Origin of the sequence: Cohnella sp. AR92 (assembly GCF_003990975.1) — a bacterium.
Taxonomy (GTDB): Bacteria; Bacillota; Bacilli; order Paenibacillales; family Paenibacillaceae; genus Cohnella.
On sequence record NZ_RZJR01000002.1, the window covers coordinates 461,374 to 565,060 of the forward strand.

At 57.2% G+C, this 103,687-nt stretch carries 86 protein-coding genes, 2 rRNA genes and 1 riboswitch (1 of these 89 cut by a window edge); of the genes, 20 read left to right on the forward strand and 68 right to left on the reverse strand.

Features of this window, described 5'->3' with window-relative positions; all coding sequences use genetic code 11:
- The 5 genes from ELR57_RS04400 to ELR57_RS04420 form a co-directional block, all read right to left on the reverse strand.
- Positions 1–110, reverse strand: the beginning of a protein-coding gene (locus ELR57_RS04400) for a carbohydrate ABC transporter permease (protein ID WP_126957628.1). It extends 772 nt beyond the left edge of the window; only the first 110 of its 882 coding nucleotides appear in the window; it begins with the start codon at positions 108–110; its stop codon lies off the left edge, out of view.
- A 99-nt stretch (positions 111–209) separates the two neighbouring features.
- Complete coding sequence (locus ELR57_RS04405; protein WP_126957630.1) at positions 210–1,634, reverse strand: extracellular solute-binding protein; 1,425 nt, start codon at positions 1,632–1,634, stop codon at positions 210–212.
- A gap of 220 nt (positions 1,635–1,854) precedes the next feature.
- Positions 1,855–2,487 carry a fumarylacetoacetate hydrolase family protein gene (locus tag ELR57_RS04410; RefSeq protein WP_126957632.1) on the reverse strand — a complete coding sequence of 211 codons (633 nt, stop codon included), beginning with the start codon at positions 2,485–2,487 and terminating at the stop codon, positions 1,855–1,857.
- Positions 2,484–3,251, reverse strand: a complete 768-nt coding sequence (locus tag ELR57_RS04415; RefSeq protein ID WP_126957634.1) for a glycerophosphodiester phosphodiesterase — start codon at positions 3,249–3,251, stop codon at positions 2,484–2,486. The genes ELR57_RS04410 and ELR57_RS04415 overlap by 4 nt, the downstream gene beginning before the upstream one ends.
- 25 nt (positions 3,252–3,276) lie before the next feature.
- Positions 3,277–4,527: a CapA family protein gene (locus ELR57_RS04420; protein ID WP_192896513.1), complete on the reverse strand. Its 1,251-nt coding sequence runs from the start codon at positions 4,525–4,527 to the stop codon at positions 3,277–3,279.
- Positions 4,528–4,847: 320 nt separating this feature from the next.
- Between ELR57_RS04420 and ELR57_RS04425 the strand changes: the two genes are divergently transcribed.
- Positions 4,848–5,789 (forward strand): transposase, encoded by a 942-nt coding sequence (locus ELR57_RS04425; protein WP_126957638.1) that lies wholly within the window; start codon positions 4,848–4,850, stop codon positions 5,787–5,789.
- 357 nt (positions 5,790–6,146) lie between these two features.
- Here the strand turns inward: ELR57_RS04425 and nagZ are convergent, their stop codons facing one another.
- The 8 genes from nagZ to hemE all read right to left on the reverse strand — a co-directional run bounded on the left by nagZ (position 6,147) and on the right by hemE (position 17,811).
- Positions 6,147–7,730, reverse strand: coding sequence for a beta-N-acetylhexosaminidase (nagZ, locus tag ELR57_RS04430; RefSeq protein WP_126957640.1), 1,584 nt, complete (start codon positions 7,728–7,730; stop codon positions 6,147–6,149).
- 44 nt (positions 7,731–7,774) lie between these two features.
- Entirely contained in the window at positions 7,775–9,391 is a 1,617-nt protein-coding gene (locus ELR57_RS04435; RefSeq protein WP_126957642.1) for a response regulator, read from the reverse strand.
- Positions 9,363–11,231, reverse strand: a complete 1,869-nt coding sequence (locus ELR57_RS04440; protein ID WP_126957644.1) for a cache domain-containing sensor histidine kinase — start codon at positions 11,229–11,231, stop codon at positions 9,363–9,365. The genes ELR57_RS04435 and ELR57_RS04440 overlap by 29 nt, the downstream gene beginning before the upstream one ends.
- A gap of 181 nt (positions 11,232–11,412) precedes the next feature.
- Positions 11,413–12,600 (reverse strand): copper amine oxidase N-terminal domain-containing protein, encoded by a 1,188-nt coding sequence (locus ELR57_RS04445; protein ID WP_158629929.1) that lies wholly within the window; start codon positions 12,598–12,600, stop codon positions 11,413–11,415.
- Positions 12,601–12,930: 330 nt separating this feature from the next.
- Entirely contained in the window at positions 12,931–14,127 is a 1,197-nt protein-coding gene (locus ELR57_RS04450; RefSeq protein WP_126957648.1) for a copper amine oxidase N-terminal domain-containing protein, read from the reverse strand.
- 214 nt (positions 14,128–14,341) lie between these two features.
- On the reverse strand, positions 14,342–15,817 hold the full coding sequence (hemG, locus tag ELR57_RS04455) for a protoporphyrinogen oxidase (protein ID WP_126957650.1): 1,476 nt from the start codon (positions 15,815–15,817) through the stop codon (positions 14,342–14,344).
- A gap of 27 nt (positions 15,818–15,844) precedes the next feature.
- Positions 15,845–16,765: a ferrochelatase gene (gene hemH, locus ELR57_RS04460; protein ID WP_126957652.1), complete on the reverse strand. Its 921-nt coding sequence runs from the start codon at positions 16,763–16,765 to the stop codon at positions 15,845–15,847.
- On the reverse strand, positions 16,762–17,811 hold the full coding sequence (hemE, locus tag ELR57_RS04465) for a uroporphyrinogen decarboxylase (protein WP_126957654.1): 1,050 nt from the start codon (positions 17,809–17,811) through the stop codon (positions 16,762–16,764). The genes hemH and hemE overlap by 4 nt, the downstream gene beginning before the upstream one ends.
- 192 nt (positions 17,812–18,003) lie before the next feature.
- Here hemE and ELR57_RS04470 point away from each other — a divergent pair, with 192 nt between their 5' ends.
- A complete protein-coding gene (locus ELR57_RS04470) occupies positions 18,004–19,227 on the forward strand; it encodes an MFS transporter (protein WP_126957656.1) in 1,224 nt (407 codons plus the stop codon).
- 43 nt (positions 19,228–19,270) lie between these two features.
- Here the strand turns inward: ELR57_RS04470 and ELR57_RS04475 are convergent, their stop codons facing one another.
- Positions 19,271–19,936 carry an O-methyltransferase gene (locus tag ELR57_RS04475; protein ID WP_126957658.1) on the reverse strand — a complete coding sequence of 222 codons (666 nt, stop codon included), beginning with the start codon at positions 19,934–19,936 and terminating at the stop codon, positions 19,271–19,273.
- Between the two features lie 244 nt (positions 19,937–20,180).
- On the opposite strand from ELR57_RS04475, the gene ELR57_RS04480 reads away from it, so the two are divergent.
- From ELR57_RS04480 to ELR57_RS04490, 3 genes are all read left to right on the forward strand, one after another.
- On the forward strand, positions 20,181–22,187 hold the full coding sequence (locus ELR57_RS04480; protein ID WP_126957660.1) for an LTA synthase family protein: 2,007 nt from the start codon (positions 20,181–20,183) through the stop codon (positions 22,185–22,187).
- A 229-nt stretch (positions 22,188–22,416) separates the two neighbouring features.
- Positions 22,417–23,805: an MBOAT family O-acyltransferase gene (locus ELR57_RS04485; protein WP_126957662.1), complete on the forward strand. Its 1,389-nt coding sequence runs from the start codon at positions 22,417–22,419 to the stop codon at positions 23,803–23,805.
- Between the two features lie 90 nt (positions 23,806–23,895).
- Positions 23,896–25,323: a copper amine oxidase N-terminal domain-containing protein gene (locus ELR57_RS04490; RefSeq protein ID WP_158629930.1), complete on the forward strand. Its 1,428-nt coding sequence runs from the start codon at positions 23,896–23,898 to the stop codon at positions 25,321–25,323.
- Between the two features lie 59 nt (positions 25,324–25,382).
- Here ELR57_RS04490 and ELR57_RS04495 read toward each other — a convergent pair whose 3' ends face one another.
- From ELR57_RS04495 to ELR57_RS04540, 11 genes are all read right to left on the reverse strand, one after another.
- Positions 25,383–25,643, reverse strand: coding sequence for a YuzB family protein (locus ELR57_RS04495; RefSeq protein ID WP_126957666.1), 261 nt, complete (start codon positions 25,641–25,643; stop codon positions 25,383–25,385).
- Positions 25,630–25,932 carry an iron-sulfur cluster assembly accessory protein gene (locus tag ELR57_RS04500; RefSeq protein ID WP_126957668.1) on the reverse strand — a complete coding sequence of 101 codons (303 nt, stop codon included), beginning with the start codon at positions 25,930–25,932 and terminating at the stop codon, positions 25,630–25,632. Before ELR57_RS04500 ends, ELR57_RS04495 begins: the two co-directional genes overlap by 14 nt.
- A 165-nt stretch (positions 25,933–26,097) precedes the next feature.
- Positions 26,098–26,343 (reverse strand): hypothetical protein, encoded by a 246-nt coding sequence (locus tag ELR57_RS04505; RefSeq protein ID WP_192896514.1) that lies wholly within the window; start codon positions 26,341–26,343, stop codon positions 26,098–26,100.
- A gap of 110 nt (positions 26,344–26,453) precedes the next feature.
- Positions 26,454–27,674 carry a M14 family zinc carboxypeptidase gene (locus ELR57_RS04510; RefSeq protein WP_126957670.1) on the reverse strand — a complete coding sequence of 407 codons (1,221 nt, stop codon included), beginning with the start codon at positions 27,672–27,674 and terminating at the stop codon, positions 26,454–26,456.
- A gap of 191 nt (positions 27,675–27,865) precedes the next feature.
- The gene (gene racE, locus ELR57_RS04515) at positions 27,866–28,678 is read right to left on the reverse strand and encodes a glutamate racemase (RefSeq protein WP_126957672.1); all 813 of its coding nucleotides are present in this window, start codon (positions 28,676–28,678) and stop codon (positions 27,866–27,868) included.
- A gap of 183 nt (positions 28,679–28,861) precedes the next feature.
- A complete protein-coding gene (locus tag ELR57_RS28475; protein WP_126957674.1) occupies positions 28,862–29,161 on the reverse strand; it encodes a YtxH domain-containing protein in 300 nt (99 codons plus the stop codon).
- Positions 29,162–29,223: 62 nt separating this feature from the next.
- Positions 29,224–29,712, reverse strand: coding sequence for a hypothetical protein (locus ELR57_RS04525; protein WP_126957676.1), 489 nt, complete (start codon positions 29,710–29,712; stop codon positions 29,224–29,226).
- A gap of 198 nt (positions 29,713–29,910) precedes the next feature.
- Complete coding sequence (locus ELR57_RS04530; protein ID WP_126957678.1) at positions 29,911–30,546, reverse strand: helix-turn-helix transcriptional regulator; 636 nt, start codon at positions 30,544–30,546, stop codon at positions 29,911–29,913.
- Positions 30,547–30,735: 189 nt separating this feature from the next.
- The gene (locus ELR57_RS04535) at positions 30,736–31,170 is read right to left on the reverse strand and encodes a DUF86 domain-containing protein (protein ID WP_126957680.1); all 435 of its coding nucleotides are present in this window, start codon (positions 31,168–31,170) and stop codon (positions 30,736–30,738) included.
- 4 nt (positions 31,171–31,174) lie between these two features.
- Positions 31,175–31,318 carry a hypothetical protein gene (locus tag ELR57_RS28025; protein ID WP_192896515.1) on the reverse strand — a complete coding sequence of 48 codons (144 nt, stop codon included), beginning with the start codon at positions 31,316–31,318 and terminating at the stop codon, positions 31,175–31,177.
- A 14-nt stretch (positions 31,319–31,332) separates the two neighbouring features.
- Positions 31,333–31,620, reverse strand: coding sequence for a Dabb family protein (locus tag ELR57_RS04540; protein WP_126957682.1), 288 nt, complete (start codon positions 31,618–31,620; stop codon positions 31,333–31,335).
- Between the two features lie 146 nt (positions 31,621–31,766).
- Here ELR57_RS04540 and ELR57_RS04545 point away from each other — a divergent pair, with 146 nt between their 5' ends.
- Positions 31,767–32,024 carry a hypothetical protein gene (locus tag ELR57_RS04545; protein WP_126957684.1) on the forward strand — a complete coding sequence of 86 codons (258 nt, stop codon included), beginning with the start codon at positions 31,767–31,769 and terminating at the stop codon, positions 32,022–32,024.
- 112 nt (positions 32,025–32,136) lie between these two features.
- Here the strand turns inward: ELR57_RS04545 and ELR57_RS04550 are convergent, their stop codons facing one another.
- Both ELR57_RS04550 and ELR57_RS04555 read right to left on the reverse strand, forming a co-directional pair.
- Complete coding sequence (locus ELR57_RS04550) at positions 32,137–32,523, reverse strand: cupredoxin domain-containing protein (RefSeq protein WP_126957686.1); 387 nt, start codon at positions 32,521–32,523, stop codon at positions 32,137–32,139.
- Positions 32,524–32,662: 139 nt separating this feature from the next.
- A complete protein-coding gene (locus tag ELR57_RS04555; RefSeq protein ID WP_126957688.1) occupies positions 32,663–33,136 on the reverse strand; it encodes a phage holin family protein in 474 nt (157 codons plus the stop codon).
- 174 nt (positions 33,137–33,310) lie between these two features.
- Between ELR57_RS04555 and ELR57_RS04560 the strand changes: the two genes are divergently transcribed.
- The 4 genes from ELR57_RS04560 to ELR57_RS04575 all read left to right on the forward strand — a co-directional run bounded on the left by ELR57_RS04560 (position 33,311) and on the right by ELR57_RS04575 (position 37,646).
- Positions 33,311–33,604, forward strand: coding sequence for a hypothetical protein (locus ELR57_RS04560; protein WP_126957690.1), 294 nt, complete (start codon positions 33,311–33,313; stop codon positions 33,602–33,604).
- A 41-nt stretch (positions 33,605–33,645) separates the two neighbouring features.
- Positions 33,646–34,590, forward strand: a complete 945-nt coding sequence (locus tag ELR57_RS04565) for an FAD:protein FMN transferase (protein WP_126957692.1) — start codon at positions 33,646–33,648, stop codon at positions 34,588–34,590.
- Positions 34,574–35,242 carry a ferric reductase-like transmembrane domain-containing protein gene (locus ELR57_RS04570; RefSeq protein ID WP_126957694.1) on the forward strand — a complete coding sequence of 223 codons (669 nt, stop codon included), beginning with the start codon at positions 34,574–34,576 and terminating at the stop codon, positions 35,240–35,242. Before ELR57_RS04565 ends, ELR57_RS04570 begins: the two co-directional genes overlap by 17 nt.
- Positions 35,243–35,831: 589 nt before the next feature.
- Positions 35,832–37,646 carry an adenine deaminase gene (locus ELR57_RS04575; protein WP_126957696.1) on the forward strand — a complete coding sequence of 605 codons (1,815 nt, stop codon included), beginning with the start codon at positions 35,832–35,834 and terminating at the stop codon, positions 37,644–37,646.
- An 84-nt stretch (positions 37,647–37,730) separates the two neighbouring features.
- Here ELR57_RS04575 and ELR57_RS04580 read toward each other — a convergent pair whose 3' ends face one another.
- From ELR57_RS04580 to ELR57_RS04620, 9 genes are all read right to left on the reverse strand, one after another.
- Positions 37,731–39,617 (reverse strand): hypothetical protein, encoded by a 1,887-nt coding sequence (locus ELR57_RS04580; RefSeq protein ID WP_126957698.1) that lies wholly within the window; start codon positions 39,615–39,617, stop codon positions 37,731–37,733.
- A gap of 12 nt (positions 39,618–39,629) precedes the next feature.
- A complete protein-coding gene (locus tag ELR57_RS04585) occupies positions 39,630–40,415 on the reverse strand; it encodes a hypothetical protein (protein WP_126957700.1) in 786 nt (261 codons plus the stop codon).
- A 118-nt stretch (positions 40,416–40,533) separates the two neighbouring features.
- Entirely contained in the window at positions 40,534–42,078 is a 1,545-nt protein-coding gene (locus ELR57_RS04590) for an extracellular solute-binding protein (RefSeq protein ID WP_126957701.1), read from the reverse strand.
- A gap of 89 nt (positions 42,079–42,167) precedes the next feature.
- Positions 42,168–43,052 (reverse strand): carbohydrate ABC transporter permease, encoded by an 885-nt coding sequence (locus tag ELR57_RS04595; protein WP_126957702.1) that lies wholly within the window; start codon positions 43,050–43,052, stop codon positions 42,168–42,170.
- Positions 43,053–43,085: 33 nt separating this feature from the next.
- On the reverse strand, positions 43,086–44,015 hold the full coding sequence (locus ELR57_RS04600; protein ID WP_126957703.1) for an ABC transporter permease: 930 nt from the start codon (positions 44,013–44,015) through the stop codon (positions 43,086–43,088).
- 198 nt (positions 44,016–44,213) lie between these two features.
- Positions 44,214–46,529, reverse strand: a complete 2,316-nt coding sequence (locus tag ELR57_RS04605) for a helix-turn-helix domain-containing protein (protein WP_126957704.1) — start codon at positions 46,527–46,529, stop codon at positions 44,214–44,216.
- A 265-nt stretch (positions 46,530–46,794) separates the two neighbouring features.
- Complete coding sequence (locus ELR57_RS04610) at positions 46,795–49,227, reverse strand: glycoside hydrolase family 38 N-terminal domain-containing protein (RefSeq protein WP_126957705.1); 2,433 nt, start codon at positions 49,225–49,227, stop codon at positions 46,795–46,797.
- Positions 49,228–49,261: 34 nt separating this feature from the next.
- Entirely contained in the window at positions 49,262–52,402 is a 3,141-nt protein-coding gene (locus ELR57_RS04615; RefSeq protein WP_126957706.1) for an alpha-mannosidase, read from the reverse strand.
- Between the two features lie 33 nt (positions 52,403–52,435).
- Complete coding sequence (locus ELR57_RS04620) at positions 52,436–53,395, reverse strand: DUF1861 family protein (RefSeq protein ID WP_126957707.1); 960 nt, start codon at positions 53,393–53,395, stop codon at positions 52,436–52,438.
- Between the two features lie 210 nt (positions 53,396–53,605).
- Between ELR57_RS04620 and ELR57_RS04625 the strand changes: the two genes are divergently transcribed.
- A complete protein-coding gene (locus tag ELR57_RS04625; RefSeq protein WP_126957708.1) occupies positions 53,606–54,469 on the forward strand; it encodes a helix-turn-helix domain-containing protein in 864 nt (287 codons plus the stop codon).
- Between the two features lie 101 nt (positions 54,470–54,570).
- Here the strand turns inward: ELR57_RS04625 and phoU are convergent, their stop codons facing one another.
- The 7 genes from phoU to ELR57_RS04660 all read right to left on the reverse strand — a co-directional run bounded on the left by phoU (position 54,571) and on the right by ELR57_RS04660 (position 61,574).
- Positions 54,571–55,230: a phosphate signaling complex protein PhoU gene (gene phoU, locus ELR57_RS04630; protein WP_126957710.1), complete on the reverse strand. Its 660-nt coding sequence runs from the start codon at positions 55,228–55,230 to the stop codon at positions 54,571–54,573.
- A 30-nt stretch (positions 55,231–55,260) separates the two neighbouring features.
- Positions 55,261–56,016 (reverse strand): phosphate ABC transporter ATP-binding protein PstB, encoded by a 756-nt coding sequence (gene pstB, locus ELR57_RS04635; protein WP_126957712.1) that lies wholly within the window; start codon positions 56,014–56,016, stop codon positions 55,261–55,263.
- A gap of 24 nt (positions 56,017–56,040) precedes the next feature.
- The gene (gene pstA, locus ELR57_RS04640) at positions 56,041–56,943 is read right to left on the reverse strand and encodes a phosphate ABC transporter permease PstA (RefSeq protein ID WP_370452203.1); all 903 of its coding nucleotides are present in this window, start codon (positions 56,941–56,943) and stop codon (positions 56,041–56,043) included.
- Positions 56,940–57,896: a phosphate ABC transporter permease subunit PstC gene (gene pstC / locus ELR57_RS04645; RefSeq protein ID WP_126957714.1), complete on the reverse strand. Its 957-nt coding sequence runs from the start codon at positions 57,894–57,896 to the stop codon at positions 56,940–56,942. The genes pstA and pstC overlap by 4 nt, the downstream gene beginning before the upstream one ends.
- A 96-nt stretch (positions 57,897–57,992) precedes the next feature.
- On the reverse strand, positions 57,993–58,856 hold the full coding sequence (locus tag ELR57_RS04650; protein ID WP_126957716.1) for a phosphate ABC transporter substrate-binding protein: 864 nt from the start codon (positions 58,854–58,856) through the stop codon (positions 57,993–57,995).
- 62 nt (positions 58,857–58,918) lie between these two features.
- Positions 58,919–60,313, reverse strand: coding sequence for a stalk domain-containing protein (locus ELR57_RS04655; RefSeq protein WP_126957718.1), 1,395 nt, complete (start codon positions 60,311–60,313; stop codon positions 58,919–58,921).
- A gap of 451 nt (positions 60,314–60,764) precedes the next feature.
- Positions 60,765–61,574: an alpha/beta hydrolase gene (locus ELR57_RS04660; protein ID WP_126957720.1), complete on the reverse strand. Its 810-nt coding sequence runs from the start codon at positions 61,572–61,574 to the stop codon at positions 60,765–60,767.
- Positions 61,575–61,862: 288 nt separating this feature from the next.
- On the opposite strand from ELR57_RS04660, the gene ELR57_RS04665 reads away from it, so the two are divergent.
- Positions 61,863–63,971: a beta-galactosidase gene (locus ELR57_RS04665; RefSeq protein ID WP_126957722.1), complete on the forward strand. Its 2,109-nt coding sequence runs from the start codon at positions 61,863–61,865 to the stop codon at positions 63,969–63,971.
- Here the strand turns inward: ELR57_RS04665 and ELR57_RS04670 are convergent.
- From ELR57_RS04670 to ELR57_RS04710, 9 genes are all read right to left on the reverse strand, one after another.
- Entirely contained in the window at positions 63,905–65,251 is a 1,347-nt protein-coding gene (locus ELR57_RS04670; protein ID WP_126957724.1) for a uracil-xanthine permease family protein, read from the reverse strand. The two genes, ELR57_RS04665 and ELR57_RS04670, sit on opposite strands and share 67 nt — an antisense overlap.
- Positions 65,241–65,972 (reverse strand): thiamine phosphate synthase, encoded by a 732-nt coding sequence (gene thiE / locus ELR57_RS04675; protein WP_126957726.1) that lies wholly within the window; start codon positions 65,970–65,972, stop codon positions 65,241–65,243. The genes ELR57_RS04670 and thiE overlap by 11 nt, the downstream gene beginning before the upstream one ends.
- Positions 65,969–66,784, reverse strand: coding sequence for a bifunctional hydroxymethylpyrimidine kinase/phosphomethylpyrimidine kinase (gene thiD / locus ELR57_RS04680; protein ID WP_126957728.1), 816 nt, complete (start codon positions 66,782–66,784; stop codon positions 65,969–65,971). Before thiD ends, thiE begins: the two co-directional genes overlap by 4 nt.
- A complete protein-coding gene (thiM, locus tag ELR57_RS04685; protein ID WP_126957730.1) occupies positions 66,781–67,593 on the reverse strand; it encodes a hydroxyethylthiazole kinase in 813 nt (270 codons plus the stop codon). The genes thiD and thiM overlap by 4 nt, the downstream gene beginning before the upstream one ends.
- Positions 67,594–67,752: 159 nt before the next feature.
- A riboswitch (TPP riboswitch) is annotated at positions 67,753–67,862 on the reverse strand.
- A gap of 45 nt (positions 67,863–67,907) precedes the next feature.
- On the reverse strand, positions 67,908–70,349 hold the full coding sequence (locus tag ELR57_RS04690; protein ID WP_126957732.1) for a glycoside hydrolase family 2 protein: 2,442 nt from the start codon (positions 70,347–70,349) through the stop codon (positions 67,908–67,910).
- 204 nt (positions 70,350–70,553) lie between these two features.
- Positions 70,554–71,384 (reverse strand): phospholipase D family nuclease, encoded by an 831-nt coding sequence (locus ELR57_RS04695; RefSeq protein WP_126957734.1) that lies wholly within the window; start codon positions 71,382–71,384, stop codon positions 70,554–70,556.
- Between the two features lie 116 nt (positions 71,385–71,500).
- Positions 71,501–72,604, reverse strand: coding sequence for a Gfo/Idh/MocA family protein (locus ELR57_RS04700; protein WP_126957736.1), 1,104 nt, complete (start codon positions 72,602–72,604; stop codon positions 71,501–71,503).
- A gap of 22 nt (positions 72,605–72,626) precedes the next feature.
- The gene (locus ELR57_RS04705; protein WP_126957738.1) at positions 72,627–73,346 is read right to left on the reverse strand and encodes a ThuA domain-containing protein; all 720 of its coding nucleotides are present in this window, start codon (positions 73,344–73,346) and stop codon (positions 72,627–72,629) included.
- A 4-nt stretch (positions 73,347–73,350) separates the two neighbouring features.
- Positions 73,351–74,409, reverse strand: coding sequence for a LacI family DNA-binding transcriptional regulator (locus tag ELR57_RS04710; protein WP_126957740.1), 1,059 nt, complete (start codon positions 74,407–74,409; stop codon positions 73,351–73,353).
- A gap of 211 nt (positions 74,410–74,620) precedes the next feature.
- Between ELR57_RS04710 and ELR57_RS04715 the strand changes: the two genes are divergently transcribed.
- The gene (locus tag ELR57_RS04715; RefSeq protein WP_126957742.1) at positions 74,621–76,438 is read left to right on the forward strand and encodes a glycosyltransferase; all 1,818 of its coding nucleotides are present in this window, start codon (positions 74,621–74,623) and stop codon (positions 76,436–76,438) included.
- A 162-nt stretch (positions 76,439–76,600) separates the two neighbouring features.
- On the opposite strand, the gene ELR57_RS04720 is transcribed toward ELR57_RS04715, so the two are convergent.
- The 11 genes from ELR57_RS04720 to ELR57_RS04770 all read right to left on the reverse strand — a co-directional run bounded on the left by ELR57_RS04720 (position 76,601) and on the right by ELR57_RS04770 (position 93,782).
- The gene (locus ELR57_RS04720; RefSeq protein WP_126957744.1) at positions 76,601–77,575 is read right to left on the reverse strand and encodes an aldo/keto reductase; all 975 of its coding nucleotides are present in this window, start codon (positions 77,573–77,575) and stop codon (positions 76,601–76,603) included.
- 188 nt (positions 77,576–77,763) lie between these two features.
- Complete coding sequence (locus ELR57_RS04725; protein WP_126957746.1) at positions 77,764–79,725, reverse strand: LTA synthase family protein; 1,962 nt, start codon at positions 79,723–79,725, stop codon at positions 77,764–77,766.
- Positions 79,726–79,915: 190 nt separating this feature from the next.
- Positions 79,916–81,946: an MMPL family transporter gene (locus tag ELR57_RS04730; protein WP_370452206.1), complete on the reverse strand. Its 2,031-nt coding sequence runs from the start codon at positions 81,944–81,946 to the stop codon at positions 79,916–79,918.
- On the reverse strand, positions 81,943–83,106 hold the full coding sequence (locus tag ELR57_RS28210) for an NAD(P)/FAD-dependent oxidoreductase (RefSeq protein WP_158629932.1): 1,164 nt from the start codon (positions 83,104–83,106) through the stop codon (positions 81,943–81,945). The genes ELR57_RS04730 and ELR57_RS28210 overlap by 4 nt, the downstream gene beginning before the upstream one ends.
- A gap of 13 nt (positions 83,107–83,119) precedes the next feature.
- Entirely contained in the window at positions 83,120–83,824 is a 705-nt protein-coding gene (locus ELR57_RS04740; protein WP_126957752.1) for a methyltransferase domain-containing protein, read from the reverse strand.
- Positions 83,821–84,990 (reverse strand): type III polyketide synthase, encoded by a 1,170-nt coding sequence (locus ELR57_RS04745; RefSeq protein WP_126957754.1) that lies wholly within the window; start codon positions 84,988–84,990, stop codon positions 83,821–83,823. Before ELR57_RS04745 ends, ELR57_RS04740 begins: the two co-directional genes overlap by 4 nt.
- Positions 84,991–85,147: 157 nt before the next feature.
- The gene (locus ELR57_RS04750) at positions 85,148–86,137 is read right to left on the reverse strand and encodes a Gfo/Idh/MocA family protein (RefSeq protein ID WP_126957756.1); all 990 of its coding nucleotides are present in this window, start codon (positions 86,135–86,137) and stop codon (positions 85,148–85,150) included.
- Positions 86,138–86,226: 89 nt separating this feature from the next.
- Positions 86,227–87,309 (reverse strand): glycosyltransferase, encoded by a 1,083-nt coding sequence (locus ELR57_RS04755; RefSeq protein ID WP_126957758.1) that lies wholly within the window; start codon positions 87,307–87,309, stop codon positions 86,227–86,229.
- 78 nt (positions 87,310–87,387) lie between these two features.
- On the reverse strand, positions 87,388–90,753 hold the full coding sequence (locus ELR57_RS04760) for an NTTRR-F1 domain (protein ID WP_370452204.1): 3,366 nt from the start codon (positions 90,751–90,753) through the stop codon (positions 87,388–87,390).
- Between the two features lie 49 nt (positions 90,754–90,802).
- Positions 90,803–92,617: an NTTRR-F1 domain gene (locus ELR57_RS04765; RefSeq protein ID WP_126957762.1), complete on the reverse strand. Its 1,815-nt coding sequence runs from the start codon at positions 92,615–92,617 to the stop codon at positions 90,803–90,805.
- Between the two features lie 292 nt (positions 92,618–92,909).
- Complete coding sequence (locus ELR57_RS04770; RefSeq protein ID WP_126957764.1) at positions 92,910–93,782, reverse strand: helix-turn-helix transcriptional regulator; 873 nt, start codon at positions 93,780–93,782, stop codon at positions 92,910–92,912.
- A gap of 142 nt (positions 93,783–93,924) precedes the next feature.
- Here ELR57_RS04770 and ELR57_RS04775 point away from each other — a divergent pair, with 142 nt between their 5' ends.
- The 5 genes from ELR57_RS04775 to ELR57_RS04795 all read left to right on the forward strand — a co-directional run bounded on the left by ELR57_RS04775 (position 93,925) and on the right by ELR57_RS04795 (position 97,857).
- Positions 93,925–95,307, forward strand: coding sequence for an MATE family efflux transporter (locus ELR57_RS04775; protein ID WP_126957767.1), 1,383 nt, complete (start codon positions 93,925–93,927; stop codon positions 95,305–95,307).
- A 96-nt stretch (positions 95,308–95,403) separates the two neighbouring features.
- Complete coding sequence (locus ELR57_RS04780; protein WP_126957769.1) at positions 95,404–96,048, forward strand: metal-dependent hydrolase; 645 nt, start codon at positions 95,404–95,406, stop codon at positions 96,046–96,048.
- 64 nt (positions 96,049–96,112) lie between these two features.
- On the forward strand, positions 96,113–96,289 hold the full coding sequence (locus tag ELR57_RS04785; protein ID WP_126957771.1) for a TRADD-N-associated membrane domain-containing protein: 177 nt from the start codon (positions 96,113–96,115) through the stop codon (positions 96,287–96,289).
- Between the two features lie 144 nt (positions 96,290–96,433).
- On the forward strand, positions 96,434–97,471 hold the full coding sequence (locus ELR57_RS04790; RefSeq protein ID WP_126957773.1) for a peptidoglycan DD-metalloendopeptidase family protein: 1,038 nt from the start codon (positions 96,434–96,436) through the stop codon (positions 97,469–97,471).
- Positions 97,468–97,857 (forward strand): bactofilin family protein, encoded by a 390-nt coding sequence (locus tag ELR57_RS04795; RefSeq protein WP_126957775.1) that lies wholly within the window; start codon positions 97,468–97,470, stop codon positions 97,855–97,857. The genes ELR57_RS04790 and ELR57_RS04795 overlap by 4 nt, the downstream gene beginning before the upstream one ends.
- A gap of 6 nt (positions 97,858–97,863) precedes the next feature.
- On the opposite strand, the gene ELR57_RS04800 is transcribed toward ELR57_RS04795, so the two are convergent.
- Entirely contained in the window at positions 97,864–98,715 is an 852-nt protein-coding gene (locus ELR57_RS04800; RefSeq protein ID WP_158629933.1) for an ATP-dependent DNA ligase, read from the reverse strand.
- A 134-nt stretch (positions 98,716–98,849) separates the two neighbouring features.
- Here ELR57_RS04800 and ELR57_RS04805 point away from each other — a divergent pair, with 134 nt between their 5' ends.
- Together ELR57_RS04805 and fabV are read left to right on the forward strand one after the other, a co-directional pair.
- Entirely contained in the window at positions 98,850–99,059 is a 210-nt protein-coding gene (locus tag ELR57_RS04805; RefSeq protein ID WP_126957779.1) for an alpha/beta-type small acid-soluble spore protein, read from the forward strand.
- Between the two features lie 179 nt (positions 99,060–99,238).
- On the forward strand, positions 99,239–100,429 hold the full coding sequence (gene fabV, locus ELR57_RS04810) for an enoyl-ACP reductase FabV (RefSeq protein WP_126957781.1): 1,191 nt from the start codon (positions 99,239–99,241) through the stop codon (positions 100,427–100,429).
- A 59-nt stretch (positions 100,430–100,488) separates the two neighbouring features.
- On the opposite strand, the gene ELR57_RS04815 is transcribed toward fabV, so the two are convergent.
- From ELR57_RS04815 to ELR57_RS28030, 4 genes are all read right to left on the reverse strand, one after another.
- Positions 100,489–101,472: an aromatic ring-hydroxylating oxygenase subunit alpha gene (locus tag ELR57_RS04815; protein ID WP_126957783.1), complete on the reverse strand. Its 984-nt coding sequence runs from the start codon at positions 101,470–101,472 to the stop codon at positions 100,489–100,491.
- 14 nt (positions 101,473–101,486) lie between these two features.
- Entirely contained in the window at positions 101,487–102,635 is a 1,149-nt protein-coding gene (locus tag ELR57_RS04820) for a BMP family ABC transporter substrate-binding protein (RefSeq protein WP_126957785.1), read from the reverse strand.
- 392 nt (positions 102,636–103,027) lie between these two features.
- A 5S ribosomal RNA gene (rrf, locus tag ELR57_RS04825) occupies positions 103,028–103,144 on the reverse strand.
- A 90-nt stretch (positions 103,145–103,234) separates the two neighbouring features.
- A 23S ribosomal RNA gene (locus ELR57_RS28030) occupies positions 103,235–103,687 on the reverse strand; the annotation flags it as partial.

Here is a 103,687-nt window from a genome sequence, read left to right on the forward strand (position 1 = left end):
CCATAATAGACGGAAGTCAGCATTGGGTAGATAAAGAATAGAAAATACAACACGATAGTCGGAACGACGAAAAGCAAGTACACGTAGGGATTTTTCAGCGTTGTTTTCATGATTCCTCCCCCGCCGGCATCGGTAGTCGGCGAATCCCTTATTCATATGGAGAGGCACCCCCGCGCTTGGGCGGGCGGTGCCCCCTCTCTTAGGCTTTATTACTTGGCAGCCGCGTTCTCGGCTTCTTGAACCTTCTGAATCGCGTCGCCGACTTCTTGCGGCTTGGCTTTGCCCGCGATCAGCTTCTGCAGCTGATTCTCGGTTTCCGCATTGACCTTGGATTGAACGATCGAATCGAAGTGCGGGAAGGAAGCGCCGGCGTTCTTCAGTACGTCAAGCACTTGCTTCACGATCGGATCGGTCACCTTCGCGACGGAATCGTCGCTCAGCTTCATCGAAGGAAGCACGCCGTCTTCGAGCAGGCCGCGAAGCTGCATCTCGTCGCTGTACATGTTCTTGATAAACGCCTTTACCGCCTTCAGCTCGTTTTCGTTCAGATCGGCAGCGAAGCCGTAGCCTTCGCCGTAGTTCGCGTTTACGGACGTTTGGTTGGCCTTGCCGTTCGGTACGGCAGGCAGCGGTACGAATGCGACCTTGCCGGCGATCGCCTTGCCTACGGCATCATCCTTGAAGGCGGAGGAGCGCCAGGAACCGTCGAACATCATGCCCGCTTTGCCGGCAACGAAGTCGTTAAGCATGTCGGCGTACTCTTTGCCGAGCTCGCCCTTCGTGAAGTAGCCTTTGCTCTCCCAATCGGAGATGATTTGGTAAGCGGCAACGACGTCCGGGGAATTCCACTTCGTCTCGCCCGTGATAAAGCCCGAGCTCGTGCCTTCTCCGGCAACGCGGCCGATCAGCGTATTGACGAGCATGTTGCCGACCCATGCCGCTTTGTTGCCGGTCGCGAACGGAGTGATCTTCTTCGCCTTCAGCGTATCCGCGGCTTTGATCAGGTCATCCCAGGTAGTCGGCGGGTTAAGGCCGTTCTGCTGGAAGATCTCCGTGTTATAGAAGATGCCTTCCGTATTGCCGCCGATCGGCAAGCCGTACACTTTGCCGTCTACGGAGAACGGATCAAGAACGCCGCTCAGGAATTTGTCCTTTAAACCCAGATCTTCGAGAATCGGCGTCAGATCCAGCATTCGGCCGGCGCTTGCATACTTCTGCGTGTCGCCCGCTCCGCCGAATACGTCAAAGATAATAGGAGGGTTGCCCGCCGCCATCTCGGCCGGAAGCTTCGTAAAGCGGTTTACCGAGTCTTGCACGCCATCGAGCTCGATCTTGAGGCCCGGAACTTCTCCTTCCGTTTTCTTGACGACATCGTCAAGAATCGCCTTGCGGAACTTCTGAGCGTCTGTAATCTGGATGTGCCGAAGGGATACCGTGAAGTTCTCGACCTTCTCCGGGGAAGCCGATTCCGAAGCTGGGGCGGAAGCGGAAGCCGAAGGACTTGGACTAGCGCTTGCGCTCGGGCTCTCGCTAGCGGACGGAGACGACGTGTTGTTGTCGTTGTTGCCGCAAGCGGCGAGGAACGCGGACATTGCGACCGATAATGCCAAGACGGATACCAGTTTCTTTTGCACTCTTAAGACCCTCCTATTTGGTTGTCGTTGATTGGTTACACCCTTATTGTAAGGTCAAATTCTCTAGTCGTAAGGGCCTCATTCCCCTAAAATAGGGATACAATTATCTTGCAATTTCCGGAATTAAGCCCTATGTACGATGGGAAATAAAAAACGGACGCCCCATTCTTCGATTCAAGAATTGGGGCATCCGCATGGGATGATGGCTCGTATACGTCCGTTATTTCGACAGCACGACCTCGGCGCTTCCTACCTTTTGTTCATTCCAAGTCAGCGTAAGGACATCCCCGTTGCTGACCGCGCCGACACCGGCCGGCGTCCCCGTAAACAACAGGTCGCCTGCGCCGATCCCATAATTGGCGGCCACGAAGTCGGCGAGCTGGCGAATGCCGAACACCATGTCGCGGATATCCGCCCGTTGGACTTCCTTCCCGTTGATATCGAGGGCGAAAGGCTTCTCCGCGATGGCTTCCGTTCCCGGATAGGCCTTCCATTCGCCAAGGCCGGCGGAATTGCGGAAGCCCTTGGCCGGGAGCCAGGGGTAGCCCTTGGCCTTGATGACGTCTTGAACGTCCCGGAGCGTGAAGTCCAGGCCGATCGTGAAGTGGGATATCGCTTCGTCCAAGTCATCGCCGGGCTCGTACGACTTGGAGAACAATAGAACGAGCTCCGCTTCATAGTGAACCGAGCCTTGCGTGCCCGTCAGCTCCACTTGGTTCTTCCAGGAGACGGCCGCATGATTCGGCTTGGTGAAGATCATCGGGCTCTCCGGCACGGCGTTGCCAAGCTCGGCGGCGTGCAGGCGATAATTGCGTCCTACGCAGTAAATGTTGCGAATCTCGGGGATTGTCATGTTTCATTCCGTCCTTCCTTTACGGCTATCAGCCATCGATCGGGATAATTCGTACAGATATGCAACGGCTCGGGGAGCGTGACAAGCCGGTCGAACTCCGCGGGCTCATTGACGGTCCATGCCATCACTTGGATTCCGGCCGCGATCGCTTCCTTCAGATTGTCTATCTTGATGGAAGAGTACTCGACGGACAGGAACGATATCTTCAAGGTGCGGAGCTTCTCGATGAGCTTCCGGTTAAGCTTCTTCTTCGTGATCCAGCCCACGGGAAGCTCCGGAGCCGCCCTTCTCGAAGCTTCCAGGAGAGAAAGCTCGAAAGAGGTAATGATCGTATCCTTCTCGAGCCCGAGCCGGCGAACGACTTCCGCCGTCTTGCGGGCAAGAAGCTCCTCGTCGTTCGTTCCTTCCTTCAACTCGATATTCAGCTTGCAGCGGCCGCCAAGAAGAGACAACACCTGCTCCAGCGTAGGCACCGATTCTCCCGCGAAGGAAGGATGGAACCAGCTTCCCGCATCAAGCTTGGAGAGCTCGGCGGCGGTATAATCCCTGACGCGCCCCTTGCCGTTAGTCGTTCGCTTCAGCTTCGAGTCGTGTATGACGACGGGAATCTCGTCCTTGCTGAGGTGGACATCCATCTCGACGGTATGTACGAAAGGCTCGCCTGCGGCCATTCGGAAAGCCGCCAGCGTATTCTCGGGCGCATTGCCGGACCACCCTCTGTGCGCTACGCACGGGTGCAGACGCGCACGCTCGTTATTCGTCATGTTTCTCCCTCGCTTCGCGGGTCATTTAAGGAGAGGTCGTCCCGGCCGCCGGAACAAGGTTCCCATCCGCGTCAAGCGCTACCCCATAGGGAAGCGACAGATCCGACAGCCTGGCGAGCAGGTCGCTGCCTTCGTCAGCCGCCATCGGCGCCGGTTGAGCGTTGGTTGACAGCATAGGGTTGAATTTCAAGCGGCATTCCCCCTGCTTCGTGCACGCTGCCTGGAGCACTCCGGTCTCTTGCGTCAAGCGGTCTCCCGCCGTCGTGAAGACGAAGTTGCCCAGGCTGTAGGCAATCCACTTGCCCTTGTACGTCTCGAAGCCTTGAAGAACATGGGGATGGCTGCCGATGACCAGATCGGCTCCCGCGTCTATGAATTCGTGGCCTACCGAAGTTTGCAGGCCGATTGGCTTCTGCACCTTCTCTTTGCCCCAATGCACCATCACGACCACGATATCCGCCAGTTCCTTGGCATCCTTGATGGCTTGCACCGCCCGGGTCGTGCTATACGTCTCGGCCACTCCCGGGTGATTCTTGTCCGCCTTCCACTCGGTTACCGGAACGACATTCGTCACTCCGATGTATGCGACGCGGATTCCGTTATGCTCGAAATAGGCAGCCGTATAGGCCTCAGTAGCATCGTTGCCCGATCCGACGTGATCGATTCCCGCGTCGTCGAGGTAATCCATCGTATCGCTCAAGCCTTCCCAACCCTGGTCCAGACTATGATTGTTGGCAAGAGTCAGCAGATCGATACCGGCGTTCTTCACTCCTTGAAGCGAGTCCGGGTGCCCCTTGAATACGAAGCTCTTATTCTCGGCGGGAGTTCCCCGCAGCGTGATCGGGTTCTCCAGATTGCCGGCCGCGACATCCGCTGTCTGAAGCAGATCGGACGACTTAAGAAAAGGATACTCCGCTCCGTTCTTGACGATGTACTCTTCCACTCGGGCTCCCAGCAGGATATCCCCTACGAAGGCAAGATTAACGATTGGATCGTCGCTCCCCGTTTCCAAAGGAGCGGCCGCTTCTTCATCCCCCGGCTCCCCGCTCGGCGCCGGCGATGCCGGATCCGACGACTGCTCCGGATTCCGGGTCGCGGACGCCTCTGTTTCGACCGGCGATTGCAACGCCTGCTCCCCATCCTTGTCGTCCATCCAATGATAGACAAGAAGAGAGCCTGCCCCAAGGATCGCTGCAAGCATTACGACATTCAAACCGAGAAGAATGCGGGCGCGTTTGCGATTCTTTCGGCGGCTTTGCATGCGAGAATAGGTCATTGCGCGCGATCCCTCCCTATCCATTTCCTGCCCGTAATTATAGCATAAGCCAGCCTGGAACACATGCCGGAAATGTCGAAAGACCATTCCGCGGAACGACAATAACCGATATCCTCTTTAATCTCGAATGCCGCTCTCGACAGCTTCCTATTTTTACCACTTATGTCCGGTTAAAAAATCCTTTTCTTCATCGCCATTTACAGTACCTTATCCCAGGCGCTCAGGGCTGCGAAATCTAGTAATATCCATTTTCATATTGATACGAGAACATATGTTTGGTATAATTGGGAAAAGAGAACCAGTCGGAGGAGGTACGATAAATGCTCGATGACGCTGCGGCTTTCGAGGAGTTCAAGAAGCGATTCTCTTCCGAACAGGCCTGCGCGGAGGCGCTTTTCTTAGCTCGGTGGCCAACCGGGTTCCGCTGCCCGCAATGCGGCCACTCTCGTTGCTATGAGATTCGGACTCGCCGTCTCCCTCTTTACGAATGCAGCTCTTGCCGGCGCCAGACGTCTATCATTGCGGGCACGATCCTCGAGGGGAGCTCCACGTCTCTCTCCCGCTGGTTCCAAGCCATCTACCTGCTCTCGCAGCCGGCCGGCATCTCCTCCGTGGATCTTTGCCATCTGATCGGGGTTACCTACAAGACCGCCTGGCTGATGAGCCACAAGATTCGGCATGCCATGTCCGCTGAGATCGAAAGTCTCGTTCTGGCCGGCACGCTCCGGATCGAGCACTTCGAATATGGTTCCGTCTATTATCCGGATGCCTGTCACCCCCTACTTCTCGCTGGAGCAATAAACGAACAGAATGAGGCCGAGCAGATTCGCATCGTTCAACCTTCGCCCGAACATATCGACGACGCGTCCAGGCGAATCCTGAAAGAGGGCTGGCGCGCCTGCCAGCAAGCGTGCACGATTGGCGAGAACGTTACATACATTCAAAAAGCGGCCAGATCGCTTCCGTCCATGCACGCTCACAAAATCCGCAGCCGCAGGTGGCTTAACCGAACCTTTTGCGGAATTAGGGCGAAGCATCTTCAAGCATATCTCAACGAATACTGCTTCCGCGCGAATCGGATTTCCAGAGGCGTCTGCGATATCGATTCGTTATTTTGCCGCGTTTTTGCGCAGTGCGCAGCAGTCCAAACCATTCCCTATCCTGTTCTAACCCGTGACAAGCCCGTCCTTCAACCGCCATGGAGAAAACTCAGCAGCAAAGCCAAGTGGAGGGGGCGCTGGCTTACTTTGAGGTCTGCCTGATTCCCGCTCCCCTTACTTTGGCCTGCTCGTCCCGAAGATCAAATACGCAGTCCTCCAGAATAACACCTTTTGAGGCGAACAGCCTTCTCCGGGCCTAACAGCTCCCAATACGAACCTCCACTCTCTTCGTCAAGCTTCTCCCACTTTGCTTGATTCTGCTAAGTCTCAACCCCCCTTCTTGTTTCCGTCAAGCACCGTCAACCGTTCCTGAGCGGGAGGGATAAGGTACTGTATTTGGGCTTTGTTATAAGAGACTTTTTAACGGGGAGATGCGTCGCGAAGGAAAAACAAAAAAGCCGGACGACAAATGTCATCCGGCTAGGACATGCGCGCAAGAATGGAGATGGAAGCGATTGATTAGTTCGTGCGAGTATAAGACCCAACGGTGATCGGGAGCCGGCCTTGGGCGGGAAGCCTGCCCGACAGGACGCCGGCGAGAGCGTTCATCATGGTCGGCTTGTTCTCGTAGGTACAGATGTAGAGAGGAACATCCGGAACCTCCAGAAGGTCGTAAGGCGTCCGGGTTGCTACGAGACCGAAGATGCGGTTCGGAAGCTCGGACAAACGGCGGATCAGCTCCGTTTGAGGCTTGGAGAAACCGGCGTCATAGGAGGCGAAGAGGATGATATCCGCTTGCTCGGCAGCTTGCACGACCGACAAGCTCTCCTCCTCGTCCGGATACAGCCCCACTCGAAGCTCGTTAACGGAGTACCCCTCCGTCCGCAAGGCGGCGCCGAGAGTTCTCTCCTGCTCGATAACCTCTACTACCTCCGTGCCGACCCTGGCTTCGGCCCAGACGGTCAGCAAATTCGCGGATCGCGGCAAAGGAAGCCGTTCGCCGCCCTTGACGACCGTGACCGCCGCTTCGCTGATCCGCTTAGCGATCTCTTCCGCTTTCTCCCTGTTGGATGCGGCCGGAAGCTCATCCGTTAACAAGCCTCTTGCCTGCTTGAGCTTCCAGATTCGCTCAACCGCTTCGTTGATGCGGGATTCCGGAATTTCTCCGGCGAGAACGGCATCGTAGACCGCCTCGACGGCAGCGATCTGGCGATCCAATCGATGGCTGACCAGGATGAGGTCCGCTCCTCCTTTGACGGCTTTGACCGCGCCGCGGGCGACGCCGATCGTCTCGGAGATGGCATTCATCTCCAAGCAGTCGGTCACGACGACACCTTCGAAGCCAAGCTGCTCGCGAAGAAGCCCGGTCAGGATTCGCTTGGATAACGTAGCGGGAACATCGTCCGGTTCATAAGCCGGGAAGACGACGTGGGCCGTCATGATGGCATCTACGCCGGAGGCGATCGCCGCGCGGAAAGGAACCAGCTCGATGGAATCCAGGCGTTCGCGGCCGTGCGGAACGACCGGGAGCTCATGGTGGGAGTCGGCATCGGTATCGCCATGGCCGGGAAAATGCTTGGCGACGGCAGCGACGCCGCTAGCCTGGTAGCCCTTGAGCGCCGCGACGCCTAATGCGGCGACGCTCTCCGGATGCTCCCCGTAGGAGCGGACTCCGATGACCGGATTCGACGGATTGTTGTTCACGTCGAGGCATGGAGCGAAGTTCATGTTGAGGCCGATCTCGCGAAGCTCGGCACCGGACAGGCTCGCCGCTTCGTATGCCCATTCGGGCTGACCGGCCGCGCCGATCGCCATGGCGCCCGGCATGACCGTCACGCCTTCCTCCAGCCGGACAACCATCCCTCCCTCCTGATCGATGGAGATGAACAGGGGGTACTTGGCTAACCGCTGAAGGGAAGCAGACAGCTCCGCCACTTGCGCGGCATCGCGCATATTGCGGCGGAAATAAACGATGCCGCCTAACGAGAACTCTTCGATAAGTCTGCGAATGCCTTCCGTCGGTTCATGGCCGTCGAATCCGCAGATGAACAATTGACCTACTTTCTCTCGCAAGCTAAGGGTATTCCAAGCGACGTGCGTCATTCCAAGCTGCTCCTCTCCATTATGTCCCTATCGATTTAACGGTTCTATACGACCTCATTGGACGGCCGATGAGACTTCTCGCGATATTCCGAAGGCAGCATTCCCGTATACTTGCTGAACACCCGGGTGAAGTACCTTCGTTCCGCATAGCCGACCATCTGGCCGACCAGAGTTACGCTTTTGTCGCTCAAGGCCAGCAAGGATTTGGCCATCTCCATCCTCTGTCTCGTGACGTATTCGACGAACGTCTCGTTGAAATGCTGCTTGAAGAGCAGGCTGAAGTAGCTTCCGCTGATTCCCAAATAATCGGCAAGCATATCGATGCTCAGATCCGAGGACAGGTTCCTCTCGATGTAGTCCTTGGCCGACAGCATAAGAACGTCGCTCGTCTTCTTCTTCATGACATTATCGATCGATTGATCGACCAGCCGGTTGATGACTCCCAGGGTATCCCGAATTCCCGGGCTGTGATCGATTTGATTCCAATAATTCAATTCCTCGTTGCGCCCGATGACGTCCATCGCCCTCATCTCGCGGAGGAGGTGCAAGCAAATGTAATGAAGGATGGGCTCTACCCGTTCAAATGAAGATTCCGGAAGCCGCTTGAAGCTCTCGTTCAATTCTTTAAGCGCAGCTTCCGTCTTCTTCCGATCGCACCTCTTGAGCCCGGTTACCATCTCCTCGATACGATCCCACAGCCCGACGGTCTCGTCCGATTGGCCGCGGTTCTTCTCGGGGATGAGCACCGCCCCCCCATTCGTTCCGGCGTTGCCGAGATGCAGGGATCTCTGCAGCGATTTGTAGGTCTTCGCCAGCTTCTCCAGCTTGACCGGCGCAGGATGGAGAAGCACTCGGATATTCAGCTTCAGGTATTTGAGGACCGCTTCGCGGAGCTTGCTTCCCCATTCGAGGCACTGGTCGCGATCGAACGTCTCGACCGGAAGCCTCTCGATCAGCACGCACCACTCGCCGCTTCGCACCTGCAGGACCGAATGGGGGACTTCGAAGCTGTTGAGATTCTCCAGCAGGATGTTATGAATCGCGAAATTCCACAGCTTCCGTTCCTTGTCGTCCCAGATGCATTCCTTGCGGGAATACTCCTCGACGTCCACGAGCAGCATCGCGAACGTAAGGTCTTCCCCGGAAACCTCGTGAAACTTCAGGAACGGCTTGGATGCTCCGCTTCCGCCGACATCGATGAGCAGGTCGTATAGCACTTTCTCGTACGCCAGGCTGAACATCTGCCGCCATTCGGTCTGAATGACCTGTTGCTCGGCGCGAAGCTCCCGAATACCGTCCGCCAGCCGGCTGATCGTCTGGGCGAGTTCCTCGTAATCGATCGGTTTCAGAATATAATCCCGTACCTCATATCGAATAACCGACCGAACATAGCTGAAGTCCTGATAACCGGTCATCATGATGACCTCCGCGTCGGTATTGAATTCGCGCAGCGCGCCCAAGAATTCAATCCCGTCCATGACCGGCATGCGGATGTCGCACAGGATCAGGTCCGGCGAATGCTCCCGAACGATCTCCAGGGCAATCTCGCCGTTCTTCGCCGTTCCCACGATCTCGACGCCGAGCTCCTCCCATGGAACGACGGCTTGCAGGTTCTTGAGGATATTGATCTCGTCATCCACCAATAGAACCTTCAGCATCATGAGCCTCACCCCTTGTAGTCTTAGGTATGACACACTTGATAATCGTGCCTTGGCCCGGAGCGCTGCATAGAATCAACCCGTATCCCGCTCCGTAATGGATTCGGAGTCTGTCCGCTACGTTGCCCACTCCAAGCCCTCTTCGCTCGCCCGTCTCCGACGATTCCTCGTAGAGCTCCTCCAGCGTAGTGACTCCGCTTGCGGCGAATCGAGCAAGCTGCTCCTGCGAAATGCCGATGCCGTTGTCTTCGACGTAGAAGGCAATATTGCCCTCTTCTTCAACCCCTCGGACGACGATCCTGCCCAGATAGTCGATCCCTTCGAAGCCGTGCTGGATGCTGTTCTCGACGAGCGGTTGAAGCGTGAGCTTCAAGATGCTATGGGAGTACAATTCGGGCGGGACGTCGATCTCGTATTCGAACAGCTCCTCGAAGCGGAATTTCTGAATCTCCAAGTAGCTTCTCAAATGCTCGAGTTCTTGATCGACTCGAATTTCCTCTTTCTGCTGAATGCTGATTCGGAATATATTCGCCAGTCGCTGCACCATTTTGCTCACCTTGCGCCCTTCGTTCTGGACCGCCAGGATGTTGATGGATTCCAGCGCGTTAAACAAAAAGTGCGGTTTGATCTGCGCTTGAAGCAGCATCATCTCGGCTTTGCGCTTGCGCTTCTGCTCCCGGGTGACGTCTTCCAGCAATTCGGATACCCTCTCGACCAGGCTGTTGAAGCCTTTGGCCAGGATGACGGTCTCGTCGTTGCCGGAGATCGACACTCTAGTGGCGAGGTCTCCCCGCTCCACTCTGCGCATGGCGCTTACGACGGTAACGATAAAACGGATGGTGCGCCTGACGAACATCAGATTAAACAACAAGGCGAAAGCGATCGACGCCAGCGTAATGCCGAGAAGCCAGCTGAGAATCTTCGACTGGCTGCCGGAAAGGTACTTCCAATCCGTTACGGTCACGAGGGACCAGTCTCCGACGCCAAGCCGTTTGATGTCTCCGAGGTTGTGCACGGAAACCATGCTTTTCTCGCCTAGGAACTTCATCTTGACGCTCTGGAAGTTGCTGGATAGATCTACCTCGCCTTCCGGGTCGGCCTGAAGTCTGAAGTTCTGCCCCTGCAAGCTCTCGTCGCTGTCGTAAACGACCGTGCCGCCTCGGCCGACGAGCAGATACCTGCGATTGCCGCTGGCAGCCGTATTGTAGAAATCGAACGTGTGATTCAGCTCATTCATCTGGAACCGAATAACAAGAATCCCTTTGCTCTTCAACGTATCGATATCGAGCAGAACCCGAATCTGGGTGAACAGGTTGTTCTGACCCGTCAGATCTTTATCTTCGTTCGGGCCGATCCATACCGGCGCTCCGTTCTTCTTCAGCACTTCCCGGTAAATCGGTTTCGCCTTGAGAACCTCCAGTTCGATGGGCGGATCCGGAATAAAACTGACGTTGACTACCCTTCCGTCGTTCGGGTACAGGGTAACGGACTTGATTCCGGGATAGGTGAGAAGCACTCGCTGGCTCAGCTTCTGCCTCTCCAGCATCTCCTCCATGTACTTGTCGTCTATCGAGGAATTGGAGGCCGCGTTCATGCCGCCGATGGACTGCTCGACGCTCTGGACGCTGTCCTTCGTCGTTACCCAGAAGTCGGAGAAATAATTCGCTTCCTTGATCATGTTATTGATGTTGCGCCCGATGGCGTTCATCGACAGCTCGAGCTGCTCCGTATATTTCTCTTCCGTGATGTGCTGGAAGACGAGATACGAGACGGATCCTAGCACGAATAATGGTACGATGATAAAAACAAAAAAAGCGGTAAAGACCCGTCTCCCCAAGCTCATCGGCTGAACGTCCTTCCTCTCATACTCGTTGCTCTGATTATATCAGGAAGTACACCGATTACACTTCCAATTATATATTGGCAATGCTTGAAACAATAAGAGCGTATTCGCATTATAAAGGGATAAAAATAGCCACTGAGCATCAAAAAAAACGGCAGGGGAACCCCCTGCCGTTCTTCGTTTATTCCAACGGTTCCGATGCCATCGCCAGTGCGTGAGGGTCCAGAAGCCATTGACCGTCTCTCTTCTCCGCGGCGTTCATCATGTAGATGCGTGCTTTCACCGTCTGCCCGGCCGCCTTCACTTCCGTGGTCGCTTCGAAAATAAAAGTCGCTTTATTTGAGCCGTAATAATCGACGACGACGAACTTTCCGATCGCGGTGTTGTTGTCAATGGCCTGGAATGTCTTCTGAACTTGCTCCCTGGCCAGCTTCTTGGTCGCCTCGTCATCGAAATACATCGTGTTCATATACGCATCGATGTCTTCGTCCAACGCAGCCTTCATCTGTTTATCGAGCAGATCGCGTAGCGCCTTTTCTTCTTCCTTAGGGATATCCGCGGGTTGGTTAAGCAGCTCCGGAATGTTCGTGAAGAGGTAATTGGACACCGAGAAGCTGTATATTCTCCAATCGCCGTTCGTATCCGCTCTAAGCGTATAGTCGAATGTCGCTTGATAATCCGGGGAGAAGCCTTCTCCTCCCGTCTTCTCGTTCTTCTCGACGGTTTCCAGTACGGCCTCTTGCGCCGAGTAAGAAACGATCTTCCTGTTCAATATCGTTGTCTTGGTTTGAACCCGGTCCCACTGTTCCGCAAGAGATTCTTCGATAGAGCTCCGAATCGGAGAGTCGCCGGTGAAGAGCGCCACTGTATCCCGGAGGCTCTGCTTAACTTCGGCGGCGGCTAACTTGTCCACGACGGCAAATACCGCCGTCGGCTCGTTGTCGACGATGACGACCGTATTCGCTGCCGCGTCCCACTTTACGTCCTTGCCGGACAGCGTCGCAATGAACCGGACGCCGACCAACGTGCGGTTATTTACGATTCGGAGCTGGTTATCGATCGGAACGGATTTGCCGTCGACCAGCGCGATATCCGCTCCGACCGCCATCTCGATCGTTCGGTCGCTTGAAACGGCGTTGATCTTCTTAAGCGCGTTATCGTACGAAACCTGATAACCCAAGGCCGCAAAAAGAGAACGGAATTCCACGAACGTTCTCCCGTCAATCGCCGTCGGCTGGACGGCGAACGAGACCGGTTCACCGTTTAGCAGCACTTGAATCGCCTTCTGCTGCTGAACTGCCGCCTCTGCCATACCGGTGCATACAAAAAAGAGTACCGCTGCCATCGCAACCAGCCAAGCTTTTCTCATCGATCCCATCCCGTTCCGCGTCTCCGCATAAGTAGGCAACGCGCGCCATCCCGTTCATGCTTGGACATGCTGCACGTTACTTGAATGATCTTAGCGTAAACGCTTCGAAAAGAATGTTGAACGACGCTGTCGGATCGGTAAAGAACGCAAAGAAATGCGCCGCCAATCCCAGAAACGAATTAAACCAATGTTCCAGGCGGAAGCGCCGAAGGCAAAGCTAAACGGCCCCAGTCCAATGGAATAGAGGACCAAGGCCGCCTAACTGACATTACTTTTATATACTGTCTACTTGACGGAGGGGCGGTTCACCTGCCGTTGGGCGATCGCCGTTTATAGTTGTTCGTTTGCCAATTGCACCGCCAATGGGTTGAGCAGCCACTTGCCTTCTCGTTTCTCGGCATCGTTCGAGATGGTCGCGCGAACTTTGATCGTATGCCCTTGCGCCTTCACTTCCGTTGTCACTTCGAACAGAATCGTCGCTTTGTCGGAGTCGTAATAGTCGACGACGGCGAATTTTTCGATGGTCATTTGGGAGTCGGTGGCATCGAAGATTTGTTGGATTTGCTCTCCGGACGCCTTCTTGGAGTTCTCGTTGTCGAAGTACATTGTTGCCAAATAAGCATCAAGATTTTCTTCGGAGGCTGCCTTGACTTGCTCGTCAAGTACGGCTCTTAAAGCCTGCGCATCCGCGGCAGGCACGTCGGCAACTGGCTCGAACAGATCCGCGACATTCAAGATTTTGTACTCGGTCATTTCCAGCATGTAAATTTTCCACTCGCCGTTCATGTCCGGTTGCAGCGTGTAAGTGAATTTGCCTTGGTAATTCGGGGAAAAGCCATTGCCTCCCGTCTTGACGTTCTCTTCTGTCGTCTCCAGTATCACTTGTTCGTTCGAATACGAAACGATCGCCTTCTGCAGGAACGTCGTCTTGGTCTGAACTCGTTCCCAAGTCGCGGCGAGTTGTTCGCCATAGGCTTCCTTAATCGGGGAGTCTTCGGAAAAGAGGGCGATCATCCCCTTCGCATCATGTGCAGCTTCAACCAATTGCATCTTGTCCAGCAACCGGTATACCGCAGCCTCTTGCTCCGGAGTCGGTCCTTTATCGACAATAACGACCGTTCTCGTCGCCGGATCCCACGTTACGTCTTTGCCGGACAACGTTGCGATGAAGCGTACTCCGACGAGCGTGCGGCTATTCAATACCTTCAATTGATCATCGACTTGAACGGCGCTGCCGTTCAAGAGCGCTTGGGTCGCCCCGACCCTCATTTCGATCGTGCGATCGCCGGATACCGCTTTAATTTTCTTGGTTGCGGCATCATAGTCAACGTTATAGCCAAGGGCGGCAAACAACGAGCGGAACTCCACGAACGTTTTGCCCTCGATTGCCGTCGGCTCGACGGCGAACGTGACGGGCGCTCCGTTCAGAAGCACCTGGATCGGTTTCTGCTGGGTTGCCGCCCCCGCCATTCCCGAATACGCGAAAAAGAGTGCTGCCGATACTACAAGAAGCCAGAATTTACGCATGTAATAATCCCTTCCTGTCCCAATTTGATAAATGCACACTTTTACGATTTTACCCTATTCCTCGCTGGAATTTTGTAGAAATTTGTAACATGAGTTGCTATTATTTTGAGAAGTTTAACAGAAAAGAAGGAGAGAAAAGAGAAAAACCTATCCCACGCCTCGACAATAGCCGAGGAAAGATAGGTTTAAACTTTATCGAGTACTAGCAACCGATTTATTCCTTATCGAACGATAGAATCTGCTCGGCGGATTCCTTGCCCCTGCGAACGCAATCGGGAAGGCCGACCGCGTCGAAGGAAACGCCGGTGGCGTAGACGCCGGGCAGCTTCTTCGCCAGGCTCGCGCGGAACGCCGCGACATGCTCGACATGCCCGACGCCGAATTGCGGCATGCCGCGGCGCAGCCTCGTGATCTCGACGAACTGCGGCTCGGCGGTCAAGCCCATTAGCGTCTGCAGATCGTGGCGCACCGCCTTGGTCATCTCCTCGTCGCTAAGCTCGACGTCCTTGTCGTTGCCGGCGTGGCCGACGTAGCAACGAATCAGCCGCTTGCCGGCGGGAGCGGTGTGGCCCCACTTCGAGGATGTCCAAGTGCTCGCCGTAATCGTCAGGCCTTCGGAGTGTGGGACTAGGAAGCCCGATCCGTCAAGCTTATGGTTGAAGCCGCGCTCGTCGTATGCGAAGACGACGTTGGCGACCGAGACGTACTCCATCTCGCCAATCGGTCCGACTTCCATATGCGGCGAGAGCAGCGGCATCGTTGCGTAAGCCGGAAGGGTGAACAACACCGCATCGGCTTCGACGGCGGCTCCGTCCCGCAGAAGCAGGCGGTAAGCCTGCGAGGAGCCTTCGGCTGCCGGAGCTTGCTCCAGCGCCGTCACTTCCCCGCCCAAGCGGATCTCGACGCCCAGCTCGCGAAGCTGCGACTCCAGCGCTTCGATCACGGTGGACAAGCCGTTCTTGAAGGTCAGGAACGCCGTCGGCGGGATCTTCGCGCCGCCGACCGCTTCGGATCTGGCCTTCGCCGCTTGAGCGCCGGCCACGGGAGCGAGCCGCTTCGCCTCGATCATGCCTTTAATGACGCTTCCGTACTTCCGTTCCATCTCCCGGAACTCGGGGAAGGTCGCCTTGAGGCTCAGCTTGTACAGATCGCCGGAGTGAATGCCCGCGAGCAGCGGCTCCGCGATGCGTTCCACCATCTCGCGGCCCAGCCTGCGCTCGAGGAAGCTCCCGACGCTCTCGTCCTCTTCCCCTACGCGCGGCGGGATTCTCATCTCGTCCAGCGCTCGGAGCTTGCCGTGCGGGGAGATCAGGCTTGTCCGCGCGAACAGCCCGAGGTTGTTCGGGATGCCCAGGTTGATTCCCTTGGGCATCGGCTTCAAGCCGTCGTGGGCCAGATACGTCTTCACCGCTTCCGGATTCGTGCCCGTCAGCTCGTCCAGCAGGCCCAGATCGCGGGCCAGATGCAGCATCGGCAGCTTCCGCCCCAGGAACGAATCCGGGCCGCGCTCGATGACGAACCCGTCTCTTCTTAACGTATTTATTTTGCCGCCGAGGCGATCGGAAGCTTCCAGCACGGTCACTTCGATCTCCCGGTTCTGTTCCTTAGCTTGCCGCTTCAAATAAAAAGCGGCGGTGAGGCCGGTAATGCCGCCTCCGAGTATCGCCACCCGTCTGACATTACGTCCCATTTCGCCACTCTCCATTCCTTATGATATTCAGCCTTGGGCTGCCTTCGCGATCGTATCCGCCAGCGCGTTCATGTACTGGGCGTCGTCGTTCAGCATGTCGATGCGCTCCAGATGGACTCCGCGTTCCGCGGCGAACTTGCTCGCCTCGATATCCAGGTCGTACAGGACTTCCAGATGGTCGGACACGAAGCCTACCGGCGCGACCAGCACGGCCTTGATGCCTTCGCTTGCCAGCTTCTCGATCGTCTCCAGAATATCCGGCCCGAGCCAAGGCTGGCCGGTCTGTCCCGCGCTCTGCCAGGTGAATTGCCAGCGTTCGACTCCCGCTTGCTCCGCGATCGCGCGGGACGTCTCGAGCAGCTGCTCCGGATACGGATCCTTCATCTCGACGATCTTCGCCGGAAGGCTGTGGGCGCTGAACAGCACGAGCGCGCCTTCCTTGTCGGAGCCAAGCTTGCCCAGCCCGTTCGTTACGCGCTTGGCCAGCGCCGAGATCAGCTCCGGATGCAGGTGGTAGCTCTCGACCTCCGCCAAACGAATGCCGTGCTTCTCCGCCTCTTCGCGCGCGCGCTTCATGTAGCCGCCGACGCTCATCGAAGAGAATTGCGGCGTCAGCACGATCGCGACGGCTTCCTTCACGCCGTCCGCCGCCATCGCCGCGACGCCGTCCTCGATGAACGGAGCAGCGTGCTTCAAGCCTTGGTAGCAGCGGTAACGGCCCGCTCCCGCCTGCTCGTCAAGCGTGCGCTGCAGCGCCTCGACCTGGCGGTTCGTATTCTCCCGCAGCGGGAACACTCCGCCGACGATCGCCTGGTAACGCGAGGTCAGATCGTCCAACTGCTCCGGGGTCGGGGGATGACCGCGGCGAATGTGCGTGTAATACGCCTCTACGCCTTCCAGACTCTCCGGAGTTCCATATGACATGACGAGTACGCCAATTGCGCTCATCCCGGCACCCTCTCTCTCAGCTTTTGCTCCGAATATTCATGGACGAATTGCGTCAGCTCTCTCAGCTTCTCCAGCGAGGCCTCGGGGAACAGTCCATGGCCCAGGTTGAAAATATACCCGGGTTCCTTGATGCCTTCATCGATCAAACGAGCGGCATGCTCATGAATGACGTTCTGCGGCGCGGTCAGCACGTACGGATCCAGGTTGCCCTGCACCGCGAATTTGCCGCCAAGGCGGCGACGGCCTTCGGCGATCGGCACGCGCCAGTCGAGTCCGACCACGTCGGTCCGCAGCTCGGTCAGATAAGGCAGCAGCTCGCCGGAGCTGACGCCCGGGAAGTAGATCTTCGGAACGTTCACGTCCGCCAGCTTCTCGAAGATGGCCTTCACGTGAGGCAGCACGAACTGCGCGAAGTCGTGCGGGGCCAGCGAGCCGACCCAGCTGTCGAACAGCTGCACCGCTTGCGCCCCGTTCTCAATCTGCGCGCGCAAATAAGAAGCCGCCATGTCGGACAGCTTGCTCATCAAGCGATGCCACACTTCCGGCTCCGAATACATCATCGTCTTCGTGCGTATGTAAGACTTCGACGGGCGTCCTTCAATAATATAGCTCGCGAGCGTAAACGGCGCTCCTCCGAAGGTGATGAGCGGAACTTTCAGCTCTCGGCGAAGGATTCGGATTGTCTCCATCACGTGAAGCAGGTCGCCATCGACATCGATCGGACGGAGTTTCTCGACGTCGGCAGCCGTTCGTACGGGATTGTGGATCACCGGACCGACATCCTTCACGATGTCGAAGTCGATGCCGATCGAAGCGACCGGGTTCATAATATCGGAATACAAAATAGCGGCGTCTACCCCTAGCTTGTTCACCGGCATGATCGTAACTTCCGCTGCCAGCTCGGGCTGACGGCAAATCTCTAGCAAGGAATAGTTCTCTTTGATCTTGCGGTAATCGGGGTCGTACCTTCCGGCTTGGCGCATGTACCATACCGGTACCCGGTCTACGGGCTCCCCTCGGCACGCGCTCAAGAAGCGGTCGTTCATCCTATTCGGTCCCCTTTTTCAAAGATGGAATGGGTTACATTGTCTCCATTATGCCCCTTTTGAGGGGTGGTCACAACCTTTCGCCGTCCTGCGTGTATGACAAAAATATGACAAAGAACGTCCAAACCTTCTAAAATGGTCTATACTATACTGGTCGTTGAAATTATCTTACCAGTAAGAGAAGGTGCCTGCATGCAGCGTTGGAAAGTCAACCTCTGGGTTCTATGGCTAGGCTGCTTCCTGGTCTCTGCCGGCATGACCATGATCACTCCCTTCCTCTCCCTGTACCTTCAGGAAGACCTCGGCCTGCAAGGGCAGCACGAGATCGGAGTATGGGCCGGCTTCATATTCGCTTCGAACTTTATCACTTCGTTCTTCTTCCAGCCGATCTGGGGCAAGCTGTCGGACCGTTACGGGCGGAAAATGATGCTGCTGCGTTCCGGCTTCGGGATGGCGATCGTCATGGCTCTGATGGGATTCGCGACGGCTCCGTGGCAATTGCTTCTCCTGCGGATGCTGAACGGCGTCATCTCCGGCTACATCCCGGCGGCCGTCTCTCTGGTTTCGGCGTCGACGCCGAAGAAGAAGATGGGCTTCGCCCTGGGAACCGTCCAATCCGGCTCGATCGCGGGTACAATTCTCGGACCGCTGATCGGCGGCCTTATGGCGGATCACTTCGGATTCCGCCCGATCTTCTACATAACCGGCGGCCTGCTGTTCCTGGCTTCGGTTCTGTCCTGGATCATGGTGAAGGAGAAGTTCGACAAGCAAGCCGCGGCGCTTGCTCCGAGAACGAGCATGATGGGCAATCTCCGGAAGCTGCTCCGAATCCGGCAGCTGCCCGCGCTCTTCTCCATCACGTTCCTGATTCAGTTCGCGATGCTCAGCCCGATGACGCTTATCCCGCTCTACATCGGCAACCTGAGCGGTCCGACAGACGACATCGCCTTCTGGGCCGGCTTCGTCAGCGCGGCGACCGGCCTGTCGAACATGATCGCCGCGCCGCTGCTCGGCAAGCTGAGCGACCGGATCGGCTCCTTCTGGATTCTCGTCATCTGCCTGGTCGGAGCCGGGCTCATGTTCATTCCCCAGTCGTTCGCCGGCTCGGTGCCGGAGCTGCTCGTCTACCGGTTCCTGCTCGGCTGCTTCATCGGCGGCCTGACGCCTACCGTCAACTCGCTTATCCGGCGCTACACCCCGGATAACAGCGTGAGCCAAGCATTCGGCTTCAACAGCAGCTCGCTCGCGCTCGGGAATATGGTCGGCCCGATCACGGGCGGAGCGCTCTCCGGCCCGATCGGCATCGAGGGCATCTTCCTCGTCTCGGCGGCCAGCCTGCTTCTTACGTCCGTATGGGCTTATATCTCCCTGAGACGGGCAGGCGTAGCACCCGCGCATCCTACCGGTTCTAAGTAAACGCCCATCATCGAAATCTAGCCGAACGAGCCGGACTCCTTCCTTAGGCGTTCGGCTCGTTGACCATGGCCAGCAGCAGGCCGTCATACGAAGGCAAGTGGACCGACGTCAAGCGCGGGTCGCGGGCGACGCTCCGGTTGAACTCGCGGATCGCGAGCACGGACGGGCCTTGCTTGTTCGGGTCGAGCGTGCGTCCGCGCAGCAGCGTGTTGTCCGCGGCGACGATCGCTCGCGGATTCGCCAGCCGGATCGCGAATTCCAGATAGACCGGATAGTTCTCCTTATCCGCGTCGATGAAGAAGAAGTCGAACCGGCGTCCCTCCGCTTCGAGCCTGGCAAGGCTGTCCGCCGCCGCGCCGACGAGCATCTCGCTGCGGTCTCCGAAGCCAGCCTCCTTTAAATTAGCGGAAGCCAGCTCCGCGAACTCGGGCTTCAGCTCCAGCGAGGTCAAACGGCCTTCGCCGGGCGGCAGCCCGCGGGCCAAGCATACGCCGCTGTAGCCGCCAAGCGCCCCGACCTCGAGCAGGCTCCGCGCGCCCGTCGCGCGTACGAGCAGCGTCAGCAGCCGGCCGTAGCCCGGCTCGACGGAGATCTCCGGCATGCCGCGCTCGCGAATCGAACGTTCGATCTTCTCCAGCTCCGCGTCGCTCTCATATAAGGAATCGAAATAACTCTCCGGGGTCGTCTCGCGATGAATCTCCTTGCTCATAACCACTCTTCCTCTCCTTGCCGCGGTCAGCGCCGCAGGACTCTTCTTCCATTGTAATCGATCTCTCGGCACAATCGCGAGAAACCTTCGTTCTCCCATGCAACTCCATGGGGTTTCCTGTCGTCTTTGTTTGAAAGAACGCCTTATTCGAAGTATACTAATTGGAGTTTTGTTTGTGATTCGTTAACAAATACCCGGATTGGGCAAAGCCAACGATGACGGGTCGAAAGGAAGCGTATTTTCCATGATGTCTACGCTGCAGACCGCAGCTCGAAGAGGGGTTCGGCTGTCCTGGGAAGGCATTCGCCTCTGGCCTTACTGGGGAGCGATGCTGCTGATCGCGTCCATGGCTTACAAGTTGAATTGGCTGGACCGTCAATTCGACGTCGGCGCGATGAACCACTGGAAGCGTACCGTTAACGTCGGCGCGATGGTGATCGCCACCTTCTGGACCGTATGGCTGGGCAGGCGGGCAAGGGCGATTGCTCTTACCGTTCTGGATCTTCTCTTATCCTTTATCATGTTCGCGGACCTGATCTATTTTCGTACCTTCAAAGACTTCATCTCGGTTCCCGTGCTGTTCCAGGCCGGCCAGGTCGGCGAGCTTGGCGACAGCATCAAGGACCTGATCAAGCCCGGGGATTGGATTCTCTTCGCGGATCTTCCCGTCGCCATCCTGCTTACCGCCCTCGTGTTCTGGCTTGTTCGGCGTTCGAGAAGGCAGCAGGTGCCGGGAATGTCCTTGCCGAAGCCGCCGATCTACGCGCGGAAGGCGCTATGGGCGCGTCTCGCCTTGGGACTCGTTCTTCTCTTCGCCGGGATCTACATGATCGCGAATCCGGTCAACGAACAGAAGAACGGATGGGCCCGGGGACTGTTCACCGGCAACTGGTGGAACATTCCGATCTATAACGTAACCGGGCTGTTCGGCTTCCACGGCTATGACGCCTATCGGTACGCCAAGGAGCATTGGGTCGGCAACGGACCGTCGGGAGCCGAGATCGAAGAAGCCGCCGGCTGGTTCAAGGATCGGGAGGCGCTGCAGAAGAGCGGCGAAACCGAGCCGATGTTCGGGGCTTACAAAGGGAAGAACGTGCTCGTCATCCAAGCGGAGGCGTTCCAGTCGTTCGTGATCGGGCAATCCGTCAACGGAGCCGAGATCACGCCGAACCTGAACAAGCTTCTCGGCCAGAGCTTGTACTTCCCTAACTTCTATCATATGACGGCCCAGGGACGAACGTCGGATGCGGATTTTCTGACGAGCTGCTCGCTCCATCCGATGACCTCCGGTTCGGTGTTCAGCCGCTTCGCCGATCATGAATTCGGATGCATTCCGCAGATCCTGAACGAAGAAGGCTACGACACGACCGTCCATCACGCCTACGACGGCAGCTTCTGGAACCGCACGAACATGTACCGCGGGATGGAATACCAGGAGTTCTACACCATCAACGAATACGAGAACGACGAGCCGCTCGGCTGGTCGCTCGGAGACAAGTCGTTCTTGCGGCAGACGATCGACCAGCTCAAGGAGAGAGGGAACAAGCCTTTCTATTCTCTCGCGATCACGATCTCCGGCCACCATCCGTTTAACCTGTCCTCCTCGGCCGTCGATTTCGATTCCGGGGAGTTCAAAGGGACGACGTTCGGCGATTACCTGGAGGACATCCACTACGTGGACGAAGCGATCGGAGAGCTCGTGGGCAAGATGAAGGAAGAAGGCCTGTGGGACAACACGATTCTGATGTTCTACGGGGATCATGACAATTCCCTGTACGACATGGACGTCTACGAGAAGTTCTACGGACGGAAGCTGTCGGACCAAGAGAAAGACGCGATCGTTCGCAAGGTGCCGTTCTTCATCCACTTCCCGAACGACGAGAACGCTGGCGTCAACGAGAAAGCCGTCGGCCAGATCGATACGACGCCGACGATCCTGCAGCTTCTCGGAATCTCGACGGAAGGCCATCCGCTCATGGGCGTCAGCATGGTATCGGCCGCCGAGAGCTCGATCGTCTTCCGGAACGGCGGCTTCACTACCGGCAGCCTCTACTACATTCCTTCCGGCGACGGAGTGACGGAGAACGGCTCCTGCTATGCGATGCCGGACGGGACGAAGACCGACATCGCGCTCTGCAAGCCGGGAGCCGAAGCGGCGAAGACCGAATTGCACGTGTCCGACCTCGTCGTCGAACACGACCTGATTCCGAAGATTCGCGAGATCGAGCAAGCAGAAGATCCGGAGCCATAAGCCATCGCTTGGCGGCGTCGCAAGCCTTCCCGCTTCGACGCCGCTTTGCTTTGCTGCCGGACCGCCGCTCGCCTTCTCCCAACTTCGGGGCTACATATTCCGTCTATTTTTAGGACAACTTAAGGGGACTTTAGGGATAGAGTGCAAATTTTGTATTTTAATCTCGCTTAAAGTCGAAGATAATAGTTTTTAGAGCAGCAAAACCATCGAAGGAAGAAAGAGGGACGTCATGCTATTTAATTCCTACCCATTCATCTTCTTGTTCCTGCCCGTTACGTTGATCGTCTATTTCGTCCTGAACCGGCTTCGCTGGACCGTCGCGGCCAAGACCTCGCTGGCCCTGGCTTCCTTGTTCTTCTACGGCTATTGGAACGTCAAATACTTGCCGCTTATGCTCGGTTCCATCGTTTTCAACTACTTTATCGGATGGTGGCTGTCCAAGTGGGCCGACCGCAGCGCCGGCAAGCGCCGGGCGGTGCTCATCTTCGGGCTTGTCGTCGACCTTGGCCTTCTCGGTTATTACAAGTACGCGAACTTCTTCCTGGAGAACATCGACAAGCTGACCGGCCATAGCTACTCGGCGCTGCAGATCATTCTTCCGCTCGGGATCAGCTTCTTCACCTTTACGCAGATCGCCTTCCTCGTCGACGCCTTCAAGGGCAAAGCGAAGGAATTCAATTTTATCAGCTATACGCTGTTCGTCACCTTCTTCCCTCACCTGATCGCGGGCCCGATCCTGCACCATGGCGAGATGATGCCGCAATTCGACCGCAAGCGCAATAAGATATGGAACTGGACCAACGTCGCGAAGGGCGTCTATATTTTCTGCATCGGCTTGTTCAAGAAGGTCGTTATCGCCGATACCTTCGCCCTGTACGCCAATGACGGCTTCGCCAAGGCTTCCTCCTTCACCGAATCCTGGGTAGCCTCGCTGTCCTATACGTTCCAGCTGTACTTCGACTTCAGCGGCTACACGGACATGGCGATCGGCATCGCGCTGCTGTTCAACATCCGCTTGCCGCAGAACTTCAACTCGCCGTATAAGGCGCTCAGCATCACCGACTTCTGGAGACGCTGGCACATGACGCTCAGCCGTTGGCTGCGCGACTACATCTATATCCCGCTCGGAGGCAACCGCAAAGGCTTCGCCAGAGCGAACGTCAACACGATCATCACGTTCCTGCTCGGCGGCCTGTGGCACGGAGCCGGCTGGACCTTCATTCTGTGGGGAGCCATGCACGGCGTCGGACAAGCCGTTCAGCGCATCTGGTCGCGAAGAGGGCATCCGATGCCGAAGTGGCTGGCTTGGTTCATCACGTTCATGTTCATCAATGCGACCTGGGTATTCTTCCGCGCGGAGGACTTCCATCAGGCGATGCGCATCCTGAAGGGCATGGTCGGCCTGAACGGCGTCGGAATCGATCACGTCCGCTCGCTCGCGACTCCTATTCTGCTTATCGTGATTTTCCTGCCGTTCGTCTTGTTCCTCAAGAACTCCTCGGAGAAGGAAGAATCGATGCGCCCGAGGCTTCGGATCGCTCTGTTCATCGCCGTGCTGTTCATTATCTCCCTGCTGTACCTGAACCGGATCAGTACGTTCCTGTACTTCAATTTCTAGAAAGGCGGTCGTGTGCTCATTATGACTTCGCTCTCCAACTCCGCTCCGCGTACAGGCCGCGGCTTATCGCTTAGAAAACGCTCCAAAAGGATGGTAGGCTGGTTCCTGCTCTGCGCCTTCCTCGCCGCCGGGGCGGTTGTCTCGATTACGGTCATTATCGACCCGCTCCAGTTCTACCACAAGGTTACCTGGTACACTCCGCGCTTCTCGACGGAAGAACGATACCAGAACCCGGGCCTGGCCAAGAACTGGGATTACGATACGATCGTCATCGGCACGTCCATGACCGAGAACTTCCTGCCCTCCGTCGTCGGCAAAGAGCTCGGCGGAACCGTGATGAAGCTCTCGATGGAAGGCTCCACCGCCGACGAGCATAACAAGATGGCCAAGGTCGCCTTGGGCACCGGCAAGGTCAAGAAGATTCTCTGGGGCCTCGACTACTTCTCCTTGAAGTCCAATTCGGCCGACGAGAGCTCCAAGTTCCCGGATTACATGTACGACGACAAGCTGTGGAACGACTATCCTTATCTCTTCAACTACTCGGTGTACGAGCAATTCATCAACGACATCAAGGCGAAGAGAAAAGGCATGAAGCAGCAGAACCTGGAGTATCTGTACAACTGGAACCGCATGGTGACGTACGGCAAAGCCAAAGTGGCGAAGACGTACGCGACGGCCAACGAAGGGGAAGTATACTTCGGCCTCAACGAAGAGCCGTTGGAAGTGGTCAAAAAAAGCTTCGAGAATAATATCCTGTCGCTCGTCAAAGCTCATCCGGAGGTGGAATTCAACTTCTACTATCCGCCGTACAGCGTGCTGAGACAGGTCGTCTGGTACAACACGAACCCCGGCCGCTTCGAGAATCAGATCGAGATGCGCAAGTGGATGTACGAGCAGTTCGCCCAGTACCCGAACGTCAAGCTGTATGACTTCCAGGCCGCGGGCGAATGGACGTACGACCTCGACCTCTACAAGGACTTGTCGCACCACAAGCAGGACGTCAACACCTGGATCGCCGAAGCGATCGGGCGAGACGATGCCGCTTACCGCGTAACGGACGCCAACATCGACGTCTTGAACGACCGGATCGAGAAGGACGCCGAGACCGCCATCCTGAACAAGGACAACGATGTGGTCAACGTGAGCGTCTCTCTGGACGGCCAATCGCTGGTCTTCACGAACCGCGTTCTCGCCGAAGGCGATAGCGGCAACGAGCTGCTCGTGCCGGTTAAGCAAGCGGCTGCCGCCCTTGGAGCCGAGCTCAGCTGGGATCAGCCGACCAAGACGGTGTCGCTGCGCAAGGACGGCCATGAGGTTCGGATGATCGTCGACGCGATGGTCGCCACCGTAGACGGTTCGAAGGTGGATATGGCTTATGCGCCGAAGCTAGTCGGAGGAACCGCGCTCGTGCCGGTCAGCTTCGTCTTCAAGCAGATGGGCTGGAACGTCGACGTCGCTCAGCCGGATGCGAAGACGACGGTCATCGCGATCGCTTCCTCTTCCGCTTCCGCGAAGTAAACAAAAAGGACAGTCAGGCTTTATGGCCTGACCGTCCTTTTTTGATGCGCGTTTTGATTCTATTTTTTGATATATGGTTTGATCTTCTCGAGCAGCTCGTCTTCGGTCGCGCCTTTGATATAGCGGCCGTTCACGAAGACGAAGCCTGTCCGCTTGCACGGCCCGCAATAGGATTTGCACGCGACCTTGATCTCGGTTCCCGGCGCCGCCGCTTGCAGCTTGCTCGTAAGCGACTTGATCCGAATATGCCTGCACTGGTCGCAGATCCGGATGTCGTTCACGGCCGAGCGGGGCTTAGCCTGTTCCTCAATGCTCGCCATGGTTGCCTTTGCTCGGATTCGTGATAACGAAGCCTTCTTGCGGGAAGTACAGGTAGTCGATGATGATGCCGTCGAGGAAGTCTTCTCCTTCCTTCAGAAGAACATCGATTCCCTTGTCGGTGGAGACGACGACGTCGCCTTCCTTCTGCTTGTCCAGGTCCATTCCGTAGTGGGCATGGTCGCCGTGGGCGTGGGTCACGAAAACGCGCAGCTTCAGCTCGGCGTTCTCCGGCTTGTCGATCTCGGTGCGCAGCACTTTCGCCGCGTTGCGTGTAATTTTGCACTTCATGTTCGGTCTCGCTCCTGTCTCGAATCTATTTAGTAGACCCGCCGCCGTTCCGGCTAGTCTCTTGATGCTCTCGTTCTATTGTAATAACTTCGGTTACGGAACTCAAGGGAGGATTCGAGCGAACGGGAACATCCTCGCGCATCCCCCTACCCGCAAGCCGCTTCCTTATGTCTTAAGACCGTACTTGCTCTCCATTCGCCCCGCGTACCATCCGGCTATCGCGATGGTTACCGCAATATCGTCGATAGGCATAAAAGGCATCAGATCCGGAAGAATCCAATAGAGAACGACCGGCACGATGAACAGCAGCTTGTCCCGAACGAGAACGCGGGGAGACTTGAGCACCCTCCATACCCTCGCGGGCAGTCGAATGCCAAGCCTAAGCCATGAGGCGCCGTTGCGTCTAGCCATGCTGTTTCCTCCCTTGTTGCGCCTGGGGCCCGCGCCGGGCCATGCCGGCATGAGCGGTCAGACGTGCTTCCCCCAAGTATAACAGACGCGAAGCGATGTCCAAACCGCGCCTATCTGTCGGAGGAGGGCCCAAGAGCCATCGCGGTCGTGAGGAGGCTGACCGTCTCGGGATATAGCTCGTCGAAGGACTCGAGCGGCAGAGGATTGCGGCCCCAGCCAAGCTCGATCGTGAAGCCGGGCCTGCGGAAACGCTGGATGAACCAATCCTTGAAGCCGGCATCGCTTCCTTCCAATCGAACAGGGCGATAGCCGGAGGCTTGCCCGAGCTGCTCCGCCCAGGCTTGCGAGCATGCGGGCTCCAAGCCGCGGTAGTTCCAATAGATCTCTTCCCCTTGAGTATGGAAGGAGAGAACGGCATGGAAGTCTGTTTCCTCCGTAAACCGGGCTAACGCCAATGCTTCCGGCTCGGACAACGGCGCCGAACCGGAATAGTCTCGCGGAGCCGGTCCGCGAATCCCCCTGCGCTTCTTCTCTTCGTCCCAATGAGCGGGGAACTGATCGTTCAGGTCGACTCCCCTTGCGTTGGCTTTCCAGCGAGTGAACCGCGTAGAGCCATGGTTCCACCGCAGCAGCTCCTTGTACAGCGGATGAGAAGGCTGCAGTTCTTCCAGAGTCAGGTCGACGCCGTCGGGATTTACCATCGGAACGATCCAAAGCGTACAATCCCGGTACAGCTCGGAAGCCGGCATGCCGCCGATCGGCGCATGTCGCTTGCAGGCTCTCGCATATTGCTCGGCGAAGCGCATCAACGCCAGAGAGGTGATCCACTCATTGGCATGTACCGAGCCATTCGCTTGAAGCCGGAACGGCCCGTCTCCGATCCGTAGCGCATGGATCGGCTTGCCGAGCACGCTCTGGCCGATGACGCTCGTTACGACGAATGGATATTCCCGGCGCAGCTTCTCGATATCCTTCGCCAGCTGGCCCGAGCCGTATTCCGCTTCGGACCGGACGATCCGATCCTCGCCTTGGGGAAGCGCCAGGATGCATTCCCCGCCGGAAATCAGCTCGGTCACGGACGCATTCAGCTCCCGAAGCCGAGCCGCCGTGCACCCCGCCTTGCGGGCGATGCTCTCCCAACTGTCCCCTTCTTGCACGGAATATCGGCGAATAGGGCCATCCGGGATCTGAAGGATTTCTCCCGGCAGCAGCCTTTCTCCCGACATGGAGTACGGGTTGGCGGCGCCTAGCGCCGTCAAGCTAATGCCGAAACGGGAAGCGATTCGGCGAGGCGTGTCTCCCTGCTGAACGACGTAGCTGCGAGTATCCACAAGGTCCACCGTCCTCTCTTGGATGAAGGTACGGAACGCGTCGTATCGCGCTCGTATTCACCCTATGAGCGGCCGAAAGCCAAAATGCCACCCCATGAAGATGTCCCAGGGATGGCATCGTTGCGCATTTTTATGATGTAGGACTCTTTGTTTCGATCACTCTCGAACCTCAAACGGAACGAAACGGCTTCTTAGGCGCCGATGTGCGGAACCTGCCAGACGACGGGAGTCAACCGAATCTGCTCGCCCAGCCATTCCTGCGCGATGAACTGGAATTTTCTCGAATCCCCGCTGCAGAAGAACTGGTGGATCGGAGATTCGTCGTTGCCGGCCAACTGATTGCTCTCATGCAGGATCGTGCTGATCTCCCTTGCGGTCTCCTCCGCCGAGCTGATAAGGGACACTCTCGGTCCCATGACCTCGGAGATGGAATCCGACAAGAACGGGTAGTGCGTGCATCCGAGAATGAGGCAATCGATGGGACTTGCCCGCAAGCTTAACAGAGAGCTGTTCACGGTCTCGTAAGTCTCGACCGAACGGAAATTGCCGTCTTCCACCAGCGTGACAAAATGAGGACAAGCCTTGCTCACGACTTCGATATGAGGAGACAACCTGCGCAATGCTTGTTCGTAAGCCCCGCTCTTGATCGTACCCTCGGTGCCGATGACCCCTATCTTGCCTGATTTCGTTCTTCCGATAGCCGCACGAGCCCCGGGATTGATAACGCCCACGACCGGGATGCGAACCCGGCTTCGAATGTCCTCAAGAGCGACCGCCGTTGCCGTGTTGCAGGCAATGACGATCATCTTCGGTTGGAATTGGGTCAGATAATCGACGATTTCTCGCGTGAAACGGACAATCTCTTCTGCGGGCCTGGGTCCATAGGGGGTTCGGGCCGTGTCGCCGAAGTATAGAATTTTCTCGCGGGGCAATTGGCGCATGACTTCTCTGACGACAGTCAGTCCTCCCACGCCGGAGTCCAAGACTGCGATCGCTTGCTGCACGGGAACACCGCTTTCTTCAGATGAGGTGATGTCGGAACATGATACATTATGAGACGTAGTTGCAAAAGGTACCTACATCTTAGCGTATATGCGGACAGGGTTCAAACAAACGCGCAGAAGCCGTCCGGCGGGAGCGGACGGCTTCCAAGCGAATGTCGCTTATTCGTTAAGAGAACGGCTCTCTTATTGCGCGATCGTCTCTTCTTCTTCGGTTGGAGCTTCGTCTTCTCCAGCCTTCCTGCCAAGCTTGGAACGAATGTCGACCGCCCAATTCGTCGACTTCTTCACGATGGATTGCGCGGTGGAACCCGCTTTCTTGCCGAGCTCAACCGTCTTCTCTCCTACCGTGTGCGCGGTATCCGCAATATCCTTGCGCAGCTCCTTGCCCGGCTTCGGCGCGAACAGCAGAGCGGTTACGGCACCCGTAACGGCCCCGGCAAGCGCTCCCCACAGAAAGGACTTCACTACTTTCTTCTCTGCCATCGATGATCTTCTCCTCTCCGGCGTGGCCGCGACCCGGCTTCGGCGCCGAGTCCTCGTTCCGGTCATCGCCGATGCTGTTCCGCATTCTCTCCCGACTTACGACCGTGTCCGTTCGGCGCGCTGCCGAAATGCTGATTCCAGGCATTCCACGCGAAGACTCCGAGCTCCATCCAATCGAGCGTCTCGCCGAGCCGCCGCGTCTGTTTGTCTTCCGTCGCGGCAAGCTGATCGGAGAGCTTCTGCGTCCAGCGTACCGCTGCGTCCGCTGCGACCCCGGCAGCGGCGCGAGCCGCCTCTCCAATCGCCCGCCCCCCTTGCGCGAGCGATTCCAATCCTTCCATCCCTTCCCGGCAAAGCCGGGCGGCGCCTGCCGCTTCACTGCCGAGCTGCCGCCATTCCGCTAGCGCGGCTTCCGCTTCGCGTCCTAGCCGAGCGGCCTCTTCCTCCCAACGGCTAAGCGATCGGCGCAGCGTGACAAAAGCGAAAACCAGCGTCACCGCCGCCGCCAAACATAACGCAGCCGCCGAATAGCCCAAGATCATCCATGCCATGCAGCGCACCTCCCTTCCTCTATCCTGAACGCATTCGGGACATTCGCCCATGCGGTTAATCCAGTATAAGAAGACTGGGCTTGTCTTGACACAGCGGACAGGTAAAATGGTTAAAATTATCAGGCGGACAGCCGCAGAACAAAAAAAGCGGCTCGCAGGCGTCTCCGCCGGCAAACCGCTCCTTCTCATTCCCGATTGCTACCCCTTCGCCGCGCGAATCAAGTACGTGCAGCGCATTCCGCCGTCCGCGAGGCATTCGGTCCGCTCCACGTCCGCGTCCAGCAGATCGCCGAACAGGCGCTTCTCGCAGCGGCACGCTTCCCGGTACCGATTCGCCACTTGGGCAATCGGGCAATTGTATTCATGAAGCCGATAACTGCCGTCCCCGGCGGCTTCCCATTCCGCCATATAGCCTCCGGCATTCTGGATGCCCGCGAGCTCGGCAACCTTCTCCTCGAGCCCCTTGTTCTCCATCCGGTCCTTATACTTGGCCTCCAGCTTACGCTTTCGACCCTCGAACAGCTGTCCGATGATCGCCTCCCCGGACACCTCTTCCAGCTCCCCTAGCAGCTCCAGCGTCAGATGGGGATAATTCTTGGGGAACAGCTCGTCCGCGCGTTCCGTTAATCGATATCGATAAGAAGGCCGTCCCATCGCCTGCTTGAGCAGCGACGAAGAGACAAGCCCATCCTTCTCCAGCGAATGAATATGGCGGCGTACGGCCATCTCGGTAATTCCGAGCGGTCTCGCCAGCTCGGCAATGCTGCTGCTTCCTCGCGTACGAAGCATTTGGACCAGTTGACTTCGCGTCGTCCCTTCTTCTGCTTGCGGCATGAGGCTCCCTCCCTTCACGGACATGAACGTTCCGTTTGAGAACGCGTCAACCCCTGATGATCTCTTTATTGTAACGGAAGATAGACAGGACGTAAATCGCGCCGAACAAATCCCCAAAGTTAACAAAAAAGCACCGCAGGCCGAACCGGGTTCGGCGAGCGATGCCATAGCGACTTAGAGAATCGCTGCTTACTTCTCCCAAGGATCAAGCTCCTTGCGCAGATATTCTCGGATATCCGCCTCGAAGCGAAGCAGCAGCTCGGACAGGCTTCCCGTGAGCGGATGCAGCTCGCCGCGCGGCCATCTGTCGTAATCCTGAACGAGCGGTCCGCGAAGATGCACCAGCGTCTTGATCGTCGCTTCATCCTCGGACGAGATAACGCCTTCTCCGGCGATCACTTCGATGATGTCCTCGTAGCTGCTGGCGTCCCTCATCATAAAACCGTCGATCAGGAAGTTCCCGACATCCGTCACGATCTCTAAGGCGAGATGCAGGGCCCGCTCTTGCGCCAGGCCCTCCAGCAGGGAGCCTGTCCAGGATTCGGCCAGGGCGTTAAGCGCATCGGCAACATCGGGTATGGAGCTGAGTCGTCGTTCGATGCCCTCGCGATTCACGTAGTACATAGATTTAACCTCCGTCGTTACGACGCTTGCGCTTCGCTTTGCGTTTTAACCAGGCGACCATGATGATCGCGCTGATAATGATGACGATGAGATACGTCATCATCTCGTACAGATCTCCGGCCCCGGAGTCGGTTGAGTTTGAGTTCATGTCGGCCCTCCTTGTTAGCTTTCGTAATCGACGCTAATGGAGGATTCCTTCGCCACGTTCATATGTTCGATAACCTTGACATGCTCGGGATGAACCTGATAAGCCCGAAGGCCATCCAGGGAATCGAACGTCGTCGTAAGGGCGATATCGTAGGACCGCTCGGAATGGAGCACGTCGATGCCGACTTCGATGGTTCGCAGGACGTCGATCTTGCCTTCCAGGTTGCGAAGAACCTGCGCCGTGCGCTCGATGCTCTCCGGACTGCGGTCTTTAAGCTTGAACAGGACAATGTGGGTTATCATTCGTCAATCTCTCCTTCTTCATTCGATTGGGATCGGCGGATGCCGCTGAGCCGCATGAGCCCCCATGTCTAAGCGCATACTACGGTCAATGAAGCCTGATCCGACGGGTAAATCCGTATTAAATGCATCTCTCAGGGGGACTACGCATGAACTATAAAGTGACATTGGTGCTAACGCTCTTCGCCGTGGCTTTGTGCTTGTTCAACTCCACCGGATACGATCCACACAACATCTTCTTATTCATGTTAAGCGTTCCAATCTGGTTCGTCGAGCTTTTTGGCGATATTCATCAGGTTAATGTGTATTTCATGTACGCGCTGACCATTGCCAGTTGGGCGTTGATCGGCTATTTCTGCGATGTGGGAATCGCCCGGGTTCAGAGAAAACGCCGGAGAGCCGCCTAGAAACGATTATCCCCCGTCTTTTAACGCATCGCTGCACTTACCGTTCGATCTCGCAACGCTAAAAAGGAGCCGGGAGGCTCCTTTTTTTGCGTTATTCTTCGCGGGGCGAGCTTTAAGCGGCGTCTACGATAATCTTAGCGATCATGTCCTTGTGGCCTTGTCCGCACATAATCGAACAATGGATCTCATAGGTCGCTCCCGGCTTGTCGAACGTATACTCCGCCTTCGGGCTGTCCTTGGTCAGGTTGATATTCAGATCGGCAATCGCGAAGCCGTGGTTCGTTCCGTTCAAGTTCGAGAAGCTAAGAACGTACGGAGTGTTCGGCTTCACGTGATATTCCGTTTCGTTAAAGTTGAAGTTCGTCGCCGTGATCTTAAGCAGCTCCGTGCCTTCGGCAACCTTCTCTTCCTTCGGTCTCTCGGGCAAACCGTCCGCAAGCAGATAGACGCCGAACAAGCAAGCGATGACAATCAATACAGGCATGGTCCACTTGTACATTGATGCTCCCCCTGATTCATTCAAATGTCTTTTCTTATTTTACCTAAAATACACAATTGAACTCAACTGTTCCAGTAGGGAGATCGTCAACTTTTTTTCACATATGACAAATTGATGAACATCTGCGGACGAAAATCGCTTATTTCTTAGAGTCTTTGTCTTTCTTCTCGTCAGCTTCCCCCGATTCAGGCTCGTCCGCCGCCTTCGGTTGGCCGCTTGAAGCGGTACCCGCCCGGTTCCTCAGGATCTGAATGGCCGAGCGAAGTTTGTCCGGCAGGGGAAGCCCCAGCCTCCCGTAATTCTCGATGACCGACAGCAGCTCGTTCACGATATAGAAATAAACGGCTCCGCTCATCGCCACATCGGCTCCCAGCACCTTGTCGATTCGATGCGCCACGATGACGATCAGCAGCATGAGCCCTTTTTTGGCCAAGCCCCAGAACCCGACGTTGCTGCTGAGCCCCTTCCCGTCGCGAAGCGAAGCTAACGTGCCGCTCACGTAATCGACGACCATGATCACGAGCAGGAAGCTTAACGATTCCGTCCAGTGGCCGAACGTGAACCCGACTATCGCTCCAAAGGTTACGCTTAGAATACCCAGATTAGGATGCATCCCCTCTCCCCCCTTAAACCTTTTGCTTCAATCACAATATATGAGAAGTGGACAAGATCGGTCTTGACGATTGCCAGGAATACTTGGCGGAGTCGACTATTTAAGCCAATTTTCAGATTGCGCTCAAGTGCCCCTAAGGTTCGGGCCTCATACTCGGATTAAGAGGTGAATACGATGGCCAATAAGAAAGGGATCAAATGGATCGTGGGCTTGTCCGGAGCGGCTTTGTACTCGGTCCTTGTCGGATATTTATCCCAGGGAACGGAAGACTCGGCGCACGCGACCGCGACCTCGAGCGTGAATCCTTCCCCCGAGCAATCCGATCAAGACAGCCTGATGCAGCAGTGGGGCAGCGATTCCGGAGGCCGGCACGGACGTGGCGGGTTCGGGAGTGAATTCGGGAGCGGCAACGACGGAGGCTTCACGGACAATTCCGACGGCGGCGGCCTGAGAACGAGAGGATCATAAAAAAACGCGCCTGAACGCGAAAGGATAAAGGAGACGCCGATATGCATACTTTCAAAGCCATGAGCACGACCTTCCATACGATCGGCCTGTCGTCCCTCTCCGAGCGCAAAGCCGAATCCTGGTTCGACTTCATCGAGAGAAACCTGAGCCGATTCCTGCCTTCCAGCGAGCTTTCGTCGCTGAATCGCAGCGAGGGACGGCCATTCCTTGCCTCCGCGCTGCTCTTCCAAGCGGTCAGCGCGGCCGAGAAGCAGTACCGGGAGACAGACGGCATGTTCAATCCCTATCTGGGCAAAGCGCTTATTGCGCATGGGTACTCCGACAGCATCGAGCATGTTCTCGCCGGTACCGGGAAGCCCGCGTTGGAAAAGGAAGACGCGCGGACGTTCGTCATGCCGGATGCGCCGGTCGTGCTGGACAAGCGAATGATGAGCATTCGCCTGCACCCTGACGTATCGTTGGATCTCGGCGGGATCGCGAAGGGATGGAGCGCCGAGCAGTTGGCCGCCATGCTTCGCCGGGAAGGAATCGCAGCGGGGGCCATCGACGCCGGCGGGGACATGGTCCTCTGGGGAATGCCGAAGCAAGGATGGGAGATCGGGATAGCCGATCCTCTGGACGACGCACGGAATACGGCGGCATTGAAGCTTGCGCGGCCGGCCGGCATCGCCACCAGCAGCATCATGAGAAGGCGTTGGGGGTCTCGGGAGAACTCGTACCATCATCTGATCGATCCCCGCACGATGCGGCCTGCTGAGACGGATCTCCTTCAGGTTACCGTGCTGGCTCCAACGCTGACGGAAGCGGAGGTTTATGCCAAGTGCCTGCTGATTCTAGGCTCCAAGGCCGGCATTCCGTGGCTGAAGGCTCGCAAGCCGGAGCTCGGGTTTATCGCCGTCGCCCGGGACGGACGGCTGCTTGGCGGCGACTCTCTCCGCGATTACGGCGAGCTGGCGGGAGGTGGCGCCCATGTCGCAGCTTTCTGAGCTGTTCTCGGTCTGGATCACGACTCGAGCCGGCGGACTAACCTCCTATCTGCTGCTTTTCGTCTCAACGGCCGCAGGTCTATTGATGAGCGGAAAGCTGAGCGGGAGAAAGAGTCAGGCGGCCATCCTCGCCGTCCATCAATGGGCGGGGTGGTTCGGCTTCCTGTTCGGGCTGATGCACGGCATGGTGCTGCTGTTCGACCGGTATGTCGGGTACTCCGCAGTCGAGCTGGCGGTTCCGTTCGCTTCCGACGATCATCGCTGGCTGAACGGGATCGGCACGCTGTCGCTTTATATCTCCGCGATTCTGATCGCCAGCTCCGACCTGATGAAGCGGCTTGGACGCAGGCTCTGGCGCGCCATTCACTTCCTGGCGTTCGCGGGCTACGGAATGGCTCTGGCCCACGGCATTCTGCTCGGAACCGACACCCGGAACGCCGGAATCGCCGCCATGTACGCCGCAACCGGCTTGATCGTCGTCGGGCTGCTCGTTTATCGCATTTATTCGGCGATGAAGAAACCGCTGGCTTCGCCGTCTCCTTCAAAGGGGGGCAAAGCGGATAGGCCTCCTCGCGATTATGGCGATGGGCGGACCGTCGCGATCGAGTATATTCCTCCGGCGGAGACGAACCGGATTCGATTGGAGAAGTAAGCAAGGGGACCCCTTGGTCGTCGGAGGCGGTAAGGAAGTTGATTTGGGTAGCTGCTACCCATTTGCGTGTTATCCTGCCGACATAAGACTGGATTTGGGTAGCTGCTACCCATTTGCGCGCGTTCTTGCCGGCATGAGGCCGGATTTGGGTAGCTGCTGCCCATTTGCGTGCGATCCGGCCGACATGAGGCTGAATTTGGGTAGCTGCTACCCATTTGCGCGCGATCCTGCCGGCACAAGGCTGAATTTGGGTAGCTGCTACCCATTTGCGCGCGTTCTTGCCAGCATGAGGCCGGATTTGGATAGCTGCTGCCCATTTGCGCGCGATCCTGCCGGCACAAGGCTGAATTTGGGTAGCTGCTACCCATTTGCGCGCGTTCTTGCCAGCATGAGGCCGGATTTGGATAGCTGCTGCCCATTTGCGTGCGATCCGGCCGACATGAGGCTGAATTTGGGTAGCTGCTGCCCATTTGCGCGCGAGGCTATTCCCACCCTTCAGTAGCAAGCTAGTTCACATTCCGTTTGCGCAAAAGCGGTACGAGATGGGATACTAGGAGTATTGACTTGCGAATTGGAGTGTGGAATCGACATGTTATTTTCTAGACCGCCTTTATCCGAATGTTTCGAGAGCCTTGTGTCTACCGCCAGGGGAGACAGCAAGGCTTCTCTTGTCGTACAGAACGGAACTCTCGTGAACGTCGTCTCCGGCGAATTGCTTCCCGGCATGTCCGTTGCCGTGCAAGGCTCTCGCATCGCCTACGTCGGCAAGGATGTCTCGCACCTCATCGGCCCCGAGACGAAGGTTATCGACGCCAAAGGCAAATTCATGGCGCCGGGGCTGCTCGACGGGCATGCCCATATCGAGAGCACGCAGCTTACCGTGACGGAGTTCGCGAGAGCGGTGCTGCCGCTCGGGACGACCGGCGGGTTCTTCGATCCGCACGAGATGGCGAACGTGTTCGGCATCGAAGGGATCAAGCTGATGCGAGAAGAAGGTCTTCAGACTCCTCTTGCCTCTTACATGCAGGTAGCTTCCTGCGTGCCGGCCGCCGGCTCCGAATTCGAGACGACCGGCTCCTCGGTCGAACCGGCGGACGTCGCCGAAGCGTTCGGCTGGGGGCCGGACATGATCGGCCTGGGCGAAGTAATGAACTTCCCGGGCGTCGTCTACGGGGATTCGAAGATGACGGCGATCCTGAAGGAGACGCTGAAGGCGGGCCGCATCGCAGACGGCCACTTCACATGGCCGTCGAGCGATTGGCGGCTCCCGGCGTACGCGGCCAGCGGCGTTAGCGGCGACCACGAATGCGTCACTCCCGAGGATGTCATCGAGCGCATTCGGCTCGGTATGTATGCCAAGATGCGCCGCGGCTCCGCTTGGCACGACGTGGCGAACACGATTCGCGCGCATACCGAGCACGGCATCGATACCCGGCGCATGATGCTCGTCACGGACGACCGTAGCTCGGAATCGATCCGCGACGAAGGGCATATGAACTTCGTCGTCAGAGACGCCATCCTTCAAGGCGTGAAGCCGATCGTCGCCATCCAGATGGCGACGATCAACACGGCGGAGCGCTTCGGCGTCGCGCGCGATGTCGGCTCGATCACGCCGGGCAGCTTCGCCGATATTCTGCTGCTCGACGGGCAGCTCGCCGACGTGAACGTCGCGATGACGATCGCGGCCGGACAGGTCGTCGCGGAGAACGGCAAGATGGCGATCGAATTGCCTCGGTACGCCTACCCGGAGAAGGTGCTCAATTCGGTGCGCCTGAAGCCGGATATCACGGCCTCGGCTTTCGAGATAGCGGCTCCCGTCGCATCGGGCGAAGCGCTCGTGCGCGTCATCCAAGTCGTGGAGAACCACGTCGAGACGCCGGAGCTCAAGCTCAAGGTGCCGGTCGCGAACTCGCTTCTCGCGCCGACGCCGGACAGCGGCTTGTGCAAGATCGCCGTCCTGGAGCGCCACAAGGAGACCGGCAACCGCTCGGTCGGCCTCGTAGCGAACATCGGCTTCACGAAGCCTGCCGCCATCGCGATGACGGTCGCGCACGACAGCCACAACGTTCTCATCATCGGCAATTCGGACGAGCTCATGGCGCAGGCCGCGAACGAGGTCATCCGCATGCAAGGCGGCACGGCCGTCGTCACGCGGGAGGAGACGACCTCCTTCCCGCTCCGCATCGCCGGACTCATGTCCGCGGAACCGTTCGAGGTTGCCGCCGAGCAATCGGCCTCCATTAGCCGTGCGCTCGTCTCCGCCGGATGCACGCTGAATTACGCCTTCATGACGCTGTCGCTGCTCGCGCTCGTCGTCATCCCGACTCTCCGCATCTCCGACAAGGGCCTTGTCCGCATCTCGGAGTCCGGAATCGAGTTCGTCTCGCTGTTCTGCGAGGAGTAAACGTGAAGAGGCGACACCCTCTCCGGAATTTCGCGGAGGGTGTCGCCTGTTTTATTCAGATTTGTTCCTCTCGTTACTTCTTGGCTAGAGAACGGTTACGGACACCGTGTAATTGGTTCCGGCTGTGCTTGTCTTGGCAATTCTCAGGATATGGGTAGTCGCGTCGAACGTGTAGTCCATGCCCGCTGTCAGCGTTGCGCCGTTGATCTTGACGTTAGCCAATGCGGCAGCGCCCGTATAAATATCCAGCTCCTCGAAGGACTGATCGAAGCCCATGCTCAACGTTCGTGAAGCCGCATTCCAGTTCATGCTCGTAAGATTGATATTCTGATAGCTATGACGCGAATTCGTGCCGATCAGAATAGGATATACTCCCCCGTAGTTTTGCTCGAGATCTCGGAACAGAAGCTCTCCCCACGCCTGGGATTCCCCCATTCCCGCGTACCCGAGCTCGTTGCGAATAACCAGCGCATCGTTCGTATCCCACTGTGGAAGCTGCAAGAAATGGCTTAATGCATTCAAGGCTTTGGGACTTTGCTTATTGTTATAGGCCAAGTAGGTCTTCGTCGTGTAGTAGCCTTTGTTATTGCTTTCATTAATGTCTTGCAGGTGCGTCTCATATTCGGCGGCCTTGGCATCGATCGCGCCTTTGAACTTCCGGATGCCGTATATGGCATTCCCCAGCCCGTCATTATCGTTCGCGAACAAGCTGGTCGCTGCCGCCGGGAATTTGTCATACACGAACTGAGCCAATTGCGCGTATGTCTTGCCGGCAATCGTCGTCGTGCTGTCCACATCGGCCATGACCGACAGACCATACAACAACGGACCGAATTCGCCGTAGTACAAGGAACCGTTCGTTATGTCTTCGTAGGAGGACCAATTATGATTCGTGTAATCGTTCATATTCCGGTACATGATGGCGATAGCGTTGTTTAAGACCGCTCTGGCATCGGTATCCGTCGGATGACTGGCACTCCAGGAGGCTAGCCCCATCACCGGATAGCCGTAGTTCATCAGTCTGCCGAATAGATAATTATCGTACTTCGCGGAATTGTACTCCGTCGGTTCATAGCTGTCCGCCGTCCCGCCAAGCATATGGGAGCCGAACCTTACCTTCTCCAGATACTCGCTCCACTTCGTTCCTTGAGTCAAGGTACCGTTATACTTGAAGTAAGAGCTGCCGTTCGATTGCAGGATTCCCTCGAAACGGCTGGGATTGTTCTTCGCCAGGTCTTCTCCCCGCACGAAGCCCTTGCCGTCGTCATACAGAAGCCACGCTTGGCTCCCCCATTGCTTGACTGAGCCGAAGAATGTCGGATTGCCAATTCCGTCGTTATTAACGGCCTTTACGATCAGCCTCGGGTTGGCGATCGAGCCGCTCGTTGGCGTAATCGAGCCTTCCACCTCGGCGACACCGCCGTGAATCGTCACTTTGAAGTACACGTGCACCCGGTTCTCGTCCTTGGTAAACTCGACAACCATCGAATTCGTAGCCGGATCGAAGGTAACGGACTTCGTCGTCGGATTCGAGACTTCTATCGGCGTAAGCCCGTCATAGCCATAGGCGAACCGAAGCGCGCCGAGCGGATTGGAGCCGTAAGTGCTCTCCTTGAATGTGATCCTAGGAACCGACAGGTCGCCGGTTACGAGGTAGATACCATTGTCGAACTTGAGCTGCGGGTCCACATAGACGCTCTGCCCTTGACCGTACCGGAAGTCCGACCATCGATGCGTGGGCAATCCCCTCGGCATGCTTTCTTTGACGAAGTTCGCCAGGTTCTGAGTCATGCCGAGCGCATACGTCTGAGGCAGCGCCTGCAGGCCCAACAGCATCTCCGCGGAATCGGTGCTCCATCTCATGCTGCTCTCGATATAACCCCGGGTCTCCGTATTGCGGTAATCTCCCAACTGCGGGTCGTAATAGATTCGTTGGCCTCTCTCCTGTGGCTTAACCAAGTAAGACGACACGTTCCGTACGTCCTACTGATTGGATCTCGCAACGGTGTTGCCGTTCGCGTCGACTACGTCGACCATGTAGACATAGGATTTCTCGGTTTCCAGCGTACTAGAATAAGTAAGCGCATTCACATTCGTGATCGTCGAATCCAGATAATAAGGATGCATCTGGGGAAGGTATTGGAAGTTCTTGCTCCAATCGCCGCCTGCGTACGTTCTTAAGGCCGGATACGTCTTCGGGAACTTGTAAACCTTGTACGAACCGAAGTTGCTCCCGGTATACTTCGCCCAACTCAGCGAGACCTGATTGGAAGAAACCGTGCCCGAAGTCAGAGCGAAGGAAGGATAGGGCACGACGTTCACGTCGAACCACAAACCCAGATTGTTCAGGAAGGTACCGTCTGCCTTGACGGGACGCAAGTACACCCGGCTTGTCCCGATCTCCTCCTGTCCGGTGAAGCTGAATTCGAATCTTCCCGTGCCGCCTGTCGCGATGCCGGAATAGTTGGGAGCGGCAGGACGGTTGTATTGAAGCCATTTGTCGTAGCCGGTGAAGATCGAGCCTGTCTCATTGGCGTAGGTGCTGTCCGTATTAGCCAGAACGACTTCGTTGCTCGGCCAGCCGAACAGCCACGCGTCGCTGCCCGTATTCTTCAGATCGACCCAGAAATGCCCCGTCTCGCCGGGATGAACGATAATTGAAGAATTACTCTCCGCCACATATTGCGCGCTGAAGTTCGCATATGCCGGAGCACTCGCCAAGAACACGGATAGCAGGCCGGTTAACAGGATAAATCGGTTCTTGCTCATGGAATGAATCGCCTCCTATTGGGTATTGACCATTATTAGACCGCCGATGATGCTGTAGGTAAAAAGCCCTCGATAAGAGGGCTTTCCAACTGGTATTCGTTACTTGCTACTAGTCTCGTTACTTGTTGGCTGCCAGGAACGCGTCCGCTTGTTTCTGGAACTCCCCGATAACCTTGTCGAGTCCGGCCTTCTTCAGTTCCTTGCTGTATTGCGGCACGGCCGTTTCCGGATCCAGTACCCCCGCCGCAATGCCGTACTTGTACTTATTCTCGATGGTGCTCATCGCGGCAAGCTCGGTTTTGACCGGAGTTTGATCGAAGTTAAAGCCCATGATCGGACTGAACAACTTCGTGTCTTTGTCGAAGTTCTGGAGCTGCTCCATGAAATCTGGAGCATCGGATGCCTTCGGTTTCAGGAACTTCGGATTCTGCCACATCCATTCCGGCGGCGCGTACCCGATCTTCGAAGCGTCTGCGCCTTCCGGCGTTACGATCTTGCCGTCCTTAACGTCGTAATGCGTTCCCTTCACGCCATTCGTCATCATATCGTAGTTCTCTTCGTTCTCCTGAATCCAGTTCAAGAACATGATCGCTCTGTCGATGTTCTTCGACGACGACGCGACGCTTTGGAAGTTCCAGGTCGTCGTAGGCATGTAAGGCTCCGTCGTGAGCGGAATCTTCACGAATTCGACTGCCGCGCCTTCTACGGCAATGTTGCGGTAATAGTTATTGTACTCGTACACGTCTCCCCCGCCGATAGCGGCCTTGCCGGAGTTAAAGTCTGCACGGATATCCCGGCCGACCATGACATCCTTGTCAATGTACCCTTTCTGGTACAGCATCCGGCTAAAACGGGCATCCTCCAACGTCTGAGGACGATCGTATTTCGCTTCCGCCTTAAGCGTGGCGTAATTGAATACGATGCCGTCAGAAACGGTGCTCTGAACGACTTCGCCTCGGCGGAATTCAGCCGGCGGTTCGTTAAAGACGATCATCTCCGGATTGTTCTTCTTCACCGCTTCCGCGTAGGCAAGCAGATCGTCCAGCGTTTTTACTTCCGGCAACCCGTACTTCTCGCGCAAGTCTTTGCGGAGCGTGGCCGTATAGTAGCCTTTCGTCGTCCCTAGCGCGCCAGCCGGAACGCCGTATTTCTTGCCGTTTACCGTAACCGGCGGCCAGTATTTCTCATCGAGAGCGGACGTGATGGCTTGACCATGCTTGGACAATGCCTCGTCCAGCGGGGCGATCGAGTTCGACTTGACCAACGTGCCCAGAAGAGCCGGCTCCGTCCACATGATGTCCACTTGTTCGCCGGCGGTCAGCATGACGGGCAGCTTCTGGAAGTAATCGCCCCACGGAATGTATTGATACTTCAGCTTCACGTTGACTCCGTCTTCCGCCAGCTTCTTCTCCAGTTCTGCCGTCACCCTGTCTTGATCGGGCTGAGCATCGCCAGGATAGACAATGTTCAGCGTCACGACCGGCAGCTTCTCGGAATCGTTCTTCCCGCTTGCTTGCGCCGAAGGCGAGCTGCTTCCGCTAGCTGCCGGCGAGCTCTCTTGGCCCTCCGACTGATCCTTGTTCGAACCGCAAGCGCTCGCCAACCCTACAAGCAGAAGGCTTGTGAGAGAGATCCCCATCGTTTTTCTAATCGAATTACGCATGCTTGTTCCTCCCTTTTTATGATAAGGCCTATTTATACAGATCTTTGCAGATTGTATACGAAGTTACGAAGTCGTCATCGAAGCTCTGCTCAACCCTTCACGCTGCCGAGCGTCAGCCCCTTAACGAAATAACGCTGCAAGAACGGATACAGCAGGATGATCGGGCCGATCGTAAGTACCGTCGTCGCCATCTTAACGCCTTCTTTGGGAATAGCCGCGGCGGCTATGGATGAATTCGCCGCATTGGACGCCGCGTAAGAGATATTGGATGTAATGCTCCGAATGACCATCTGGAGCGGATACAGGTCGCGGTCGCTCACGAGCATAAGCCCCAGCCACCAGTCGTTCCAATAACTGATCGCATAGAACAAACAGATCGTCGCGAGTCCGGGCAGTATTAGCGGCAATGCGATTCGGACCAACAACTGGGCATCGTTCGCCCCGTCGATCTTGGCGGCTTCGAATATCCCGTTGTCGACGGTGGAGATGAAGCTTCTCATGATCAGGAGATTAAACGCGTTAACCGCATAGGGAAGCATTAGCGCGAGCAACTGGTCGTACAGGTGCAAATACTTCGTCGTAACGATGTACCAAGGCACGAGACCCCCGTTGAACAGCATCGTAAAGTAGACGAGAAACGAGATCGGGCCGGCCATTCTCCATTCTTTTCTCGATAAAGCGAATGCCATCATCGTCGTTAACACCATGCTTATTAACGTTCCGACTACGGTCACGATTACCGTCACCCGATAAGCGTTCAGAATGGTCGAGCCTCTCCCCAGCACGAACTTGTAAGCCGCCAGCGACAAGTCGTGAGGGAATAGATCGAAGCCGTTCGCCCGAATGTACTGCTCGTTCGTCAACGATGTCGAGATGATCGTCATGAACGGAATGATGGCGACAATGACGAACACGAGCATGTAGACATAGGCAAAACCTACAACGAGTTTATCGGCTGTCGAATAGTGTTTCATCTGCTGGCAATCCTCCTTTCCCGTATTCGTCTTCTAGAACAGAGCGGAATCCTTGTCGTATCTCCGCACGGCTGCGTTAACCGAGAAGACGAGTACGAACCCGATGACGGACTGCATCAGCCCTGTCGCGGATGACATCCCTACGTCGTTCAAGGTGCGAAGCGCACGGAATACGTAGGTGTCGATAACGTCCGTCGTAGAGAACAGCAGGCTGTTGTCGCCGACAAGGCCGTAGATCATCCCGAAGTCCCCGTAGAAAATCCGGCCGATGGCCAGAAGAAGCAAGATGATAATCGTCTTGGAGATGCCGGGAATGGTAATGTGCCACATCTGCCGTATCTTGCTCGCGCCGTCTAACGAAGCGGATTCATATTGCTCCGGGTCGATTCCCGCGATCGCCGCAAGGTAGATGATGCTGTTAAACCCGACCGTCTTCCACACGTACAGTACGACCAGAATACCCGGCCACAATCCGGCCGAGTTGTACCAGTTGACCGGGCTGAAGCCCAGACCCTGCAACCAGCCGTTCAGAATGCCGGAGTCCGTGTTCAGGAAGTTGTAGGCGAATACGGAGACGATAATCCAGGAGATAAAATTCGGTAAAATAACGAGCGATTGCGTGATTTTCTTGAAGATAACCAGCCTGATTTCGTTCACCAGCACCGCGGTAAGGACCGCCAGAACGGTGCCGATGCCGATGAACAGCGCATTCAAGAATAACGTGTTGAAGATAACTCTCAGAACCGATGCCGTATCGACCGTCAGGAATCGAAAGTTGTCCAATCCGTTAAACGGACTGCCGAAGATCCCCAAGTCAAGGCGATATTCTTTGAACGCGACGATTACCCCCGTCATAGGCAAATAACAAAAGAGCACGAAATAAAGCAGTCCCGGCATGGCCAACAAATAAAGGAATTTGTTCTTGACGAGATCGGTCGCTATGAAGCGTACGGTTCTCCTCACGTTATGCCCCCCTTTCTTTTAGCTTCGTCTTCGTTGGCTTACGGACTCCAATGTAGCGCTTTCATAAATACCCGACAAGTTAGAAAAAGCAATATCGTTTCTATTTGCGTAGGTTCAAAGCCGCATAAAAGCTGCTCTGGCGCCGATCACAGCTTTTCAAACCTCTTAGCATTCCAGCACGAGAACGACGCCCCCGAATCAAAGGGCGCCGTCGCTCTTGCTCGCATGCTTCCGATACTCGGTCGGAGCCATGCCCATATGCTTCTTGTACCAGGTGACGAAGTAGGAAGCGTTCAGGAACCCCACCCTCTCCCCGATCTCCTTCACCGTAAGCTTCGTATTCGTCAGATAATCGTTCGCCTGTCGGAGACGAAGCTCCGTGACGTACTCCAGGAACGTCCGGTTAAACAATTCCTTGAACAATCGGCCAAAGTAAATGCCATTGTAATGGAACCGTTCGGCTACCCATTCGATCGACAACTCGGGATTCCCGCATTGCTCTTCCAGGAAGGAAGCGATCTCTTCCGCCAGGCCGGACTTCGGATTCTTCTTGTTCTCCTTCGATCTCTGTATCGTCTCCGTCACCTGCCTGGCGAACCATTCCTCCACGAGCTGCAGGGATTCCATTCTCTCTAGCGATCCTAATGTCTCGATAAAGTCAGCGGATGTCGCCGACATGGAAGAGCTGGGAGAGCTCGCGGCATAAACCGAGAACAGCAAGTACGAGATCGCGGACCGAATCGTCGTATAGGACGCATTCCGAATCTCGTTGAACACGTCGGCGACGGCCGCTTCCGCCTTCTCTTCCTTCGCCGCCTTGATCGCCTCCAGCAGAGCTTTCTGTTTATCATAAGGATAATCGAAGTCGTCGTTAACCTTCGACATGACCTCCTCATAGAAGAGAATCTGTCCCTTGCCGTGAACGAGCCGGTACAATGCAGCCTCCTTCGCGGTCAAATACGATTCGCCGATCTCATGTCCTCTGCAGGCCGGTTGGCCTAAGCCTATCGTGAGCGTGACGCCATAGGTGCGAGTCACCTCTTGCTGCAATAAGCGCAACGCCTCCAAGGTCGGGTCGGGAATCGATTGACCTCCATGGCTTCCTTCAAGCAAGGCGACGACTTCTTGGTCGACCTTAACGATATCGCAAGCCAGCCTCGTCCGCAGAACCTGCTCCGCAAAGTCGGATATAACGGCCGGAACCGTAGGGACGATCGAATCCGACTTCAATAATAACTCCTGAATGCCATCGAGCTTCAGAACCGCCACTCGCATTGGAGCTTCCCCGGCCGGATCTACGTTCAACCGGTAGTGCCTGGCATCTCCCGGCTCCGGTACCCGGATGCCATGCAGCAGCTCCTTCAGATACTCGTTCTTCACGGATAGATGGGAGCTTCGGTCCTTGGCTTCGAGCCTCTCGTATTTCTCCGTAATGCTGGCATAGAACCGAGCCAAGATCTCCATCTCGCTCAGATTCTTCTCCGGCGCGAATCCGGTATCGAGCTTGGAATCGAGCACTTTCCGAGCCAGCTTGTTTAGAGGCGAAGAGAGCATCCCGCTTAACACGGCGGAAACCCCAAGAGACAGGAGGAGCAGAATCAGACAGGTCCAGACAGCCGTTCGCCGGATGTGGGAGATTTGCTCATTGGCCACATTGTACGGAATCGCGGAGACAAAGTACCACCCAAGCTGCTCGGAATGGGTATAGGAGACCAGCATTTTCCTACCGTCGCTCGAATCCGTGAAGCTTCCGTTCGTATCGGAATGTAAGACTCTCTTGATGTAAGGCGTCTCGGCGAGATCGCTTAGAAATTCGCTTGGCTCGGGCGAGAAGACGACACGTCCTTGCTCGTCCAGAATGAGAACGCGGTCGCCGTTATTCTCTTCGTTCTGCCGGTTGGCGATGCTATCCAGCGTAATATTCAGGATGATGGCGCTAACGATCTCGCGGCTCTCGTAATTGCGGTCGTAGTAGAAGAACGTATAAACCCTCTTGCCCGCTTCCTCCGCTCCTTCCACTCGGAGCGTTCGAGGAACCGCGCGGCCCAAGTTCTGAACGGTCTCCTTCTCCGTTAACCACTGGATCGTATCCGCCTCGGCTCTCGCCTTGTCCCGGTCTGTTCCGACAAGAGCGCGGTCGTGACTGTTGTATAAGGTAATGGAATCGATATTCTTGTTCGTTAGCAACAGGTCGTTTAATTTCCTCAACGTCGCGTTGTAGAGAAAATAATCCCCTCTCGTATCCGGGCTATTCATGATCTGGATCAGATCGTTGTCCAGCGACAGCTGAAGCGTGAGCTGCCGGGCTTGGTCGAGCAGGATCTCGAACAGGCTTCTGCTCTGATCCAGTCTTTTCTCGGAGATCTCGTTAATCTGCTCGGCCGCTCCGTTGGAGAAAGCCTGGGATAGCAGCGCGGTGATCGTTAAGGCAACTACGGCAAGCAATACGACAAAAGATAAAAAGAACTTAGCGAACAAGGAATTCAACCGGATTTTATCTGTCCAACGCTTCATATTTCTCCCCCTGTGTCATCCCGCAAGAATAAAGCGTTTACATAAAACGGCTGCCTATTGAAAGGAAATCATACATTTAAGATTAAACGATTCTCCGCGTAAATGAAGTTCGATTCTTATAGATCGTTTTGAAAAATGAACTATTCTAGTAAAATGCCGAAAATCAATAGTACCATAGACTTCCCTAAACGATAAGAGCCGTATCGCATAATCGCGAAACGGCTTCTTGCGTCCTATGAATCGGGGCTGCCTGAGGCGGGGGGACCTATCCGTCGCGATCGGTTCTCAAACTGACGATCCCGGTTCCCATCATACGGCATTTGGCCAGTGCCTGATCGAGTTCGGGCCACTCGTTCCCCCATGCGACGGAATATTTAAATTCATAGAATCCTTCCAGGCTTGCTTTAAAGTTAGTCTCCCAGTAATTGGTCATTAACCACGTGTATAGGTTGGGCTGTCTCGACGCCAGTTCGGGATGCCCGCTAAGCAGCCTCTCTTCGTACTCCAGAGATCCGACTTGAACCAGCGGGGTATCGGGCATGGAGATGATGACGCTCTGGCTGGCGCCTTTAACGACAACGCCATGCTGAACGGTATAGAAGTCGGTTCCCGTCCCCCATATCTGATCTTCCCATGGCCTCATCGGTCGACAGCCTTTATCCAGCCACAGCTCGTTATGCTCCGAACGCTCGGCCTCGAACGGCAAAGAAATATACACATTCTCAGGATCCCAGACGCAATCCTTCTGAATTCGCAAGGCAACGTCTACGCGGCGCATATCCGCGTTGGCTGTCAGCATCGCCGAATAATATCTCATACCCGGCGTCTCGTAGACCAGCTCTACGCATGCGAGAACGTCTCCTTGAAAAAGCGGCTTCGCCTGGATCAATCGGCCGACGGATCTTCTTACGTTCATGCCTTTGCGATTGCGCCCCATGGCTCTGCGTATGTTCGCCTGAGCCTCGGGGGAGGCAGAAGGCGAGATCTCATATACCGGGGCGAATGCGGTATGTTCGGCTTCGGGGCGAATAAGCTCCCGGCCGTTCTCCTTGTCGAACCAGGATATAATGCCAACGCCCTGCTTCCACTTGATTCTCAAATACGGAGTTTCCAAAGAATGCTCCGTCAGAACGATTGACGGCCGCATGGCCTCTTCTTCGGGCAACGGTCGAACATCGGTCACCCCATCGCTGCCGCTGAACGTGAAGCTGGAGATCGTCCTAGGCCGAGTCCGTTCAACCGGCTCTATCGCCAATATGCGCTGTCCGTTCGCTTTAATGCGCAACGGAACCATGATGATTCGGCCTCTGCTTACGTGGATGAATTGATGCTTCAGCTCTTCTCCGGTAGCGGTATCGATAACTCGAATCCCTTTCTCCAACAGCCCGATCTCCCAGCTATCCACTAGCAGCTGAGCGAAGTCCTCCGCATCCTCCGGGTACGGATTGACGATTTTGTATCGAAGAGGTCTCCACGGGTAAAGCTCCGTTTCCCCCATACGCTCATACAAATCATCCAGCAGAATGCAGGACAGCCGCGCCCCTTCCGCAGCGTACGATTGTTTTCTTGCAAGCATCGCATTGGACAATTGACTGAACGGTTCTGCGACCGAGGCGGAGTGTCCCCACGTATGTTCCGCGTACATCATCAGTTGATAAGCCGCTTTGTCCCGCAATTCCCTATTGCCGCCGTCTTCCTCCTGAAGCAAGCCCGCTAACTGCAGGTTACGCTGACCCTGTCGGAACAACCGCGTCGATTCCGGCGTGCTGGCATAGCCGTCCGACCACCAATCCGGCCATTCCCCGCGGTAGACGGGAATTTCGCCGGCTTCGCTCCGAACGTTACCGAAGAAGGAATGCAGAGTCGCCATTTCCAGATGTATCCGTTCCCCGTGCTTATCGTTCCAGTCGCGGACCAAATCGACGATAGCTCCGTTCGGGGGCGCATTGTCCGTCACGAGCCCGGACAAGGGGATCGGTACAAAGTCGAAGGGGTACCCTTCCGCTTCCAGTTGGCCGAGATACCGGGTCACCCGTTCATATCTGATTTGCTCCTCGTTCTCCGTAATCATGGGCGGATTGTATTCGTCATCGATCAAATAAGACTGTATGCCTTTCGGAACGAGACCGAGATCGTTCCCCAGCATGTAATGCTCGGAATTCCAAACAAGCAGACGACGATGAGGCTCCGTCTCCCACCAGAACGGATATTGCTTGCGTCTGGCCGGGTACATGCCATGATGAGTGTGCACGCAGAAGAACAAATTCTCCACGCCGTTCTCCATCAACGCTTTGGCATTATCCAATCGAAACCCGTTGATATCCGCGGCCATGGCGCTTCTCATCTCAATGCCGAGGCTCCGGCCATAAGCGGCGGCTCGGCGCACGGCCGGAAGCATCAGTTCATAATCGGCGAGCTCGGTCAAATTCAAATAATTGGCCGTGAGCTCGATGTTCCCCGCTTGGACGGCCTCTTCGAAAGCCTCTACTTGTTCGGCGCTCGCCAGCTGCAAAAAACGTTCGACCGCCCAAAACGTCTCGCACACCCATTTGAACCCTTCCTTTTCCTTTTGCAGCTTAACGGCCTGATTCAAAAATTGGGCATGATACCGCTCGATCTTCTCCTGCCTGTCGGTATAGCCAATATCCGTATGCGTATGATGGATCAGATAGAGTTTCCATTTTTTCTTGATATCCATTAGCTGCCGCCCCTTATGCTGCTGGTTTATCCATTTACCCCAACGTTATTAGGAAGGTCTTGATCTCATATGGCTTTAGCTCGAAACGAATCTCGGGTTCTCTTCGCTCCTCTTCCAACGGTCGTTCCAGCAAATCGCATTCCTGCCAAGTCGCAATTCCGTAATCGCTCGTCAGGCGAACCTTGCTTCGCGCGCCCGTAAACTCATGGAGTCGGACAACGATCGCTTCGGCGTCTTCCGCTTTCTTCACCGCATCCACCATGGCGTTGCCGCAGTCGACCCGGAACAGCGATTTGCCCGATGCCGATGACGGTCCATGAGCGCAGTGCAACGGACTGTTTAACTCCCAAGCCTCTCGCACGGTTTGCGCCTTGACCCAATCTCCCGAATGCGGGTACAAGGAGTAGACGAATTCGTGCATGCCCAAATCGGCATTCGGATCCGGGTAGATGGCGGATTTAATCAAGGAAAGGCGCATGACATTGTCCTTGATATCGTAGCCGTATTTGCAATCGTTCAGGAGACTGACCCCGTACCCGTACTCGGACAGATCGGCCCATTGATGGCCAACCGTCTCGAACCGGGCGAAGTCCCAGCTTGTATTCCAATGCGTTGGACGTTTTACGTTGCCGAACTGGATATCGTAGGTAGCCTCGGTGGATCGGACGTCTACCGGGAAAGCCGCCTTCAGCAGCTGCTGCCTTTCTTGCCAATTGACTTTGGTCGCGAAGTCGATTCTGCGGCTATCCGCATACACGGTGAGATCCTGAACGATCGTGGAATCCATGTACGTCCAAGTAAATCTTGCCGTGGCCAATAGCGGACCGTTCGCGATCCATTCTACCGAAAGAAGGTCTTTCACTTCCCGTAATTTCTCTTGGTAATAAATGTCGATGTCCCATGCGTCGAACATCTTCGGCTTATCTTCAAACACCTGCAGCACGTTGCCCCGTTCGCCAACCGCAAGCACCTGCCGATCCGCAGCCTTGTCGTAGATGGACGTTAGTTGTCCTTCTTCGTTCCAGTCAATCTCGTAATGAGGCGTGGACACTCCTGCAGCCCGAACGTCAAAGCAGCTCTCCCGCGGCGCCTGCTCGCCCTGGCCGAAACGAATCGATCGGCAGCCGAATGCGGGAATCCCCTTGACCCGGACCTTCCACTCTCCTGCTGTCCGCTGAGCCGGCAGCTCTCTGCCCTCCTCGTCTAACCACGCGCCGTCAGCCCCGAACGCGCCCCCCGAAACCGTAACAAGATCCTCGCGCTCGTAGGAAGCTCCGTTGTAGACGGTAACGACGGACGAACCGTCTTTGACGGGAGAAGCCAAAGCGGATGCCGCTAGAGTTAGGTTGTTCTGGCCGCATCTCTCCGCTTCGTCGTATTCGGCGCGGGAATCCGCATAGACTTCCGCGATCGACGAGCCCGGAATAATATCGTGGAACTGATTGCGCAGCAGGATGCGCCAGCCTTCCGCCAAGCTGGAGACCGGATAAGCGTTCCAGCCGCCGGCAACGGCCGCATGCAAGACGCTCATCCACTCCGCCTCTCGGTAAAGCAGTTCTAACTTTCGGTTCATCCTCTTATTATGGGCTTGGCTCGTATACGTGCCCCGATGGAATTCCAAATACAATTCTCCATCCCACGTATGAACGTACTGATCCGTGCTTGCCACCGTTTCATGCAGCCGTTCGAAGTATTGATCCGCCCGGCCCGGTACGGCCCTCGGAATGCCCGGCATATCCTCCAGCCTTCGGCGCATTTCCAGCATGTCGCGATTAACGCCGCCTCCGCCGTCGCCGTATCCGTAGGCAAGCAGCAATTCTTGATTAAGCCCCTTATCCCGGTATGTATCCCATATTCCTTTCACCGCGAAAGGCTCCGTTAAGCCGTTATAAGTATAATACCAAGCCTGAGAGCCCGGCCCCTCCGGAGTCGTGATGAAGTGAGTAAGCACTTCGGATCCGTCGATGCCCCGCCAGCGGAACGTGTCATGCGGCATGCGATTATATTGATTCCAACTGATCTTGGTCGTCATCATCGTGTCGATGCCGGACTTAAGCAAGATTTGCGGCAACGCCCAGCTGTATCCGAACACATCCGGCAACCAGAGATAGCTGCATTCCACGCCGAATTCTTCCCGGAAGAATCGGGTTCCGTAGAGGATTTGACGAACCAGCGACTCCCCGCTCGTCAAGTTGCAGTCCGCCTCGAGCCACATCGCGCCGCCCGCTTCCCAACGCCCTTCAGCCACTCGCTCTTTGATTTGCCGATAGATCTCCGGATAATCCGACTTCATATAAGAATAGAGCTGGGGCTGCGATTGGAGGAAAACATACTCCGGATACAACTCCATCAGCCGCAGCACGGTCGAGAACGAGCGCGCCGCTTTCTCCCGGGTATGCGACAAGCGCCATAACCAGGCAACATCGATATGGGTATGGCCGATGCAGCTAACCGTTACCGGATGGGCATGCTCCCGCTTCAAACGCCGCATTTCATCCGAGAGCAGCGCTTCCGCCTGATAGACCGATTCGTAGAACGCCTCGGATCCCGCTCTCGACCAATCGATCAAACGGAAAGCGCGATCCAGAGCTTTCGTCAATTGCTGACGTTCCGGCCTATCCTCGGACAGCACTTTTACGCTCTCCAGTATGGCTTTGGCCGAATAGAATGCATGGTCCACCCGCATGTCCAGGCAGGCGAGAGCCGCTTGCTTGAATTCGTGCTCTTGCAGTACAGGCTCTCCGCCCCCTTCCAGACCCGACCAAAGCCGGAAAACAAGCTCAACCTCCGTCCCGGCAAGCCCCGCGTGGAGAAAGACTTCCTGATGGTTGGAATCTACGCCTTGATAGGGCTTGCCGTTGATAAACAGCAACGACTCGAATCCCGAGTTGTTTCCCGCTCCCGTCTTGCCGAAGTCGAACAGGCCGCAGATTGTCCGCCCGTCCCATTCTTGCGGGATTGCGACTTTACGGCTCAGCCAGATATACAAGTCCCTGCCTTTCCAGCGGTCTCCCCTCGAGACGAACCTATCCGCAGCGATAGCAGAAGGATAGGCGCCGATCCTCTGTTCTTTGTCCTCTGCAAAGGCCCATCCCCCCAGCTCCACCGTATCCCGATACCGGTATTTCTTCAATTCGTGGATGCGCTGCTCCAGTTTCTCCAATGTCCACAACATCTTGTCATCCCCCTCGTCTTTCGCCGTCAGGCGCTACATCCTGGATACGATCCGCCCATGTCCCTCGAAAGGATAATCGATCACGATTCTACCGGCTTCCGTATCTCCGATACCGCTGTACAGATCGCATTTTCCGTCATCGCGCATGACGATGCCGGAGGTGAATGCGCAATCGGTCAAATCCGTTTTCTTGGCCGGGCCATCCGGATAGCTGGAGCGAGTACCGATGATTCGCTGATCCAAAGCTTCATGCTTGTCCACGTCCAGAACGAAGGAAAGGTTCATGTAGACCTGCTTCAATAGGCCGTCCTTTCCGATGGTTTTATAGCAGATGTGGCCTATGACGCCTATCTTGCCGCTATCCAAATAGTAAGCTTGATTGCAGCCCCCCCATTCGTCTTTTCCGAACAGGTTCGGAATGTAGGGCGCATTCTCGACCGTCTCCGCCGTTAACTCGTCGAGGCTATCAATGATAGTAAAGCCGATCATGGATTCGCTCCCGTACCTTTTGCGCACGTCTTCGCCCCGCGGCCTGGAGAATACGCCGATACGTCCGCCATCCATCTCGACCAGCCGGATATCTTTCATATACTCGGGACCGGTCGTGAAATAATACAGGTCGTGCACGTTCGTGCCCCGATAGAAGTAACCGAAGTACGTGTCCACATGGCCCTGCTTGTATCTCACATGCGTACCGCCCATGACCAGCGTCTCTCCGATAATGCTTACATACGGGTCCTCCAATTGATAGATCATCGAGCCGGGCACAAGCGACCACTCATCCTGCCCGGTCTTCTCGAACAGCCGAACCCATGAACGCGCCCATTCCTCGCGCCGTTCTACCCGGCCGAAGATATAATCCTTCCCTTGCCAATGGAACGGAACGGATACGTTGTAGACGTCGAACCCGTCCACGCCGCGAAAAGCAAGCTTTGCGCTTTCGTAAACGCGCATGTTCAAATCGAATTGCTCTCTCTTCTGGACCAATAGCATAGATTTCATCCCCTTGGCAGTCATGGTTTGATAGCGCTTATTCTACCATTGACAAACCCTGCCATCTTCTCGTTTTTTCACATAGGACTACGCTATTTTTGCATCTCTTCTAAAAGCGAACGGATTTTTCTTGAAAATAATACGAATATTCTTCTATCGCCTTGCTTTGAAATATGGTATTTTGATGTCAAAGGGAGGCGAACCTTTCCAATGGATATCTCCTTGCTTAGAGCGGAGCTCGGAATCGACCCGGAAGCGGAAGGCCACTACCGGGATATCTCCGGCATTGGGAATACGTCGGGGATTCACACCCATGACTTCTATGAATTTTTCCTGATCGTGGAAGGTGCCGCTAACCACTGCGTAAACGGGAACAAGGAAACGATAAGGGAAGGCGCGCTCGTGTTCATGCGCCCCCATGATATTCATTATTACGAACAACTTCCGGGTAACGATTGCCGGCTGATCAATCTCTCTTTTTACGAGCATACGTTGACGGAACTATTCGCCTACCTCGGCGAGGGATTTCCTAAGGATGCGTTTCTCGATAGCCCGGATCCCATCACCGTTCAGCTGTCCCGTCAAGAAAAGCGGATGCTGCAAGAACGGCTGGAGAAACTGATTCGGATACCGCAACAGGAGAAACAACGTTTTCGTACGGAGCTGCGCTCGGTCCTCGCCGAAGTGTACAGTCGCTTCCTGATGCATTCCGTCGTGCCGGAGCATGACGCCAAGCCAAAGTGGTTCGCGAATCTTTGCGCGGAAATGAAGAACCCGGAACGCTTCCTCGAGGGTCTTCCGGCCATGGTTCGGCTATCCGGCAAATCCCATGCTCACTTGTGCCGTTTATTCAAGAAGTGGGAAAATCAAACTCCTCAAGCCTATTTGAACCTGGCGAAGCTGCAATACGCCGAGAACCTGCTGCTCCACTCGGACCGGAGCGTGCTCGACATCGCCTTGGAAGCGGGCTTTGGCAACCTGGGGCATTTTTACAAGTCTTTCAAAGCGTTATTCGGCAGTACGCCGCAGAAGCATCGCAAGCTCCATCAAGCGAGGCTTGCTCCGCTGGTGTGATCTTTCCCATGCGAAAAGACCGCCCCGAAGGGCGGCCTCCATGCCAATCCAATCCAAATCAAGCCAGTCCATATCGCCTATTCGTCATCCAACCTATCTATTCAAGCATTCAGATCGGGGCGGGAACCTGTGACCAAGTACACGGTGCTCTCGCCGATGTTCGTCGCGTGGTCGGCGATTCTCTCGTAGTAGCGGCCGACGAAGCTGAGCAGCGTCGCCTGCGGAATCGTCTTCGGGTTCTCGACCATGATCGTCAGCAGCTCGCGGATGATCTGGCTGTACAGCGCGTCGACCAGATCGTCGTCCTTGCCCATCTTGTACGCGAGATCGACGTTCTCGTCCGTGTACGATTGCACCGATTCGGAGATCATCATGCGAACCGTGTCCGCCATTCTCGGCAGATCGATCAACGGCTTGATCAACGTCTGGCCTTCCAGCCGAAGGACGACCTTCGCGACGTCGACGGACAGGTCTCCCATTCTTTCCAGGTCCGAGGAGATCTTGAAAGCCGCCAGAATGCGGCGCAGATCCTTCGCCACCGGCTGCTGGGTCGCGATCAGCCGGGAACCGAGCTCCGTCACCCGCTCCTCCAGCTGATTGAGCTCCAAGTCCTCCTTCACGATCCTTCTGGCCTTGATTGCGTTAAGGTTAACCAGCGCATCCGTCGCGTCGACCAGCGCTTTCTCTACGCGTCCGCCCATATCTCCCAGCAGAACTTGCATCTCCTGCAGGCCGCGATCGAACTCTCTTCTCACCGTCATGCCAAGTCCCCTCTCCCGTCCGGCCTTCGCTTAGCCGAACCTTCCGCTGATATAGTCTTCCGTCCGCTGATCCGACGGATCGGAGAACAGCTTCTCGGTCTCCGAATATTCAACGACTTCCCCGTTCAGGAAAAACACGGTCTGATGGGACACTCGGGCCGCTTGATGCATGTTGTGGGTCACCATGACGATCGTGTACTTGTCCTTGAGCTCCTGCGCAAGCTCCTCGATCTTAAGCGTGGAGATCGGATCGAGCGCCGAGGTCGCTTCGTCCATGAGCAGCACGTCCGGCTCGACCGCCAAGGCGCGGGCGATGCACAAACGCTGCTGCTGGCCGCCCGAGATGCTGAGCGCGGATCTCTTCAGATGATCCTTCACTTCATCCCACAGCGCCGCCGCCCGAAGGCTCGATTCGACGATCTCGTCCAGCTGCTTCTTCCCGCGAACGCCGTGCAGCCTCGGTCCGTAGGCCACGTTGTCATAGATCGACTTGGGAAAAGGATTCGGCTGCTGGAACACCATGCCTACCTTCTTGCGAAGCGTCTCCACGTGTACTTCGCCGGAGTAGATGTCCGTTCCTCCTACCGCGATCTTGCCTTCGATTCTCGTTCCCGGAATCATGTCGTTCATCCGGTTGAGCGTGCGCAGCAGAGTGGACTTCCCGCAGCCGGACGGGCCGATGAACGCCGTGATCGCGCGCTGCGGAATTTCCATCGATACATTCTTAAGTGCTTGAAACGTTCCGTAGAACAGGTTCAGCTTATCGATCTCAATAAGAGCCTTCAAAGAGATTCCTCCCGTGGTTGCTAGCTATTTGGTCTTGCGTGAATTCAGCCACAGCGGCACGCGGAACACCAGATTGATCATCAGCACGATGAAGATCAGCACGGAAGTCGCCTTCTGCGCGATCTCCTGGGCATCCGGCACGATCGCCTCGGATTGCACGTACCAGAGATGGACCGCAAGCGTCTCGCCCGGCGAGGTCAAGTTGAAGTCCCACATGACTCCGGAAGTCGTCACGCCGGCCGTCAGGATGATGACGGCGCTCTCGCCGAAGGCGCGTCCCGCGGTCAAGCAGATTCCTGTGATCAAGCCGTTTAGCGCGACGGGAACGAGCACCTTGCGGATCGTCTGGAGATGCGTAGAGCCCAACGCGAACGACGCGTTCTTCATCTCGACCGGGACCGCGCGGATCGATTCCTCCGTGATCCGGGTCAGCATCGGCAGATTGAGGAACGCAAGGCTGATCGCCCCGCCGATAATGGTGAGGCCGATGTGGAACGTCTCGACGAACAGCGCGATCCCGAACAGGCCGAAGATGATCGACGGCACCGAGGACAAGCCTTCCACGCAGATTCGAACGAAGCCGATCAGCTTGTTGTTCGGAGCGAATTCCGCCAGGTAGATGCCGGCGGCAAGGCCGATCGGAATCGAGATGATGAGCGAGATGGCAAGCAGATAGAAGGAATTGAACAGGGCCGGACCGATGCCGCCCCCTTCTTCGATCTCGCTCGGAATGCTGTAGAGGAAGCTCCAGGTCAGCTTAGGCAAGCCGTTCTTGAGCAGCATGAAGAGAAGGCCGACGATAAAAAGAATAACGAGGACGCCGATGCCCCAGACAAGAGCGGTGAAGATTCGGTCGAATACAGCCGAGGAGCCGTTTCTCTTCCCGAAGGAATAGGAAGCGTCGGAACGGGACGTATCGTTCATCATTCACGGACTCCTTTCTTCTGAAGGAAACGAACCGCCACGATCATAACCAAGGAAATGACGAGCAGCAGGAAGCCCATCATATAGAGCGCGTAGTTCCAGGTGGAATCGAACTCGACGCTGGAGATCTGCATGACGATGTTGCTCGTCAGCACGGCCGTAGGCTTGAATAGACCGTCGGCGATCTGCGCCGTGTTGCCGATGACCATGACCACGGCCATCGTCTCGCCGATCGCGCGGGCCATGCCCAGAATGACGGCGTACAGAATGCCCCGGCTGGCTGCAGGGAGCACGACGCGGAAGATCGTCTGGAAGCGGTTGGAGCCGAGCGCGTAGGAAGCGTCGCGATACTTCTTCGGGACGGCCGTGATGGCGTCGTCGCTGATGCGGCTGATCGTCGGAAGCACCATGATGGTCAGGACGATCGCGGCGGCGAGCAGCCCGTCGGCAAGGTCCCGGCCGGTGATCTCGCGAAGCCAAGGGATCAGTACCGTGAGGCCCAGATAACCGTAGACAACGGATGGAATGCCGACCAGAAGATCGAGCACGGGACGAAGCAGGTTGCGAAGCCACTTCGGGGTCACTTCGGCGAGGAAGATCGCGATCAGCACCGAGAACGGAACGGAGATCACGAGGGTCAACGCCGTAAGGGCAACGGTTCCGAAAATGAACAGCAGCGCGCCGTAGTGCCCGTTCTCCGGATCCCAGTCGGTCGAGAAGAAGAACTCCTTGAAGCTCACTTCCTGGAAAGTGAGAATGCCGGTGCGGAACATGAGGAAAAGAATGCCGAACAGCACCAGGCACACGAACACGGCGGCGGCGATGCAGGCGATCCGAAACGCGGAATTCGTCCATCTAAGCCGGGCTCTGCGGTCGAACGACGGCCCGGAGCCTGTCATAATGCTCTTGCCCAGTTCCGCGGAAGCGGACTGGACAGTCGAATTCATCTCGATCATCGAGAGATGATCTCCTCTCATAAGGAGAAGCCAGCTCTCTTCGCCGAGGCGCGGAAGCTGGCTGTCTCTTTGATTATTGGCTGCGCGAATCAGGGATTACTTCAGGTTCTTGACGGAAGCCAGCGGAATGAACTTCAGCTTCTTCAGGGAACCGTTCTGGAACGTGTTGCTTTGGATGTAATCGATGAACGCCTTCGTTGCTCCCGTCGGCTTGCCCTTCGTCATGAAGTAGCCGATGCCCCAAACCTTGTACTTGCCGTTCAGAACATTCGCTTCGGTCGGAGCTACGCCGTTGATGCTGAGCGCCTTCATCTTGCTCGTGACGTACGGAAGGTCGATATAGCCGATCGCGTTAGGCGTCGTTTCGATCGTCGTCTTCATGTCGCCGGAGGAGCCGACTTCCTTGTAGTTGTCGCCCTTGCTCATGAAGTCCTTGCCTTCCAGAGCCTTCAGCTGGAAGTTAACGCGCGTGCCGGAACCGAACTTGCGGTTGACGACGACGATGTCCGCGTCATCTCCGCCTACGTCCTTCCAGTTCGTGACTTTGCCGGAGAAGATGTCTTGGAGCTGCTTCGTCGTCAGGCTGTTCACCTTGACGTTCGTGTTGGCGATAGCCGTGAATACCGTAACCGCTACCGGGTTCGCCACTTGACCGTCGAACTTCTTAAAGCCCGGAACGTCCATGGAAGCATCCCAGTCGACGGCGCCGATGTCGGCGATGCCCTTGCGTACCGCTTGAGGACCCGTGATCGAGCCGGCTGCGGAAGCGGAGATTTTAACCTTCGGGTTGAGCCTCTTGAATTCGCTGGCCGCTTGAAGCGTCAGCGGAAGCAGAGCGGAAGAGCCGTTGATGACGATCTTGCCTTTGAGGGTGCTTGCCGCGGAAGCCGCCGAGCTGACCCCGCCGATAAGGGATACCGCAAGAGCGACTGCGGTAAGGGATTTGATCCATTTTTTCATGGAAAATAGACTCCTCTCATGTCGAGCGAATGAATAATTGCGAATGCTAGCTTACCGAACTCTTACTTGGTGACTGCCGTCCAGCCGTTGCCGTTTCTTACGAGAATCTGGCCGTCGCGTACGACCGCGATGCCGGATTCCGATACGACGATGGCGGAGACGTCTGCCGATACCGTGTACAGCTGCGTCGCGGCGCCAGTCGTGGACACCTCGTAGATTCCGTTCTCCGTATCGCTGTTCGCTGCCAGAACGTAGAGCTTGCCGCCGGACAGCACCGTGTCGATGACGTCATGCGCGTTGTACAGATTCTTGGACGCGCCGTCTGCCGCTACGCCTACCAGAACCGCGTTGGCATTCTCGTCCGCGATGCTGACATAAGCTGCGCTTGCTCCGTCGACGGAAGAGATGAACACTTTGTCGTCGGTTTCCTTCGTCAGTTGGACCGGCTTGGCATCCTTGACCGAGGAATCGAAGGAGAAGAGTTGGATTTGGTTCGCCGAGTAATCGATGTCGACTTTGTCTTCGTCCACATTCGTCGAATCCGCCGTTACCTTGCCGAGCGTCGTGACCGCATATACGAACTTCGATCCGTCTGCGGAGACGTTCAGGCTGGACTTATAATCCACCTTGTCGTCCAGGATCTTCGCGATCTCGCCGGTAGCGACGTTGATCTTGGCAATGACGGAGCCCTTGTCGCCCTGGAGGAAGTAGACCGTGCCGCTGTCCGGGGACCAGACAAGCTCGGGCTTGATGTTATTGTCACTGGAGAGCTTGCTGACGACCTTCGTCGAGAGATCGATCAGGTAGAGCAGGCCTTCGTTGTCGGAGAAGATCGCTTTCTTGCCGTTCGGAGCAACGACCAGATCCGACTTGTCGGTGGAGGTCAGCAGCACTTCGCTCTTGCCGTTCTTGGTGTCGACCAGGTAATCCGTGCGTCCGGATTCTTGAACCGTGGACACCAGCAGCTTGCTTGCGCTTACGAAGCGAGGGTTCTCTGCCCCTTCAACCAGCTTCACTGTGGACACGGAGATTTGGCCGTCGCTGAGAGCAACCGTTCCGCCCAGACCCGCGATGAAAGGACGAAGAGCGATGTAGGTCGAGCCGTTCACGAGCTGGATCGGCTGCTTCAGGCTTACTGACGCGCCGTCAGCCGTCAGCTGCTTCTCGTTCAGCTTCACGACGACCGTATGTCCGTTCAGCGTTACCGTAAGAGCGCCGTTATGTACCGCGATGTTCGCGCCGATCGATTGAGCCAGATCGCGAACCGATACGAGCGTCTCGCCGTTCTTCGTCACTACGCGGAATGCGACGGCGTTGCCGTTGACCGCGAAGGTCGACTGCGTCACTTGGACGGCTGCGACTGTCTTCGCGACAGGAGCTGCCGACGCTGCGCTGACGATCGACGTTCCCACGACTGCGGCTACTACGGATGCTGCTAATGCTTTTCTCATCACCATTGGCTCGGTCACCCTTCTTTGTCTCTCAAATTGGTCTATCCGCTTGCATTCCCAACCCTTGTCAAACGCTTTACATTCGTCATTATAAGAAGCATTTGTAAAGTCAATTTCCGCCGAATATTATCCAATTGTTAAAATTTTCTTTTGTTTGCAATTGAACGGAGTTTAAAGAGCGGAACAGATGAACAGAGCTTCGGAGTCGACTTTTGGAGGCGGGTTAGTCAAAAGACCGCCGCGCACAACGCGGGACGGTCTCACTGCGTAACAACGAGCTTGCCTGACCCGGATTGCCGGCTTGATCCCGGAGTCTTCTCCTTACCGCGTCTTTGTTTCGCGTTTTTTGACGCCTAATCCAAACGTACCGGACCCGGTCCGTTAAATAATAGAAAGGCCCGACTTCGCGAAGAGTCGGGCCTTTCTATTGATTAGCAGGCTATTTAACTTTAACCGATTAACCGTTGCTCGCGAACCCTTGCATTCTTAGCCAAGAAGCGCAAGCCGACGACCACTCGTTCGTATGCTCGATATCCGCGCCCAAGCCGACGCCGTGATGGCCCTTCTGATAGATATGCAGATCGAAAGGCACCTTGTGGCGGCTTAAGGCGGCCGCGAAGGCGAGGCTGTTCTCCGGAGGCACGTAACCGTCTTCCGCGGTATGCCACAGGAACGTCGGTGGCGTCTTCGCCGTGACCCGATTTTCCGTGCTTAAGAACTCGACCTGCTCCGGGTCCGGGTTCTCGCCCAGCAGGTGCAGACGCGAGCCTTCGTGCGTATACGGATCCTTCAGCGTGATGACCGGGTAGCACAGGATCGCGAGGTCCGGTCTGGCGGAGATCGTCCGGTCCAGCTCGTCCTTCGGCACGCCTAGCTCCTCTTCGAACAGGGTCGCCGCCGTTGATGCGAGATGGCCTCCGGCCGAGAACCCGAGAACGCCGATCCGGTTCGGATCGACGGAGAAGCGCTCCGCGTTCGCCCGTACCGTGCGGATCGCCCGCTGAACGTCCAGCAAGGCGCTCGGATATCGATAAGGAGAGACGCGATAGCGAAGCCTAAAAGCCGAGATGCCGATCGAATTCAGCCATCTGGCGATCGCATCCCCTTCGTGGTCTTCCGCCCGCATGACGTAGCCCCCGCCCGGAATCACGATAACGGCCGCGCGGGAATCTCCATCGAGAAGATAAGGGAAAAGCGCGGGGCAGTCCTCGTCCGTGCTTCCTTGCGCCAGCGGCGCTCCTTCCGGCCATAGCAACAATGGTTCCAATGTAATCCCTTCCTCTGCCCAGGATTTCGTTTGTCTCTGAAATCATATCATAGGCTCCTCTTACAGGGTAGCGTTTTCATAGGGCCGCAGAAGAGAAGGGCCATCTCGTCAGCCGACATCGGCTGATGAAATGGCCCTGTGCCGGGGGTCAGCTTCTCTCCGTCCATGACCGGCATCACGATTTCGGTCAAGACGTCACGTGAAGGTTATATACAACGCGAAGCGGCGGTTCTACAATTAAGGAAGGTATTGGGCAACTATTCCGTGCGGCAAAAGGGGAGTCCGAAGATGGCGATGAGGCTGGAGGAAGATCGGTTCTTGTTGGGCGTTTGTTATTATCCCGAGCAATGGAACGAGACCATGTGGGACGATGACTTTCGGAGAATGCGGGAAATGAACTTCTCCGTCGTGAGGATGGCGGAGTTCGCTTGGTCGATATTCGAACCGGAGGAAGGAAGCTTCCGGTTCGGCCTCTTCGATCGGGCGATGGACGCGGCGCATAGGCATGGACTCAAGGTCATTCTCGGGACGCCAACGGCGACCCCGCCGGCGTGGCTGACGGCTAAATATCCCGAGGTGCTGAACGTCACCTTCGAAGGCGTCGTGCTGCAGCACGGGTTAAGGCGACATTACAACTACAGCAGCCCGAAGTATCGGGAGCTCTGCTCCCGGATCACCCGCGAGATGGCTCTGCACTACAAGGATCATCCCGCCGTCATCGGCTGGCAGATCGACAACGAGTTCAACTGCGAGATCTCGGAGTTCTACTCCGAGGCGGATCATCTGGCTTTCCGAAGCTGGCTGCAGGAGAAATACGGATCCCTTGACCGTCTGAACGAAGCGTGGGGAGCCGTCTTCTGGAACCAGACCTATTCCGGCTGGGAACAGGTTCACCTGACGCGGCCGACTCCTTCTCCCCGGCAGCCGAACCCTCACCAGCTGCTGGACGAGAAACGGTTCATCTCCGACAACGCGATCTCCTTCGCCAAGGTTCAAGCCGACATCCTGCGCGAGCTGGCGCCGAAGCAGTTCGTGACGACAAACGGCCTGTTCGGCCATCTGGACAGCCACCGGATGACGGACGAGCTGCTGGATTTCTTCAGCTATGATTCCTACCCTCAGTTCTCGACGATCACCGAACGCGAGCAAGAGGAGTCTCCGCTGCTCGATCGAAGCTGGAGCCTGAACCTGAGCGCCGTGCGCTCGATCTCCCCCAACTTCTGCGTCATGGAGCAGCAGTCCGGTCCCGGAGGTTGGGTGAACCGGATGGACATGCCTTCCCCAAAGCCGGGCCAGATGCGGCTGTGGACGTATCAATCGATCGCCCATGGAGCCGACATGCTGCTCTACTTCCGCTGGAGAACGGCCGTCTTCGGCAATGAGATCTACTGGCATGGCATCAACGACTATCATAACCGGCCGAACCGCCGCGTTCGGGAAGCGGCGCAAGTCGGCGAGGAATTGTCGCGGGTAGGCAAGCGTTTCCTAGGAAGCCGTTTTCAAGCGGAGATCGCGATCGTTCGGGATTACGAGAACGAATGGGACGGCGAATACGACGTCTGGCACGGACCGTTCGGTTGGGAGAGCGGCACCGCCTGGTTCAAGGCGCTGACCCGCCGGCACCTTCCAAGCGACGTCCTCTACCTGCGCGAGACGACGCGGCTGGACGATCTTCGCCGTTATCGCATGCTCGTCTATCCTCATCCGGCGATCATGCGCCGGGAGACCGCGGAGCTGCTGGAGCAATACGTTGCGGAAGGCGGCGTCGTCATCTTCGGCTGCCGAACGGGGTACAAGGATGAGCGAGGCCATTGCTACATGGAGCCGTTCCCGGGCAAAGCGGCCAAGCTGTGCGGCATCTCCGTGGAGGAATTCACGATGGTTAAGGGAACACGCGCCCCGACGTTCCTGACGTGGAACGGCGATCCGGGCTCGCGAATCCCCGCCCTGCGATTTAACGACGTGCTTGCGGTAGAGTCGGACACCGCCGAAGTGATGGCCGTCTACGCGTCGGATTATTACGCCGGCAAGCCCGCCGTCACCCGCAACCGCTTCGGCGCGGGCGAGGCTTGGTATTACGGCGCGGTTTTCCACGAGCAGGCGGCGGCAAGGATCATCGAGCTGCTCGGCCTGCGCTCTCCCGCGAACGGATGGATGAAGCTTCCGGAGAGCGTCGAGCTGGCGATACGCGGCTCTGCCGAGGCGAATGGCAACGACTCGGATGGCCGGCCTGGAGCTCCCGCGACGGCCTTCTTGCTCAACTACGAGGAAAAGCCCGCCAAGCTGACGTTCCTCCGTCCGACGGAGGAGCTGCTTAGCGGGCAAGTGCTTCAAGGAGAGGTCGAGCTGGAAGGGTTCGGCGTGCTGCTTTTGCGCTCGCCGGAAGACGGCGAGTAAGAACGGCCGAAGCGGCGAGGAAGCTGCACGAGCGCTCCTTGCAGAAGCAGGACGCTGAGTGCCCCGACCAGAATCGAATTGGAGAACAGAGTCCCCCAGAAGCCGGACAGACCGGACAGGTTGCCGGGCAGCGCGACCGCCAAGAGGACCGAGACGCCGACGACCGTGAAGTTGGCCTCGGTCTTCTCCATTCTCATCAGCAGGGAGATGCCCGAGGTGAACAGCCCGGCCGCGGCGGGCAGGAACAGCCCTCCGATCACGGCTCCCGGCGTCAGCGCCAGAAGCGCTCCCGCTTTCGGAACGAAGCCCAGCACGAGAAGCAAGCCGCCCGCCCAGATGATCGGGTAGCGGGACCCCGAGCGGGTAAGCCGGAGCAAGCCCACGTTCTGCGCGTATGCGGTGGTCGGCAGGCCGCCTATTACCGCGGACAACAGCGAGCCGGAAGCTTCCCCGGCGAAGCCGCGCCGCAGCGTTCGGTCGTCGAGCTTGATATCCGCGATTTCCGCGGCGGCTTGATAGACGCCCATCGCTTCCATGATCGCGGCTAAGTAGGCAACCATGAATGCCAGGATGACGGCGCCGTGCCACTCCAATCCTCCGTAAGGCAGAAGCTCCGGCCAGCCGAACCAGTCCGCTTCGCGCACGCTGCCCCAATCGAGCCCGACCAGCAGCGATGCCGCCATGTCGCCGGCGAGCAGGCCGAAGAGGAAGGCGAACCTTCGCCACAGCCCTCGGCCGAACAAGGACAGAGCCAAGACGACGAGAGCCGTCCCGATCGACAGCGTCAGCGTCTGCGGTGCCAGATACGCGGCGTCTCCCTCGCCGCCGCCGAGAAATTCGAGCAGCGTGAACTGGGAGAGAACGATGCCGACGATGCAGATAACCGTGCCGGATACGGCGGGCGTGAACCACCTGCCGAGCTTGCCGATGACTCCCGTAATGGAGAGCAGCAGCGCGACGGCCGCGCTGACGAGAATGCCTCCGGAGGCGGCGGCCATCCCCTGCGTCTTCGCCGTCGAGATCATGAGGGCGTCGAAGGAAGCGGACGGCCCCTGCACGATCGGCAGCCTGGCAAGCCGAGTCGCCTGCAGCAGCGTCACGAAGCCCGCCGCCGCGAAGACGGCGTTGATGAGGTTCGATGCGGCAAGCGGAGCCATCCCGATCATCGCCGCGATGAAGAGCGGGTCCAGCCAGACGTTCGAGACGAAGACGTGTTGAAGGCCTAGCAGCAGTCCCTGACCGCCTCCTACCTTCTGTTCGACCTGAAGCTTATCGTCCATCGGCTTCGCTTCCCTTCTCGCCGGAAACCGGCGCGCTGGCGGCGGTTTCGCCTCTTAAGGCCGCTTCCACCGCCTCGCTCAAACGGTGTGCCGCTAGACGCGGAGATGGAGCCATCGAGATGGCCGTGATGACGGATACCCCGTCGGCCCCGGCTTGCACGACCTCGCCGGCGTTCGCTTCCGAGATGCCCCCGATGCCGACGATCGGCAGCCGGATGCCGTTCTCCCTCATCCGGCGAATCGCTTGCGGCCCGGAAGCCGCTTTGGCGTCCTCCTTCGTTCGGGTGGCGTAGAGCGGACCGACGCCCAGATAATCGGCTCCCGCGCGGACAGCCGCTTCGGCTTCTCTCTCGTCATAAGCGGATACGCCGAGCAGCCTGCTCCCGATCCTCGCCCGGACGGAGGAAGCGAGCTCGTCCTCCTGGCCGACATGTACGCCGTCGGCGTCCACTTCGAGCGCCAGGACGACGTCGTCGTTCACGAGGAACGGGACCCCCTTCTCCCGGCATAGGAGCCGCAGCTTCCAGGCAAGTTCCGTTCGCTCGGCGCCTTGAAGAGCGCCCGTCCCCTTCTCCCGGAATTGGAACATCGTCGCTCCTCCGCGAATCGCTTCTTGCAGAATCTCCTCCGGCTTGCCCCCTGCCGGGACATTGTTACTGCCCATTATGAAGTAGGCGCGCAGCGCGCGGCGCACGTTCTCCTCGTTCCAGCCGCTCGTCATCGTGCCGTCCTCCTCCTATCGCCGTATGCCCAGTGATTCGTTGGCCCATGCCCTTGACCGAGCTCCAGCGACTGCTCGATGGCGGCTTGAATGAACGCCTTGGCGACTTCGACCGCCTGCGGAACCGAGCTTCCCTTGGCGAGCTCCGCCGTCAAGGCGGCCGCGAACGTGCAGCCGGTGCCGTGCGTGTGGCGGGTCGTCACCCGAAGGCCTTCGAACTCGAAGAAGCCGGTTCCGTCGTACAGCAGGTCGACGGAGCGTCCTGCCTTCGACTCGTCATGCCCTCCCTTAAGCACGACATGCCGGACGCCGAGGTCGGCCAGCCGACGCGCCGCTTCCCGGCGCGAGTCCATGCCGCCGATTGCCAGGCCCGTCAGCTTCTCGGCCTCCGGCACGTTCGGCGTGACGACGATGGCGAGCGGCAGCAGCTCCCGCTTCAACGCTTGAACGGCCTGCTCCTGAAGCAAGGCGGATCCGCCCTTCGCGATCATGACCGGATCGACGACGACCCGGCTCCAGCCTTGCCGGCGAATCTCTTCCGCGACGGCAGCGATGATCTCGCCGCTGAACAGCATCCCGGTCTTCACGGCGTCAGCCCCCAGATCGTCGCCGACCGCCGCGATCTGGGAGCGAACGGCTTCCGCCGGCAGCGGGTAGATGTCTCGCACGCCGATCGTGTTCTGGGACGTCACGGCCGTAAGGGCGGACATGCCGAACACCCGCAGCTCCTGGAACGTCTTGAGGTCCGCTTGGATGCCCGCTCCGCCGCCGCTGTCCGATCCCGCGATCGTGAGCGCTCTCGCGATCTTCATCCTTCGATCGCCTCCACTTGGCCTAGCCGCGCGATATCGTCCGCCGAGACGCTCGACAGCTTGTTCAGGAACGCGATCTGGAAGCTTCCCGGACCCTGCTCCCTCGTGCTCTCGGCCGCCAGCTCGGCCGCCACTCCATATGCGGCGACCGCCGCGACGGACGCGAAGAGAGGATCCGATTCCACGGCGGCGAATGCGCCGACGACCGATGTGAGCAGGCAGCCCGTCCCGGTCACCCGGGTAAGGATCGCGTCGCCGTTGCGCACGCCGTATGTTCTCTCTCCGTCCGAGACGAAGTCGGTCGCTCCCGTGATGACGACGACGCAGCCAAGTTTCCTAGCGGCCTCCCGAGCCAGCGAGCCGACGTCGCCGCCGCCCGCTCCGGCGTCGACGCCGCGAATGGCCCATTCCTGCCCGATAACGTTCGATACCTCAGCGGCGTTGCCCCGAACGATCGCGATCTTCAGCTCGGCCAGCAGGCTTCTCGCCGTCTCTGTCCGGTAAGCGGACGCTCCCGCCCCGACCGGATCGAGCACGATCGGAACGCCGCTAGCGTTCGCTGCGCGGCCGGCGAGCTTCATCGCTTCGACCTCGACCTCGTTCAACGTTCCGATGTTCAGGACGAGCGCCCCGGCGATCGCCGCGATGTCGGCGACCTCCTGCTTGGCATAGGCCATGACGGGCGAAGCGCCCAAGGCCAGAAGCCCGTTCGCCGTGAAGTTCGTGACGACGACGTTCATGATGTTGTGGATGAGCGGATTGCGCTCCCGCACCTCTTGCAGCAAGCTAGCAACCGTTTGATTTTTCATTCGATTCGCCTTCCTTATCCTTGAGATTGAATTGAATATTCGTCAACAAGGCATGGCGAGGATGAGGGCGCCGCGCACGGCGCCAGGATGACGGTCCCGATCGCGCAAAAAAGCGCCTTACCCCGGGAATTGGACAGGGTAAGACGCTAAAAAGCACGCGAAAAAAATACGCATTCTTCCTACGATGGCATTATCCAACAGGTTTAAACGGTCTACGACGGATCAGCCGTACTCTCAGCCTGCTTCTGCAAGCTCCCGCGAATATTCAATTGTTCTCAGTGTAATACGCCGTTTGGCGAATGACAATCTAAATTTTACACGTAGCTGATCGTCTTCACGCCGTTGAGGCTTGCCGCTTCGATCGCGAAGCCTTCCGGCAGCGCGCCCTTCAGGACGATCTCGCGCGTCTCGCCCGCGACGAGGTCGAAGTAGTTGTCGGACAGCGTGCCGACCACGTTCAACAGGCCCGCGTCCTTGGCGAATGTATCCGTCGAGATCGCGATCAGCGTGTCGCCGTTATCCATCGGCTTCGTCGTTACGCTTAGCTCCGCCGGCTTCAGCTTCAGCTGATGCGGCTTGCCGAGCGTGTACGCTTGACGCGCCAGGCGCTCTCCGCCGCTCGACAGCAGGTTGACGAACACGATCGTCTGCGCTGCGTCGAAGCCGCCGACGTTCAGCTTCTCGAGCTCGGTCGACTGGTGGCCGAACGCCTTGACGCCGCGCTCCTCGGTCTTGACGACCTTGTCCGTCGCCAGATCGTAGAATTCGACCGTCACTCGGCCTTCGAAGTCGCCGTTGTCGTGGATCAGGTGCAGCGAAGCTTCCGCTTGCCCCGGAGTGATCTTCGCGACGACGTTCGGCGCTTGGAACGTTCTCTTCATGTAGTAGTACGAAGGCTTCTTCACCTTGCCGTAGTCGACGAGCGCCCAGCTGATCGACGGCCACAGGTCGCTCCACTGCCAGATGAGCGCGCCGGACGTGTCCGGCATGCGGGATACCCAGTGCTCGACGCCGTAGCGAAGCGCGTTCGCTTGCAGGAGCTGGTTCACGTAGACGAACTGCTCCTTGGTCGCCGGCAGGCGATAGTCGCCGACGGTGTAGTAGAACAAGCGCTGGATGCCGTTCGGCGCCTTCTGCATCGCGTCGAACTTCGGATCGCGCAGATCGGCTTCCGCGTCGACGGCGTCCATCACCTTCGTCGATGGATAAGACTGCATGCCGAACTCGGAGAGGAAGCGGCCGTTGACTTCGCGATACTCCTCGTAAGGATGGGTCTGACCCCAGACGTACCAGGAGTGCAGGTCGCCGTAGTCGCCTTCATAGCGCGAGTCGTCGAACGTCAGCATGTACGGACTGGTCGGCCAGTACGGACGAAGCGTGTCCTTGCGGCACACTTCCTTCAGCACGTCGAAGTACAGCTTCTCGCCGAAGCCGTGCTTGCGCTTCTTGCGGCTGCGTTCGATGAAGAACATGTTCTCGTTGTTGCCGCACCAGAGCACGATGCTCGGGTGGGAGCCGAACTCGTCGAGGACGAAGTCCGCTTCCTTGCGCACAAGCTCGGAGAACTCGTCGTCATCCGGATAGTCGCCGCACGCGAACATGAAGTCCTGCCATACCATGATGCCCAGACGGTCGCATTCCGCGAAGAAGTCATGGTTCTCGTAGGTGCCGCCGCCCCAGACGCGAATCATGTTCATGTTCGCCGCCGCGATGTCTTCGATCTCCTGACGGTATTCTTCGGCGGTATCCAGGTTCGGCCACAGCTTGAGCGGAATCCAGTTGACGCCCTTGCACAGGATGGCGACGCCGTTCACTTCGATGAGGAACTTGCGGCCTTGGTCGTCGTACGGCATCTTGATCTTCACTTCGCGCAAGCCGACGGAGCATTCCAATTCGTAGGAAGCGTCCTTCGCCTTCACTTCCACGGCCAGGCGATACAGATGCGCTTCGCCATGCCCCAATGGATACCAGCGCTTCGGATTCGCGATCTCCAGGGAAGTCTCGTAAACCCGCTCGCCCGGCGCCACGCTGACGGTTTCTTTTCTGACCGCGACCGCTTGCTCTCCGTCATAGACCGTATACGTCACTTCCGCTTCGAAGGCGGAGCCGCGAACGTTAACGATCTTGTGGTGCGCGTTTACGATGGCCTTGTCTTGGGAGATGCTCGTAAGGCGGTAGCTCAGATGCTCGCCGCGGAGCTGCTCGTAGCCATCCACCTTGACGGCCTTATGAATGCCGACCGTCGCCACGCGAGCGCCCCAGTCCCAGCCGTAGCCGTACTGAGCTTTGCGTCCGAACAGGCGCGGGGAGATACCGTTCCAGAGGAACAGGTCTTCGCCGAACGCCTTCTCCTTCTCCTTGAGCGTCTCGGTCGGGGAAGAGATGCGAACGACGAGCTCGTTCCGAGCCTTGGCCACGCCCTTCACATCGAAGCGATAGGACATGAACATGTTCTCGGTATGGCCGATAACCTTGCCGTTCAGTTCGATCTCCGCGAACGTATCGACGCCTTCGAACACCATCTCGAGCGCTTCGGAAGCAAGCTGCTCTTCGCTCAGTTCGAACGTATGGGCATAAGTCCAATCGTCGTGCTCGACCCATTCGATCTTCGGCTCGAACAGAGTGTCGTATTCGTTAGGCAGAACGCCCTGCTCCATCAGATCCTTCTGAATGAAGCCCGGCACCTGTGCCGGATACCGTTCGCCCGTCCTGCCATTCGTTGCTTGCCATGTTCCATTCAACAGAATTGTTTTCATTCTTGCACCCGCTTCTCTGCTATGTTGTCATCGTAAGAGGCTAACGCTTCATAAAATAAGGCGTTTGTTTGTTGAAAAATTATTTAAAATCCTATAGTTAGGCTAACGATACGATACTACGAAACGGACGAAAATGCAAAGGAATTCCGTCGCGAACGGTAAATAGAGCGCCTAACGAATAGGCGCTCTCCCTGGATGGTCGCATTACTTCTGGGCTTTGCGGAAGCCGGCCGACTCCGCTTCCCGCTCGGTGCAGAACATCCGCTCGGCCTTCGTCTGCTCGTACTGGGCTCCGCCGGGGACGTGATAGATCTTGTCTCCCTTGGAATTGATGTTCCCCTTGATCTCCGGATTCGCGCAGGCAGCGGGAGCAGCGGATTCGGCCGCGGACTCGTCCGAGCCTTCCTCCTTCTCCTCGCCGGCGCTCCCGGATCCCGCCGAATCGTCCATCGCAATCGTCGGCGTTATCGTCTCGAAGCCCTTCTCGTCCGTCCACATCGCTTCGAATTGCTCCTCGAAGGAACGAGCGATATCGGCATTGCGGAAAATCACGAAAACCTCGTCGTTCGTCGTGCTCGCGGATTTGGAATAATTGAAGGAACCTGTCGTGGCGGCTTTCCCGTCTACAAGGGTCATCTTCAGATGCATGAGTCCGCTATGGGAATTGATCTTCATCGGAATTCCCGCGCTCCCGAGCAGCTTCAGCGCTTCCTTCTGCGTCTTGCCGCCCGATTGGATCTTGTCGGTGATCAGGCGCACCTTCACGCCCCGCTTCGCCGCATCCTTGATCGCTTGCACGATGTCCGGATAAGTCAGGCTATAGATGGCGATATCGAGCGTCTCCTTCGCTTCTCCGATCAATGAGACGAGCTTCTCTTCCGGATGCTGATCGGCCTTGGTGAATGCCCATTCCACTTGATTCTCGCCGATGACGGCTGCGCTCGAATTCGACTTGCCCGTGATCTCCCCGGCGGAGCAGCCGCTTAACAGCAAGCCGACCGCCAGCGCCAAGCCCGTTATTCTCCACTTCCGCATGGTATCTCCCCTTCGATGACTGCATGGGCTTAAGATCTGATTATCCCATTCGCCGCCGCCGCAAGTCAACGCATGGACGAGACACGCTGCTGATCGTTAAAGACCTTTATCGAGCGTTATTGGTCCAATTCGTAATCCGACATCCCCGCCGGAATCGGAGCCGGACGCTCGCAGGAGCTCTTCATGACGTAGTGGGCGCCGGACGCGGAGGCTTCGTGGATGCCCTCCATCGCTTCCAGGACGTGATAAGCCAGATCGCCGCTCGCCCGATGCGCCCTTCCGTTCGCGATGGCCCGCGCCATGTCCGCCGCGCCGATGCCGCGAGCGTTCTCCGTGTTGGCATGCGTAAGCGGAACGGCGGTCCATTCCTGCTGGCCGGCCTTGCGCAACTTGACCGTTCCGCCGAAATTATTCGGGTCCGGAACGAGAAGCGAGCCTTCGCTGCCGTAAACTTCGATCCATGGGAGCGTCGAGCCGCCCTTCGTATCGAAGCTGGTCAGGATCGTGCCGATCGGTCCGTTCGCGAAGTCCAGGACGCCCGCGACGTGAGTCGGCACCTCGACCGCAATCTTCTCGCCTGCCTTCGGTTTGCTCGTAATCGTTCTCTCCGCGAAGGACTTGCGCGCGGAACCGGTTACCCGTGCGATCGGTCCCAGCATGGACACGAGCGCGGTCAGGTAGTACGGGCCCATATCGAACATTGGGCCGCCGCCCGCTTTGTAATAGAAGGCCGGGTCCGGATGCCAGCTCTCGTGGCCGCCGCTCATCATGAACGCCGTCGCGCCGATCGGAGTGCCGATCGCCCCCTCATTGATCAAGCCGATGCACGTCTGAATGCCGCCGCCGAGGAACGTGTCCGGAGCGCCGCCGATCCGAAGCCCTTGGCGTTCGGCCGTCTCGAGAATTCGCTGCGCTTGCTCGCGGGTGACCGACAGCGGCTTCTCCACGTAAACGTGCTTGCCCGCCTCCAGCGCTTGAATGCAGACGGCGGCATGCGCCTGAGGAATGGTCAGATTGATGACCATCTCGATATCGTCAGCCGCCAGCAGTTCTTCGACGCTGCAGCCTCGAATGCCATGCTCCGCGGCTCTTGCCTTGGCTCGTTCGACGTCCAAGTCCGCGCAGGCGACGATCTCCATCGAGTCGAAGCGGCCGCCGTTCTGCAAGTAAATTCCGCTGATGTTGCCCGTTCCGATGATGCCGACTTTGATTTTCCCCATGTTCTGTCCCCTCGCCTCTCGATTAAAGTTGGTTGTCCGCCATGCCCGTGTACGCGCCTTCCACCGAACGCCCTTCCGCCAGTCCCTTGCCTTCGGCGCACCAGAGGAAGCCTCTGCGCATCAGCTCGGCGACGGTCGGAATCTCCATGATGTCCGCATGATGACCGAGCGAATTGTAATAGACCCGTCCGAGGCCCCAGCGCTTCGTCCAAACGACCGGCATGTCGACGGCTTTGTTCGATGAATGAGGGCCGGCAACGAGCGGGAACCGCGTCGTCGCCAGCACTTCGATCGCCGGATCGACATGCAGATAATACTGCTCGCTCTTCACTTCGAAGTCCTCGATCCCTTCCGTCAGAGGACTGGAGCCGGCCTTGATATTGACGGTGTATTCCACCCCGTCGTTGCCCGGATGCGCGACCCATTGGCCGCCCGTCATGAACTGCCAGTCCACGTTCTCCCGGAAGGCGTCGCACATGCCGCCGTGGCAGCCCGCGAGGCCGACCCCGGCTTGAACCGCTTCCGAAACGTTATTCACGAGCTGCTGCTCGATCTTCCCCATCGTCCAGATCGGCACGATCAGATCGAGTGCCTTCAGTTTCTCGGCGTCTGCGAACGCTTCCAACGTGTCCGACACTTCGACTTCGAAGTTCTCCTTAACCAGGATGGAGCGAAACAGCTCCGCGACTTCCTTCGGCTGATGGCCGTCCCATCCGCCCCATACGAGCAATGCTTTCTTCATGTCTCTAGCTCTCCTTCTCCGTTATGCTTGACTTTCGAATGATAATCGAGGTCGGCAGGACCTCGTTCCGATTGCGGACGCCAACTCCATTGTCCGGTTCCTCTCTTTCGGCTCCGGAAGACAGCTCGCCGAGCAAGCGTTCCGCCGCCAGCTTCCCCATCTCGTAGAAGGGTACGCGTATCGTCGACAAAGCGGGATCGATCAGAGCCGCCGCGTCGGAATCGTCGTACCCGATGACGGGCAGCCGTTCCGGCACGCCGATTCCCGCTTCTTTCAAGCCTTGAATCAAGCCGATCGCCATGCGGTCGTTCGAGCAGGCTACGGCGTCAAGCCGATCCAGGTTCCTAAGGATGGACTCCGTCGCTTCGAAGCCGCTCTTGCGGCTGTAATTCCCTTCGAAGAGCAAGTCTCCGTCGTACGGGATTCCGCACTCGCGAAGCGCTCGGCGATAGCCTTCGAGCCGATCCAGGCTGTTCGAATAGAAGGAGGAACCGTTCAAGAAACCGATGGCCCGATGCCCTTGATCCACCAAATGCTTCGTCGCCAGGTAGCTTCCTTGAACATGATCCGCCAGCACGGAAGGGATCCGGCTCTTGTCATATCTCTGGTCGACCACATAGAACGGCACCCCCGCATCCGCCATTCGGGCGATCGACTGCTCGTCTTGCGGCAAGGAGGTCGCCCCCAATACCAGACAAGCGTCGATTCTCGACGTGCGGAATAGGGAGAGGTAGTCGTAATCCGCGCCTGGCTCCCGGTATAACAGGAGCAGGCCCATGCCCGACGAATGTATGGCTTCCCCGATGCCGCTTAGAATCTCGGAGAAGTAGAAGGTCGAGAATAGCCTGACCTTCGGAACATGGGGCAGCACGACGCCGATATTCCCGCTTTTGCCCTTGGCGAAGCTGGAGGCGATCGCGTTCAGATGGTACCCCAGCCGCTCCGCCGCTTCCAGTACCTTGCGCCTGGTCTCTTCCTTAATGGGACCGACGTTGTTCAGCACCCGAGACACCGTCGCTTCGGATACGCCGGCCATGTCGGCTACTTCTTTGCGCGATGCCATCGTTAAACCGTCTCACCTCGTGTATATTCCTTTTTATCCTTAATGTACGCGCGTACATTATCTCACCGCCATCCTGTGTGGTCAAGGGTAAAAATGCAATTTCAGCCCTGCTCTTCCCCCTTTTCGCCGGATGCCCCTGTCTCTAGCCGTATCGACAGAATAAGATGATCCGAACGGTTGCGTACCTTGTTGACCAGAGGAGGGTTCCGTAATGCCGCCGCTTGTCTCAATTATCATTCTGACCCATAACGAGATCGCTCTCACTCGGGAATGCGTAGAGAGCATCATAAAGCATACGCCCGAATCGTACGAGCTTATATTCGTGGACAATGGCTCCGCCGACGGCACCGCCGATTACTTGCTTGGGGTTCCCGGATCCAAGCTGATTCGGAATCGTTCCAACCTGGGCTTCGCCGCCGGATGCAACCAAGGGATGGCGATTGCCGAAGGAGAGTATCTCTGTCTCTTGAACAACGACACCGTCGTGACGGACGGCTGGCTGACCCGGCTGCATGCCTGGCTGGACAAGTATCCCGGAATCGGCATCGTCGGCCCCCGAACGAATTACGTCGCGGGCGCGCAGCGAGTGAACGCCGTCCCCTACTCCAACATGGAAGAGATGCACGCCTTCGCGAAGGATTGGGCCGAGCGGCATCGCGAGCAAGGCTTCTATCCCTATAAGCTGATCGGCTTCTGCATGCTCTTCCGCCGCAGCCTTATCGACCGGATCGGCGGCTTGGACGAGTCGTTCTTCCCCGGCAATTACGAGGACGACGACTTCTGCTTGCGGACTAGGATCAGCGGAAGCCTTCTCTGGGCCGCCAGCGACGTGTACATCCACCACTATGGTAGCCGAACTTTCCATTCGAAGACGTTCGCGAACGACGCGGATATCTCGGCCAATGCAGAGCGGCTCGCGAGAAAATGGAACATTCCCATGACCGGCCAAGAGCTATCCGGCCATGGATACGATACGAGCGAGGTGGTGGATCGGGAGCTCCCCTTCCGGACGGAACGGCACTTCGTGCCGCTTCGTCCGCCCGGCTACAGCCGCAGCTCGCGCAATCCGTCCAGCTTGGGGATCGCTCTCGTCGCTCCGGATTATTTTCCGCTGCCGCCTCCCAAGTACGGGGGAATCGAGAGGGTCGTCTATACGCTGACCGAAGAGCTCGCCCGCCTTGGCCATGAGATCTATTTGTATGCCCCGCGAGGGAGCCGGGCGAACGCCACGGTCATTCCCTTCGAGCATGACGGCTACGACATGTCCCGAATCCCCGATCTGATCCGCCGCACGCTCCCTCGCGAGGTGGACGTTATCCATGATCATACCAACCTCTCGGTCGTGGGCCGGGAGTATCCGAGCACGCCGACCGTCAGCTCCATCCATAACCCGCTTTATAACCCGGTCCAGACTCCGGTATACCTCAGCCGCAGGCAGATGGAGCTCTACGGGAAGGGCGAAGGCGAATTCGTCTATAACGGAATCGACCCGGCCGACTATCCGATCAAGGCCGAGAAAGAGGATTATTTGCTCTACCTGGGCGCTATCCTGCCTTACAAGGGAGTCCACCACGCGCTCGAGGCCGCGGAACGGACGGGCCGCAGGCTGCTGCTCGCGGGGCCTCTCTACGACATGAACTATTACCGCAACGAGATCCTGCCCGTGCTTCAGCGCAACCCGAACATGGAATATGTCGGCGAGGTCGGCGGCACGTACCGGCTGGAGCTCTTCCGAAATGCCGAATGCCTCCTCTTCCCGACGCTGTGCGAGGAGCCGTTCGGCCTCGTCATGATCGAGGCGATGGCATGCGGCACCCCGGTGCTCTGCTTCCCGAACGGGGCGGTCCCCGAGGTCATGGGCGGCTTCCCCGAGCTGGTCTGCCGATCCGCGGCGGAGATGGCCCGCAAGATCGTCCGCGCGGAATATCCTTCGCCGGAAGCTCTCCGAGCATACGTAGAGAATCACTTCACCTCCGCGATCATGGCGCAGCGGTATTTGGCTATCTATCGAAGAGTACTGGAACGGTGAAGGAAGCGATCACAGTGGCAAGCCAGTGTTTCATTGTTCCTCTCACTTCGAACAACCCTTCGCGGCGCCTGTAACCCGAATCTATCGGGTTACAGCATTCGCTTCTAACCGATCCAAAAGAAAGAAACGGCGGCACCGGGATTACTCCCCGATGCCGCCGTTTCAATGCTCCCCGTTAGCCAGATACCCCAGCTGATCGGGCGTTAACCGCAGCTCCGCCGCGCTCATGCTGTCTCTCAGCTGCTCCGAGCTGTTGCATCCGACGATTGGAACGGTGGGAAACGGCTGGCTTGTCAGATAGGCGAGAACCAACCGGCTGACGGGAACGCCAAGTTCCTCGGCCAGCTTCCGAGCCCGCTGGAACCTCTCCACGTTGGCTTGCGATCGGTATTGGCCGGCGATCCGCTCGTCGTCCCAAGCGTGCGTTCCTCTTTCCCACTTGGTAAATACGCCTTGGGCTTGAGAAGAATAAGGAACCGCCGTCAGCTTCGTTTGCCGATGCCATTCATAGGTCTCCCTATCCATTGGAACCAGGGTCGGGTCTTGGAACCCGGAACGATCCGCCAGAGGCAGGCTCCACATCATTTGATTGCCGGAGAAGCCTTGAAGGCGATGCTCGGCGGCATATCGTTGAGCGGTTCCGATTCGCTCGGCCGTCCAATTCGAGCAGCCGTAATAACGAATCTTGCCCTCTCGGATGAAGCCGTTCATTCTCTCGACGATCTCGCCCGCATCGCGGCTTGCATCGTCGCGGTGAAGCCAATACATGTCGATGACGTCCACCTGCAGACGCCGAAGGCTCCCTTCCACATCCTCGCGCAGATCGCTTTCCGACATTCGCGAGACGGACATGGATTCGAACAAGGGGTGGGCGCCCTTCGTCGTGACCAGCAACCGGTCCCGATTGCCCCTTCGCTTCATCCACTCTCCGATCGTCGTCTCGCTGATGCTTCGTTCGACGTCCGGCAGCCAGTTGGCGTACACTTGCGCGGTATCCACCATGTTGCCGCCCAGCTCCACATACTCGTCCATCAGGCGGAACGAGTCCTCCTTCGAGATCGTGCTTCCCAGATTCGCCCCTCCCAGCCCGATCGGGCTGCTCGCAAGCTCGGTTCCCGTCCATGCTATAGTCGTCATCGAAATCCCCTCTCCTCTCGCCGGGTCAATATGTAAGCATTATACCTCCTAGTATCGCTATAACGCGAACAATCTCCGAAGCCAGCGGCTCCGGAGATTGTTCTTGACGGTTCGTATTGATCTCGGACTCATTGGTCCTGCGCTAACCGATCTTTCGCTTATTGATCCTGATCTCAATGATCTTGCGCTTATTGGCCTTGCTTTTGTTGATCTTGGGTTTGTAGATCCTGCGTTTGCTCTTGCGATTGATCCTTAGCCTTCAATTCTTCCGCCGCGCTTACCGGGTAAACAGGTTCCTTCTCCGGAAGCTGCTTGATGTAGCTGTCAGACAGCTGCGACAGCTTCAGCGCGTTGTAATATTGTTCTTCTGTCGAACCGGTGGTCGATTCGCTGTTGTCTTCGATCGCGTAGTTCATGCCGTCCGCATAGTCGATGCCCGGAATGTACAGATAATGGCTGTTGAAGAACGATCCGTACGGCAGGAAGTGTCTCGTCGGCAGCAGATTCGTCGTTTGATTCAGCAAATCTTCGCCGAAGTGAATTTGGTTATCCATCGAGATTCCAAGCAGGTTCGCGACCGTAGGAGTAACGTCCACTTCCGCGCCTGTATTCTTTAGCTCGCTCGGATAAGTAACGCCCGGCGCATGCATGATAAGAGGAACGTTGAACATCTCGGTATAATCGTAATCCCGGCCAAGCAGGTCCTTCAGGATCTTCTTCTCGTCATCGCCAAGCGAGAACTTGATGACGCCCTGATGGTCGCCGTAGAACAGGATAACGCTGTCGTCCCACAGGCCGCTCGCCTTAAGGTTATCGATGAATTGGCCGATCGCATAGTCGGCATAGTTCTGGGAACGGATATAATCGCCGACGAGCGTGCCTTCCATTTCCTTAGGCAGAGTCATCTTGTACTTGCTCTCCGGAAGGTTGAACGGATGGTGGGCGCTCATCGAGATGACCATCGAGTAGAACGGCTTATCGCTCTGGTCCATCTTCTTGAGTTCCTCGATCGTCTTGGTGAACAGGACTTCGTCGGATGCGCCGAAGGCAACGTGATCGGCATCGGCGTCGCCGAAGAAGCTCTTGTCGTAATATTTCTCGAAGCCCAGGGAGCTGTACAATTCCTTGCGGTTCCAGAAGCTGACTTCATTCGTATGGAACGTCGCCGTCGAGTATCCGTTCGCCTTGAGCAGCTTCGGAAGGCTCGGCATGGCTTTCTTCACGTAGTTCTGAACCGCCGGTTCGTTCTTCGGCGCATAGAAGGACGTGTTGACGGTGAACTCGGCATCGGAAGTCGTACCGGCGCCGGCGCTCGTGTAGAAATTCGTGAAGTGGAAGTTCTCGCCCGCCAATTTGTTCAGGTTAGGAGTTACTTCTTGCCCGTCGACCTTGAGTCCAAGCAGGAAGTTCTGGAACGACTCCATCTGAATGATAATCAAGTTCTTGCCTTTGGCCGCGCCGAAGTATTGCGGATTAGCCGGTTCCGTGATGCCTTTGAGCTGGTTGATGGAATCCTGGGTAATCTCTTCCTTCGGAACGATCTCCTCTTCCTTCGTCGTGTCGTTGACGATCGTGTACACTTCGTAGTTAAGAATGCCCATTCCTTCGGCCTTCTTCGTCTCGTTCATGCTGGCGTGATTCGGCCAGATGTTGAAGATGCAGAGCGCGAGGGACAGGACGAATGCGCCGAGCAGAACGCGGCGGTTCGTACGATGCATGCCGATGGCTTTCATCTTGGCGATGCTCTTCGGACGGAACATGAAGAACGCGAAGATGATGATATCGATGAAGATCAGCAGGTAATACGGATCCATCAAGGAATAAGTGCTCTCGCCGACTTCCGTTACCTTACTCGCTTGCCTGAGGGCATGATAAGTCACGATGATGCCATAATACTTGTAGTACATGAGGACTGCGAAATAAAGCAGCGTTATTAGGAAGTTCGCGATCATGTAGTATAAGATCTTCCTCTTCGTTGCGAACCACTCGATAAAGCAGAAGACGACCCAGAAGAACGGAATTTCCGTAAGCAGAGTCATCCATGAAGGGCCGTCGTCGAATACGACGAACCAGGCCAAAGCGCCCTTCAGAATCAAGACAACGGTGAAGAAAATAAACAGCTTGCTCTTTAATTCTCTGAATAAAGCCATATCGATCCCCTTCCTTTCGGACGCATCAAAAACAGGCTGAATGGATGTACAGCCTGATCTTAACGACTTTTCTTAGCTGATTACTCGTAGGCGAACATTTGATAGACACCATTATGCTACTGAAAAAAACATTTGTCAAAAAGAAACTTATGCCTAAGCGCGCATTTTATCTACTCTTAATATTCATACCCTATAATAGCCAATTCAAGCGGCCGAGAAGCTTCATCCACGCGGGTACGAGAAGCATTCGCACGAGAGTGGCGTCCAAGACTACCGCAGCCGTCAGTCCCACTCCCAGCTGCCTGACGCCGGCCACGTCCCCCCAAGCGAACGGCAAGCACACTGCCGTCATGATCGCAGCGGCGGAGCTGATAACGGGTCCCGTCGCAACGAGTCCTTCAAGGATCGCCCGATCGTTGCTGCGCGTCGAACGGTAGACCTCCGCGATTCGCATCAGTAGGAACACGCCGTAATCCATGCTGATGCCGAAGGCGAGGCCGAAGACGAAGACGGGGACGACAACCGCTACGCCTTCCTCCGGCATTCCGAGCCGTCCTTCCCGGAATACCCAAGCGACGATTCCGAACGACGCGCCGATCGTAAGAGCGTTCATGAGAACCGCTTTGAAGGGAATGACCAGAGAACGAAGCGCGATCAGCAGGAGCAGATAATTGGACAGAAGAAGCGTCGGAATGGCTTTCCATGTCCCCCGTTCGATCTCCCCCATGATCTCCTGCCGTTCCACGGCTTTGCCTGCCAGAATAAGATCGACTTTATTAGAAGCATTCCGCATCTCTTCCATCCATTCGGCGATTTCGGGAGAGCTTTCTTGGCCACGAAGCCATACGGACATGGTTGCCGTCTTACGTCCTTCCTTGAAGGAAGGCGGCGAAGCGAACCATACCCGCGAATCCTGTTCCGCCTCTCGATACAACCGTTCTATTTCCGACCGCTCTATCTCATCTAATGCAGCATGGCGGCTTTGCGCCACGACTTCTATGGAGGTTGACGAAGGAGGCAAGAACCATTCGTTCAACAGCTCCGCCGCTTGCCTGGATTCTTTCTCCTCCGGAAGCGAGGTCGCATTCGGAATGACGACTTCCAGCCGAATGACCGGAACGACGCACAAGAGGAAAAGAAACGAGCCGGCTACGGCCAGCCTGATCGGCCTTCTTAGCACCCAGCTCCCCCATAATCGCCAGAATCGATGCCGCCGATCTGCGTTTGCCGGCTCGGCTCGCCATGCCATTCGAGCCAGCAAAGCCGGAACAAGCGTTAACGAAGCGATAGCCGCGATCATGAGCACGATCATTGCGCTGACGGCGACGCTGTTGAACACGGGGAGGCGAATCCATAGCGTACTGCCCAGACCGGCCAGCACGCATAAAGCGGAGAGGATGATGGAACGGCCCGCGCTTCCTATCGCGGCCGCGAGTGCCTCTTGTGCCGGCAAACGCCGAAGCTCCTCGCGATAGCGGCTGACAAGCAGCAAGGCAAAATCGATGCTTAAAGCAAGCCCGACCATGGGAACGACGCTCTGCACGAAGACGGAGAGCTCCAAGCCATGCCCGACGCCGAACAGGATAGCCGATGCCAAGACAACGGAAACCAAGCCCGCCGCGATCGGAATAAGCGCCGGCAGCACGCCCCTAAGGGTTAAGCAGAGGATCAGGAAAGCGAGAGGCAGCCCGATTCTCTCCGCTTGCCGAATATCCAGCCGGCTGGATTCATTCACGTCCTGCTGCACGGCGGCTTGTCCGGTAATCCGGATCCGGCCGGCGGCGGATTTCTCCTGCTCCGCTTGCCAGATACGAAGCCGGTTCAAGATCGGTCCCAGCTCGTGTTCCGCTTGCCGGAAAGATAGCATAACCGCTTCGTAGCGGCCGTTCGCCGCTTCCGCCAGCGGCTGTTTCCTCTCCAGTCGAACGAGACCAGGAAGCGGAGGGAGCCGATCGAGGCTATTATCGACGGAAGCCTTGAAGGAAGCGGCGGGAGACCCGAGTCCGTTCTCGAACAGCAGGATGATCGGTTCTCCCCCCGCGTCTCCGGTAACCCCCCTTAGCTTCTCCGCCTGCTCGCTTAAGCCGTTCGTCGTTAATCCGGGTCCTTGCAGCACCTCGTGCAAGCGGCCTGCATACCCTCCTGCGATCAACAATAGAAGAAGCCAGCCCAGCACAATCGAGCCGGAGCGGCGGAAGATCCATGCCGAGAGACGAATCATGTCGGAACGGGCGGCATAGCAAGCCGAGTGGCGCGGAATGCGGCTTGGGCCAGCCGCGGAGAAGCCGAGCCCAATTGGATAAGCATTCCCGCCGCGGTAGGACGAATCAATCCGGCTTGAAGCCATCTCCCCCATCTGGCGGGACGTGCCATCTCCTTGCTAACCAAGCGACGATACGCTTTCTTCCATTGTTCGAGCCCGATCTCCCCCCGGAGGTAGGCATCCGCCAGAGGCACGCTCCTCTCCGCCGAACGAAGCGCCATGGCCATCCCGTCCCCGCATAGCGGCGGAATAACCAAAGCGGCATCGCCTAAGAGCGGATACTCTCGCCAAGCAACCGCTTGCTCCGATGTCCGGATCGGAGCGGCGGCCTGCTCCGTTTCAAGAATCGGCTCCGCTCCTTCGAACCGCGAAGCGAAGGCCGGGTTGCCTTCCGCGGCAAGCTTCAGCCAGCCCAGCGGGCCTCGCGGCGCTTCTCTTGCTACGGATTGCTCCACCAGCGCCGCTGCATTCATGAGACCGCCGCCAATCGGCGATAAGCCGATATATCCGCCTTTGAAGCAATAAAGCTCCACGGCTTGGCGATTCTCCATTCCGTTCGAGTGAATCTTCCAGCCGACTCCCCGGAACGCTTGTTTCTTCCGCGAGATCCGATTCCCCTTGAGAGCGGCGGAACCGTTCCTCCCCCATGCTCCGAATACGGTCCTGGCTTGCAGCCAAGCTTCCTCCTGATGGCCGAGGCGAACCCGGACGCGATAACGGTCCTTCTCCAGTTCGACCGAGAGAGCCGCGGTTCCGCCCATCCATGCGGCTCCGGCTTCCACCGCCGCCTGCCGAAGCGCTTCGTCGAGCAGCCTGCGGCTTATTCCGAACGACGGCGCCTTCAGGTTAAACTCCAGCATGGACGGACGTGCCGAGTGCAGCTGTACCCGGTGAATGGGAGCCGCTCCAAGCCGATCGACCGTATCTTCCAATTCCAGCGAACGCAAGCTAGAGCGGGCTTCCGGAGACAGAAATTCCCCGCAGGCTTTGTGTACCGGTCCCGTTCGTCGATCCAACAGCAGGACAGACCATCCTCGCCTGGCAAGCGCATACGCCAGACTGGAGCCGGCGATCCCGGCTCCGAGCACGATAACGTCAAACAAGCCTTGTTTGTTCATGGAATCCGCTCCTCTACTGGCGAATCCATACCGCATACCGGTAAAGCGGACGCCAAGAATACCGCAGCGTAACCGCGCCAAGACGGTTCCTCAGGCGGTGCCAATCGGCTGCCCGGAAGCCCTTCGCTACGGACAAAGGGCCGTCGTGGCGAATATAGCGGTTGCGTGAGATCACGCGCGTCGCCGCAAATACGGCGAGCCATGGAACCACATTCCGATGGATGTCCGATAGAACGACGCCGCATCTCGCGATCCCTAGCAGCTTGCGAAGAAGCTCCTCCAGCTCTCCGTCGGAATAATGATGAGCCACCTGGCTGGCAGTCACGACATCGGCTTGCGGTCCTTCAAGTGCATACAGGTCGGCTTGAACGACCTGAACCCGCGGTTCCTCGCGGTATAACCTCTTCGCTTCGGAGCACGCTTCTTCTGTCCGGTCGACCAGCCGAATCGTCAGATCGATCCCCTGCCGGCGCGCCCAGCTTAAAAGCGCCCGGTTCACATCGCCCGAGCCGGCGCCTACGTCGAGGAGAGTCCAGACTGACGGCCGGCCCGCCTCCTCCCACAGCATGCGGACCCCGTAAAGCGCCGGTCCGGCCGCCCCGAACAGGCGGTTCAATCGGCGAAGATGACGATGGGCTTCGCGCAGTTCCTCTCCGCCTTGGTTCAAGTCGTCCATCAGCTCCGGACGTTCGGAACGCTCTGCAAGCAACCAGCTCATCCGGCGTCCCGGCCGTAAGCTCCTGCCAGAGCTTCCGGAGCCGTCTCCACTCGAATACCCGGTTTTCGAGGTTGATACGTAATTCTGAGCATCTCCGCGCTCACGCCGGGTCCGAAGGCGAGCGCGACTCCCCCCTGAGGCTCCGCTTCATTCCGTTCCTTCATTAGAGCTCTTAATTGGTCCAAGACGAACAACAAGGTTGCCGAAGACAGATTCCCGTAATTCCGCAGCACCGCTCGGCTCGCCAAGGTATCCTCCGCCGTCAGGGGCAATGCGTTCTCCAGGGCATCCACGATCCCTCTTCCCCCCGGATGGATTGCCCACAGTCTCACATCTTCTACGGAGCCTAACCAGCCGCGAAGATAATCGGGAATCGATTCGCCGATCCGCTTCGGAATGTGGGGTGACAGATGAATGTCGAATCCAAAGGACCCAAGCCTCCACGAGATCTCCTCTTCGGTGTCGGGAAGGATGACCGTTCGGCCGTCCCCAAGCTCGAACCAGCCTCCTTGCTTTCTGGACACGACGCATGCGGAAGCCCCGTCTCCGAAGAAAGCCGACGCATACAGGTCTTCGCGCGACCCCGTCGGCTTAAGATGAAGCGTGCAAAGCTCCACGCAGACGATAAGAACCACGCCTCCGCCGTCTCCGTCAAGAAGCGCTTTGGACAATCGAATAGCCGATAAACCGGCCGCGCATCCGAGGAAAGTAAGCGGTATGCGCGTGATGCCCGCGTTCAGCTGCAGCCGCCTTGCAAGCGCGACATCCAAGCCGGGGAGGAACATCCCCGTGCAGCTGACGGGGATCAGATGAGTCACTTCGTGCGGGCTTGTACCGGCATCGGCCAGAGCCCTCTTCGCCGCTTCAACCGCAAGGCTGACCGATTCCTTCTCATACAGCTTCATCCGCTCCGATGTGGTAGGGGCTTCCCGTCGATCTCCGCTCGCCACGTAACGGCAAAGCTCGGCTTCTTCCAATAGGTTAGGCTCGCAAGTATAACGGCTGTCGACTCCCGCTTGCTTAAATATCCTTCGTGCCCAGCGGGCCGTATCCGTCCCCGCGAAAGCTCGGGACAGTCGTTCCGCTACTTCGGCTTGCTCAAGGCGATACGGGGGAACGGCGGTTCCTATTCCTTGGATGGCGGCTGCTCCATCGATAGTATTCATACAATCACCTTCCTATAGACGCTAGTGATCTTGTCCGATTTCCTACTACTATATGAGCCCATTCTAGCGATTATTCGAAGCCGTCTATTCCCATAGAAAAAAGACTGGCGCGTGTCCCCGGTGAGGGAAGCGACAGTCTCCATCGTCTTCTTATCGATTAGGAACGCAGATCCGCCGGATAAACCAGCCCCATCTGCTTTCTTGCTTCGTCCATGACTTCCATGGCGGCGAGCGAGTGAGCGTGCGAGTTAACCTTCGATTCCAGCTCTCCGCTTGCGATGAGCTTCAGGAACTCCTCGAGCTCATACTTCATGTTGTCCTCATGCTGGGGAACGGACACCGTTTCCTTCCTACCGTCGCGATAATGAATCTCCACCCGCTCCGGCGTGCTTATTTTGTCGATGACCAGGCTTCCTTCTTCCCCTTGGATCTCGCTTGGCAGAACGGAGTTGGTGATCTTGGAATATTGGATGACTCCCTCCATCTCCTCGTATTGCAGGAGCAGGCTTCCTTCCCCGTCAACGCCCGAATCGAGCAGCATGCCGTTCGCTTTCACGCCTTGAGGCTTGCCGAATAGAACGATTGCCGGATAGACGCAATAGATGCCAAGATCCATCAGAGCTCCGTTCGAGAACTCGGGTCTAAAGGCATTCAACACCGTTCCCTCGCGGTATGCATTGTAACGGGAGGAGTATTGATTATAGCTTGCGGAATAGCGACGGATCTTGCCAAGCTTAGGAAGACTCTCCGCGATCGCTTGGAAATTCGGCAGCAAGGTCGATTTTAACGCCTCCATGAGCAGCACGCCGTTCCTCTTCGCCGCTTCCGTCATTCTCCGAATCTCCGCCGCGTTGGAAGCAAGAGGCTTCTCGCACAAGACATGGAGCCCGTGATTCAAGCACAGAGTCGCATGTTGCTCATGATAGCTGTTCGGAGTGGCGATATAGACCGCATCGATCGTGCCGCTTGCCGCCATCTTCTCCATATCCGTGAACGTATGGGCCGCTCCGTGCTTCTCCGCGAATTCCTTCGCCTTCTCTTCCGTGCGGGAATAAACGGCTTCGAGAACGAATCCCTCCACTTGCCGGGCCGCCTTCAGGAACGCCTCCGTAATCCAATTGGTGCCGATAACGCCGAATCTGACCATGGGTATGACCTCTTTTGCGATTAGTTTAGGATTTCTGCGTCGTTTCATCTGCGTCTCATGATACACCAACGGCAAGGCCGAGCCAACCTCTAGTCCTGCGCCAGTCCCAGACGCTCGCCAAGCCACTTCCGGTTATGCTTCACGCTGGAGTCGTCCGGACGGTACTTGCGAGCTTCTTCGTTATGGTCGTAGGAAGCCTTCAGATCGCCAAGCTTGTAGTAGCAGACGCACAGCTGCAGATGGGGATACCACGTGTAATAGGCGGGATAGCTGAAGCTCCACTGGTCGGGATCGGGCTTCGTTCGAAGCGCCAGCTCATACCAGTACGCAGCCGTCTTGTATTGACCCGCATGGGTAAAATGATCCCCGATTCGGCTGAGAGCCTCCGCGCGGGGAGTTCCGTATTCGAAGGACTTCAGCAGCATAGCCAGTTCGCTCCCGCGGTCGTTCAGAGAGCGATGGCAATCGGCGCTGTTGATGCAGGAATAAATCTTATCGTCGACCCAGGCATCCGTTCGCGCCAAGTGAGTCCGGTAAGCGTCGATCGCCTCGGCATAATGCCCGTTCTCCCTGAGCTCGTTGCCGTAGTAGAAGTAATCTCTGGCGTCGAACTCTTCTCCTCTTTGTTGCTTTTTGCGAAAAAGATTCAGGGTGCGGCCGACGGAATGCTTGATTCTGCGGTGGGTGATGGCGATGTCCGAATTCAGGGTGTTGCCGCTCGCGGCAAGGTATTGATGGCAGTCGCCCATCCATTGAAAATTGCGCGACCGTTTAACCAGCCGATTGTAACGATACCGCAAGGAGACGTTGCCGTATTCGTCCGTTCCGTAATCATAGAACATGGAGACGACGTCGATGCTCGGATCCAGATTATCCTTGAGTTCGAGGAAGGCGTCTCGATCCTTGGGAAGCATCACATCGTCGGCATCCATGTAAAGGATATAGTCCATCGTAGCATAGGAGAACGCTTTGTTCAGAGCTTTGGCGAAGCTGTCCGGCCATTCGTAATAGTAAACCCGTTCCGTGAACTGTCTAGCTATCTCGACGGTCCGGTCTGTCGATCCGGTATCGAGAATGTTAATCTCATCGACCGCTCCCCGCACCGATTCCAAGCATCGACCGAGCGTTGTTTCTTCGTTCTTCACGATGATGCACAAGCTGACGGTAGGCAATCAGGGTTCCTCCTGTTCGATTTGCTTGATTCATCTCAGAGTATGCCGGTTCTCCGATGCCCGCCTGTCCGTTCGTACTTAGTAAACGATAAGGTTCAGGTTTCGGTTCGTTACCGTGACCGTCGCAACGGTGAGTCCCGAGATCGAATAGGTAACTTGAACCGAGTAGGTGCTCGTGCTGCTGGCGGTAATCGAATCCACGAACGTATAGCCCACCGGAAAATCGATAACCGCATTAAGCGCCAGCAAGCCGGAAGGAAGCACCATTTGAACGGATTGAAGCGTAGTCGCATCCCGAAGGAGGGCGAACGTTGCCGTGAGGTTTCCGCCGACCGACGCCGTAACCGTCACGTTGAACTGGACCGCATAATCGATTTTGACATTGTTGCCGTTCGCGAGCGGGACCCCGGATACGCTGATCACTGTCGAAGGAGTGCCGGCCGTTAAAGATACCGCACCGGCATTCGCCGCACTGAATAGCTGCTGGATCGGGCCGGTCGGGCCGGTCGGGCCGGTCGGTCCGGTTGGGCCCGTCGGGCCTGTTACTCCCTGTAGTCCCGTTGCTCCCGTTGGGCCTGTCGGGCCGGTTACTCCCTGCAGTCCCGTCGCTCCGGTTGGACCCGTTGGGCCGGTTACTCCCTGCAGTCCCGTCGCTCCGGTTGGACCCGTTGGGCCGGTCACGCCTTGCAGTCCCGTCGCTCCGGTTGGACCCGTTGGGCCGGTTACTCCCTGCAGTCCCGTCGCACCGGTTGGGCCGGTCGGGCCAGTAAAACCTTGGTCACCTGTTGCTCCCGTTGGGCCAGTAACACCTTGGTCACCTGTTGCTCCCGTTGGGCCTATTACGCCCTGCGCTCCGGTGGGGCCTGTCGGTCCCGTTACACCTTGCAGTCCCGTCGCTCCGGTGGGGCCTGTCGGTCCCGTTACTCCCTGCAGTCCCGTCGCACCGGTTGGACCGGTTATGCCCTGCGCTCCGGTTGGACCTGTTGGCCCGGTCACACCTTGTGCTCCAGTCGGTCCTGCTGGTCCCGTCACACCTTGATCACCTGTTGCACCCGTTGGCCCGGTCACGCCTTGCGCCCCTGTCGGGCCCGTAACGCCTTGTGCTCCCGTCGGGCCTGTCGGTCCAGTAACGCCTTGCGCTCCCGTTGGACCAGTCGGCCCCGTTACCCCTTGATCACCTGTTGCACCTGTTGGACCAGTTATGCCCTGCGCTCCGGTTGGACCTGTTGGCCCGGTCACTCCTTGCGCCCCTGTCGGGCCTGTCGGTCCCGTCACACCTTGCGCTCCAGTTGGACCAGTCGGCCCCGTTACCCCTTGATCACCTGTTGCGCCTGTTGGACCAGTTATGCCCTGCGCTCCGGTTGGACCTGTTGGCCCGGTCACTCCTTGCGCCCCTGTCGGGCCTGTCGGTCCCGTCACACCTTGCGCACCGGTCGGTCCAGTTACACCTTGTGCTCCCGTCGGGCCTGTCAGTCCAGTAACGCCTTGCGCTCCAGTTGGACCAGTCGGCCCCGTTACCCCTTGATCACCTGTTGCGCCTGTTGGACCAGTTATGCCCTGCGCTCCGGTTGGACCTGTTGGCCCGGTCACTCCTTGCGCCCCTGTCGGGCCTGTCGGTCCCGTCACACCTTGCGCTCCAGTTGGACCAGTCGGCCCCGTTACCCCTTGATCACCTGTTGCGCCTGTTGGACCAGTTATGCCCTGCGCTCCGGTTGGACCTGTTGGCCCGGTCACTCCTTGCGCCCCTGTCGGGCCTGTCGGTCCCGTCACACCTTGCGCACCGGTCGGTCCAGTTACACCTTGTGCTCCCGTCGGGCCTGTCAGTCCAGTAACGCCTTGCGCTCCAGTTGGACCAGTCGGCCCCGTTACCCCTTGATCACCTGTTGCGCCTGTTGGACCAGTTATGCCCTGCGCTCCGGTTGGACCTGTTGGCCCGGTCACTCCTTGCGCCCCTGTCGGGCCCGTAACGCCCTGTGCTCCCGTTGGACCTGTTGTTCCCGTAACACCCTGTGCCCCAGTCGGTCCTGCTGGTCCAGTCACACCTTGATCACCTGTTGCACCCGTTGGACCGGTAACGCCTTGTGCTCCCGTCGAGCCTGTTGGTCCAGTAACGCCTTGCGCTCCAGTTGGTCCCGTTGGCCCGGTCACACCTTGTGCTCCCGTTTGACCTGTTGGTCCCGTAACACCCTGTGCCCCAGTTGGACCAGTCGGCCCCATTACCCCTTGATCACCTGTTGCACCTGTTGGACCGGTTATGCCCTGTACTCCCGTTGGACCTGTTGGTCCCGTAACACCCTGTGCCCCAGTCGGTCCTGCTGGTCCAGTCACACCTTGATCACCTGTTGCGCCCGTTGGACCGGTAACGCCTTGTGCTCCCGTCGAGCCTGCTGGTCCCGTCACACCTTGATCACCTGTTGCACCCGTTGGGCCGGTAACGCCCTGTGCTCCCGTCGAGCCTGTTGGTCCAGTAACGCCTTGCGCTCCAGTTGGTCCCGTTGGCCCGGTCACACCTTGTGCTCCCGTTGGACCTGTTGGTCCCGTTACTCCTTGATCACCTGTTGCACCTGTTGGACCGGTTATGCCCTGCGCTCCGGTTGGACCTGTTGGCCCGGTCACTCCTTGCGCTCCCGTTGGACCTGTTGGTCCCGTAGAGCCCTGTACCCCAGTCGGTCCTGTCGGTCCCGTCACTCCTAGCGCTCCAGTCGGTCCAGTAGGTCCCGTCACTCCTTGAGCTCCGGTTGGACCTGTTGGTCCGGTAAATCCTTGTTCTCCGGTAGCGCCTGTCGGACCTCTTACTCCCTGGGTTCCAGTCGGCCCAGTCGGACCTGTCACACCTTGTGCCCCTGTCGGTCCGGTCGGTCCAGTTGGCCCCGTCGGACCCGCGGATCCTCCTGTCGCCGCCAATAAAGCGACATCATCCAAATAGAAGTCCCCTGAATTCGGAACCTCCAGCTTCTGAATGAAAATAAGGGCTTGTGTCGTGTTGGCGGGAGCCGCCGATACTGTGCTATAAAGCTCAAGCCACTCATTTGCGCTAACGATAGGCAGCCTCATGGAGATTGGTAGCAACAAGCCCTGACCCAGGAGGTTGAAGCCGGAATCGTAGTAATTTACATAGACTACTGCCGATGGCCCCGTGTTCCCCCCGGATTTAGACACGGAAAGGAATAGTTCGTAGGATTGTCCAGGAGAAGCCGGAACGAATTGGAAAAGAAAAGATGGTCCGGAGCCCATATCGACGCTATAGAAACCGGAGTGGCTAAATTGGTTGGTCACCGTGACATTGGAGCTTCCCCAATTGTACAAATCCCCCGTCTCGAAACCTCCGTTCAGTACAAGATTGTTCAGGGACATTTGGATCACCACCCTCCTGTTGATATGAAAATAGGCGAACAAGCCCCTCCTCCTGCATGCAGGTAGGGAGAAGCCTGTCAGCCTATTCATTCAATCCGTCATTGATGTCATGGTAAAGCCCGCCTCCAGCCCGAAAGACTTAGCTTAGCCGAATAATGATCAGCGAAGCGCCTGGAGAAGATAGGGTTGCCGTCCCCAACAGACCGAATAGTTGAAGTTGAAGCTGATCCCCGGCTGTGAGGGAAAGAATGGTTTCCGCGTTAAAAGAGGATAAAGATAACGTGGATGTGAACACCGTCGAAGGCACAGGCGAACCATTCCTTAAGACCTGAGCAGACACGAGTAGAGCAGTTGTCGTGTTGATGGAATAGGCAACGTAATAATTACCCGTCGCTCCCACCGTAAAGACCGTGTTCGTGCCATCGACCGTAATGCCGGATCCGATGTTCTGGTTGTTAGGAAGCGGTATATCCGTACCGCCAACAACAACTGCGATGACTCCGCTCGTATTCTCCGCGTAGGAGTATGTCGCCGTCACACTCGTTCCCGTTGGGCCGGTTGGGCCTGTTGCTCCAATCGCCCCATCCGCTCCGGTCGGTCCGGTTGGGCCCGTTGCTCCAATCGCTCCATCCGCTCCGGTTGGGCCAGTCGGTCCTGTTGCTCCCGTTGCTCCATCCGCTCCAGTCGGGCCGGTCGGTCCTGTTGCTCCAATCGCCCCATCCGCTCCAGTCGGCCCAGTCGGTCCCGTGGCTCCATCCGCTCCAGTCAGGCCGGTCGGTCCCGTGGCTCCAATCGCTCCATCCGCTCCGGTTGGGCCAGTCGGTCCTGTTGCTCCCGTTGCTCCATCCGCTCCGGTCGGGCCAGTCGGTCCTGTGGCTCCTGTTGCACCATCCGCTCCGGTCGGGCCGGTCGGCCCCGTTGCTCCTGTTGCACCATCCGTTCCTGTCGGACCGGTTGGGCCGGTTGCTCCAATCGCTCCATCCGCTCCGGTCGGGCCAGTCGGTCCTGTGGCTCCTGTTGCACCATCCGCTCCGGTCGGGCCGGTTGGGCCTGTTGCTCCAGTCACCCCATCCGCTCCGGTCGGACCTGTCGGCCCCGTTGCTCCCGTTGCACCATCCGTTCCTGTCGGACCGGTTGGGCCCGTTGCTCCAATCGCTCCATCCGCTCCGGTCGGGCCGGTCGGGCCCGTTGCTCCAATCGCTCCATCCGCTCCGGTCGGGCCAGTTGGGCCTGTTGCTCCCGTTGCCCCATCCGCTCCAGTCGGTCCGGTTGGGCCTGTTGCTCCAATCGCCCCATCCGCTCCCGTTGGCCCAGTTGGGCCTGTGGCTCCCGTTGCTCCACCCGCTCCGGTCGGGCCGGTCGGGCCCGTTGCTCCCGTTGCTCCACCCGCTCCGGTCGGGCCGGTCGGGCCCGTTGCTCCCGTTGCTCCAGTTCCCGTCGGACCGGTTGGGCCAGTAGGGCCGGTCGGGCCAATCCCTCCGCCTCCGCTCGAAGCCAGGAAGGAGATATCGTCCACATATAAAGTGGACGAGTTGGCCAGCGCAATCTTCTGGATGATAATTAACGCTTGCGTGGTTCCGGCAGGAGCCGGCGTTGTCGTATCGTAAGCCTCAATCCATTCATTGTTCGTCACGAGAGGAATTCTCGTGGAGATGCCAAGAGACAGCCCTACACCGAGCAAGTTCATCTGAGCATCATAGAAATTGACGGTACCCACCATTGCGGGTCCGACGGTGCCGCTGGACTTGCTGACCGAGATAAGCAGCTGATAGGATTGCAGTTCATCGGCAGGTACCAGCTGATACAGATACGAGGACGTCAGTCCGGAGCCCATGTTCGCGCAATAGACCCCCGTATGGCAGAAGACTCCCGTAACGGTAACGTTCGAGCTGCCCCAGGAAGTCAAAGAGCCGGTCTCGAATCCGCCGTTGACGATTAAATCGTTAATTGACATTTTATCACCGCCTGTTTGGAATGAATGAAAGTTCATCCCGACTCGATCCAGACGACCTACTATTCTTTAAACCTTAATTACGGCTCTCCCTCTAATGCGGAACGGCTTGTCATCTTGACGATCGGTGCTCTATTCTATGGATTCTCAATTGGCAAGTGTTCTTTCATTCGCCTCGTTCCCGCATCTTTCCGCGCCTCCCCCATGCGGATCGCCAAATAAACAGACCCCATCTATCGATCCATAAGGAGCGGTAGATGGGGTCATCTATTTAGCGATTCTATTAGAAGCTCTATTAGAAATACTGCTTCCGATACCTTCTCGGGGATATCCCTTCGATCCTGGAGAAGCAGGAGCTAAAATAGGCAGCTTGGTTGAAGCCGACCTCCTCCGCGATTCGAGCGATCGTCATATCCGTCTGCAGCAGGAGAAGCTTGCTCTGCTCGATCCGATACCTTAGCAAATATTCCATCGGGGGGCAGCCGTACTCCTGCTGCATGCATCGGGCGATATACACGGGGTGGAAGCTCAAGCTCTCGCCTAATTCTTTGGCCGTGATCTCCCGCCGATAGTGTTCCCGCAAGTAAGCCGCCGCCTGTTCGGCGCATGTCCTTCCCGGCGAGGAGCGCTGCGCCCCTGTCGATTCCGCCAACAGCTCGATCAGCTCTTGGAACGCGACCTGCTGCTCAAAGCGTGTCGTGCTGCGATGCGCGCTCGGTCCCAGGTCGATCAGGCGGCAGATCGTCTCCTCCATCTTGCCGGGATGCGCGACTTTGGCGAATTGAGGCAGAACGAGCGGGAACGTAGGGGGAGCGAAGGCATCCATGCTCGTATCCGCATGAAGCTCCGAAGGATCCTCCGTCTCGGAAGGCAGAATCGCACGCCAGCCCCCCGTCGTATGGAAGTGCAGCCAATAATACTTCGTCTCTTCCGCGCAGCCCGCGCTTCCATAATGGTAGGCATCCGGCCTAAGAATAAAAGCATGCCCTGCCGTTACGTCGTAGCTCCTTTCTTCCTCCCCGATGAAGAGACAGCCTTCCGTGACGAACAGGAGGTCGAAGATTTCGATGTTTTTGCGGGCAACGTGTCTCTCTCCCGGCTGCGAAATCATGTATCCGCTTGCAATATAGTAAGGCAGCGGAGGCATGGTGAATTGGAGCAGATTCATAACCCTCTCCCTCTCGATAAAGTTGGAATATTGAAAGTATCCGTTGGAAAATTGACACACCGAACTCCGTATACCATCTATAATCGCATTGTTTCCTCTTTATTTTATCACATTGCTTACTGACATCGTGGGGGTTTGAATCATGAAATCACTAGACCGCAAATTCACCCTGTGGGCGCTCGCGTGGCCGGTCTTCATCGAAGTCCTTCTTCAAACCATGCTCGGAACGGTGGACACTATCATGGTGAGCCGCATCTCCGATGATGCGGTTGCCGTCGTCGGCTTCTCCAACCAGCTGTTCAATGCGTTAACGACTCTGTTCATGACCATCGCCGGAGGGGCCGGAATCCTGATTGCACAGAGGCTCGGCTCCAAGCGCCAGGAGGACGCGCGCACGCTGGCGATTATGGCGGTCACCGTCAGCACCATGATCGGCCTGGTAATCAGCGTCCTACTCTTCACCCAGTCCCGTTCGATCGCGGAGCTGCTCAATCTGTCGGAGGATCTGTGGCCGCTCTCGGACACTTATATCTCCTATGTCGGCGGCGGCATGTTCCTAGCTGCGATGACGGCTGCGCTCAGCACCTCGATTCGGAATACCGGCAACACTCGCGGACCGATGTACACGGGGATTATCATCAACCTGCTGCATATTGTCCTGAACTATGGCTTGATTTTCGGCAAAATGGGGCTTCCCGAGTGGGGACTGACCGGGGTAACGGTATCCGATAACGCGTGCAGGCTTCTGTCGGTCGTCATTCTTCTTTATATGTTCCGCCACTCCTTCGAGAGGACGATCCGGCTGCGCGATTACCTTCGATTCGACTCCAAGCTGTTTAAGGAGATCCTGCGAATCGGCTGGCCTCTTGGCATCAACATGTCCTGTTGGGTGTTCTCTCAGCTCGCGATCTATTCTTTCCTGGCGATGCTTGGCCCCAAGGAGCTGGCTGCCCGAACGTACATGAATACGCTGGAATCCTTCTGCTTTATGCTGGGCTATGCTTTTGCTTTGGCGGTGCAGATCCGGATCGCCTATCTATTCGGAGAATCTCGTACCAAAGAAGCCTATTCGGCCGCTTACCGCGCGATGGGCCTCGGGCTCCTGCTCGTGATGGCGAATGCTCTTCTGCTCTACCTGTCGGGGAGGCAGATGCTCGGCTTCTTCACTTCGGATCCGGAGATCGTCTCGATGGGAGTCTCCCTGCTCGGTCTCAACCTGCTGCTGCAGCCTGCGAAAATGCTCAATATGGCGCTTGGGAACGCCTTGAACGCGGTCGGCGACACGAGGTTTACGATGTATATCTCGCTGGGATCGCTCGGCCTGATCGCTACCTTCTGCTCGTATTGGTTCGGCATCGAGCTCGGCTGGGGCCTTATCGGAATCTATTGCTGCATGATCGCGGATGAATATGTTCGCGGGGCTCTCTCTCTATGGCGCTGGAGAGGCAAGAAATATTTGAACAAAGCCGAGTGTGCATCCATTCCGGCGAAGACCGGCAACTCCCTGCCCTCCGTCTCTGTCTAATGGCAACAAGAGCCCAACCCGTGTATAATAGACTCGGCAAACATACGTTCCCTATATGGGACCCATCAGCTTTGTCAGTCAACGGGGAGGAATTGCATGAAAGGCTCGACTCATCTTGCCATCGGGACGGCGATCGGAGCGGTGGCATCCGTCTATTATCCATTCGAATTACAGGACGCCGTCTGTTACGTGGCCGTAGCTGCCATATCCGCCCTTAGCGCCGACCTCGACGGGACCAGCATGCTTAGCAGCAAGCTGGGAAAGCTCTCGCACTGGATTCGGGAATCGGCGCTATGGACCGGAGTTTTGTCCGCCATTATACTTGCGTCGTTCTATTTTACTGAGCACACGTTCTATCCGAAGTACGCCATTCTAACCGGCTCTCTTGTCCTGCTCGGGCTTGTCATGAAAGAAGGAGCCCTTCGCAACGCGCTGGTCAGCCTGTGCGGAATCGGTCTGCTGTACGCCGGATGGACGAACGGGTGGAATTGGCTGATGGGGTTCGGCGTATTCGTCGCCGTGGCGCCGTGGCTTCCTCATCGCGGGCTTACCCATACGGTATGGGCGGTCGCCGCGTGGTGGCTGATCGCGCGAGGATTGGAGAATCAACTAGAGGTCGAAGGAATCGCGACCGTCGCGACGGCAGGTTATCTATCCCACTTGGCAGCGGATACTCTGACTCCAAGCGGCGTGAAGTGGCTCTATCCCCTCGTGAGAAAATCATTCCGGATGCCGATTTAATGTAAGATTTTCTATCATCAAGAAGCGCCTTGCGGTAGAATAGAAAGAAAACAAGAGGTGCTCCATGAAATCCAATCCGCTGCAAGTCGCCGTCTTAGGCTTAATGGTTCTTATCTTCGGAATTATCGATATCCTAATGGTCAATCCGACCGTCGGCATTGTTCTGACCGTTGCGGGCGCCGTTATGACGTTCCTCGGCTGGAATCGGCATCAGAAGAGCAAGAAAGCCGCCAAACGATAGCCATTGCCTGATCAGTCCGTCTAATGACGGGCTTTTTTTACTTTATTCAGAATTTTGGCATTAATTTGCTAGTTTCCAAAGGGATTTTCTCCCCTACTGTCGAACCTATCTGTGACCATAGCTCATGAAGACAGGAGGATCGACATGAGATGGAGCCGTAACAAGTATACGGTTGTCATTATCCCGGATGCGAGCCGTCCGGTGCAGAGAATCGCCGTTCCATCCTATCTTATCCCACTCTGCCTCACTCTGGTTCCCATCCTAATGATTTTTCTGCTGACTGCCTGCCTCGTTCTCTATCGCCACTTCGACAACAATGCGGACAAGCTCTCTCGTCTCCAGCAGAAGATGAATGCCTCTTCTTCCAGATATGAAGAGATTCTTCAGGATAAGGATACCAGCATCGATTACCTGCAGACCCAAATCGTCGGACTCACCGAGCAAGCGGCCGGCATTCATGAGAAGCTCGCCGAGATGGATCGGCTGGAGGGCCAAGTCCGTGAGCTGATGGGCCTTCCCGTTGGCGAATCGGATGAAGTCCATGCAAGCGAGTGGAGCGACTCCGCCTTGTCTCTCAAGGAGTCATCCCTCTCCGATATCGGCAAGGGCGGCGTCGAGATCCCCGCGACGGACGAAGAATTCCAGCAGTACCTGGACTCCGCGAAACGAAAGTTCCAGAACCTCTCTCCGGCGCTGAGTGCGCTTGAGATTAGGCTGGAGAACATGCAGGAGAACGTCCAGCTTGTCCAAGAGAAGCAGAAAGCCACTCCCAGCATCTGGCCGACGGACAGCCGCGACATCACCTCTAAGTTCGGCATTCGGCTGGATCCCTTTACGCATCGGGCTCGATACCATGCGGGAATCGACTTCTCGGGAGACATCGGCGATCCCATCTATGCGACGGCGGATGGAACCGTGATCTGGTCGCAGCGGGACGGGGAGGAAGGGAATAACATCAAGATCGAACACGGCGACGGGCTATTGACCCGTTACATGCACTTGAGCAAGCGGATTGCCCAGGTCGGCGATAAGGTCGAGAAAGGCGATCTGATCGGCTTGCTTGGCAATACCGGCCGAAGCACAGGGCCCCATCTGCACTACGAGGTCCATCTGAACGGCAAACAGATCGACCCCATGCCTTATTTGCCGATTATTGATGATGAAGGAGAGGATTCCCCATGATGGGCAAGAAATCGAAGCCAGATCCGAGCAAGACCGATACGTTGATCGGGGAAGGAAGCGTCTTCGAAGGGAAAATCACTTCGCACGCCAGCATTCGCCTCGAAGGCGAGATCATTGGAGATATTGAGTGCGAAGGGGATGTGACGATCGGCGAGAAGGGCTCGGCTCATTCCAATATCACGGCGCGCAACGTGTTCCTGGCTGGTACCATCACCGGCAACGTTACCGCCAAAGGCAAGCTGCTGATCAAAGAATCCGGGGTGCTGCACGGCGATCTGCAAGCTCAGGAACTGGCTGTCGAACCCGGCGGAGTATTCCGCGGGACAAGCCGAATGGAAGTCAAAGAGAGCGCAGCCCCGGCTCCTCTCAGCGCGATCTCGGTATAGGAAGGATCAGACGACGAACCGGACGAACTCCGGCTGAAAGGGAGTTCCGTCCGGGCGTTGTTTCGCGTATCTTAAGCAGGCTTCTATCTCCGGCCGAACATAAACGTAATCCTTATCTTCCCCGGTTACAAGTAACTTGGCGATTCCGTAGAACGCCTGGCGATAGGCCGCGGGAACCGAATCCGTCACGATGCTTCGCCACTCCTCCCCACTCTCGACGAGCCATCCGAACTGATTTTTCCGATAGCCGGCTATTCTTGCGTTAAAGTAGCGATAGTTGCGGATCAGCAGCCAGCTATCGTTCTTCCCGCTGCGGTACGCGCTCCTCTTGTCTTTGGCGACAAGTCCCTCCATCGAACTGCCGCGCAGCGAATCGGTCAGCCCCCTGTCTGGATGGTCGATGTAAGGGATACGGCTGAAGCGAAGATTGCTCTCCATCGCCTCGCTAAGAAGCTCCTTCCTCTCCGCAAGCGGCCGCTCGCGAATGTCTTCGCCTTTATAGCGCAGAATATCGATGACGAAGCAGTGCAGCGGATTCCGCATCGACGCTTCCTTGATGTCCATCTGTTTGCTCATTCGATATCGCTTGGCTAACCAATCCGGGTTCCCTCGCCCGGTCTCGGGGTCTACCGCAATCGCGATTCCGTCCAGAACGACATCTTCGTTATCCGCTACGGGGAGCCAGTGGAATTCGGGATACTGGGAAGTCAGATCGAAGCCATGGGCGGAGTAAATTCGCAAGTGCCCGTGTTCCATGGAGAGAATGAGCCGTTGTCCATCCAGCTTAGGTTCGACTATGTATCGATCGTCTACGAACGGGGACTCTTGTCGGCCCGTCAGCATAGGAGCTAGAAACATAAATTCCCCGTCCTTTCCTATTGGGATTGATCTATTCATTGTAGCACTGGGGGTCGGGGAATGGTGCCGGTAAGTTTATGAATAAGAGGGAGAGGCTCACCGCATAATACTGGCAGAAGGTGGAGGTGATTCAAGTGGCAGACAATCGCAACCAACTCGTGGTTCCCCAGGCTCGCGCGGCGCTCGAACAATTGAAGTTCGAGATCGCTCAGGAACTCGGGATCAGTATTCCGCAGGATGGCTATTACGGCAATATGCTGACCCGCGACACAGGCCGAATCGGCGGTCAGATCACCCGCAGGCTTGTCCAGATGGCGGAACAGCAAATCGCCGGCCGCCGTTAGTCGTTGCATCGGATTCGGATCTCGCCCGCCGAAGGAGAACTCTCCTTGGCGGGCTATATGATTTTGCCCAGGGTTGGAAAGACGTTTCCCAATTGGACAAAAATTCGGTAAAATAGAATCAGGTTGCCACGGCAACAGGCACCTCCATTCCCGAATGTCTGAGAAAGGAAATGTCTAATATGATCATTCAGCCCAAAACAAGAGGCTTCATCTGCACGACCGCTCATCCGGAAGGCTGCGCGCGCCAAGTTCGGAGGCAAGTGGACTATGTGAAGACTCAGCCCGCTATCTCCGGCCCGAAGAACGTGCTTGTCGTAGGCGCTTCGACCGGCTACGGCCTCGCCTCCCGTATCGTCGCTTCGTTCGCCGCGGGTGCGAACACGATCGGCGTTTACTTTGACAAAGCGGCGGAAGGCTCCCGCACCGCAAGCGCAGGCTGGTACAACTCGGCTGCTTTCGAACAGGCGGCCCAAGCGGAAGGCGTCAAATCCTTCAGCATCGTTGGAGACGCTTTCTCGGACGCGATCAAACAGCAGACGATCGATCTGATCCGCTCCGAGTTAGGCCAAGTCGACCTGATCGTTTACAGCGTGGCTTCTCCTCGCCGCACGCATCCGGTTACGGGCGAGACGTTCAGCTCCGTAATCAAGCCGATCGGCCCTACGTACTCCAACAAGACGGTCAACTTCCATACGGCGGAAGTATCCGTGGCGACCATCGAGCCGGCAACGGAAGACGAGGTTCGCCAGACGATCGCCGTCATGGGCGGCGAGGACTGGCAGATGTGGATCGACGCCCTGAGCGAAGCCGGCGTGCTTAGCGAGGGAGCGACAACCGTCGCCTACTCATACATAGGTCCGGAGATTACGCATGCCGTTTACCGAGAAGGGACCATCGGCCGCGCGAAGGACGATCTGGAAGCGACGGCCGCGCGTCTCCGCGAGCAGCTGAGCGCCATCGGCGGACGAGCGTTCGTCTCGGTCAACAAAGCTCTGGTTACGCAATCCAGCTCGGCCATTCCGGTCGTTCCTCTCTACATCTCGGCCTTGTATAAGGTCATGAAGGAGAGAGGCATCCACGAAGGCTGCATCGAACAGATGTATCGCTTGTTCTCTTCCCGTCTATACGGCGAGGGCGAGGCGGCTGTCGATTCCCGCGGCCGCATCCGCGTCGACGATCTCGAGATGCAGGATGACGTTCAAGCGGAAGTCGCGGAGATCTGGGACAAGCTCTCCACCGAGAACATCAACGAGCTGACCGACATCGCCGGCTACCGCCGCGAGTTCTTCCAACTCTTCGGGTTCGAGACCGACGACATCGATTACGAAGCCGAAGTCGATCCGAATGTCGAGATTCCGAATCTTCGATAATGGCAATAAGCCTGCAAGGCCGTTTGGGCCTTGCAGGCTTATTTTTCGGATGGGTTAGGTTAATCAGTGCCGAAGGTAACGCCCAGCTCTTTGAGTCTACGCCTGTAGGCAATCGCGACGCGGTCGCACTTAAGGTGCAATTCAGCCTGCAGGTCGAGCGGCAGCATCTCCGGCTTCTGGTTCTCGACGATCACCTTGTCCTGCGCGAGCAGCGTATTCTGGAAGTCGACGAACACCTCGTCCGGAATGTCATGACCGTAGTTGCGAAGCTGCAGCATGTACGCCGTGCACGTCGTCTCCGTCTCCGGAAGAACGAACAGGAACAAGTGGAAAAGCTCGTCGGTTCCATCGGCCGTCTTAATCAGTCGAACTCCAAGAGGCGTGAAGATCTCGTAGGTGTACCGGCTTGTCACCCCGTGCCCTCGGCCGTCCGGGTCAGGCTGAAACACGGCGATCTCGGTCGAACGGAAGACGCCGTTCTCTTCGGCCATCGAGTAATCGTCGATCTCGGGGAAGTCGTGATCGCCAAGCAAGCCGTCATGGACGAACATCAGGTGGGAGACGTCCAGGAAGTTCTCCACTACCCGCGGACCCGACGCCTGAACCGGGTATGGCCCCATCCGCAGCGGGATCAGCTCGGCATCGACAAAGTCCTCGTACACCGGAGTGGGACGGCTTGGCTCGCCGAGACAAACCCACACGATCCCCAGGCTCTCGCAGCAAGCGAAAGTCGGCGTTTTCGCTTTGGTCGGGATAGCTTGCCCCTTGGGCAGAGCGGGTATGCAGACGCAAGCCCCGCTCTCGTCGTATGCCCAGCCGTGGTAAGCGCAGATGAGCCGATCTTCCTGCACTCTCCCTAGCGATAACGGAACGCCCCTATGTATGCATAGGTCGCGCATCGCCGTTATGCCCTTCGAGCTTCGATACAAGACGACTTTCTCTCCTAGAACGATTACCCCTTTCGGGTTCTCGCCGATCTCCTCGGATAAGGCTGCCGGGTGCCACTCGTTCCAGAGGGCTGGGTCCTGGATAGTCTTCTGCATGCTTTGCACCTCCGTTAGCTCGGAATGGATCCCTTAACGCCCTTCACGAACCAGTTCATATTGAGAATGTCCTCATCGGACAACGATTGGCCGTCCGCATGAATCTCCTTGCCGTTCTGATCGAACAATTGGCCGCCGAAGACGTCGATCTTGCCATCGGCCATCTCCTTCTTCTTCTGTTCGACCAGGTCCTTCACGTCCTGCGGAACGTTCTTGCCGAGCGGTGCGAGGTCGACAAGCCCTTCTTGCAGCGAGCCCCAATAGCTCTCGGACTTCCAAGTGCCGTCCATAATCTCCTGAATGTTGCGGTCATAATAAGAGAACCAATTATATACCGTATTGGAGATGTAATAGTCCGGAGCATACTTGTTCATGTCGGAATCGTTGCCGATCGAGTACACTTTGCGTTCCGCCGCGGCTTGAATGCCTGCCGGGGAATCTTGGTAGTTCGCCAGAACATCAACGCCTTGATCCAGCAAGCTGACGGCCGCTTGACGTTCAATGGTCGGATCGTACCACGTATTCGACCAGACGACGCTGACATCAATGTCCGGGTTTACGCTTTGAGCCCCCAGGGTGAAGGCGTTGATCGTATAAATGACTTCCGGAATCGGATAGGCTCCGACGTAACCAAGGTGGTTGTTCTTCGTCATCTTGCCCGCCGCTACGCCGACAAGATAAGCCGTCTGGTAGGCGCGGCCCGCGTAAGTGGACAGGTTCTCTCCCGTCTTGTAGCCGGAAGCGTGAAGGAACTTCACCTTCGGGAACTTGCTTGCTACGCTGGCCATCGAATCCATATAGCCGAAGCTCGTTCCGATGATCAGGTCGTTGCTTTGCGCCAGTTCGGTGAACACCCGCTCGGCGTCCGCTCCTTCCGGAACGTTCTCGACGACCGTCGCCTTGAAGCCGTACTTCTTCTCGAGTTCAATGCGCGCCAGGTCATGCTGATAAGTCCAGCCGCCGTCACCCGGTTCCCCGATGTACACGAATGCGACTCGCGGCACTTTCTTCTCCGCGTCCGCGGAAGGCGCGGCGACGGACGAGGCCGGCGCCGAAGAAGACGGCGATGCGGATTCAGAGGCATTCGAATTGTTGTTGCCGTTAGAGCAAGCTGTCACGACGAGCAAGAGCGCAAGAACGATGAATACGAATCCTTTTCTCATGGTTGGTCTCCCCTTCTCTACTTGACCTTGAATTAGGTCACAATGGTAGCGGGAAGGGGCATTCGCGTCAACGATTCTGACGCAGGATTGGCGAACCACACAGAGTGAATCCGCTTCCCTTGTAGGCAATTCCAAGCAGCTACCTTATTTTCTCAATAACGGCGTACTTCAAGATAAAGTAAAACGTTTCGTTGCTGTCAAATTTCATGTATTCCTAAGGATACCATCAGGAAGCTTTAAGGAATGGGCGATAAGATGCTCTCATGACCCTTTCTGTTAGATAGATGGATTGGCCCGCGGCCCCGTTGCTGCGGGTTCTTTTTTTATTTCCTCTATCGAAGACCAATTGAAAGCACAAAAAAAGCACCCATTGCTGGGTGCTCTTCTTCTTGGCTTGGCAACTTCCTACTCTCCCAGGACCCTGCGGTCCAAGTACCATCGGCGTTAGAGGGCTTAACGGTCGTGTTCGAGATGGGTACGCGTGGAACCCCTCTGCCATCATCACCAAACCATGTTTAGGTGTCCAAGGCTTGCGCCTTGATAACCGGATACGAAACGAATTAGCGTTCATTAGAATCTTCTTGCCTGTGTTGGCTTATTAGGATAAGCCCTCGACCGATTAGTACTCGTCAGCTACACACATTGCTGTGCTTACACCCCGAGCCTATCAACCTCGTGTTCTCCAAGGGGTCTTACGAATTGGGAAATCTCATCTTGAGGCGGGCTTCGCGCTTAGATGCTTTCAGCGCTTATCCCTCCCGCACTTGGCTACCCAGCGATGCTCCTGGCGGAACAACTGGTACACCAGCGGTGCGTCCATCCCGGTCCTCTCGTACTAAGGACAGCCCCTCTCAAATTTCCTACGCCCGCGACAGATAGGGACCGAACTGTCTCACGACGTTCTGAACCCAGCTCGCGTACCGCTTTAATGGGCGAACAGCCCAACCCTTGGGACCTACTTCAGCCCCAGGATGCGATGAGCCGACATCGAGGTGCCAAACCTCCCCGTCGATGTGGACTCTTGGGGGAGATAAGCCCTGTCCTTTATACAC

Coding starts and splice junctions, on each gene's coding strand:
- ELR57_RS04450 (WP_126957648.1), bottom strand. CDS start 14,127: ATGCGTAAATTCTGGCTTCTTGTAGTATCGGCAGCACTCTTTTTCGCG.
- ELR57_RS04590 (WP_126957701.1), bottom strand. CDS start 42,078: ATGCGTAATTCGATTAGAAAAACGATGGGGATCTCTCTCACAAGCCTT.
- hemE (WP_126957654.1), bottom strand. CDS start 17,811: ATGAACGACCGCTTCTTGAGCGCGTGCCGAGGGGAGCCCGTAGACCGG.
- ELR57_RS04585 (WP_126957700.1), bottom strand. CDS start 40,415: ATGAGCAAGAACCGATTTATCCTGTTAACCGGCCTGCTATCCGTGTTC.
- ELR57_RS04555 (WP_126957688.1), bottom strand. CDS start 33,136: ATGCATCCTAATCTGGGTATTCTAAGCGTAACCTTTGGAGCGATAGTC.
- ELR57_RS04765 (WP_126957762.1), bottom strand. CDS start 92,617: ATGTCAATTAACGATTTAATCGTCAACGGCGGATTCGAGACCGGCTCT.
- ELR57_RS04785 (WP_126957771.1), top strand. CDS start 96,113: ATGAAATCCAATCCGCTGCAAGTCGCCGTCTTAGGCTTAATGGTTCTT.
- ELR57_RS04410 (WP_126957632.1), bottom strand. CDS start 2,487: ATGACAATCCCCGAGATTCGCAACATTTACTGCGTAGGACGCAATTAT.
- ELR57_RS04650 (WP_126957716.1), bottom strand. CDS start 58,856: ATGAAAAAATGGATCAAATCCCTTACCGCAGTCGCTCTTGCGGTATCC.
- pstA (WP_370452203.1), bottom strand. CDS start 56,943: ATGATGAACGATACGTCCCGTTCCGACGCTTCCTATTCCTTCGGGAAG.
- ELR57_RS04690 (WP_126957732.1), bottom strand. CDS start 70,349: ATGAAAACAATTCTGTTGAATGGAACATGGCAAGCAACGAATGGCAGG.
- ELR57_RS04505 (WP_192896514.1), bottom strand. CDS start 26,343: ATGGCTAGACGCAACGGCGCCTCATGGCTTAGGCTTGGCATTCGACTG.
- ELR57_RS04780 (WP_126957769.1), top strand. CDS start 95,404: ATGAAAGGCTCGACTCATCTTGCCATCGGGACGGCGATCGGAGCGGTG.
- ELR57_RS04795 (WP_126957775.1), top strand. CDS start 97,468: ATGATGGGCAAGAAATCGAAGCCAGATCCGAGCAAGACCGATACGTTG.
- ELR57_RS04775 (WP_126957767.1), top strand. CDS start 93,925: ATGAAATCACTAGACCGCAAATTCACCCTGTGGGCGCTCGCGTGGCCG.
- ELR57_RS04425 (WP_126957638.1), top strand. CDS start 4,848: ATGCTCGATGACGCTGCGGCTTTCGAGGAGTTCAAGAAGCGATTCTCT.
- pstC (WP_126957714.1), bottom strand. CDS start 57,896: ATGATCGAGATGAATTCGACTGTCCAGTCCGCTTCCGCGGAACTGGGC.
- ELR57_RS04820 (WP_126957785.1), bottom strand. CDS start 102,635: ATGAGAAAAGGATTCGTATTCATCGTTCTTGCGCTCTTGCTCGTCGTG.
- ELR57_RS04530 (WP_126957678.1), bottom strand. CDS start 30,546: ATGCCGCAAGCAGAAGAAGGGACGACGCGAAGTCAACTGGTCCAAATG.
- ELR57_RS04815 (WP_126957783.1), bottom strand. CDS start 101,472: ATGCAGAAGACTATCCAGGACCCAGCCCTCTGGAACGAGTGGCACCCG.
- ELR57_RS04540 (WP_126957682.1), bottom strand. CDS start 31,620: ATGATAACCCACATTGTCCTGTTCAAGCTTAAAGACCGCAGTCCGGAG.
- ELR57_RS04490 (WP_158629930.1), top strand. CDS start 23,896: ATGGTAGGCTGGTTCCTGCTCTGCGCCTTCCTCGCCGCCGGGGCGGTT.
- ELR57_RS04770 (WP_126957764.1), bottom strand. CDS start 93,782: ATGAATCTGCTCCAATTCACCATGCCTCCGCTGCCTTACTATATTGCA.
- nagZ (WP_126957640.1), bottom strand. CDS start 7,730: ATGACGCACGTCGCTTGGAATACCCTTAGCTTGCGAGAGAAAGTAGGT.
- thiD (WP_126957728.1), bottom strand. CDS start 66,784: ATGAAGATCGCGAGAGCGCTCACGATCGCGGGATCGGACAGCGGCGGC.
- ELR57_RS04745 (WP_126957754.1), bottom strand. CDS start 84,990: ATGAATACTATCGATGGAGCAGCCGCCATCCAAGGAATAGGAACCGCC.
- ELR57_RS04800 (WP_158629933.1), bottom strand. CDS start 98,715: ATGTTTCTAGCTCCTATGCTGACGGGCCGACAAGAGTCCCCGTTCGTA.
- ELR57_RS04670 (WP_126957724.1), bottom strand. CDS start 65,251: ATGGACGATAAGCTTCAGGTCGAACAGAAGGTAGGAGGCGGTCAGGGA.
- ELR57_RS04495 (WP_126957666.1), bottom strand. CDS start 25,643: ATGGCGAGCATTGAGGAACAGGCTAAGCCCCGCTCGGCCGTGAACGAC.
- ELR57_RS04760 (WP_370452204.1), bottom strand. CDS start 90,753: ATGAATAGGCTGACAGGCTTCTCCCTACCTGCATGCAGGAGGAGGGGC.
- ELR57_RS04595 (WP_126957702.1), bottom strand. CDS start 43,052: ATGAAACACTATTCGACAGCCGATAAACTCGTTGTAGGTTTTGCCTAT.
- thiE (WP_126957726.1), bottom strand. CDS start 65,972: ATGACGAGCGGCTGGAACGAGGAGAACGTGCGCCGCGCGCTGCGCGCC.
- ELR57_RS04700 (WP_126957736.1), bottom strand. CDS start 72,604: ATGGGGAAAATCAAAGTCGGCATCATCGGAACGGGCAACATCAGCGGA.
- ELR57_RS04500 (WP_126957668.1), bottom strand. CDS start 25,932: ATGAAGTGCAAAATTACACGCAACGCGGCGAAAGTGCTGCGCACCGAG.
- thiM (WP_126957730.1), bottom strand. CDS start 67,593: ATGAAAAATCAAACGGTTGCTAGCTTGCTGCAAGAGGTGCGGGAGCGC.
- ELR57_RS04545 (WP_126957684.1), top strand. CDS start 31,767: ATGAACTATAAAGTGACATTGGTGCTAACGCTCTTCGCCGTGGCTTTG.
- ELR57_RS04725 (WP_126957746.1), bottom strand. CDS start 79,725: ATGGCTTTATTCAGAGAATTAAAGAGCAAGCTGTTTATTTTCTTCACC.
- ELR57_RS04535 (WP_126957680.1), bottom strand. CDS start 31,170: ATGTACTACGTGAATCGCGAGGGCATCGAACGACGACTCAGCTCCATA.
- ELR57_RS04695 (WP_126957734.1), bottom strand. CDS start 71,384: ATGCGGAAGTGGAGAATAACGGGCTTGGCGCTGGCGGTCGGCTTGCTG.
- ELR57_RS04470 (WP_126957656.1), top strand. CDS start 18,004: ATGCAGCGTTGGAAAGTCAACCTCTGGGTTCTATGGCTAGGCTGCTTC.
- ELR57_RS04565 (WP_126957692.1), top strand. CDS start 33,646: ATGCATACTTTCAAAGCCATGAGCACGACCTTCCATACGATCGGCCTG.
- ELR57_RS04420 (WP_192896513.1), bottom strand. CDS start 4,527: ATGACCTATTCTCGCATGCAAAGCCGCCGAAAGAATCGCAAACGCGCC.
- fabV (WP_126957781.1), top strand. CDS start 99,239: ATGATCATTCAGCCCAAAACAAGAGGCTTCATCTGCACGACCGCTCAT.
- ELR57_RS04665 (WP_126957722.1), top strand. CDS start 61,863: ATGGCGATGAGGCTGGAGGAAGATCGGTTCTTGTTGGGCGTTTGTTAT.
- ELR57_RS04475 (WP_126957658.1), bottom strand. CDS start 19,936: ATGAGCAAGGAGATTCATCGCGAGACGACCCCGGAGAGTTATTTCGAT.
- ELR57_RS04550 (WP_126957686.1), bottom strand. CDS start 32,523: ATGTACAAGTGGACCATGCCTGTATTGATTGTCATCGCTTGCTTGTTC.
- ELR57_RS04610 (WP_126957705.1), bottom strand. CDS start 49,227: ATGGATATCAAGAAAAAATGGAAACTCTATCTGATCCATCATACGCAT.
- ELR57_RS04615 (WP_126957706.1), bottom strand. CDS start 52,402: ATGTTGTGGACATTGGAGAAACTGGAGCAGCGCATCCACGAATTGAAG.
- ELR57_RS04625 (WP_126957708.1), top strand. CDS start 53,606: ATGGATATCTCCTTGCTTAGAGCGGAGCTCGGAATCGACCCGGAAGCG.
- ELR57_RS04440 (WP_126957644.1), bottom strand. CDS start 11,231: ATGAGCTTGGGGAGACGGGTCTTTACCGCTTTTTTTGTTTTTATCATC.
- ELR57_RS04435 (WP_126957642.1), bottom strand. CDS start 9,391: ATGATGCTGAAGGTTCTATTGGTGGATGACGAGATCAATATCCTCAAG.
- ELR57_RS04620 (WP_126957707.1), bottom strand. CDS start 53,395: ATGCTATTGGTCCAGAAGAGAGAGCAATTCGATTTGAACATGCGCGTT.
- ELR57_RS04525 (WP_126957676.1), bottom strand. CDS start 29,712: ATGGCATGGATGATCTTGGGCTATTCGGCGGCTGCGTTATGTTTGGCG.
- ELR57_RS04445 (WP_158629929.1), bottom strand. CDS start 12,600: ATGAGAAAAGCTTGGCTGGTTGCGATGGCAGCGGTACTCTTTTTTGTA.
- ELR57_RS04485 (WP_126957662.1), top strand. CDS start 22,417: ATGCTATTTAATTCCTACCCATTCATCTTCTTGTTCCTGCCCGTTACG.
- ELR57_RS28210 (WP_158629932.1), bottom strand. CDS start 83,106: ATGAACAAACAAGGCTTGTTTGACGTTATCGTGCTCGGAGCCGGGATC.
- ELR57_RS04415 (WP_126957634.1), bottom strand. CDS start 3,251: ATGACGAATAACGAGCGTGCGCGTCTGCACCCGTGCGTAGCGCACAGA.
- hemH (WP_126957652.1), bottom strand. CDS start 16,765: ATGAGCGCAATTGGCGTACTCGTCATGTCATATGGAACTCCGGAGAGT.
- ELR57_RS04480 (WP_126957660.1), top strand. CDS start 20,181: ATGATGTCTACGCTGCAGACCGCAGCTCGAAGAGGGGTTCGGCTGTCC.
- ELR57_RS04560 (WP_126957690.1), top strand. CDS start 33,311: ATGGCCAATAAGAAAGGGATCAAATGGATCGTGGGCTTGTCCGGAGCG.
- ELR57_RS04705 (WP_126957738.1), bottom strand. CDS start 73,346: ATGAAGAAAGCATTGCTCGTATGGGGCGGATGGGACGGCCATCAGCCG.
- phoU (WP_126957710.1), bottom strand. CDS start 55,230: ATGACGGTGAGAAGAGAGTTCGATCGCGGCCTGCAGGAGATGCAAGTT.
- hemG (WP_126957650.1), bottom strand. CDS start 15,817: ATGGGACGTAATGTCAGACGGGTGGCGATACTCGGAGGCGGCATTACC.
- ELR57_RS04710 (WP_126957740.1), bottom strand. CDS start 74,409: ATGGCATCGCGCAAAGAAGTAGCCGACATGGCCGGCGTATCCGAAGCG.
- ELR57_RS28025 (WP_192896515.1), bottom strand. CDS start 31,318: ATGAACTCAAACTCAACCGACTCCGGGGCCGGAGATCTGTACGAGATG.
- ELR57_RS04715 (WP_126957742.1), top strand. CDS start 74,621: ATGCCGCCGCTTGTCTCAATTATCATTCTGACCCATAACGAGATCGCT.
- ELR57_RS28475 (WP_126957674.1), bottom strand. CDS start 29,161: ATGGCAGAGAAGAAAGTAGTGAAGTCCTTTCTGTGGGGAGCGCTTGCC.
- ELR57_RS04750 (WP_126957756.1), bottom strand. CDS start 86,137: ATGGTCAGATTCGGCGTTATCGGCACCAATTGGATTACGGAGGCGTTC.
- ELR57_RS04730 (WP_370452206.1), bottom strand. CDS start 81,946: ATGATTCGTCTCTCGGCATGGATCTTCCGCCGCTCCGGCTCGATTGTG.
- ELR57_RS04720 (WP_126957744.1), bottom strand. CDS start 77,575: ATGACGACTATAGCATGGACGGGAACCGAGCTTGCGAGCAGCCCGATC.
- ELR57_RS04575 (WP_126957696.1), top strand. CDS start 35,832: ATGTTATTTTCTAGACCGCCTTTATCCGAATGTTTCGAGAGCCTTGTG.
- ELR57_RS04740 (WP_126957752.1), bottom strand. CDS start 83,824: ATGAGCTGGTTGCTTGCAGAGCGTTCCGAACGTCCGGAGCTGATGGAC.
- ELR57_RS04570 (WP_126957694.1), top strand. CDS start 34,574: ATGTCGCAGCTTTCTGAGCTGTTCTCGGTCTGGATCACGACTCGAGCC.
- ELR57_RS04655 (WP_126957718.1), bottom strand. CDS start 60,313: ATGGTGATGAGAAAAGCATTAGCAGCATCCGTAGTAGCCGCAGTCGTG.
- ELR57_RS04605 (WP_126957704.1), bottom strand. CDS start 46,529: ATGAAGCGTTGGACAGATAAAATCCGGTTGAATTCCTTGTTCGCTAAG.
- ELR57_RS04790 (WP_126957773.1), top strand. CDS start 96,434: ATGAGATGGAGCCGTAACAAGTATACGGTTGTCATTATCCCGGATGCG.